The organism is Brevundimonas sp. GW821-FHT12C05 (assembly GCF_058807475.1).
In genome coordinates this window covers 1-85,852 of the sequence record NZ_JBXAQS010000007.1, presented here as the reverse complement: position 1 = coordinate 85,852, position 85,852 = coordinate 1, and the positions used below count along the sequence as shown (strand labels likewise).

The window sequence follows — 85,852 nt, the reverse complement described above, 5'->3', positions numbered from 1 at the left end:
GGCGGCGGCGGCCTCAGCCTGGGCGGCGCTGGCGGCGCGCTCGGCGGCGGCGGCCTGTTCGCGGGCGGCGGCGTCCTTGCGGGCGCGCTCCTCGGCGGCGGCGCGTTCGCGCTCGACGTTCTGCTGGGTGGCCAGCTCGATCGCGCGGCGGCGGGCTTCCTGCTCGGACTGCGACAGGTTGCCGGCGTCGGACGAGGCGGCCGGGCGCGGCGCCTGGGGCGCGGCGGCGGCGGGCGCGGCAGGGCGAGCGACATCGAAGCCTTGCGGACGCTGATGTCCGCCCGGCGTCGCACCCACGCGGCGCTTGGTCTCGACCACCACGGTCTTGGTGCGGCCGTGGCTGAAGCTCTGGCGCACGGTGCCGGTCGAAACCGATCCCGCCGTCCGGGGCTTCAGGCTCAGCGGCGCGCGCGGCCCTGTCGTCGACGCGGGCGCCGAAGGGGTCGTCTTGCCGTCGTTGGTCTTGTCGTTCTCGTCAGTCATCCGGTCGCTTTACTTTGACCCAGGACAGTCCCGGATCGTCGTCCAAACACAAAAAGCCGTGCGGAACTCCGCCCCCCGTCAGGGAGCGGAACCCCGCCCGTCTGAATTTCCATCCGGGGCCCCAGCCGCCTCGTCGCCCCACTGCGGAGGCGTCAACGGTCGAAATCCCGCCAGCCGTTCGACCTCGAAAGTCCAACGATCGGCCCGCCCGCCCTCAAGCAGGACGGCGTGTATCGCATTTTCCAGCCCGAGGGCCAAACTCAAATCGTCAGCGGTGAAGGCCCCGCACACTTTGGGGGGCGGCGTCTGGTGTTTCGCCAGGGCCAGCAGCTTGCCGCGTCCGTCGGCGGACCCGTCCGCCGCCTCGACGATCCATGCGGCCTTTCCGGATCGGATCGCGGCGGCCGACTTTTCGAAGCCAGAGATAAGCGCGCCTTCGCGCCGGGCAAGACCCAGCTGCTCCAGGCAGCGCTTGAAAAGCAGGGTTTCCACCAGATCGGGCAGATCGGCGGCGGGTTTCAGCGGGGCCTTCGCCGCGCGGCTGAACAGGTTCTTCTTGACCGCTGCCTCGATGGAGGCGCGGTCGGCCGCGACCCAGAGGCCGCGGCCGGGCAGCTTGCGCGCCAGGTCGGGGGCGACCGCGCCGTCCGGAGCGGCGACGAAACGGATCAGACGAGATTCATCCATGACCTGGTGGGTGACCAGGTCGCGGCGTTCCCTATCGATCGTTGCGTCGCGCAAGCTCATGAACGGCGGGGGCTCCCATCACGCGTTTTCGGGTTGGTCGAGGTCCTCGGCGTCTTCTGCCGGGGCCTCTTCAGAGGTCTCTTCCGCGGAGGCGGTGTTCGAGAAGACGGCGTCGGCGTCGTATTCGCCTTCCGCGTATTCTTCCTCGTATTCCGGCTCGGGCTCGGGCTGCGGCAGTTCCGAGGCGTCGATCCAGCCGGCGGCCACGCGGGCCTGCAGGATCAGCATCTCGGCGTCTTCCTGCGCCAGGTTGAAGCTCTCCAGCACGCCGGGGACCTTCACGCGTTCGCCGTTGCGGATTTCATATCCGCCACGGATTTCGTCGGTGGCCAGGTCGGCCAGATCCTCGACGGTCTTCACGCCGCCCTCGCCGAGCGCCACGGCCATGGCCAGGGTCACGCCCGGCACCTGAAGCACGCCGTCCTCGACGCCCAGTTCGGTGCGCTTGGCGTCCAGCTCGGCGGCCTTGCGGTCCAGGAAGTCGCGGGCGCGGGCCTGCAGTTCCTCGGCGGTGTCCTCGTCGAAGCCTTCGATGTCGGAGATTTCGTACGGCTCGACGAAGGCCAGATCCTCGACCGTGGCGAAGCCTTCGGTGACCAGCAGCTGGGCGATGACCTCGTCCACGTCCAGGGCTTCCTGGAACAGGCTGGTGCGCTCGCTGAACTCGCGCTGGCGGCGCTCGGAGTCCTGCGACTCGGTGATGATGTCGATCTGCCAGCCGGTCAGCTGCGAGGCGAGGCGGACGTTCTGGCCGCGGCGGCCGATGGCCAGCGACAGCTGCTCGTCCGGCACCACCACTTCAACGCGGTCGGCTTCTTCGTCGAGAACGACCTTCGACACTTCGGCCGGGGCCAGGGCGTTGACGATGAAGGTCGGCTCGTCGTTGTTCCACTGGATGATGTCGATCTTCTCGCCCTGCAGTTCGGCGACGACCGCCTGAACGCGCGAGCCGCGCATGCCGACGCAGGCGCCGACCGGATCGATGGAGGAGTCGTTCGACAGCACGGCCATCTTGGCGCGCGAGCCGGCGTCGCGGGCGGCGGCGCGGATCTCGATCACGCCGTCGTAGACTTCCGGCACTTCCTGCGCGAACAGCTTGGCCATGAAGCCCGGGTGCGAGCGCGACAGCATGACCTGCGGGCCCTTCGCTTCCGGGCGCACGTCGTAGATGTAGGTGCGGATGCGGTCGCCGATGTTGAAGGTTTCGCGCGGGATCGAGTCGTTGCGGCGCATGATGCCTTCGCCACGGCCCAGATCGACGATGGTGTTGCCGTATTCGACGCGCTTGACGGTGCCGTTGACGATCTCGCCGACGCGGTCCTTGAACTCTTCGTACTGATTGGCGCGCTCGGCCTCGCGGACCTTACCGGTCACGACCTGACGGGCCATCTGGGTCTGGACGCGGCCGAACTCGAACGGCGGCAGGTTCTCGACGTATTCCTTGCCGACCTCGGCTTCCGGATCGCGCTTCTGCGCATCCTTCAGGCGCACCATGGCGCTGTCGTTGAACTCTTCCAGCTCGTCTTCCGGCTGCCAGTCGTCCTCGACGATGGTGACGTGACGCGTCAGGGCCAGTTCGCCGGTCTTGTGGTCGATCTTGGCGCGGATGTCGTGGTGCGCGCCATAGCGCGACTTGGCGCCCTTCTGGATCGCTTCCTCGATCGCCTCGATGACGATCTCCTTGTCGATGTTCTTCTCGCGCGCGACCGCATCGGCGATCTGCAGCAGTTCGAGACGGTTCGCGGAAACGCCAACGGCCATGTCTTAGTCCTCAGCCTCAGTCTGGTTGTCTTCATTGCGGGCGGCGCGTTTTTCGGCCCCCGCCTTCATCAGTTCATCGGTCAGCACCAGCTTGGCGTCGACCAGCCATTCGAACGGGATCAGGGCGGTGTCTTCCTCCCCTTCCAGATCGATGGCGATATTGGTGTCTTCGGTTCCGGCCAGCACGCCCTTGAAGCGCTTGCGGCCTTCGACCATCCGGTCCGTCTCCAGACGCGCCTCATAGCCCTCGAACAGGTCGAAGTCGCTCAGGCGGGTCAGCGGGCGATCGATGCCCGGCGACGAGACTTCCAGCAGATATTCGCCGGCGATCGGGTCGGCGGCGTCGAACACCTCCGACACCGCGCGGCTCAGGCGGGCGCATTCTTCGACCGCGATGTCGTGGTCAGAGCCGCGCTCGGCCATGATCTGCAGGCGGCGGCGCAGGGTTCCGCCCATCAGCCGGACGCGCACCACCTCGAGACCCAGGCTCTCAGCGATGGGTTCGATCAGCTCCAGGAGCTGGCGGTCTTCTGCGGTCTTGGCCTTCAAGTTGGATCCCGGGCAAAACAAAAGCGGCTGGCCTTCAGGGCCGCCGCTTCAAACGGCGCCGTTAGGAGCCGGTCTAACGATGTGGGGCGGCATATAGCCCCGCGGGATGCGTTTGTCAGCCCCTGATCACGCGGCCGTCGCCATCCGGGTTCGGCGCGCGACGCCGGACCCGGATGGACGAGGTGCAGATCACGCCGCTTGCAACAGGTCCAACTGGCCCAGGAAGTCGCGCTTGCCCAGGGCCACGCCACGGTTACGCAGGATCGCGTAGGCCGTGGTCACGTGGAAGAAGAAGTTCGGGATGGCGAAGCTGGTCAGATAGCCGGCGCCGTCGAAATCCAGCTCCACGCCCGGGAAGCGCAGCTCGATCCGACGGGTCTCGCCGCCCGCGAACGCCGCCGCGTCGACGCCCTGGATGAAAGCGATCGACAGGGCGATGGTCGCCTTCAGTTCGACCAGCGAGGCCTCGTTGTCGTCCGTCCTGGGCCAGGCCTGGTCGGTCAGGCGCGCGACGCAGCTGCGGCCCGAAAAGCTGGCCATGCGGATCTGGTCGGCGAACGGTTTCATGTCCGGCGCCAGACGCGCCTCCATCAGCTCGGCCTCGTCCAGACCGGCCTCGACGGCCTTGTCGATCAGGTTCGACAGATTGGTCAGGCCGCGCACGAAGATGGGCGCGGACGCATCCTTGAGGGTGAAAGTCATGGCGCAGCCTCCGATGTGATTTTCCGGCTTCCTGCGCCGCCTCCCCGGCGAAAGCCAGAGTCGACTTGCGTGGACCGACTTGCGCGGTCCGGCGTCGCATGGTTCGGGAGCGGATGCGCGTCCTGACGTCCGCCGCCCTGATCGTCGCCTTCGCCGGGCTGACGGCCGTCTGTGCGCGGATCAATGTCCCCATGGTCCCCGTGCCTATGACGATGCAGACCTTCGCGGTCCTGCTGGCCGGCGCCGTTCTGGGGCCCTGGAGAGGTGCGGCGGCGGTTCTTCTGTATTTGGCCCTCGGGGCCGCGGGCCTGCCCGTGTTGTCGGTCGGCGCCTCCGGCCTCGATCATTTCACCGGGCCCACGGCGGGCTACCTGTTCGCCTTCCCGGTCGCGGCGGCTTTGACCGGCGCGCTCTACGACCGGGCGCGCGGCGTGGCGGCCAAGGTCGCTCTGGTGGTGGCCGCCCACCTGCTGATCCTCGTCGTCGGCACGGCGTGGCTGGCGACGGCCATGGGCGCTGCCGCCGTCGCGGCCGGCTTCACGCCCTTCCTGATCGGAGCGCTGGTCAAGTCGGGGCTGGTGGCGGCGTCCGCGGCGGGTCTGTATCGCCTGCCGGCGTTCAGACCCGAATGAACTCCAGGAAGATGGGCGGGGTGTCGCCCAGCTTCTTCTCTTCGTAGCGGGTGACCACGTGGTCCTGCGGCGCCGTGCGCCAGTCGTCGGCGCGGTCGGCGGTCCATTGCAGGCCCGGCGTCCGCTCCAGGCGCTCCAGCGCCCATTCGGCGTAGTCCTTCCAGTCCGTCACGAACCGCAGCCGTCCGCCGGGCTTCAGCAGGCGCGCGATCTCGGCGGCGCTCTCGTCCTGGATCAGGCGGCGCTTGTTATGGCGGGCCTTGTGCCAGGGGTCGGGGAACAGGATCATCACCCGGTCCAGCGAGGCGTCGGGCAGGGCCTTCATCACGTCGCGCGCGTCGTCGGCGTGCAGGCGCACATTCTTCAGGTCGCCGTCCTCGATGTGGCGCAGGGCCGAGCCGACACCGTTCAGGAAGGGCTCGCAGCCGATCATCAGGGCGTCCGGGTGACGCGCGGCCTGGGCGGCCAGATGCTCGCCGCCGCCGAAACCGATCTCCAGCCAGACTTCCTTGGCGCTGGGCATCAGCGCCTGCGGATCGATCGGTCCGGCCTCGGGGTCGGGCACGGCGATGGTCGGCAGCAGGGTGTCGAACAGCGCCGCCTGGCGCGGCTTCAGCGTGCGCGACTTGATGCGCCCGAACGAGCGCAGGGGGCCCCAGGTCGGGGCCTTGGTGTTTTCGGGATCGGAAGACATGGCGGGCCTCGTAGACGCGCCGGACCGATCAGACCAGCGCCTTCAGCTGATCCACCAGATCCGTCTTCTCCCACGAGAAGCCGCCGTCGGCGTCGGGCTGGCGGCCGAAGTGGCCGTAGGCGGCGGTGCGGGCGTAGATCGGCTTGTTCAGGCCCAGATGCTCGCGGATGCCGCGCGGAGTGCCACCGCCGATGAAGCCCAGCAGCTTTTCCTCGAGCACGCTCTCGTCGATCTTGCCGGTGCGGTGCAGGTCGACGTGGATCGACTGGGGTTCCGCCACGCCGATGGCGTAGCTGATCTGGATGGTGCAGCGCTCGGCCAGGCCTGCGGCGACCACGTTCTTGGCCAGGTAGCGGCAGGCGTAGGCGGCCGAGCGGTCGACCTTCGTCGGGTCCTTGCCCGAGAAGGCGCCGCCGCCGTGCGGAGCCGCGCCGCCGTAGGTGTCGACGATGATCTTGCGGCCGGTCAGACCGGTGTCGCCGTCCGGCCCGCCGATCTCGAAGATGCCGGTCGGATTGATGTGCCAGACGGTGTTCTCGTCGGTGAAGCCTTCGGGCAGCACCTCCAGGATCAGTGGCTTGACGAAGGCGGTCACCTCGGCGGCCCGGCCGACCGCATGCTGGGTCGACAGCACGATCGAGGTCGCGCGCACCGGCTTGCCGTTCTCGTACTGGATGGTGACCTGCGACTTCGCATCAGGTTCCAGAAGGGTGCCGCCCGCGTGGCGAACCTCCGCCAGCTTCTTGAGGATGTTGTGGCTGTACTGAAGGGTGGCCGGCATCAGTTCGGGCGTCTCGTTCGAGGCATAGCCGAACATGATGCCCTGGTCGCCCGCGCCCTCGTCCTTGTTGCCGGCGGCGTCCACGCCCACGGCGATATCGGCCGACTGGCCGTGCAGGTGGTTCTGGAACTCGAAGGTGTTCCAGTGGAACTGGTCCTGCTCATAGCCGATGTCGCGCACGGCGGCGCGAACGACGGCCTCGATCTCCTGCTCGATGCCCGGGGCCCATTGACCGTCCACGCCCATGATCCCCCGGCCGCGGATTTCGCCGGCCAGCACCACCAGATTGGTGGTGGTCAGGGTCTCGCACGCCACCCGCGCCTCCGGATCCTTCGACAGGAACAGGTCCACCACGGAATCGGAAATGCGGTCGGCGACCTTGTCCGGGTGGCCCTCGGAAACGCTTTCCGAGGTGAACAGGAAGGATGAACGGGACAAGGCAGGCTCCTGGGGGGCGACCCGCCAAACATATAAAGCTATGTTTATATGTTCAAGTCGCGCTGCGTTCGGGACGGCGCCAACGGGCCTCGGTGCTCACCGGCCGCTCCCCCGCCATCCAGCGCTCGACCACGCCGCCGGCGAGGCACAGGACCAACAGGACGCCGATGCCCCAGCGGGACGCCACGTCCATGCGGATGTGCTGCTCCTGCAGATCCGGCGTCAGGAACATCAGGCCGTGGGCAATCATGGTCAGGCCGGCGAAGGCGGACGCGGCCAGCGTCCACCAGCGGTCCCGGCGCAGCGCCAGCCAGACCAGGGCCGCGAACAGGGCCAGGTCGACGATCGCCTCGCCGAGGCGGAAATCCTTCAGGGTGACGGTCTGCAGCATGAAGCTGGCCAGGAAGGCGAACACGAACACGGCCACGCCTGTCCGCTCGGTGTGCCCCCCGCGCATCCACGCCCAGGCGAAGACGCCCAGACTGAGCAGCAGATAGAAGAGTTGAAAGGGCGCCATGGCTCCTCCAGCGGCGGAGCCCGCGCCGGCCTTACGGGGCCGGGGCGCGGGCGGCGCCTTGCATGACGGTTTCGTCGATGGTCAGGACCTGACGCTGATAGGCGACGACGCTGTCGGCGATCGCTCGCATCATCACCGCGGCCAGGACCAGCATCACGACGATGATCAGGACGCGGACGCCCCAGTTGCGGGGCGGTGGCCGGTACCCGAGCCGGGGTTCTGCGCGCCCACCTGGGCCATCACCCAGCCCGCGCTCAGCACCTGCTGCAGCAGTTCCCTCGGATTCGACCGTTCCGCGTCCGCGGCCAGTCCGCGCATCAGATGCGCGCGCACCGGGTCGTTCTTCCCGAGCGAGCTGAATCCCTCCAGCGCGGCCTCCAGGTCCTCCCAGGTCCACTGGGGTAGGGGTTGTGTTTGAGAAACCATCGTCTGCCTCCCTGACGTGGGGGACAGAAGAGGGGGCGGAATCCGGAACGCCAATGGAGTCTTTCGTAGCCTCTGGTACGTTTCGTTCCAGAAGCGCCAACGCCGCCTTGCGCCGGTTGACCCCCAGTCGGCGGCACGCCTCGTGCACGTGCTTCTTGACCGTGGCTTCCGACAGATTCAACCGAACGGCGATTTCCTTGTCGGTCAGGAAAGCCGTCAGTCTGAGGCATTGTTCCTGACGCGCGCTGAGACCTGCCGACATCGATCGCTCCGATACTGCGATCTTGCTAGGACGATCCGGACAGGGCGTCCAGACCAGCTCTCGCTTGAGGCGCCGGTCTGTCGCCGTTCCGCGCGCCGGCCGCCGGTTCCGGCCTGGAGAAATCCGTTCCTGGCGCGCGCGATAGCCGGTCGTCGGGCAGGGCGGCGAAGCCCCCGGCGGCGGATTGCCGCCGAGGGGACGCTGAGGTCGGATTCAACTGCACATTGGATGCCGCAGGGGGCGAATGTTCACCGGGCGGCGTCGCCGCCGCCCGGATGACCGCAAACCGCCCCGGCCCGCGCCGCGGCGATCACAAGGTGTTCAACTGACGTTGTGAGGAAGTGGCGCCGCTTAGGCGACCACCGCGAACGGAAGCTGGACCTATCCAGCGATCGCCTCTTCGATGAGGGCCTTCAATTCCGGCGCGAGAGTTAACCTCTCAGGGATAGCGAGTGCGGCCGCCAATCCGGCCGCACTCGTGACGAGACGCTACAGTCAGTTTTCGACGGCGAGGCCGGGGATGTATTGCGAAGCAATCTTGTCAGCAAATCTCTGGGGCCCAGCGCCCAAGAGGTTCGTCAGAACGATCACCGTAAGGTCATCCTCAGGGTAGATGAAGATCGCCGCGCGATCGCCGCCCGTGGGCGTGATCGCGGGATGTTCCGCGCGGCGGATGACCGGCCAGCCCAGTCCATAGCCATTGATGATCCGGTTGAAGCCGCGATAGCTTCCGTCGGGCAGTTGCTGCGGGGTCCAGAGCTGTTCGAGGCCACTTTCGCTGACCAGTTTGCGATTCTGCAGCGCGATAACCCATGCGGCCAGATCCCTGGCCGTGGCCTGAACGCCTGCGGCGGTATGCATGTAGGCGGGCCATGTCTCACGGCGCAGGAACGGGGTCTCGCTGCGCTCGACGCCGACGGTCCTCATGTCCGTTATCTGCAGCGTCAAATAGGTATAGAGCGAGGCGAGCTCGGGCACGGTATCGGCGGTGTGTCCAAAACGTGCCTGCTCCATGCCCGCCGCGTTGAACTGTCCCTCGCGAACGAAATCAACGAAGGGCTTGCCCGAGAGCTTCTCGATGATCTTGCCCATCAGGACATAGCCGGTCTGGTTGTAGGCATACTGCGTCCCGGGTGCATATCGCAGGGGAAGTTCCTGCACCCTTGCCCAGGCGGCGTCGGGCTCGGCGCCGTCGATCAGTCGGGTATTGTCGTCAATGATCTCGGGCAGGCCGGATGTGTGCGTGAGGATCTGGCGGACCGTGATCTCATTCCACGATGCCGGAAGCTCTTCGAGATAGTGCGTCACCGACGCATCGAGATCGAGCTTTCCAGCCTCGACCAGCTGCATCGCCGCGACGCCGGTGAAGGCCTTGCTGATCGAATTGATGCCGAAAACAGTGCGGTCCGTCACAGGCGTCGCGGTCTCGAGGTTGGACTGGCCGTAGGCGCCCGTGAATATGATTTCGCCGTTTCTCACGATCGCCAGCTGGAGCCCCGGAATACCGCGAGAAGCCATCTCGCTTTGGACCAGGCGTTCGATCGCGACGGTCTTGTCGTCCGTTTCCGCGACCTGCGTTGTTTGGGCGTTTGCGCTGTCGGTAACACCGCTCATGACCGCAATCAGGCCGATTGCGGCGGAAATTTTGTTCAGCATTCTTTTGGTCATCCAGAGCTTAGAGGGTACCGGTTGCGATTGTGGATCGGGCGATCGACGCGCCTTTGCGATCCCCAAGGCGGGAGTAACAGGAGTTGCGTCGGGCGCAACGGCGCGTTGACTGGGAGATGGGCTGGTCATGGCGTCGGTTGATCCGTTCGCTGCACGCTCGTCCATCCCGGCTCGGTCAATGGTTCGCCTTGATCGGCGAACAGCAGCGCATCCCGGCGAACGGTCGCCTCAAGGGGGCTGCAGGTTTGGGTGCGACTCCGACCCGCCGCCCGGCGAATACCGGCCCAATACGTCAGCTGCGATCGCCGCTGCGCTCCATCGGCTTGGATTCCCGGGTCATGGTTTTGGTCGCTACGCAGTCGTAGCCCGACTCCCATTTAGAAGCCGGAGGCCCGTCACGGCCGCGACACGCTCAGCGCGGCCCGAAAGGCCTCCCACTGGGCGTCCGCACAACTCCCAAGCGGAAGCGCCTGCCGACCCATCCCGGCCCGGCTTTGAAGCTAACAATACTCAGGAAAAATGGTGCCGCTTAGGTGACTCGAACACCTGACCCCCGCATTACGAATGCGATGCTCTACCAGCTGAGCTAAAGCGGCCTGCCGACCGGTTCGGGGCGTTTCCGAACCGCGCGAGAGGCGCTCTTTATACGCGGGCCGCCGGATTGCCAAGCGCCAGCAGCACGGCGGCGTCGGTCGGCTCGCCCGCGGTGCGGATTTCGGCGAAACCCGCCGCCGCCAGAGGGGCCGCCGCCGCCGCCGAAATCGCGATCGCCAGCCGTCCCGCGCCGCCGTCGCGGCCCAACGCCCGGGCCACCGCTTTGGCTGCGCGAGGGGAGTGGGCCAGCACCGCCTCGAAGTCCGCCGGCGCCTTGGCCCGGGTCTCCGTCGCCTCATAGACCGGCAGGATCACGGTCTCGACCGCGCGGTTCAGCAGGGCGTCCAGATCCCCCGCGGGCTCACGTGCGCCCGGCACGAGCACCCGCCCGACCGCTTCGCCCGCGATCAGCCAGGCCAGGTCCGACAGGGCTCCCGAGGCCGAGGTCACGGTCCTGAACCCGGCCTGCCGCGCCCGCTCGGCGGTCACATCGCCCACGGCGAACACGGGCAGGGCGCGCTCGGGCGTCAGGTCGGCGAAGACCGCCACCCCATTCGGGCTGGTGAAGGCCAGGGCCGTGAATCCGGTCAGGTCGGGGGCGGGCTGGATGATGGGGCGGACAGCCAGAACCGGCGCGATCAGGGGTTCGAAGCCGCGGGCGGCCAACCGCGTCGCCGTCCGGGATGCGCCCGGTTCGGTGCGGGTCACCCAGATGCGGCGGACGCCGGTCAGGTCGTGATCCTCTGGTCGCCGGCGGCGGCGTGCACCTCGGCCCCCAGGCGCAGGCCCAGGGCGCGGGCCTGGGACTGCGCGTCGTCGGCGTGGACATCGCCGATCTCGCCCGACCGCCGCCAGCGGACCGAGCCGTCCGGGGCCAGCATTTCGGTGGTCAGGCGCAGATGGCCCTCGCCGATCTCGGCATGGGCGCCGATCGCCGTGCGGCACGACCCTTCCAGCGCGGTCATCGCCCCGCGTTCGGCGGCCACGGCCAGGGCGGTCATCGGATGGTTCAGGGCCGCGACCCAGGCCGCGTTCTCGCCCTCGCGGGTCTGCAGCGCCAGCGCGCCCTGGCCCGGCGCGGGCAGGAAGGCGTCCAGCGACAGCCGCTCGCGGATCACGTCCTCGAAGCCGAGACGGTTCAGGCCGGACACGGCCAGCAGGATGGCTTCGAACTCGCCCTCCGCCAGCTTGCGCAGCCGGGTGTCGACATTGCCGCGCAACATCTCGATCTTCAGGTCCGGCCGCAGCGCCAGCGCCTGCGCCTGCCGCCGCAGCGAGGCGGTGCCCAGTCGGGCGCTCACGGGAAGACTGTCGAATCCGGCGAAGTCGGTGCTGACGAAGGCGTCGCGCGGATCCTCCCGTTCGGGGACGGCGGCGATGCACAGGCCATGCGGCTGTTCCGCGGGCACGTCCTTCATGGAATGGACCGCCACATCGACCCGGCCCTCCAGCAGGGCCTCCTCGATTTCCTTGGTGAATAGGGCCTTGCCGCCGATCTCCAGCAGGCGGCGGTCCTGCACCCGGTCGCCGGTGGTGAGGATCTCGACCAGCGGCACGGCGTCGGCCAGATCCGCGTCCGCCACTCCCATGGCCCGACCGATGGCGCGCTGCATCATGCCCGACTGGGTGAGCGCCAGCTTGGATCGCCGGGTGCCGATGCGGATGGGAAAGGTCATGAGGCGTTGCGCGGGTCCGACGGGGTCGCTACCTCGACCCCATGATGATGGCCGCCGACTATAGCAGTGAAAAGGGCCGGGCAACCGAAGCCCCCGCTGCAGACCTCGTCGTGCTGGGTCTGGAGACCAGCTGCGACGAGACCGCCGCTTCGGTGGTGCGCCTGGCGCCGGACGGCGTGGCGACGGTCCTGTCCTCGGTCGTGCACAGCCAGATCGACGACCATGCGGCCTATGGCGGCGTCGTGCCCGAGATCGCGGCCCGCAGCCATGTCGAGATGATCGACGGGGTCGCGCGCCGCGCGATGGCCGAGGCCGGGCTGGACTACGGCCAGCTGGACGGCGTCGCCGCCACGGCCGGGCCGGGCCTCGTCGGCGGAGTCATGGTGGGCCTGAGCTACGGCAAGGCCGTGGCCCTGGCCCGCGACCTGCCGCTGATCGCGGTCAATCACCTGGAGGGCCATGCGGTCTCCGCCCGGCTGGGCGAGCCGGTGGCCTATCCCTTCCTGCTGCTGCTGGTCTCGGGCGGCCATTGCCAACTGCTGGAGGTGCGCGGCGTCGGCGACATGACCCGTCTGGGCACGACCATCGACGATGCGGCCGGCGAAGCTTTCGACAAGATCGCCAAGGCGCTGGGCCTCGGCTATCCGGGCGGTCCGGCGCTGGAGAACCTGGCCGGGAAGGGCGACGGGGCCCGCTTCGATCTGCCGCGCGCCCTGCTGGGCCGAAAGGACTGCGACTTCTCCTTTTCGGGCCTGAAGACCGCCGCCTCACGCCTCGCCGCGACCTGCGAGACCGAACAGGACAAGGCCGACCTCGCCGATGCCGTCCAGACCGCCATCGCCCGCCAGCTCGCCGAGCGCTCGGATCGGGCGCTGAAGGAGTACGCGGACCTGCATGAGCATCGTCTGTTCGTGGTGGCGGGCGGCGTCGCGGCCAACCGGACGATCCGGTCCACGCTCGAAGCGGTGGCGGCGAAGAACGGCTTCGCCTTCCTCGCCCCGCCCATGGCCTACTGCACCGACAACGCGGCCATGATCGCCCTGGCCGGCGCGGAACGGCTGCAGAAGGGGCTGACGTCGGACATCGACACCGCCGCCCGGCCGCGCTGGCCGCTGGACGAACAGAAGGCGCTCGCCGATCCGGCCCACAAGCCGGGCCGCAAGGGCGCCAAGGCCTAGTTCAGGGTCAGTGCGGGCGCCTCGGTGATCGCATAGGCGATCGGGGGCGCCAGCGGCTTGCCGCAAGGCGCCTGGATGACCGCGTCGTTGTCGCGCCGGACCAGGCGGACCGGCTCGCTCGCGGCGCACCGCGCCTGCACCGCCGCGAACGCCGCCGAAGCGGCGGCCAGCGGGTCGACACCCTCGATCGCCTTCAACGGAATCTCGCCGGTCAGCGGTCCGCACGCCCCTTCATTGGCCAGCTGGACATAACCCTCGCGGATGTAGAAGCCGGTGGAACCGCCCGCCGTGCAGGCCTGGGCATTCAGATGCGAGAGGGTCGCGACGACGAGATTCTGGTCCGACGGCCGGTTCTCCCAACGCACCCCGAAACCGGTCAGGCGCGCCTCGATCTCGGTCCAGCGGCTCTCGGCCGGAGCGTCGAACAGCAGAGCCGCCGCCGACGCGGGGCCAAGGGCGGTCAGAAAGTCGGTCGGACCGTATTCCGGGGTCTGATCCGCCCGATCGATCAGGGTCTTCCAGACGTCGAACACCGACAGGGGCGCGCGGGAGATACGGCGCAGATCCATGTCGGCCAGCCACTGGATCACCACGCCGCAGTCGTAGACCGCCGAGCCCGAGGCCATCCGCTCGGCGGCGGACGGACGCGCTGCGACCCGCCGCCGACAGCCGGTCAGACGCTCTGACAGGCTCTCGCGCGCCTTCGCCTCCGTCATGCGGCCGGTGGTGACGGCGCCGACCAATGCCATGTACTCGGCTCCGCCCTCGTGCAGCCACGGCGTCCCTTCGGCGGGGCGAGCGTGGTGGCTGTTCCAGAGGTGAGCGGTCTCATGGAAGGCGAAGGGGGCCACCGGCTCGAGCGCGTCGGCGTCCGGCGCGGCCCAGGATGCGCCATTGAAGCGGGCCGAGATGAGCCCGGTGTCGGTCACGTCGCCGCGGAAGCTCATCGGACCCGCGCCCTGGATCGTGGCGGAGAGGGCCGGCGGCGTCGGCGGCGGCCCGAAGCGCGCGGAAAAGAAGCCGATGGCGTCGTCGAAAGCGCCGAAGACCGTGTCGCGCAAAGCCGGCGGCAGATCGTCCGCCGCGATCGCCAAGGCGCCGGAGGGCAGGCGTCGGACGGCCGATGATGGGCCGAGGTAGACATAGCCGTCAGCCCTGTTGGCGGGTGTCAGCGTCCAGCCTTCGGGGGCAGTGGCGGCCAGGGTCGGCGACTGGCCCGCGCCCTTCAGCGCCGGGGCGTAGAGCACATAGCCCTCGCCGACGCGCACCAGGGCGATATAGCCGCGCCCATCCTCCGTGCTGTCGGGACGCAGCAGGAGCGAGAATTCGGCGCCGGGCGTCGCGGCGGTCACGCCCGCGGCGTCCAGTTCGATCCCCTCGCTCTGCGGACTCCAGTCGTTCCGCGCGACTCCCGGATCGGCGAACTCGAACCGCCCCGTCGGCGCCGTCAGCCGATAGTGGGCCAAGACCCCGTCCGGGGTCGGCGTCAGGGTCACGTCCTGGGCGAGGGCCGGCGGCGCAAGGATCGCCATGGCGCAGGCGGCCATGGCGCCGAATCCCGCCGCATGACGTTTCCGCATCCTGATCCCTTGCGCCCGCCTGTCCATTCGCCAGCTTTGGCAGGGCGCCGGGGACCGGGCAAATGAAGCTTTGGCCATCCAGCACGCGGTCCCGGCTTGGCAACTGGAGACCTCTCGTCCCATAGAGGGCGTTGAATACATACGGTGGGCTTTATGGAATTTCGCACCGCAGGGGTGATCGGCGCCGGCGCCTGGGGCACGGCCCTGGCCCAGGTCGCGGGCTGGGCCGGGCTGGACGTGCTGCTGCAGGCGCGCGAGCCGGACGTGGTCGAAAGCATCCGCGAGCGCCGGATCAACGAGGCCTTCCTGCCCGGCGTGACCCTGGACGACCACATCTCGGTCACGACCGAACTGGCCGACCTGGCCTCCTGCGACGTCATCCTCGCCGTGCCGCCCGCCCAGCACATGCGCTCGACCCTGGCCGCCTTCGCCGCCCACCATCGGCCCGGCGTGCCGATCGTGCTGTGCTCCAAGGGCATCGAGCGCGGCTCGCTGAAGCTGATGACCGACGTCCTGGCCGAGACGATTCCCGCCGCCCCGGCCGCCGTCCTGTCGGGCCCCAGCTTCGCCGGCGAGGTCGCGCGCGGCCTGCCCAGCGCCGTCACCCTGGCCTGTGCCGATGAAGCCTTGGGTGAGGAACTGATGCTGACCCTGTCGGCCCCCGGCTTCCGCCCCTATCTGGCGACGGACCTGATCGGCGCCGAGGTCGGCGGGGCGATCAAGAACGTGCTGGCCATCGCCTGCGGCATGAGCGAGGGCAAGGGTCTGGGCCGCAGCGCCCATGCCGCCATCATCACCCGCGGCTTCGCCGAGATGACCCGCCTTGGCGTGGCGCTGGGCGGGCAGGCCGAGACCGTCGCGGGCCTGTGCGGTCTCGGGGATCTGGTCCTGACCTGCTCCAGTCCGCAGTCGCGCAACATGAGCCTGGGCCTCGCCCTGGGGCAGGGCCAGACCGTCGAACAGGCGCTGGCCGGCAAACGGTCGGTCGCCGAGGGCTATGAGAGCGCGCCCGCCGTACGCGAACTGGCGACCAGGATGGGCGTCGACATGCCCATTTCACTCGCCGTCGCCGCCCTGCTCAACGGCGAGACCACGGTGGACGAGGTCATCGACAATCTGCTGTCCCGCCCGCTGAAGGTCGAGCGCGACTAGTGACAGACGCCTCTCAAGCCGAACGCAAGCGGGTCTGGAAGACGCCGCCGAATGTGGCCCTTTGCGCCGAAACCGACATCGCCGACCCCGGCTCGCGCGCCTTCGTGCTGCAGATCGGCGAGGCCTTCTTCCACGGCTTCGTGGTGCGCAAGGACGGCCAGGTCGCGGGCTATGTCGACCGCTGCCCGCACCAGGGCTTTCCGCTGGCGATCGAGCTGGACCGCTATCTGACGCCGGACGGGTCCCTGATCCTGTGCGGTTGGCACGGGGCGGTGTTCGAGCCCCTGACCGGTGAATGCACCGGCGGTCCCTGCGCAGGCGGGCGACTGACCCCGTGGCCGGTTCAGGCCGTGAACGGGATCATCCGGACGGCCTAGGCGCGCAGCAGGTACAGGCCGAAGCCGATGAACGGTCGGCCGAACTCCAGCACCATCTTCACCCGGTCCGCGACGGCCTGCACGGTCGCGGTCTCCGGCGCGGCCGGATGGGCCGCCAGCCAGTCGCGCGCGGCCTTGTCGGCCGCCGCCGCATAGGCGTCGAACACGGCTTGCGGCGAGACTTCGGACCAGACGATCTCGAACCCGGCCACCTCGGCGGCGCTCTTCCATCCCGCATCATCCGCATACTGATTGGTCGCTTCGGCGATCTGGCGCAGGGGGGCGGGTGGTTCGGCGACCCAGACCAGATCGCCCCACAGCAGCCAGCCGCCCGGCTTCAGCCGGGTCTTCAGGAAGGCGAAGCCGGCCTCGGGCGTCGGCCGGCCCTCGCCGTTGACGTTGGTGGTTCCCAGGGCGGTGATAAGATCGAGCGGGGGCAGGGTCGCCAGCACATCCGCCGCCGCGCCTACGGCCAGATGAACCCGGTCGTCCAGCCCGGCGACGGCGATCCGCTCCCGCGCCAGACCGGCCATCACCGGGTCGTACTCGATCGCCGTGACCTCCAGACCGAAGGCCTGCGCTATCCGGATCGCCACCCCGGCGTTGCCGGTCCCGACATCGGCGGCCAGCGCGCCGGTCGCCGATCCCGTCCGCGCCACGGCGCCTTCGACAGTGGCCATGGTCACGCCGTTGCAGACCTCCAGCGCCTCATAGGCGATGCGATTGTAGCTGGTGCTCATCAGGCCGTTGTGTCGCGGAGAGAAGGGGTGGGCAAGCGCTCACTTCTCGGCGCAAATGAAGTACTTTACATTTCAAAGCACATCATCTACACCGGCCCCATCGCAACCGGACTTCCTCCCTCATGACCGCCGCCGTCCTCGCACCGTCCCCCGATCAGGTCTCGCCGACGCTCGCCGTCGCAGCAGGGCGCGTGCTGGCCCTCGCCGGGACAGCCTTCGGCCTGTCCAACCTGTTCCAGTACGGCGTTCAGAGCGGCCTGCTGCATCTTCATCCCGCGGTCCTTTCGTTGAGCTGGCCGATCACGGTGGGCGTCTTCCTGTTCGCCCTGGCCCGCCTGCGCCGCATCGGCGGGGACAACGGGCGCCGCGCCGCCGTCTGGTCCCGCTTCGGCATCGCCGCCATGATCGGCGCGGCCCTGACCCTGCTGGCCGTCTCGTTCGTCCGGCAGGACTTCACCACCATGTTCTGGATGACGCCCGTCGGCATTGGCCTCTACGCCGTGGCCTGGACCACCGCCGCCGTTCGCGGCCGTCGCGGCTGGATGATGGCTCCGGCGCTCGGCGCCGTGTGCGCCGTCGGCGGCGCCGTCTCCGTGCTGGGAACGCCGCAACAGTATCTCGTCTACGCCGTCGCTCTGTTCGCCTTCGTCCTCATCCCCGGCGCCTGGCTGGCGTCCGGCCGCAAGGCCTGAAAGAAATGACCCTCATGACCGACTCAGACAACGCCCCCGCCGACATCGCCTGGCTGCGCCAGCTGGCCGAGGAGAACGGGACCGGCCCCATGCGCGGCGCCTCGATCCTGCTGGCCGCCGGCCTGATCTACGGCGTCACCAGCCTGGTGCACTGGGCCCATATGACGGGGCTGATCCTGCCTCAGTACGCCGCCGCCGGGATCGAGTGGCTGATCGCCACCGGCATCTTCCTGGTGGTCTGCTTCACCATAAGCATCCGTCTGCGCCGGGCCGGGGGCGTCCGCACCGGCGCCCAGCGCGCCATCGGCACGATCTGGTCGGCGGTCGGCTGGGGGATCTTCGCCCTCTTCGCCTCCATGACCATGGTCAGCGCCCGTCTGGGGGCGAACCAGGACAGCATGATGTTCTGGCTGGTGCCATCGATCGTCATGGTCTTCTACGGGATGGGCTGGGCCGTCACCGCCGCCATGCTCAGGTCCCGCCCGCTGTTGCTGCTGGCGGTCGGCTCCTTCCTGTCCGCCCCGGTCATGGGCCTGTTCGCCGGTTCGGCCGCGATCTATCTGGCCTACGCCGCCGCCCTGTTCCTGCTGATGGCCCTGCCGGGCTTCCTGCTGATGCGCCAGTCGAAGTCGGCCTGATCCATGGCTGACGAGTTCGACATCAACCGGATCGACGACATCATCCATGGACGGGTCCGGCTGGGCATCATGGCGGTGCTGGCCGGAGTCGACAGCGCCGACTTCAACACCCTGAAGACCCGGCTGCAGACGACGGACGGCAATCTGTCCGTCCACCTGCGCAAGCTCGAGGACGCCGGCTTCGTCGCGGTCAACAAGCGGTTCGAGGGACGTAAGCCCCTGACCGAGGCCTCGATGACGCCCGCCGGCCGCAAGGCCTTCGTGGCCTATCTCGACGCCATGCAGGGCCTTGTCGGGAAGGCGTGACGCGACCCGTGTCAGGGGTTAGACGGAACGGATGACGGACCGCATCCACCGCTTCGACGCTCTCGACAATTTCCGCGACTACGGTGATTACGACACCGCCGCGGGCCGCCGGATCGCGCGCGGTCGCCTGTTCCGTTCGGCCCATCAGGCGCGGGTCTCGGACGCGGACCTGGAGCGGCTCGGCGGTCTGGGCATCGGCACGATCGTCGATCTGCGCCGCTCCGGCGAGCGCCGCGACCAGCCCTCGAAACGGCCGGCCGGTTGGGCCGGTCAGGTGCTGGACAGCGACCTGGGTCCTGACGGCGAGGCCCCGCACATCACCTTCCTGAAGACCTCGGACCTGACCGTCGACGCGGGCAGGACCTTCATGACCGGCGTCTATCGCACCCTGCCGTACGAGCCCGCCCACCTTGACCTGTTCGCCCGCTATTTCCGGGCGCTCGGCGAAGGCGACGGCGCGGTCCTGATTCATTGCGCGGCGGGCAAGGACCGGACCGGCACGCTGGCGGCCTTGACCCACCATCTGCTCGGCGTCCACCACGATGACCTGATCGCCGACTACATGCTGACCAACACCGCCGTGGATCTGGAGGGCATGGCCCCCAAGGTGGCGCGCCAGCTGGAGAAGATGACCGGCCGGGCCCCCGCCCACGACGCCGTCATCGCCTTTCTCGGCGTCGAGCCGGTCTATCTGGAGACCGCCTTCGCCGGGATCGAGGACCGCCACGGATCGCTCGACGCCTATCTGGAACAGGCGTTGGGCGTGGACGCCGCCTTGCGTGACCGTATCGGCGAGCGGCTGTCGGCGTGACCTTCCGGGCCATCGAGCGGCGGCCCCTGCCGTGGCGCGAGCCGCTCGCCGCCGCCGCCGGACTGCGCCATCGCGATGGGGCGCTGGCCCTGCTGTCCGACGGCGGGCCGCTGGGCCGCTGGTCCTTCGTCGCCGCCGATCCGGACCGGGTGATCATCGAACCGGTCGAGGCCGGGCTGGATCGCCTGCGGGATCCGGACTTCGACGAGGGCGTGGTCGGCCTGCTGGCCTATGACGCCGGCGCCCGTCCCGCCACCGGACCGCGCCCTTCGATCTGGCCCGACCTGATGCTGGCCCGCTATCCATCGATGCTTGTCTTCGATCATCGGGACCGCAGCGTCCTCGCCGTTGGGCGCGGTGCGGACGCCGAAACCGCCGGGATCGCCGCCGGGGTCGCCCAGGCTTGGTTCGCCGCCGCGGCGGAGCCGGTCACCCCGCCGCCGCCCGCCGACCGCCTGAACCCCGAGGCGCCGGCCGACGCTTATGAGGCCGCGGTCGCCGACGTGGTCGCTCGCATCGGCGAGGGCGAGCTGTTCCAGGCCAATATCGCCCGGGCCTGGACCGGCGCGCTGCATCCCGATGCTGATCCGTTCGATGTGCTCCTGCGGCTGGCGGGGCGGGCTTCGGCCTATGGCGCCTTCTGGCGGCTGGGCGATCGGGCGATCGTTTCCAACTCGCCCGAGTTGTTCCTGACCCTGGACGGCGACCGCATCGAGACCCGACCGATCAAGGGCACCCGCCCGCGGGACCCGGACCCCGTCCGCGACGCCGTCCTCGCTGACGAACTGCAGGCCAGCGCCAAGGATCGGGCGGAGAACCTGATGATCGTCGATCTGATGCGCAACGACCTGGCTCGCGCCGCCGTGCCCGGTTCGGTCGCGGTCGAGCGGCTGTTCGAGGTCGAGCGGCTGGCCACCGTGCATCACCTGGTCTCGACGGTGACGGCGCGGGCGCAGCCGGATGTCGGCCCGGCGGATCTGCTGGAGGCGACCTTCCCGCCCGGCTCGATCACCGGTGCGCCCAAGCATCAGGCCATGAAGGTCATCGCGGGCCACGAGCCACCACGCGGCCCCTGGTGCGGCAGCCTGTTTCACATCGCGGACGGACGGCTGACGGCCTCGGTGCTGATCCGCACCGCGGCGTTCGAGCGGACGTCAGGAGAGTGGCGGTTCCGGACTCTCGCCGGGGCGGGCATCGTGGCCGACAGCGACCCGACGGCCGAACTGGCCGAGACCGAGGCCAAGATCCGCGCCCTGCGCGAGGCCCTGACGGGCGGCTAGGCTAGCGCTCTAGCAGTTCGAGCAGAGCGTCTTGTCGCTGACGCGCGGCCGCAAATAGTAGGTGTGCGAGAATTTGGTGATGTTCGGCATCAGATAGTCGGCGGGCGAGTCATAGTCGAAGGTCGCCTCGGAGATGATCAGACTCTGGCCATCGGTCAGCAGGTCCGCGGGGATGGTCACCTGGGAGCCCTTGACCAGGGCGGTCAGGCCGGAACCGCGGCTCCAGTCGACCTTCACCAGGTTGCCGGTGCGCGTGACGCTGGTGACCCGCTGCTTCAGCGTCGTGGTCGAGAACGGCTTCATGATCAGGCCGCCGATGCCGAAGATGTCGTCCAGATTGCTCGTGGTGACGGTTTCTTCCTGCGCGACCAGATCGGCGACCGCGGCGGAAACGTGGCCCATCCGCTTCTGGGCCATATAGCCCTGACAGAACTCGGACAGGCCCAGATAGAAGGCGATGAGCACGGGCGCCAACAGGGCGAACTCCACCGCCGAAATGCCTCGTTCGTCGCCGGCCAGTCGTCTGAACAGGGACCGGGTCATGCGGGTTCGTTCCGGAAGGCGGTGGTCGCGGTCATCCGTACGGTGCCGTCCTTCAGCCGCGACAGGCCCTGGGCCATGAAGGTGGTCAACAGGGGCACCTTGTACCAGGAGCGCACCAGCACCAGGTCGCCGGGCTGGCCGTTCGCATAGGTCAGGCCGGATTCACTGAAGGTCCCGCCGGCCATGGGATCGGGCGGCGCGGTGTTGAACTGGGGGATGACCCGCACGTCCACGGTCAGCCGGTCAGGGCAGTCGGCGGCGAAGATGCTCATCCGCGCACAGACGCCCGATTTGAACTGAGCGGCGGTCATGCCCCTGTCCTTGGCCTGGCCGGTGCGGATCAGGCGGCCCTGTTCGATGGTGGCGTTCTCCAGCACGGAGTCGGTGACGAACACCAGGCCCAGCTCGAGGATGGCGAACATCATCAGGCAGAAGGGGAGGGCGACCATGGCGAACTCGACCGCCGCCGAGCCTTCGCGGGCGCGCGAAGGTCCATGCCGTGGACGGCGGGCCGGCTCCGTTCCGGAAGATCTGATCTCCGCCACCGGGCCTTAGGGCGTCGGAGCTTCGGCGGTGGAACCGGAGGTCCCACGCACCGAGGGCGAGCACGAGCTGGCGCAGGCCATCTCCGTCGCCTGACCGCCGCGCCACACGCGCACCCGACCGCCGCCGTCGCCCGAGGTGACGACCACCTGGCTCTGGAAGACGGTGCGGCCGATCGGATCGACGGCGATGACCTCGGTCACGCCGTATCCCTTGCCCGTAATATAGAGGGTGTTGGAATCGACCACGGTCACGTCCGCGATCTGGGGGTTGCCGACGATGACCGAGCCGGCCGCGCCGCGCAGCTGCACCCGCCGCGCCTGATCGATCTCGACGTTCAGGCTGGCGGACTGGGCCGCGACGATCGCCGGCGCGGCCAGGACGGCGGCGGCGGCGACAATGGCGGCAAGGCGGATCGGGTGGATCATGGCGACGTCTTCCAATGAACGGGCGCGCGCGTGAGCGTAAGCCGGACAGTGCGTCGGCAATCCTCAAGAAAGTCTGAAATGGCGGCGGGGGGGACTCCAGAAGGGCGGTCCCCATCTGGCCTCAGTGAGCGTATCCGCAGATTTTTAGAGTAAACTCGACAGTAACCAAGAGCGAAGACCGGGCCTTAACCGATATGGGCGATAACCATCCTGCGTTTTGGGGGTCAAGCGGGCTGCCGGCTCCCCCCTCGTCAGTTAGCTCGCAACACCTCTATCCAAAAGGATCAAAGCCATGACCAAGTTCGTTTCGCAGTTCATGTCCGACGAGTCGGGCGCCACCGCCATTGAGTACGGCCTGATCGCCGCCCTCATCGCCGTCGTGATCATTTCGGCCGTGACCGCCCTGGGCACGACCATCAAGACCAAGTTCAACGCCGTCGTGACCGGCATGGGCGGCACCGCCGGCGCCTAAGGCCCGACGAAACGTCTTGAAACTGGCGAGGGGCCGGGGCGGAAAACGCCCCGGCCCTTCTGCTATCGGAACGGCTCCGGACGGGTCGTTCAGGTAAACGCGTCAGTAAACATGTTCGTACGCGCAGGCTTAATGCGGTTCGCGCATCATCTCCTCAGTACAAAGGGGGCAAGACGGGAAACCGGCTTCCCCGGCAACCAGTCCACCCCGCAGGGGAAGGGAAATCCGATGACCAAGTTCGTTTCGCAGTTCATGTCCGACGAGTCGGGCGCCACCGCCATCGAGTACGGCCTGATCGCCGCCCTCATCGCCGTCGTGATCATTTCGGCTGTGACCGCGCTGGGCACGACCATCAAGACCAAGTTCAACTCGGTCGTGACCGGCATGGGCGGCACCGCCGGCGCCTAAGGCCGACGCGACGTCTTGAAACCGGCGAAGGGCCGGGGCGGAAACGCCCCGGCCCTTTTGCTTGTCCGGCGACCCGTCGGGCGCTGTGTACGGTAAACGACACAGTAAACAGTTTTGTACGCCCAAGCTTAACCTGAGCCGTACAGTCTTTCCCTCGTTCAGGGGGCAAGGCGGGCGACCGGCTTTCCCCGACTGCCTCAACAGTCGATCTCCAAGCGGGAAAAGGGAAATCCGATGACCAAGTTCGTTTCGAAATTCATGTCCGACGAGTCGGGCGCCACCGCCATTGAGTACGGCCTGATCGCCGCCCTCATCGCCGTCGTGATCATTTCGGCCGTGACCGCCCTGGGCACGACCATCAAGACCAAGTTCAACGATGTCGTGACCGGCATGGGCGGCACCGCCGGCGCCTAATCCGCGCCTCGGACTGCAAGACGGTGGGCCGGAGCGGAAACGCTCCGGCCCTTTCGTTTGGGAAACGTGGTCTTAACCGCGTCGATGGCACAAGACCGGACATGGATATCGTCTCCCTGATCCTTCTCGGCGTCATGCCCGCGCTCGTCATCGTCGCGGGCCTGAAGGACCTCACGACCATGAAGATCCCGAACTGGATCTCGCTGCTGTTGATCGTCTTCTTCTTCCCCGCGGCCTTTGTCGTCGGCCTGCCGCTGACAACCCTGGCGATCCACCTCGGCGTGGCCTTCGCCGCCCTGATGGTCGGCGCGGGCATGTTCGCTCTGCGCTGGATCGGCGGCGGCGACGCCAAGCTGATGGCCGCCGCCTGCCTGTGGCTGGGTCTGGAGGGATCCGGCATGTTCCTGCTGTGGACCGGGGTGATGGGCGGCGTGTTCTGCCTGGCCCTGCTGTTCGCCCGCTTCCACTCGCGCCCCTATCTGGTCGGCGCTCCCGGTTGGGTTGTCAGTCTGATGGAGCCCAAGGGGGACATCCCGTATGGCGTCGCCATCGCCGCCGGGGCCCTTCTCGCCTATCCGGCTTCAACCCTGATGGCGCTCTTCGGCGCCGGCTAGGGCGTGCCCCGGGGGCGACTTAGGTCCGCGTTAACCCGCACCCGGCATGGTCGTTAACGGTAGGGGGCCGAAGGACCGATTCACGCGTCCGGGAAGGCCCGCCGGAGACCGTCGATGAAGCCTGCCCGTATCATCGTGATCTGCATCGCCGCCGTGGCCGCTATCGGCCTGGCGCTGGTGGTTCGCGCCATGGGCTCGCCCTCGGGGCAGCCCACGGCCGTCGCCGTCGCCGCGCCCGTCGAAACCCGGCCGATGGCCAAGGTCCTGGTCGCCGCCAAGGACCTCCAGCCCGGCCAGCGCCTGACCGACGGCGACATGGTCTGGAAGGACTGGCCGGTCGACGAGGTCAATCCAGTCTTCATCACCGACGGCACGGTGCCGATCCCCGCGGCCGCCACGCCCGCTCCGGCCCAGGCGGCCGATGACGACAAGCCCGCCGGCGCGGTCGCCTCGGTGACCCGCGCCGCGACCAACCTGGCCACCGGCGGCGCCAAGGCCGACTATATCGGCTCGGTCGTTCGCGAACCCATTCTGGCGGGCGAGCCCATCGTCATGCGCAAGATCGTCCGCGCGGGCGACAGCGGCTACATGGCCGCCTATCTGGAGCCCGGCATGCGCGCCATGGCCATCCGGGTGACGGTCGAGACCGCCGCCGGCGGCTTCATCCTTCCGGGCGACCGCGTCGACGTGGTCCTGACCCGCGAGACCAATCTGTCGAATGTCGGCGCGTCCGAGGGCGACCGCTCGAAATTCACCTCGGCCACCGTGATGCAGAACATCAAGGTCCTGGCCATCGACCAGTCGACCCGCGCCGGGGATGACGAGCAGGCCGTGATCGGCGCCACCGCGACGCTCGAGGTCGGCCCCCGCGACGCCGAGGCCCTGGCCCTGGCCAAGTCCGAAGGCGAGCTGAGCCTGGTCCTGCGTTCCTATGCCGACACCGCCGGCCCGTCCGGCCGCGTCGCCACGCCGACCCGGCAGTCCGCCGCGGTGCGCGTCTATCGCGGCGGCGCTCCTGAAGTTGTGGTGGTCCAATGAAACGCCCCATGAAGCACCTTGCCGCCATCGCGCTCGCGGGCCTTACCGTCGTCGCCACCGCGCCGACCCCATCGGCCTGGGCGCAGAGCCGGGCCGCCGTCGCCATGGGATCGCAGTCGCAGTTGATCAGCCTGCCGCGCGGGTCGTCCATGGCGGTCGATCTGCCCGCCGACGCCCGCGACGTGATCGTGCCCAATCCGCTGGTCGCCGAGGCCATGCTGCACTCGCCGCGCCGCATCACCATCATCGGCCTGCAGCCGGGCGAGACCGACGCGGTCGTGCTGGACAGCGCCGGCCGGACCATCCTGTCGCTTCGCGTTCGCGTCGACGCGGGGACCTCGGCCCTTCAGGACACGCTGAATCGGGTCATGCCGAACGCCAGCGTCCACGCCGAAGCGGTCAATGACAGCGTCATCCTGACCGGCACCGTCTACAGCCCCGGAGAGGCGGACCGGGCCAGCCAGGTAGCGCGCGCCTTCGTTTCCGCGCCTGAGAAGGTCATCAATATGATGACCATCGCCGGCTCCGACCAGGTGATGGTCCGTGCCCGGATCGTCGAGGTGCAGCGCACCGCCATCAAGCAGCTGGGCTTCGACGCCACGGCCGTTCTGGCCAGTGTCGGCAACGGGCTATCCCTGACCCAGGGCGCCACCTTCGCGGTCAACGGCAACCAGTTGGGCGGCGGCATCATCCGCTATGCCGACAGCGCCGGCGACGGCTCGACCACCAGCGCCGCCCTGCGCGCCTTCGAACGCGCCGGCCTGGTCCGCATCCTGGCCGAGCCGAACATCACCACCGCCAACGGCGAGGCCGCCGAATTCCTGGCGGGCGGCGAGTTTCCGGTCCCGGTGGGCCAGGAGACCACCGAGAGCTCGACCAAGATCACCGTCCAGTTCAAGCCGTACGGCGTGCGTCTGGCGGTGCGTCCCATCGTCCTGTCGGCGGGGCGCATCTCGCTTCAGCTGTCGACCGAGGTCTCCGAACTGACCCAGGTCGGCGCCTTCACCCTGGGCGCCGGCGCGGATCGCACCCTGGTCATTCCGGGCCTGAACGTGCGCCGCGCGTCGAACACCGTCGAACTGCCCTCGGGCGGGTCGCTGATGATCGCCGGCCTGCTGCGCGAGGACACTCGCCAGAACATCGACTCCTTGCCGGCGCTGGGCGACCTGCCGGTGCTGGGAGCTCTGTTCCGGTCGCGGGACTACATCTCCGGCGAGACCGAGCTGGTCATCATCATCGAGGCCTACATTGTCTCCCCGACCGCCGCTGGGACCATGCAGACGCCCGCTGACGGCCTACAGATCGCCAATGACGCCCAGACCCTGCTGTTCGGCCAGCTGGACCAGCACTACGCGCCGCGCGGCGGCGCCGTGGTCGCCGCTGGAGCCGGCTGGTCCGGTCCGGTCGGCTATGTGATCGAATGAGGGTCCCCGTGATGCGCTCCCTGCTCCTGTCCCTGTCGGCCGCCGCCCTGCTGGCCGGCTGCGCCTCGACCGGCGGCACCGGCGATATGGCGCCGGTGAATCCGCTGTCGCGCTATTCGCTGCGCGTCGAGCCCGGCCTCGACCGCATCGCCCTGGCGGTGCACGAAGAAGGCCTGTCGCCGACCCAGATCAGCGCCCTGAACGATCTGGCGGGCCGTTACGCCGCGACCGGCATGGGGCGTGTTCGGGTGCAGGCGCCGTCCGGCGACGACCCCGTCGCGTCGCGCCAGACCTGGGCCGTCCGCTCGGCCCTCGAGGCCGCGGGCATCCCGGGCCAGAACATCGAGGTTCTCGGCTACGATGCGCCGGACCCCCGGGCGCCCGTGCTGGCGGGCTTCGAAACCGTGCGCGCGGCGATCCCGAACTGCGCCGCCGAGCCACGCAACATGAGCGGCCGCTTCTCGAATCAGCCGTCGGTCGGGCTGGGCTGCGCCATCAACGCCAACATCGCCGCTCAGATCGCCGATCCGCGCGACATCCTGGGCGCCCGCGCCATGACGCCGACCGATCCGGGCCGCGCCGCCATCGTGTTCGACAAATACCGCAAGGGCGAACTGGCCTCGGCGCCGCAGGAAACCCTGGTCGAGGGCGCGATCGCCCAGGCCGTGGAATAAACTCCAATGAGCAACGCCTTCGCCCCCAACGCTTTCAACGACTTCGAGGACGACGAGTTCGACCTCGACATGGGCTACGTCGCCCAGGGGGCTTCGGGTGCGCCGGCGGTCGAGCCGGAGATCGGCGGCTTCCCCGGCGAGCCGATGATCATGGACGATGAGGCCGGACGTCGTCCGCCGCTGCAGTTCACGCCGCCGGCAGTCCAGGCGCCCCAGTCCCAGGCGCCGCGACCGCCCTTGCCGGAACCGGTCCTGACCGGCGGCGACTTCAACCCCGTCGGCGAGCTGGTCGCCGGAGCCCAGGCCGCCTTCTCGCCTCCCGTCAGCGCCGGCCACACCGCCGAGGTCTCGGTCCCGCGCATCGCCATCCACGTCTTCGCCGAGCGGCAGGACACCCTGGCCGCCGCCGAACGGGCCGGGCAGGACCGCCGCCTGTCACGCGCCACGACCCAGATCCGGGTCGGAGGCGTCGCCGCCGCCGTCGAGGCCTATCAGCACGAGCCGACCCCGCCGCTGATCGTGGTCGAATGCCTGAAGGACCCCCAGACCCTGCTGTGGGAAGTCGATCAGCTGGCCGAGGTCTGCGACGCCGGCACCAAGGTCATCGTCGTCGGCGCCACCAACGACATCCTGCTGTTCCGCGAGCTGATGCGCCGCGGCGTCAGCGAGTACCTGGTCGCCCCGCTGCAGCCGTTGCAACTCATCGCGGCCATCGGCGGCCTGTTCGCTGACCCGGCTCAACCCTTCGTCGGCCGTTCGATCGCCTTCGTCGGCGCGCGGGGCGGCGCGGGCTCCAGCTCGGTGGCGCACAACACCGCCTACGCCATGTCGGAGCGGATCGGCGCCAATACGGTCATCGTCGACTACGATCTGCCCTTCGGCACCGCCGGTCTGGACTTCAATCAGGACCCGCTGAACGGCGTCGCCGACGCCCTGACCCAGCCCGACCGTCTGGACCCTGTCCTGCTGGACCGGATGATGGTCCGCTGCACCGACAAGCTGAGCCTGTTCGCCGCGCCCGCCACCCTGGACGTCGACTGGGAGATCAGCCCGGACGCCTTCGAGGAGGTGACGACCCAGATCCGTTCGACCGCGCCCTTCGTCGTGCTGGACCTGCCGCACGTCTGGTCGTCGTGGATGCGCCGCACCCTGATCAGCGCCGACGAGGTGGTGGTCGTCGCGACCCCGGACCTGGCCTCCCTGCGCAACGCCAAGAACATGATCGACCTGATCAAACAGGGCCGTCCCAACGACGCCCCGCCGCGCCTGGTCCTCAACCAGGTTGGCGTTCCCGGTCGCCCCGAGATCCCGGCCAAGGAATTCGGCAACGCCCTGGGCATCCATCCCAGCCTGATCATTCCCTTCGACGCCAAGACCTTCGGCGCCGCGGCCAACAACGGCCAGATGATCCTGGACGCCGGGGCCAAGTCCAAGGCCGCCGAGGCCTTCCAGACCCTGGCCCAGATCGTCTCGCGCCGGGAAATCCCGTTGCTGGCCGGTCCCAAGTCGGCCAAGAGCGCGGGCGGCAAGTCGATGTTCTCCGGCCTGTTCAAGAAGAAGACCTAGAGCGTGTTCGGCAAGCGTACAGGTCAGCCCGGAACGCCCGCCCCGGCGGCGATGCGTCCGGCCGCCGCGGTCCAGCCCGCGCCTGTGCAAGCCTCGCCCGAGCCTGGCTTCCAGCCCCAGCAGGGCGTCCAGACCCAGGCCTTCGCCTTCGGCGGCGCGGACGCCGGTCTTGATGTCATGGAGGCGCCGCGTCCGGCGGCGGCGGTCCGCCCCCCGTCGGAAGCCGCCGATCGCCTCGACGCCCTGGCCTCGCGGCCCAAGCCGGCGGCGCCCGCCCCCAAGGCGGCCGGCCCGGGACCCAAGGCCACGCCGGGCTTCGAGCAGCTGAAGAAGGCCCAACAGGTCGCCGAGATCGTCCGCGAGCAGTCGGACTATTATCACGCCACGAAGACGACGATCTTCAACGCGCTGATGAACACGATCGACCTGGCCCAGCTGGCCCAGCTCGACCCCAAGGCCGCCGCTGAGGAAATCCGCGACATCGTCGCCGAGCTGGTGGCGATCAAGAACGTCTCCATGTCGGTGGCCGAGCAGGAGCACCTGGTCCAGGACATCGTCAACGACGTCCTCGGCTACGGCCCGCTGGAGCCGCTCCTGGCCCGCGACGACATCGCCGATATTATGGTCAACGGCGCCGGCCGGGTGTTCATCGAAGTCAGCGGCAAGGTCCAGCTGACCAACGTCCGCTTCCGCGACAACGCCCAGCTGATGAACATCTGCCAGCGGATCGTGTCGCAGGTCGGCCGCCGCGTCGACGAAAGCTCCCCGATCTGCGACGCCCGCCTGCCGGACGGTAGCCGCGTCAACGTCATCGCTCCGCCGCTGGCCATCGACGGCCCGACGCTGACGATCCGGAAGTTCAAGAAGGACAAGCTGACGATGAAGAACCTGGTGGAGTTCGCCTCCATCAGCCCCGAGGGCGCGCGCGTGCTCGGCGTCATCGGCGCCTCGCGATGCAATCTGGTCATCTCGGGCGGTACGGGTTCGGGCAAGACGACCCTGCTCAACACCCTGACGGCCTTCATCGACCCGACCGAGCGCGTCATCACCTGCGAGGACGCGGCCGAACTGCAGCTGCAGCAGCCGCACGTGGTGCGTCTGGAAACCCGCCCGCCCAACCTCGAGGGCCAGGGCATGATCACCATGCGCGACCTGGTGAAGAACTGTCTGCGGATGCGTCCCGAGCGGATCATCGTCGGCGAGGTTCGCGGCCCGGAGGCCTTCGACCTGCTGCAGGCCATGAACACCGGCCACGACGGCTCCATGGGCACGCTGCACGCCAACAGCCCGCGTGAAGCCATCAGCCGGATGGAATCGATGATCACCATGGGCGGCTACGGCCTGCCGTCCAAGACGATCCGCGAAATGATCGTCGGCTCGGTCGACGTCATCGTCCAGGCCGCCCGCCTGCGCGACGGCTCGCGCCGCATCACCCACATCACCGAAGTGGTCGGGCTGGAAGGCGACGTGATCGTCACCCAGGATCTGTTCGTCTACGAGATCACCGGCGAGGACGAGAACGGCAAGATCGTCGGCCGTCACCGCTCGACCGGCATCGCCCGTCCCCGCTTCTGGGACCGCGCCCGCTACTACGGCCTGGAGCGCGAGCTGGCCGAAGCCCTCGACGCGGCGGAATAGGTCCGATGCTTCCGATCCTCGCCGCCGTTCTGGCCTTCATCACCATCGGCGGACTGGGCTGGGCCTTCGTCGGCGGCGGCGATTCCAGCGACGCCGCGGTCAAGCGCGCCCAGTCGTTCGGGGCTCCGAAACAGACCGCCGGCGCCGCCAAGAAGGCGGCCGCCAATACGCCGGAAGCGCGCCGCAAGCAGATCCTGATGCAGCTTCAGGAGTCGGAGCGGGCCGAGCGCAAGGCGCGGGTCAGCCTGGCCGCCAAGCTGAAGCAGGCCGGCCTCTCCACCACGGTGCGGGCCTTCTGGATCACCAGCGCGGTGCTGGGCCTGTTCGCCTTCCTGCTGCCGCTGCTGTTTGGCCTGAACATCTTCGTCTGCCTGGGCGCCGCGGTCATCTTCGGCCTGGGCCTGCCGCGCTGGGTGGTCGGCTTCCTGGGCAAGCGGCGGATGAAGAAATTCTCCAGCCATTTCGCCGACGCTGTCGACGTCATCGTGCGCGGCATCAAGTCGGGCCTGCCGGTCCACGACTGCTTCAAGATCATCGCGCGCGAGAGCCCCGCGCCGCTGGGACCGGAATTCCAGAAGCTGGTCGAGGGCATGGGCGTTGGCCTGACCCTGCCCCAGGCGCTGGAGAAGATGTACGAGCGCATGCCGACGCCGGAGCTGAAATTCTTCGCCATCGTCATCGCCATTCAGCAGAAGACGGGCGGCAACCTGGCCGAGGCCCTGTCGAACCTGACGACCGTGCTGCGCGCGCGCAAGATGATGGGCGAGAAGATCAAGGCGCTGTCGTCGGAGGCCACGGCCTCGGCGGGCATCATCGGCTCGCTGCCGCCGGCGGTGATGGTCCTCGTCAGCCTGACCACCCCGGCCTACATGGCCAAACTCTTCACCGACCCCAGAGGGCAGTTCATGCTTCTGGTGGCGGTTCTCATGATGAGCTTCGGCATCTTCGTGATGAAGAAGATGATCTCGTTCAAGTTCTGAGGACCAGACATGCCGGGCCTCGTTCCCTTCTTCACCGAACCCGCCAACATCCTCAGCATTCTGGTGGGGGTGCTGGTCTTCGCCACCATCGTCACCCTGGTGAGCTCATTCGGCGGCGGGGCGAAGCTGGACACGCGCATGAAGGCCGTCGCGGTTCGCCGCGAAGAGCTGAAGCGCCGCTCGCGCCAAGCCATCGCCACCGGGCCGGGCGGCCTGCGCCACAGCGATGAGGGGTTCAAGAAGCGCGTCGTCGAACAGCTGAACCTGACCAAGCTGCTGGAGGATCCCAAGGTCGCCGACAAGATGGCCCAGGCCGGATATCGCGGGCCCAAGCCGCTGACGACCTTCTACTTCTTCCGCTTCTCGACGCCGTTCATCTTCCTGGCGGTGTCAGTCTTCTACCTGTTCGTCTTCAACGATTTCGGCCTGCCGGTGATGATGCGGGTGACGATCTGCATGGTCTCCGCGGTGATCGGATTCTATGGGCCGAACATCTATCTGGCCAACCGCATCGCCAAGCGGAAGACGTCGATCATGCAGGCCTTCCCCGACGCCCTGGACCTGCTGCTGATCTGCGTCGAGGCGGGCATGTCGATCGAGTCGGCGATCCAGAAGGTCAGCCAGGAGATCGGCGGCTCGTCCATCGACCTGGCCGAGGAGTTGACCCTGCTGTCAGCCGAGCTCAGCTATCTGCCCGACCGCCGCATGGCCTACGAAGGCCTGGCCAAGCGGACCAACCATCCGGGCGTGAAGTCGGTCGCCACCGCCATGACCCAGGCCGAGACCTACGGCACGCCCCTGGGCACGGCGCTGCGGACGATGGCCAAGGAAAACCGCGAGATGCGCCTGTCGGCGGCCGAGAAGAAGGCCGCGGCCCTTCCGGCCAAGCTGACCGTGCCGATGATCCTGTTCTTCCTGCCGGTGCTGTTCATCGTCATCCTGACGCCGGCGATCATCAGCATCCAGGACACGATGGCCAAGGGCGGTTGACCAGGGTCAACCGCAAGGGGGCCAAGGGCGGTTGACGCCTAGCCTTCCGCCGCGGTCTTCCAGGCCTCGGCCACGGCGTCGACCGAATGGCGCAGGTGCTTGCGCTGCTTGTCGAAGAACATCTCACCGCGCAGACCCGTGAACAGGAAACCGTTGGCGGCGATACAGCTGCCGGGCTCCAGCTCCTCGATTTCGAAATAGCGCATCGACCGGAACCACAGGCCGCGGTTCTCCATCCAGACCAGCTGGGCGTAGGGCTGCCATTCGCCGACGCGGGCGACGACGCGGCGTTCGGGCAGGCCTTCGATGGCCTCGGTCAGGGTGATCTCGGCGCCGAAGGCGATGGTCCCCTCGACCCCCGTCTCGATCGGATTCCATCCGTCCCAGCCGGACAGGTTCGAGACGACCTCCCAGATCTTGTCCGTGGAGGCGCGAATGCCGATGCGTTTTTCGATCTTGGCGATATCCATGCGCCCCGTCTGGCACGGCTTTCAGGACGGGAAAAGGGCGACGGTGATCAGCGGTTGCCTTCCGGCCCCGGTTGCGAGGCGGGCGGTGTTTCCGGCGACGGCGTCTCGTCCCGATCCGGCAGGTCCGCCGGTCCGGCGCGCAGGCGGGCGCTCATGAAGCAGAGCGCCGTCGCGGCGGCCAGCAGCAGGGCGTTGGCGATGAAGGGAGCGGGCTCGGCCAGGCCGTAAAGCGCCACGCCGATCACCGGCGGCCCAAGGAAGCTCAGACCCGCCAGCGACATCATCAGGCCCGCCACCGCGCCCTGTTCGGACGGGCCGACCGCCAGGGATGATCCCGCGGTGAAACCGGGTCGGGCGAAGCCGACGCCCATCGACACCACCGCATAGCCCACCACGACGCCGTAATAGCCCGGCGAGGCGATGCTCAGCACATTGCCCGCCAGCGCCAGCCCGGCGCCCCAGCGCATCAGGTCGCGGGGCTGCAGCTTCAGCAGGGGGATCAGGCCCCACTGGGCCATCAGGGTGGCGGCGGCCCCCGCCAGCATGGCGATGCCGATGAAGGGCTGGGCGTCCCGCGCCGCCGTGCCCGTCACGGCCAGCTCGTCGATGATGTGGAACCCCAGCACCGAGATGTTCACGGCCTGGGCGCCGGTCACCAGCAGGCCGTACAGAAGATAGTCGCGGACGCGGGGGTCCTTCCACAGCCCCTTGCGGGCCGCGCCGTCGCGATGGCCGCTGGGGGAGGGGACGCGCACCACGTCGCCGCTGGGCAGTTTGCGCCAGACCACGAACAGCACGACCGCCCCGCACAGGGCGAAGGCGTACATCGGCCCCGCCAGCCCCACGAACGGCAGGACGAAAAAGGGGGCCAGCGCCGGGCCGATCACCGTGCCCAGCCCCTGCGCCGAGGCCAGCAGGGACATGGCCTGCGTGCGCTGCTCCGGCGAGGTCCGGTCGGCGACATAGGCCTGCGAGGCGATCGGGGCGGCTGAGCCGAACACGCCGTAGACGGTCCGCGCCACCGCCATCAGGACGAAGGCGAAGATGGGTCCCAGCCAGTGCTCCAGCCCTGAGGTGGCGGCCAGACCGAAGCCGGCCATGGAGATCACGAAGCCCGACAGGCCGATCTGGATGACGCGTTTGCGGCCCATGGAGTCCGACAGCCGGGCCCAGAAGGGCGAGGTCAGGGTCCACATCAGGGCCGAGATGGCGAAGGCCGCCGAGACCATGGTGTCCATCAGGCCGAACTCGCGGCCGATGGCGGGCAGCACCGACTGCAGGGCCATATTGCCCGCCGCTGCGATCAGGCTGACCGCGAACAGGATTCCGAAGGCGGGGGAGCGAAGGTTCACGGTTCGAGCCTAGACCGCGCGACCCGCGCCGTCACCCGCCGTCGACCCTGTCCGTTTCCCGCCAGACCCCGTGTCGGCCGGACCGCAGGGTCAGGGACCAGAGCAGGAGATGTCCATGGCCTCGATCCGCATCGAACGTATCGTTCACGCCCCCGCCGAACAGGTCTGGGATGCGATCCGCGACGTGGGCGCCCTCCACACCCGGCTGGTTCCCGGCTTCGTGGTCGATACGGCCCTGGAGGGCGAAGCCCGTCTGGTCACGTTCGGCAACGGCATGACGGCGCGCGAGGTGCTCGTCGATCTGGACGATGCGCGTCGCCGCTTCGCCTACAGCGTCCGCGCCGAGACCCTCAGTCACCACAGCGCGACCAACGAGGTCTTCGACGAGGGCGAGGGACGCTGCCGCTTCGTCTGGGTCGCCGATCTTTTGCCCGACGCGGCGGCCCCCATGATCGAACAGATGATGGACCGCGGCGCCGATGTTCTGAAGGCGACGCTGGAGGCGGCGAACGCCTGACGCTTGCACAAGGGCGACGCGTCCGCGACGGTGGCGGCTTCGGATCTTCCGGGGGACGCCTGCATGACCATTCGCCGCCTTGTCTTCGGTTCGGCCCTGGCGCTGACCCTTTCCGCCGGAGCGGCCCTGGCCCAGGTCCCGCTCGCCCGGGTCGAGGCCGCCGTCGCCGCCGAGACGCCCAAGGTCGTCGCCTGGCGCCGTGACCTGCACGCCCATCCCGAGTTGGGCTTCTCCGAGACCCGCACCGCCGCCGTGGTCGCAGAGCATCTGCGCGCGCTGGGGCTTGAGGTCCGCACGGGCGTCGGCCGGACCGGCGTGGTCGGCATCCTGCGCGGCGGACGGCCGGGTAAGACAGTGGCCCTGAGGGCCGACATGGACGCCCTGCCGGTGCTGGAAGCCACCGGCCTGCCGTTCGCCTCGACCGCGACCGGGACCTACATGGGCAATACGGTTCCGGTGGCCCACGCCTGCGGCCACGACGCCCACGTCGCCATGCTGATGGGCGCCGCCGAGGTGCTGGCGGGCATGAAGGCCGACATCGCCGGAACTGTCGTCTTCATTTTCCAGCCCGCCGAGGAGGGCGCGCCTCCCGGAGAGCCCAAGGGCGGCGCGGCCCTGATGATCGAGGAGGGCGCCCTGCGCGACCCCCGTCCCGACGCCATCTTCGGCCTGCATGTCGTGCCGGGCCGGGCGGGGACGGTCTTCTATCGCCCGCGCGGCTTCATGGCCGCCTCGGATCGGGTCGACATCGTCCTGCACGGCCGCCAGACCCACGGCGCCTGGCCGTGGAAGGGCGTCGACGTCATCGCCGCCTCCGCCGACATCGTCCAGACGATCAACAGTCTGACCGCCCGCACTATCGATCCGACCACGACGCCGACGGTCTTCACCATCGCGACCCTCGACGCGGGGGTGCGCTACAACATCATCCCGGACACCGCGACGCTGTCGGGCACCCTGCGCACCTTCGACATCGCGCAGCGCGACGACCTGGTTCGCCGCGCCCGCACGGCGATCGGGAACGTCGCCGAAAACTACGGCGCGACCGCCGAGTTTAACGTGCGTCAGAACGCGGCCCTGGTGTTCAACAACGAGGAGCTGTCGGCCTGGCTTGCGCCCGTCCTGACCGAGGCGGCGGGGGAGGGGAACGTCAACCCGGCCACCCCGCCGACGACCGTGGCCGAGGACTTCTCCTACCTGTCGCAGGAAGTCCCGGGGGTCTTCTATCACCTGGGCGGCACGCCCGACGGTGTGGATCCCGCCAACGCCCCGCCGAACCATTCACCCGGCTTCGACGTCAACGAGAAGGTGTTGCCGCTGGGGGTCAAAACCCATGTACTGAGCGCCCTCCGGTTCCTTGAACGGTCCTGAACCCATGATCACGCGACTGCATTCCGACGACCGCATGAGCCAGGCGGTCATTCATGGCGACACCATCTGGCTGGCCGGTCAGGTCGGCGAGCCGGGCGAGGACGTCGTCGCCCAGACCCGCACCGCCCTGAGGGAAATCGACAGCCTTCTGGCCGAGGCGGGCAGCAGCAAGTCGAAGATCGTGTCCGCCACCATCTGGCTGGCCGACATCAACGACTTCGAGGCGATGAACAGCGTCTGGGACAAGTGGATCGATCCCGCCAATCCGCCGGCCCGCGCCACGGGCGAATCTCGCCTCGCCGCTCCGGAATACCGGGTCGAGATCATCGTGGTGGCGGCGCGCTGACGCGCGTCAGCCGCGCGCGAAATAGGTCAGGATCACCCGCTCATAGGCGACGGCGAGGGCTTCCAGCTCCGCCGTCGGCACGCGCTCGTCGATCTGGTGCATGGTCTGGCCGACGAGGCCCAGCTCCAGCACCGGGCACATGGCGCGGATGAAGCGCGCGTCCGAGGTGCCGCCGGTGGTCGAGGCGACCGGGCGGCGGCCCGTGGCCGCCTCCACCGCGTCCTGCACCGCCATCACGAACGGGCCCGGCTCGGTCAGGAAGGCGTTGCCCGAGCACAGGTGCTCCAGGCTGATCTGCAGTCCGCTCTCGGCCTGGACCTCGCCCGCCGTCGCGTTCAGCCAGGCGATCAGGTCGTCACCGGTATGGGTCGGGTTGAAGCGGATGTTCAGCCGCGCCTTCGCCTCGGCCGGGATGATGTTGGTCGCCGGATTGCCGATGTCGATGGTGGTGATCTCCAGGTTCGACGGCGGGAACTCCGGATAGCCTTCGTCGAGCACATGGGCGTCCAGCCGCGCCAGCAGCTTGGCCATCACCGGGGCCGGATTGGCGGCTCGCTCGGGATAGGCCACGTGGCCCTGCTTGCCGTGCACCGTGATCCAGGTGTTCAGCGAGCCGCGCCGGCCGACCTTGATCATATCGCCCAGCGCCTGGGACGACGACGGCTCGCCGACCACGCAGGCGTCGATCAGTTCACCTTCGGCCATCAGGGCCTCGACCACCCTCTTGGTGCCGTGCAGGGCCGGGCCTTCCTCGTCGCCGGTGATCAGGAAGCTGAGCGAGCCGGGCACGTCGCCTTCGGACAACACCTTGGACACCGCCGCGACCCAGGCGGCGATGCCGCCCTTCATGTCGACCGCGCCGCGTCCGTACAGCACCCCGTCCTTCACCTCGGCCGCGAACGGGCCCGAGGACCAGGCTTCGGTCGCCCCGGTCGGCACCACGTCGGTGTGGCCCGCGAAGCAGAGGTTGGGCGAGGCCGTCCCCCGGCGCGCATACAGATTCTCGATGTCCTCGAACTTCATCCGGCGGCAGGCGAAGCCGAGGCCGGTCAGGGCCCGCTCCAGCACATCCATCGCCCCTTCGTCGGCCGGGGTGACCGACGGAATCCGGATCAGGTCGCGGGTCAGTTCGACAGGATCGATAACGGGATGTGATGCGGCGCTCATGGACCTGTGCTTTACGGGGTTCGGACGATTGCGAGAAGGCTCCCCCCATGCCGAAGATCGACATCGACAACGCGCCCACCGGCCACGGCACCGGCTATCCCGACGAATTCGCCGGCCCCTGCCTGCCGCGCCGCCGCTGGAAGCTGGGCGACGCCGTCGGCCTGGACCAGTTCGGGGTCAACCTGTTGCGGCTTCCGGCCGGCGCCTGGTCCAGCCAGCGGCACTGGCATGAGGGCGAGGACGAATTCGTCTGGGTCGTGTCGGGAGAGGTGGTCCTGATCGAGGACGAGGGCGAGACGACCCTGCGTTCCGGCGACTGCGCGGGGTTCAAGGCGGGCGTCCCGAATGGCCACAAGATCGAGAACCGGTCCGGCGAGGAGGCGGTCCTGCTGGAAGTGGGCACGCGCACGCCGGGCGGCGATTGCGGCGACTATCCCGACATCGACATGGTCTTTCGCCAGGCCGGCTATTTCCATCGCGACGGAACCCCCTATCCGAAAGTTGATCGCCGCACGTGACCGTTGAAAGCCTCGACGCCGGCTCGCCCACGCCGCCGGTCCCGCCCCCGCCGCCTGAAGGGCCCGCCAGTCCGTGGGGCATCCGCGACTTCCGTCTGCTGTGGTTCGGCCGCGTCGTCGCCGTCCTGGGCATCCAGATCCAGTCCTCGGCCCTGCTGTGGCAGGTCTATGAGATCGCCCGGCGCGACCATCCGGTGGCCGAGGCCAGCCTGTATCTGGGCCTCGTCGGCCTGTGTCAGTTCCTGCCGCTGTTGGCCTTCACCCTGCCCGCCGGGGCCATGGCCGACCGCCGCGACCGCAAGACGACCGTGTGGATCTCCATCCTGGTCGAGGCGTCGTGCGCCGCCGCCTTCCTGGCCATGGCCATCCACGGATCGCCGCCGCTGTGGGGGTTGTTGGCCGTCGCCGCCGTGTTCGGCGCGGCGCGCGCCTTCCTGGCTCCGGCCAGCCAGGCCTTCCTGCCCATGGTGGTCGGCCGCCGGGCCTTGCCGCCGGCCATCGCGGCCCAGTCCATCGCCTTCCAGACCGGCGCCATCGCCGGCCCGGCGCTGGGCGGAGTGATCGTCGGGGTGAATGTGCCGCTGGCCTACGCGGTGTCGCTAGGCATGTTCCTGCTGGCCGTCGCGGCCTTTATTCTGATCAAGACCGGCGGCAAGCCCGCGCCGGTCGAGGGCAAGCTGTCGCCGCTGGAGTCGGTGAAGGAAGGGCTGGCCTATGTCTGGCAGACCAAGATCGTGTTGGGCGCCATCTCGCTGGACCTCGTCGTCGTTCTGCTGGCCGGCGTGGCCCTGCTGACCCCCATCTTCGCGCGCGATATCCTGCATGTCGGCCCCGAGGGCTTCGGCCTGCTGCGCGCCTCGTTCGGCGTCGGCGCCATGGCCGTGGCCATCTATCTGAGCCGCTACCCCATCGTGAAGCATGGCGGCCGCTGGATGTTCGCGGCGGTGGCGGTGTTCGGCCTGTGCACCCTGACCTTCGGCCTATCCAAGATCGTCTGGCTGTCGGGTCTGGCCCTGTTCATCGGCGGCGGGGCGGACATGATCAGCGTCAACATCCGCCAGACCCTGATCCAGCTGGCCACCCCCGACCACATGCGCGGCCGGGTCAGTTCGGTCTCCATGCTGTTCATCGGCGCCTCGAACGAACTGGGCGAGGCCTACTCCGGCTTGATGGTGCGCATTCTCGGCGCGGTCGGCGCGGCCTGCTTCGGCGGCGTCGGGGCGCTCGTCGCCACCGGCGCCTGGGCGGCGATGTTCCCGGGGCTGAGGAAGGCGGACAAGCTCTCGTAGGGACTAGGGGCTGGGGAAAGCAGGATCACCTGGCCCCCAAAACCTGGACCCTAGTCCCTTCTCACCCCCAGGGTCGGAAGTGTTTCGACAGCTTCAGCCCCTGCCTCTGATAGTGGCTGCCGCCTTCGCCATAGAGGCGCGAGGGGCGTTCGGTCAGGGGCTCATACACCAGTCGGGCGACGATCTGGCCGTGCTCCAGCAGGAACGGCGTGTCGTGGGTGCGCACTTCCAGCACGCCTTTGGACCCCGCCCCATGCGCCTCGTCCGTGCCGAAGCCCGGATCGAAGAAGCCGGCGTAGTGGACGCGGAACTCGCCCACCGACGGATCGATAGGGGTCATCTCGGCGGCCTGGTCGACGGGGATCTCCACGTCGTCCGACGAGGCCAGGATGTAGAACTCGCCCGGATCCAGCAGCAGTTCGCCCCGGCGCAGGGTCAGCGGCTCCCAGAAGTCGCGCGGGTCGTGGCCGTCGATGTTGTCCAGGTCGACCACCCCGGCGTGACGGCGGCCGCGGAAGCCGACGATGCCGTTCTCGCCGCCCGACAGCTCGACCCCGACCGAGCGGGTCTCCAGCTTGGGCGGCTCGCCGGCCTTCAGGCGCAGTTGGTTCAGGCGCGTGCCCGGGCGCACCAGGATGGAGAAGGTCTGGGGCGCGATCTCGAGATACAGCGGACCCTCATAGCCCTCGTCCACGTCGTCGAAGCTGCCGCCACGATCGGTCAGCAGGCGCACGAAGACGTCGACGCGGCCGGTCGAGCTCTTGGGATTGGCGCGCGCGATCAGGCCCTTGGGCAGACTCAGCCGCTCCTGCAGCTTGGCGATATAGACGCAGCCCTTTTCCAGCACATAGCCGGCGGACAGGTCGATGGTGTGCATGGCCACGTCGGCGATGCGGTCCTCGACCTTGCGCTGGCCGGGCAGGAAGGAGGCGCGCACGCGCCAGGCCACGGACGACAGGCGCAGATCCAGGCTGGCCGGCTGCACCTGATCGGCGTCGAAGGGGGTGTCCGAGGCGATCGCGCCGCCGGCGATCAGGGCTTCGATGGACTGGGCCGGCAGGATGCCGGGACGGGGAGCGATGAATGACGTCATGCCTTCCGCTTACACGAATTTGCGGCCTGTCTCTCCCGTCTCGTCAGTCATGTGAGCACGGTTACGCTTGACGCGCGTCAGGGTTCGGGGACCATGCATTCATGCACGACCGCCCCGCCTACGAAGCTGAAACCGAAGGCATCGTGGTGCGGGTCCGACCCAGTTTTCTGGCGGGCCAGTCGGACCCCGTCGCGGGCCGTTGGGTCTGGGCCTATCAGGTCGAGATCGTGAACCTGTCGCCCTCGCCAGTGCAGCTGGTGGCGCGCCGTTGGCTGATCACGGACGCGCGCGGCCACACCGAGGAGGTGCGCGGTCCCGGCGTGGTCGGCGAACAGCCGACGATCCAGCCGGGCGACAGCTATTCCTACGCCTCTGGCTGTCCGCTGGGCACGCCGTCGGGCTCCATGGTCGGCGGCTATTCCATGGTCGATGACCTCGGCCGCATGTTCGAGGCCGCCATCCCCGCCTTCAGCCTGGATGTGCCGGGGGAGCGGCGGGTGCTGAACTAGGCGCCGCCCGAGCGAACAGCTCCTGGGTGAGGTCGCGCACCAGATCCGCGACATGGACGATGGCCGGGTCGTGGGCCCGCCGCCGGTGCCAGGCCAGGTGCAGCGGGAACCCTTCCACCGGGATCGGCGGAGGAAAGAAGGTGAGGCCATGCGCGTGGCCCAGCGTGGCCGCCACGCCGCTGGGCAGCATGGAGATCAGATCCGTCGCCGCCAGCAGCGGCGGGACCAGGGCGAAACCGGGGACGGTGACCGCCACCCGCCGCACCCGGTCCAGCCGAGCGAGGGCGGCGTCCAGCGCGCCCCGCGTCTGGCCGGTCCCGGAGACCAGCACGTGCGGCCAGGCCAGCCAGCGGTCGAGGTCGAAGTCCCGGGCGACGGGATGGTCGCGCCGCATGGCCACGACATAGGTCTGTTCCCCCAGCAGCTCGCGGCGGAAGTCCGGCTCCACGCGGGGGAAGACCGACAGCGCCAGATCCGCGTCGCCCCGCTCCAGCGCTTCCAGAGCATTCTCCGAACTGCGCCAGCTCTCGAAGACGAGGTCTATGCCCGGAGCCGTCTCCCACAGCCGGGCCATGAGCGGCGGCGCCAGGAAGCCGGCGGTGAAATCATCGACGACGAAGCGGACGGTCTGGCGCAATTGGTCCAGCGGGATGTCGACCGGCGCCAGCAGGTCCCGCGTCTCTTCCAGCACTGCCCGCAACGGCGCCCGCAACGCCTCGGCGCGATGAGTCAGCCGCATGCCCGCCCCGCTGCGCTCCAGCAGGGGATCGCCGAACAGGGCGCGGCAACGGTCCAGCGCGCTGGACGTCGCCGGCTGCGACAGGCCCAGCCGCACCGCCGCACGCGTGACGTGGGCCTCGTCCAGCAGGGCGTCGAGGATCACCAGCAGATTGAGGTCGACCGAGCGAAGATGCATCAGACGAATAGTCCATGATATGATCTATCCATTGGATTGATCATTCTCTCACGGACACCTTGCCGTCAACCACGGAGGTGTTCCCGATGACCCAGACCCTGATCCTGCTGTTCCACCCTGATATCGCCAACTCGCGCGCCAACGCCGCGCTGGTCGAGGCCGCGGCCCGTCTGCCCGGCGTCGAGGTCGCCGACCTGCACGCCCTCTATCCGGACGGGGTGATCGATGACGACGTCGAGGTGGCCCGGCTGCTCGCCGCCGACCGGATCGTGCTGCAGTTTCCGTTGCAGTGGTATTCGACCCCGCCGCTGCTCAAGGCCTGGCAGGACCGGATCCTGACCCGGATGTTCTACATCGACTACGAGGCCGAGGGACGTCGCCTGGAGGGCCGGCCGATCATGGTCGCCGTCACCGCCGGCAATACCGCCCAAGCCTATGCGTCCGGCGGTCGCAACCTTTACCCTCTGACCGATCTGCTGCGGCCCCTGGAGGTCACGGCCAATCGTTGCGGCCTGCCGTGGGCCGAGCCCTTCATCGTGTTCGAAGCCAACAAGCTGGAGACCACCGCTCTGGCGGAGGCCGGACGCCGCTTCGTTTCCCGGTTGAAGGACTGGGGCCGGTCGGCCCCGGCGCCGTCCGGCCCGGTCGCCGCGCCGCTCCGTCCGCGCGACAGGCCGGTCCCGGCGTCGCTGGCCATCGCGGCCCTGATGCTGCCGGTCATCGTGATCGCGGAGATGGTTCTGGCGGCCCTGTCGTGGTCGTCGGGCGAGGGGCCGTGGAGCTGGCATCTGATGGCTGGCGCGGCCTTGCTCGCGCCGATCGGTTGGATCTTCTTCAGCGCTCTGGGGCAGGCGTCCGCCAGGCCGCCGCGTCCGTGGGCGGTGCTGCTGGCCGGGACGGGCCTGATGCACGCCTTCGTCTCGGGGCCGGGCGTCGGACGCGCGGCGACGGGCGGGCTGATCGCCCTGATCGGCGTCGTGCTGCTGGCGAAGATCGGAAAGCGCCGTCGGCGGCTGGCCCGGATAGCGGGACCGGTCATCGCCTCGGTCTGAGAGGGAGGGTGAGGGGCTGCGTCAACCCGGATAACCGCAGCCCCGCCCCCTGCTCCATCGCCACGGCGGGCGCGGCGTCGGAGCGGACGGCGGCCCCTCTAGGGGCCATTCGTGACAGCCATGTGGCTGGATAAGAAAAAGGCGGCCCGCCGGGTGGAGCGAGCCGCCTTGGTCAGGTCAATGCGACCTAGATATAGCGGCGCAGGCTGCGGGCCAGTTCGCTGGCGCCGTCCTTGCCGCCCTTGCGGACCTGCGGCTGGTAGGCGACGCGGGCGTGCTCCATGCAGTAGACGCCTTCCGAGGCGCGACGGCCGCAGAAGCTGAACTCGGTCGAGGACGGGTCGCCGATCGGCCATTTGCACATGTGGGCGCCCAGGGTCATGACCGTGGCGGTGCCGGGCAGGTCGGGGATCGGCGCCGGGGTCGGGGCGACCGGAACGGCGACGCGGGGCTGGGCGGCCTCGATGCGGCGCGGGGCCGACGGCGCCTGGGTCGGTTGCGCGGCGGGGCGCGGACGCGACGGGCGGAAGGTGGCGCGGGCCGGTTGCGACGGCGCGGCGCGGCCCGACAGGCCCAGACGGTGCACCTTGCCGATCACGGCGTTGCGGGTCACGCCGCCGCCCAGTTGCTTGGCGATCTGACTGGCCGACTGGCCTTCCAGCCACAGCTTCTTCAGTGCGCCGACGCGGTCTTCGGTCCAGCCTGCGGTCATGATCGCCTCCGGGGATTCAACATATGGGGTCGAACCGCCCCCTCGGGGGTCCTGACCTACTCCTAATCGTAAACCACCTGTTAAAAGGCGCAATATGTGGGAATTGGTCCGTCCACAGGAACCACATCTAGTATGGTTAAGGCGGGTCACATGGCTGGGACCTCTCCCGCCCCTTGCGCAGCCGTCCGCGCGGGCGCATCTGCGCGCCCATGACCGATCTCGCCTCCACGCGCCCGTCCGGGCTCCCGCAGCCGCGCCGCTACAACGGCGTCAACTGGGAAGGGGTGAAGACCCTGTATCTCAAGGAGGTTCGGCGCTTCTGGAAGGTCGGGGCCCAGACCGTGGCCGCGCCCGTGGTCACGACCCTGCTCTACATGCTGGTCTTCGTGGTCGCGCTGAAGGGGTCGCGCCCGCCGATCGACGGCACGCCCTTCGCCGAATTCGTCGCTCCCGGCCTGATCATGATGGCGATCCTGAACAACGCCTTCGCCAACGCCTCGTCCAGCCTGATCCAGGCCAAGATCATGGGCACGGCGACCGACTTCCTGACCCCGCCGCTCAGCCCGCTGGAACTGACCATCGGCTTCTCGCTGGGCGCCGCGACGCGCGGCATCGCCGTGGGCCTCGTGACCGCCATCTGCGTGCTGCCGTTCGCCAAGCTGGGCGTCACCAACATCTTCGCGATCCTGTGGTTCGGCCTGACCGCCTCGCTGCTGATGGGCATGCTGGGCGTCTTCGCCGGCCTGTGGGCCGAGAAGTTCGATCAGCTGGCGGCGGTCCAGAACTTCCTGATCATGCCGATGACCTTCCTGTCCGGCACCTTCTATCTGGTCGACAACCTGCCCGAGCCGTTCGCCACCATCAGCCACTGGAACCCGATCTTCTACATGATCGACGGCTTCCGCTTCGGCTTCATCGGCCACGCCGAGGGCAACCTCTGGATCGGGGTCGCCATGAGCGCGGTGCTGACCCTGATCATGTCGTACGCCTGCTGGCGCGTGTTCAAGTCGGGCTGGCGGCTGAAGAGCTGAGCCCTAGACCATTTTTGCTTCAGGTCGGATCGACCTGAATCCAAAAAATGGTCCAGCATCAATCTGGAGCGAAATCTGAGCCGAGTTGGACTGCGTCCAACCCAACCGATTTCGCTCTAGGGCGCGGCGGCGCTCAGGCCGAAATCGGCGCCGCGCATCCGGTTGGCGCAGACCACGTCCGGCGCCGCGTCCGGATCGCGGAAGAAGGCGACCGCCATCATGCCGCCGCAGCGGTTGAAGCTGGCGCCGTGGCTCAGGCCGGGCATCGACACGAAGGTCGCCTTGGGCATCTGCGCCAGCAGCCGGCGGCCCCAGTCCGGCGGCGTGCTCGGATCGAACTCGCCGGCGAAGATCAGGGTCGGGATGTCGGACGTCACCGGGGTGTTCTCGATCGCTTCGGCCGGCGCGACGTTCCAGGCCCGGCACATGGCGACGGAGGCGGCGCGGGAATCGGCCCCGCCCAGGCCCCGATCGGCGGCGACCTGGGCCTCGATCCGCTCCGGCGCCTCGAACGGGGCCTCCTCCGAGCACCAGACCGACAATCGCAGCCCCCAGGTGAAGCCGGACGGCCCCTGGGCGCGGGCGATCCATCCGGCCAGCTCCTCCGGTTTCCCATCGGCGGCCGACCCGACGGCGCGGGGGATCAACGGGATCAGCCGGGGATCCTGCAACGCGAGACCCACGCCGGTCACCGCATCGATCTCGCCGCGCGCGACCAGGGCGCGAAAATCCTCGCGGGCGTCGGGCCAGGCGGCGCTGCAGGCGGGATCGATCGCGCAGTTGTCGAAGACCGCGTTCAGGCTGCGCCAGGTATTGGCCGTCGCGGCCTCGTCGTAGTTGACCTCGGGCGGCAGAACGGAGTCCAGCACCATGGCCCGCACCGAGCCCGGATGCCGCCGCGCGACCGTCAGCGCCAGACGCGTGCCGTAGGACAGGGCGTAGAGGTTGACCTTGTCATAGCCGAGCGCGACCCGCAGGGCCTCGATGTCGTCCGCTGTCTCTGCGGAGTTGTAGCCGTCCAGATCGGCGCCGCCCGCGACCAGCGTCGCCCGGCAGGTCGCGGCTGCGGCCGTCAGCCTGGCGTCAGCCTCCGCGCCGCGGAGGCGGTCGGCGGTGATCTGGCCTTTCAGCGCATTGATCTGCGGGCACTCCAGCGCGGGCTGGGCCAGCTTGGCGCCGCGCGGCTCCAGGACCACCTGGTCGCGCAGCTCCAGGAAGGGATTGCTCCGCCCCGACCTCTGGCCGGAGAGCGCGCTGTTCCCCGGCCCACCGGTCAGGAAGACCACCGGATCATTGGCGGGCGTCTCGGCGCGGCTGCGAAAGATCAGAACGGGCAGGCGGATCATCCGGCTGTCGACCCGCTCGCGGTTCTCGGGCACGACCAGCACGCCGCAGTCGATGCGCTCGTCGGTCGCGACCTCGACCGCGCAGGGGCCGGGCTCGAAGCGCGAGCGCTCGGCCACCGTCTGCGCCGTCGTCGACGTCGCGATCGCCAAGGCCGCAGCCCCCGTCGCCATGACCAAGCTCGTCTTCATCCGCACCTCCCGCTCTGGATGGCACAGTTCGATGGCGGGGCGGTCAGGGCAACTTAAGGATCGGTAAGCCGTCCGTTGCGCGACTGAACCTTCCCGTCGGGCCTGGCGTGGGATAGCCATATGCTGCTGTTTTCGGGGAGCCGGCGGGATGATCACCATCAAGGGCGTTACGCCCACTGCGCGGGAGCTGCGACCAATCACCCGAGGCTGGGGAGGCTTGCACTGGTGGTGCATGGCGCTGACGCTGCTGCCGTTCCTCGGTCTATGGGCCGCAGTCATAACCGTCGCGGGGATGGCGCCCTGGTATGACGAACTGTGCCGGGCCGTCGGGATCATCTTGGTGGCGACGGCGGTGATCTGGTTCGCCGTTCGCGTGCTGGTCAATCGGTTCACGCTACGGGCGGCGCGCTCCGCCCCCGGCGGCGGGCTGCTCAGTGATTGGCGCTTTGACGAAACGGGCGTGAGTTTCCAAACGCCTGTCGCGACGTCGCAGCTAAACTGGACCGGGATCAAGGCGGTGCGTGAAGAGCGCGACCGCTTCGTTCTCCTTCTGACCCCTCAGAGCAATCCGGTCCTGCCGAAGCGTCATCTGTCCGACGCCCAGATGGAAGCCCTTCGCACCCTTATCGCCGAGGTCACCGCGTCAGGCCGTCTCGGTCGCGGTGTTGACTAACCCCGGCGCGCGTCCGACAAGGCCAGACCCTTTTTACCGGCTCCGTCGCGCCTCGCGACGGGGCCGTATCGCTTTTGGAGGTCCAGTCCCGTGTCCCAAGAACATCTGATGGGTGTCTACAACCGTGCGCCGCTGGAAGTGGAGCGTGGTCTGGGCGCGCGTCTCTGGTCGACGGACGGCACGGAATACCTGGACTGCGTCGCCGGCATCTCGACCAACGGCCTGGGCCATGCCCACCCCAAGCTGGTCGCCGCCGTCACCGAACAGGCCGGCAAGCTGTGGCACGTCTCCAACATCTTCCGCATCCCGGGCCAGGAAGCCCTGGCTGACGACCTGTGCGCCAAGTCGTTCGCCGACGTGGTCTTCTTCACCAACTCGGGCACCGAGGCGGTCGAATGCGCGCTGAAGACGGCGCGCAAGCATCACGTCGCCAACGGGAACCCTGAGCGGATCGACATCTACGGCTTCGACGGCTCGTTCCACGGCCGCACCTACGGCGCGATCAACGCCGCCGCCAACCCGTCCTACACCGAAGGCTTCGGCCCCAAGATGGAGGGCTTCCACCAGCTGGTGTGGGGCGACAAGGATGCGCTGAAGGCGGCGTTCGAGAACCCGACCACGGCCGCGATCATCCTGGAGCCGGTGCAGGGCGAGGGCGGCTGCCGTTCGACCCCGGACGAGGACCTGCGCTGGATGCGCGAGATGGCCGACGCCAACGGCGTGCTGATCATCTTCGACGAGGTCCAGTGCGGCATGGGCCGGACCGGCAAGCTGTGGGCCCACGAATGGGCCGGCATGACCCCGGACATCATGGCCATCGCCAAGGCCCTGGGCGGCGGCTTCCCGATCGGCGCCTGTCTTGCCACGGCCAACGCGGCCAAGGGCATGACCGTCGGCGTGCACGGCTCGACCTTCGGCGGCAACCCGCTGGCCATGGCCGTCGGCCAGGCGGCCTTCGGCGAACTGTCCAAGCCCGAGACCCTGGCCCACGTCAACGAGATCGCCGGCTACCTGAAGCAACAGCTGCACGGCCTGAAGGAACGCTTCCCGGACGTCATCGTCGATGTGCGCGGCAAGGGCCTGCTGATCGGCGTCAAACTGGTCCCGAACAACCGTGAATTCATGGGCTGGGCCCGCGACGAGCAGCGCCTGCTGGTCGCTGGCGGCGGGGACAACTGCGTGCGCATCCTGCCGCCGCTGGTCCTGACGCTCGAAGAGGCCCGCGAGGCCGTCGAACGCTTCGAGAAGACCTGCGAATTCGCGCGGACCAAGCTGGCCTGAGGCCCTGACAGATCTGGAGGGGCCGATGGTCCGTCACTTCCTCGACATCTATCGGCTCGAAGCCGAAGAGCTGCGCGCCATCCTGGATGACGCCCACGCCCGCAAACAGGCGCGCAAGGGCTGGCCGCAGGGCCGCGTCGACGCCGACGCGCCGGCCAGGGACCGCGTCCTGGCCATGGTGTTCGAGAAAAACTCGACCCGCACCCGCTTCAGCTTCGACGCCGCCATCCGCCAGCTGGGCGGTTCGGGCATCATCGCCAACGCCGGCGACATGCAGCTGGGGCGCGGCGAGCCGGTCGAGGACACGGCCAAGGTGCTGTCGCGCATGGTCGACGCCGTGATGATCCGCGCCAACAGCCATGAGGACGTCGAGCGCTTCGCCCGCGTGGCGACCGTGCCGGTGATCAATGGCCTGACCGACCGTTCGCACCCCTGCCAGATCCTGGCCGACCTGCTGACCATCGAGGAGCACCTCGGGCCGGTTGCGGGCAAGACGATCGCCTGGGTCGGCGACGGCAACAACGTCTGCCACAGCTTCATGCATGCGGCGCCCAAGTTCGGCTTCCGCCTGCAGGTCGCCTGTCCGGCCGAGTACCATCCCGACCTGCACGACCTCGCCCGCGGCGGCGACAATGTCCTGCTGACCTCGGACCCGCGCGAAGCCGTCGCCGGCGCCGACGTGGTGGTCACCGACACCTGGGTGTCGATGGGCGATCAGGACTACGAGGCCCGCCTGGAAGCCTTCGACGGCTACGGCGTCGACGACGCCCTGATGAGTCTGGCCCAGCCCGACGCGGTCTTCCTGCACTGCCTCCCCGCCCACCGCGGGGAAGAGGTGACCGACGCCGTCATCGACGGTCCGAAGTCGCTGGTCTGGGACGAGGCCGAGAACCGCATCCACGCCCAGAAGGCGGTGCTGGCCTGGTGTTTCGCGGGCTAGGGCCGCGCGGTCTCCGCCTGCGTCAACAGTTCCCGTCCGCGGGCGGTCGTCAGTCGGCCCAGGTCATGTATCGCCAGTCCGCCGTTTCGGCTCCCGCCGATGACGATCAGTTCGTCGCCGGCGCGAGTGTCCAGAAGTTCGGCGTCATAGTCCGCGCGCGGATGGCACCAACCGGTGATGACGTCCGGGGAGGCGTTGGCCTCCTCGACATCCCGTGACGGCCCTTCAATCCGGCGTCGTACTCGCAGGGTCGCCCGTACGCCGCTGAAAACGCCCTCGTGCCTTTCCAGAGATTCAATCGTCGCGGTGAAGGCCACCGGCGCGTCGGCGCGCCAGGGAATCCGGCACGCCGACGCCGGGGCGGCGACACACAGGGCGGCGGCGGCGGCGGGGATCAGCAGGGCGGGCTTCATCTGAACCTCCTCGGTTGGAGTCAGGCTATCCCGCTCCGCCGAGGCGGCCCGCCGTCGAAACCTGACGGAACCCTATTGCAGGTTCACGTCCGCCACGCCGCCCGCGTCGGGGACGGTCTTGGTGATGTTGGCCTTGGCGACCTCGTAGGCGAATTTGAAGAAGCCGCCCTCGTTGACCCAGACGCGGCCGTCGTCGGCGTCGAAGCGCAGGAGGGTCAGCCGCGGGTCGTCCTTCCCCTGCGGATACCAGGCGGCCAGCACCGGGTTCCAGTAGCGGTCGATGATTTCCCGGTTCGCGCCGGGCGCCGACAGTTCGCCATGGATGCAGGCCCAGACGTTCTGGTCCTTGGACCCATAGTGGAACATCGCGCTCTGCCCCCCGGGCAGGCTCGCGTCCTTCGCCAGGTCGGTGTCGTCGCGCGTGAAGAACCAGATCGTCCCGGTCTCATCCTCGCGGAAGGCGGTCATCGGCTGGGCGTGGTAGCCCGGCTGGTCCAGACCGAGCAGGCCGGTGTTGGACGTCTTCAGGTTGTCCCAGAAACGCTCTTCGGCTTCGGCGGCGGTGAGGGTCTTGTCGCTCATGGCGGTCTCTCCTGATCTCGGGATGGATCAGGAAAGCGCGCGCCCGCACTGGGCGTTCCCCGGTCAGTAAGTCCGCTGCGGCACGCCCAACAGGGCTCCGACATGGATCAGCAGGACGAAGATCGCCGCGCCGCCCAGCACCATGATGAAGCGCCACGGCGCCATCCGCACGCTCTGGGTCGGATCCCAAGGGCGCGCGCCTCTCCAGCCCGCGAAGACGGTGATCGCCAGGGTCGCGGCGATCAGGGCCAGGGTGGAGGTCATGTCCATCCGCGCCACGTGGACCGCCGAACGGCCCCGCGCAAGGGCTCGAGTCCTTGCCGGGAAGTTAATCTTCATCGTCCGTTAACCACGTTAAGGCCATCTATCCGGTCGGTGTGCGGGCTTTCCACAGGAAGATGGCGGCGCCCCTACATCTTGGGGTTAACGGCACGTTTACACCCCTGATCTGGCGCACTAGCGTCCAGCCAAAGGTCGGGAGGCGAATCAGTGAGCGCAGCCGCGCCGTGGAGCGTGAAGGGGATAGACCCCAAGGCTCGCGAGATCGCCAAGGACCTTGCGCGCCGCTCCGGCATGACGCTCGGTGAGTGGCTGAACTCGATGATCATGGAAGACGGCGACGAGGACGAGGGCTACACGCCCCTGCCGCGCCGTCCCCACGCCGCCGAAATCTTCGATCGCCGCGGCCGCAGCCGCCGGCTGGACGACGCCTATGCGGGCGATGACGTCGGTCATCGCCTGAGCGCCTCGGTCGACGCCATCGCCGCCCGCCTCGAAGCCGCCGAGCGCCGCTCGACCGTCGCCATCCAGGGCGTCGATCAGGCCGTCGCTGGTCTGGTGCGCCGTCTCGAGGCCGCCGATCAGGACGGTCGCCAGTACGGCCGACGCATCGACGACATCTCCGAGGAATTGCGCGAAGGCCACCGCCGCCTGCGCAAGTTCGAACAGGAAGTCGGGCCCAAGACCGCCGAGACCTTCGGCAAGGTCGAGACCGGTCTCGGCGCCCTGGCGGGCCGCCTGTACGACATCGAGGAGCGCCAGCGTTCCGGCGTCAACGAACTGCGCCAGCGCATGGACGCGGTTGAGAAGCTGGCCGGTCCCGGCGCCGGTTCGGACCTGCTGGCCCAGGTCGGTGCGCGGCTGGATCAAGCCCAGGCCCGGACCACCGACGCCCTGCGCGGTCTCGAACGCTCCTTCGCTCATCTCGATCAGCGGCTGCGCGCCGCCGAGAGCCGCGTCGAGCCCGAGGGAGTCCGCGAGGCCGCCCGCTTCGAGAAGCTGGCCGAGACCCTGAGCCGTCAGGTCGAGTCCAACCGCACCGAGATGATGCGCCGCCTCGACACCGCTGAGGCCGACAACCGCATGGACCGCATCGAGCGGGCCGTGATGGCGCTGGGCGAACAGCTCAAGACCTCCGAGACCCGCTCCGCCGGCGCCGTCGAGGCCATGGGCCGCGAAGTCCTGCGCATCGCCGAGAACCTGAACGGCCGCGTCGGCAAGATCGAGAACGACGCCCCCGCCCGCTTCGAGAAGCTGGGCGAGGCCCTGGGCCGCAAGGTCGAGGGCGACATGGGCCGTCTGGCCCAGGGTCTGGAGCAACGCCTCACCGCCGCTGACGACCGTCATGCCCTGGCGTTGGAGAAGCTGGGTGGCGAGATCACCCGCATCTCGGACCGCCTGAGCGAACGCATCGCCCAGTCCGAGCGCCGTTCACAGCAGGCGCTGGAAGACATCAGCCGCCGTCTTGCGGACAGCTCGAACAAGATCGAGCAGAGCTACGACCGCGCCTCGGGCGAACTGGCCGAGCGCATGCGCCTGTCGGAAGAGCGCACCGCCGCCCTGATCGCCGAAGCCCGGGACAACATCGAACGCCGCGCGGAGGCGCCGAAGCCCGCGCCGGTCGCCGCTCCGGCCATCGACGCTCAGCCCGACTGGCGCGCCGCCGCCTTCCCGGACGCGGCCTTCCCCGACGCCCCCTTCCAGGGCCAGACCTTCGAGGATCCGGACCCGGTCTATACCGAGCAGCAGGCCTGGTCGGCGGAACTGGCGCCGCCCGAGCCGGAACCGGCGCCGCAGGCCTTCGCCCCGGCGACGCCCGACCTGCATGACGATGCCGATGTCCTGACCGCCGACTCCGTCTTCGACGCGGTCATGCGCGGTCCGCGCACCGCGCCGGAGCCGGTCTCGACGCCGTTCGGCAGCCGGGAGGCGGTCGCCGCCCCGTTCACCGGCTCGCTCGCGCAAGAGCTGGACGCCGCGCCGCACACCCCGGTCTTCGCGCCGCCGCCCGCCGCGGCCTCGGCGCCCTTCGGCCACAGCTTCGGCGGCGCCGACGTGTCCGACGCCCTGGCCGCCACCGCGCCCGAGGGCTTTGACGCCGGACCGGACGACTTTGCCGGCGAGACAGACTTCGTCGATCCGCGCGCCCTGCGCGCCGCGGCGGCGCAAGGCCGCGCCGCCAACTCGACCCGTCAGGCCATCGACGCGGCCCGCGCCGCCATGGCCGAATCCGACACGCCGGCCCCGGCCCGTTCAGGCTTCGGCCTGAAGCGCGGCGGCAAGTCGCGCCTGCAGGAGCGACTGGACAAGCAGGCCTCGAAGGAAGGCGGCACGGTCCGCAAGGCGCTGGGCGCCTCCGCCGTCGCCGTTGTCCTGACCGCCACCGGCGCCGTGGCCTTCAGTGAACTGACCGACGCCGGCATCCACATTCCAGGTCTGCCGATTTCCGGTTCCGTCTCCGCCGGGGCCCCGCCGGTCGCGGCGCTCGCCACGACCGTGGTCGAGGCCACGCCCGCCGACCTGACCCGCGCCGCGGATATCTACCAGCAGGCGATCATCCAGCTGGACAGCGACAATCTCCAGGGCGTGGATCTGCTCAAACAGGCCGCCGGGCTCGGCTACGCCCCTGCCCAACTTCAGCTGGCGGGCCTGTATCAGGACGGCGGCAAGGGCGTGACGGTCGATCCGGTCGAGGCCCGCAACTGGATGAAGCGCGCCGCCCAGGCCGGCGACCCGCGCGGCATGCACGCCTACGGCATGTATCTGTTCCAGGGCGTCGGTGGATCGGTGAACACCACCGAGGCCATGAGGTGGTTGACCAAGGCGGCCGAGCTGGGTCTGGTCGACAGCCAGTTCAACATCGCCAAGTTGTACGAGACCGGCGAGGGCGGCGTCCGCACAGACCCGCTCCAGGCCTTCAAATGGTATCTGATCGCCTCGCGCGCCGGGGACGGCGACGCCCAGGCGGCGGTCGATCGTCTGCGGGCCACGCTGTCGGTCGCGGACCGCGGCAAGGCCCGGGCCGAGGCCGACCGCTTCACGGTCGAACCGGTCGCCTGACGCGATCGGATAACCTTTCGGGCGCATCGGGTTGCACCTTCGGCCCGGGGCGTTCAGGACAGTTCCACCGTCGCCTTTCGGGCGTTTGACCTCAGTTCCAGCCGAAGGCGCGTCCTTTGGATATCTATCTGCCGATCGCCGAGGTTTCGGTGAACTGGCCGCTCCTGGTTCTGCTGGGGGCGACGGTCGGATTCGTGTCCGGGCTGTTTGGCATCGGCGGCGGCTTCCTCATGGCCCCGATCCTGATCTTCCTGGGCATCCCGCCGTCGGTCGCGGTCGCCAGCCAGGCCAGCCACGTCGTCGCCTCCTCGACCTCCGGCGTCATCAACTACACCTCGCGCAAGCTGGTCGATTACAAGATCGGCGCGATCATGGCCCTGGGCGGGGTCGTCGGGGCGCTGCTGGGCGTCGAGCTTTTCCGTTACCTGCGCCTGCTGGGCCAGGCCGATCTGGCGGTCGCCCTGTCATACCTGCTGTTCCTCGGCGCCATCGGCGCCCTGATGCTCTACGAGAGCCTCGGCCAGATCCTGCGCCGGGTGCGGGGCGAGGTCGCGCCGCACAAGGAGCGGCGCCGGCCGCTGTGGCTGTACGGCCTGCCCCTGCGCATGCGCTTCCCTCGCTCGGGCCTCTACATCAGCGTCATTCCGCCGATCGGCCTGGGCGTCTTCGTCGGCATGATGTCGGCCATCATGGGCGTCGGCGGCGGCTTCATCCTGGTCCCCGCCATGCTCTACGTCCTGCGCATGCGGGCCCAGGTCGTGGTCGGCACCAGCCTGTTCCAGATCATCATCACCACGGCCATGACCACCATCCTGCAGTCGGGCCGCAACCAGACGGTGGACATCGTCCTGTCGACCATCCTCCTGCTCGGCGGGGTCGTCGGGGCCCAGTACGGCGCCCGTCTGTCCGGCCGGTTCCGCGCCGAGGAGCTGCGCGCCCTGCTGGCCATCATCGTCCTGCTGGTCGGCATCTACATGGGGCTGGAGCTGTTCGTTCGGCCCAGCGACCTGTTCAGCTTCGCCCCGGGGATCGCGGAATGATGCAGGCCCTGCCGCCTCCGCCGCCCGCCATCGAGGCCCCCGCGCCCGAGCGCTCGGTCGCGACGACGGATCAGGTCCGTGTCGCCGCCGCCATGACCGACGCCCGGGTCATGGTCGACTCCAGCTTCCGCGGCGCCTCCATTGTCCTGTATGGCGCGGTCTTCAATCCGACCGCCAGGCCCGCCGACGTGGTGGTCGTGGTGCGCGGTCCGGACGGACCGGTCCGTCTGGTCAAGAAGACCCGCAACATGGGCGTCTGGCTGAACAGCCGTCCCGTCCTGTTCGAGGGCGCGCCCGGTTTCTACATGACCGCCTCGACCCGCCCGCTCGGCGACATCGCCGACTTCGGCCAGTTGCGCCGGCTGGGCGTCGGCGTCGATCACCTGCGCATCGCCGCCCCGGAGGAGAGCCGAACCGTCACCCGTTACGGCGTGCGCGACGTGGTCGTCAGCCGGCTGGGCGAGGACTATCTCGACTACCGCCGCGCGGTGATCCGCCTGCGCGAGGCGGCGGCGCTGTACAACAGCGACCCCAAGGGGGTCCAGTTCGTCGACAAGGGCCTGTTCCGCGCCGAGGTCGACCTGCCCGCCGTCGCCCCCACCGGCCAGTATTTCGCCGAGGTCTGGCTGTTCCAGGACGGCGAACCGGTCTCGGTCTCGAACCTGACCCTGACGGTCGAGAAGGTCGGCATCGAGCGCGACATCTTCGAGTTCGCCCATCGCCGCCCCTGGACCTACGGCGTCCTCTGCGTCCTGCTGGCCATGTTCACCGGCTGGGCGGCGAGCCGCGTGTTCAGGAGGCAGTGATGGCGGACCTCGGCGACTTCATCCGTCTGTGGACTCATCCCGACTATCCGCCGACGCGGGTCGAGGATGCGGATCTGCGACGCGCCGAGCAACGGTTCGATATCGCTTTCCCCGCCGACTATCTGGAAGCCGTTCTGACCCACGGCGCACCGTCGCCGACCCTGGCCCTGCTCAACAGCATCGTCGAGAACGGCATCGATCTCGCGGACATCTCCGAGTTCTTCACCCCTGATGAAATCATCTCCGCCACTGAGGACTGGCGCACGATGAGACTGCCGGAGACCCTTGTCGCCTTCGCGGGAGATTCCGCGGGCAATCTGTTCGCCTTCGATCAGGGCGGAACGCCGGGGATCTGGTTGTTCGACCATGAAACTGGAGACGTCCGGCAGGTCGGAGCCTCCTTCAGCGACTGGCTGGGGCAATACTGCGCGCTTCCTCCCGCCGGGATCGACTGATCAGCTCGCGACGCTCAGGGGGGAGGGCTCGCAAAACCCCACACGCCGTTGGAGAGCTCGCCGGCCGCGAACCTGACCGGAGCCGCCGTCTCGCCGATCTCGTAGACCTGAAGTCCGTGGCGACCGCCGGGATAGATGGGATCGTCGATCCAGACGGTGTCATGAATGACGGTCCGCCATTCATGCCGCCAGACCGCCAGGCCGCCGACGATCGTGTCATCGCCTTCAAGGCAGCCGAAACGGGCGATCCGCCATCCATCCATGCTTCAGCTTGCCGCGAACTCGCTCAGCGCGTCCAGCACGGCGCGGTTCTGGTCTTCGGTGCCGACCGTGATGCGCAGGCAGTCGGTCAGGCCATAGCCGCCGACCGGGCGGACGATGATGCCCTTGCTGTTCAGATAGTCATTGGCGGCCGCGGCGGAGCGCGCCGGATCCGGGAAGCGGACCAGCACGAAATTACCGACGGAGGGGAAGACGTCGAAGCCGAAGCCCTTGATCGCCTGCGTCAGGCGCGGACGCCAGGTCTCGACCAGCTCGCGCGAGGCCTTCTGGTGGGCCTCGTCGCCCAGGGCCGCGACGGCGGCCTCGATCCCCGGGATCGAGACGTTGAACGGCAGGCGGATGCGATCGACGGCTTCGGCCACCTTCAACGGCGCATAGCCGAAGCCGATGCGCAGGCCGCCCAGGCCGTGGATCTTGGAGAAGGTGCGGGTGACCACGATGTTCTCGGCGTCGCGGGCCAGCGGGAAGCTGGTCTCCCAGTCGGGCGCGCTGACGAACTCGGCGTAGGCCTCGTCGATGACCAGCAGGACGTGCGGCGGCAGCGCGGCGTGGAGACGGCGGGTCTCCTCGGCGGTGTTGTAGCTGCCGGTCGGGTTCGACGGGCTGGAGATGTAGACGATCTTCGTGCGCTCATCGACCTGCTCGAGGATGGCCTCGACCTCGGCCTTGAAGCCCGGCTCGGGGGCCAGCTTGACCGACGCCTGGTTGGCCAGCGCGGAGATGCGGTAGGCGAGGAAGCCGTACTGGCCGGTGACGATGTTGTCGCCGGCGGTCAGATAGGTCTGGTTCAGCAGGGCGAAGACCTCGTCCGAGCCGTTGCCGAAGATCAGGCGATCGCCTTCCAGCCCGTGATGGGCGGCCACCGCGTCGCGCAGCTTGCCGGCCCGGCCATCCGGATAGATGTGAATATTGGCGACCGCCGCGTGATAGGCCTCGCGCGCCTTCTCGCCCGCGCCCAGCGCGTTCTCGTTGGACGACAGCTTCATCGGCTCGGCCACGCCCTCGATCTTCGACTTGCCGCCGACATAGGGGGCGATGTCGAGGATGCCGGGCTTGGGCTGGATGGCGTCGGTCATGCGAGCTCTCAGAACAGGGGGGCGGCGCCGATGACGCCGGACAGGGTTCCGGGCGCGCCGTTCAGCCGCCCGTCCTCCGCCTGCACATAGCCCGCCAGCACGAACAGCTTCAAGCCGCCCGCCTCGATCAACGGCGTGGCGGCCAGTCCGGCGGCGCCGAGGGCCTCGACGATCCGCCCGTTGGGCAGGGCGCTGTCGGTGGCCCAGAAGGTGCGGTCGTCGCCGGTCGGGCCGGGCTGGGTCTGCTGCACCAGCAGGGAACGGGGCAGGCCGGCGCCGTGATCAGGCAGGGCGGCGACGATGCGAAGGGACGGCTCGGCCAGCAGTCGCCCGAACCAGGCGTTCGAAGGCGTCAGGTCCATCAACGCTCGCGCGCCGTCGCGCACCGCCTTCAGCGCCGCCTCGGGCTTGGCCGCCATCCGCGCCGACAGGCCGTAACGGTCGGCCGCCAGCACCTGCGAGGCCGGGCCCCAGACGACCAGGGGGGCGCCGGTGGCGGCGTCCAGCCGGCCCAGGACGGAGCGGGCGGCGGCGATCTCGGGGGCCTTCAGTCCCTTGAGCGCCTCCCGGATGGCGATGGCGTCGGCGTCCACGGTGGGGCGTTGGCCGGCGGCCAGCCGCGCCCGCACGGCCTGGGCGAGCGCCCGATCCAGCGCCAGCCGCGCCGCATCCTCCGGCGGTTCGACCAGCATCAGAACAGCCGCGGCGCCGGGGCCAGGGCGAACGGCCCCAGCCAGGTGCGGCCGTCGCGGAACGACAGGGTCAGGTCCACGGGCCGGTCGCCGCTGACGGCGGTCGCCGCAGCCGCGCCTACGGCGCCGGCGCGATTGACCGCGCCCGACTGAGCTGAGGCCATGCCCGACATCACCGGGCCCGGCCGCTCGGCGGTCAGGGCGATCTGGCCGGTCAGCAGCCCGTTCGGGTCCGCCGACAGCGCGTCGCTGGACAGCCGCGCCCGGCTTTCGCCCGCCGTCAGCTCGCCGCGCACGGCGGTGAACCGCCCGCCCGCCCGGGTCCAGTTGGAGAAGATCCCTGCCGCGTTCGGCCCCTTCAGGCGGCTGGCCTGCTGCACGGTGCCCTCCAGCGCCAGCGTCAGTCGGCCCTCGCGGGTGGCGCCCTCGACCGGCCCGCCGCGGCGGCCGCGCGCGTCGACCAGGTTGAACAGCACGTCCATCTCGTCGGTGACCGCCTTGCCGTCGGTCAGGTGCGGCCGGGTCTCCAGCTGGATGTGCTCGGCCGAGGCGATGGGGAAGGGGTCGGCGCCGGGATGGGCGGTGAAGACCGCGCGCACCAGCTCGACCCGCAGGTCGGGGAAGCGGTCGCGCAGGTGGCTGACGCTCATGCGCAGGGCGTCGCCGCGCACTCCGACCTTGCCCTTGCCGGCGCGGGTCAGGGTCAGGCCGTCAGGCGCGATGATGACCCAGCGGTCCGGGTTCCAGGCGTTGGCTTCGGCCACGATCTCGGGCGCCGCGACGCCGTGACCCGAGGGAGCCAGGATGTCGGCATGGGGGATTTCCACCCGCGCCCGGAACGGCCAGCCGGTGGTCGTCACCTCGGCGTGCTTGATGGTCCAGCCGTTCTGCTGCAGGGCCGCGACCTGGCCCTCCAGCCGGGTCTCAATCTGCTGCACCAGATAGAACCACCAGCCGGTCCACACCGCCAGGATCACCCCGGCGATCAGGAGGGGGCCGATGACGCCGCGGCGGGGGTGGCGGTAGGGTTGGTCGCTGGCGGCGGTCATTCAGGATCCGAAAAACACAGTGCGAAGAGTGCGAATAGTACGGAACGTGCGAAGCCGCTCCCGGCGCCCATACGATGAAAAAGCGGGTGCGAAGAGTCCAATTCGCAGGTCGGGTCGCGCCGGCCTCGTCCGGCATGTGGACGGCGCCGGCGGCGGTTTCAAGACGACGGGTTGAGGAAGCCGCCGACCAGTTCGACCGCCTCGGCCAGACCCATCCGCATGACCTCCGTGCCCGGCGGCAGGCTGGCGAACAGGCGGGTGGGGCAGGCGGCGTCCAGCATGACGAAGACGCCCTTGTCGTCGGCCCGGCGGATCAACCGGCCGAAGGCCTGGGCCATGCGGGCGCGGGCCAGGGCGTCGTCATAGGCGCGGCCCTGCGCGGAACTGCCGCCGAACCGTTCGCGCCGGGCCTTGTGCAGCAGGTCGGGGCGCGGCCAGGGCACGCGGTCGAAGGCGAGGATGCGCAGGGATCGCCCGGGCACGTCCACACCATCGCGCACCGCGTCGGTGCCCAGCAGGCAGCTGTCCTGCTCGGCCCGGAAGACGTCCACCAGCGCGCCGACCTCCAGCGGATCGACGTGCTGGGCGTAGAGGGGGATGCCCGCCTTGGCCAGGTCCGGCCCCAGCCGCTCATAGACCGCCTTCAGCCGCCGGATGGCGGTGAACAGGCCCACGCCCCCGCCGCCCGCCGCCAGGAAGAGCTCGCGCATCGCCGCCGCCGTCTGGCGCGTATCGTCCTTGATCAGATCATTGACCACGATGACCCGACTGTTCTCGGCGTAGTCGAAGGGGCTCTCGACCTTCAGGGTCCGCGCCGGCTCGATCAGCCGCGCCGCGCCGCTGCGCATCCGGGCCAGGTCAAAGGGATCCTCCGACATCGGATCGGACAGGGTGGCGCTGGTGATCAGCACCCCGTGCGAGGGCATGACCACGGCGGCCTCGAGCGGTACGGTCGGGTCGATCCAGTGGCGGCGCAGGGCCACGTCATGGATGCGGCCGAAGGCGGCCTCGGCGCTCAGCCAGTCGACGAAGTCCGGGTCCGCCTCGCCGGTGTCATTGTCCAGCGCCGCCAGCATGGAACGCCAGCCGGGCAGGGTCATCCGCGCCCGCCGGTCCAGCCCGCGCAGCGCCCCCTCGATCCGCGCCCGCGACGCGCCGTCCAGTTCCACCGCCTCGTCGTCGAGGATGTCCTCCAGATGCCGCGACAGGGCCAGCAGGGGCGCCTCGACGGCGGCCAGGGTCCGCGCCGCCTCCCGCGCCGCCTCCAGCACTGGATCGGTCACCGGACGCAGCGAGCATTCCATGCCGAACTCGATCCCGCCCGGCCCGCCGCTCTCGCTCGTCCGTGCACGGAGCTGTTCCAGGGCGGCGACGAGGAAGCGCTCGATCGGCCCGATCGGATTGACCTCGCCCGAGGCCGGGGCGATCCGGCCCGAGGCGCCTTCGCCCGGCAGCTGGGCCGCCGCGTGGATGGCGTCCTGCAGGGCCTTGGTCGCCGCCGCGTTGTCGCCGCACAGGTCGCCCAGCCGCTGTTCCAGCCCGCGTCCGCGCCGCCCGCGCCCTTCCGGCCCCCGGATCCAGCGGCGCAGCTCGGACGCCTCCTGACCAGACAGGCAGGCGGAGAAGGCGCTGTCGGCGGCGTCGAACAGATGGTGGCCCTCGTCGAAGACGATCCGCTTCAGCGCCGCCGTCTCGCCGTCCTGCTTCAAGCCGCGCGCCGATCGTGCCCCGTCGAAGGCGGCCTGGGTCATGACCAGGGCATGGTTGGCCACGACCAGATCGGCCCGGCGGCTGGCCCGAATGGTCTTCTCGACGAAACAGGTGCGGTAGTGGGGACAGGCCGCGTGCACGCACTCGCCGCGCCGGTCCACAAGATTGGCCGCGCTGGCCTGTTGGCTGACCGGAGTGACGAACAGGCCGGGCAGCCAGCCGGGATAGTCGCCGCCGGTCATGTCGCCGTCGCGCGAATGCAGGGCCCAGCGGCCCGCCAGCGCCATGCCGATCAGGTCGCCGTTCCCCAGCTGCGCCGCCTGCACCATGTCCTGCAGGTTCAGCAGGCACAGGTAGTTTTCGCGCCCCTTGCGGACGACGGCCTTCTTCTTGCGCTCCGCCGGGTCGGGCCACAGGGCCGCGCTCTCTCGGTCGATCTGGCGTTGCAGGGCGCGGGTGTAGGTCGAGACCCAGGCCGCCCCCTGATTGCGCTCGGCCCACAGGCTGGCGGGCGCCAGATAGCCCAGGGTCTTGCCCGTCCCGGTCCCCGCCTCGGCCAGCAGCACGCGCGGCCGGCCCTCCTCGTTGCGCGGCGAGAAGGCGTAAGCGGCCTCGGCGGCGTAGTCGGACTGGGTCGGCCGCGTCTCGTCCAGCCCCGAGGCCTGCAGCAGCTTCTCCAGCCGGATGCGCGCGCTCTCGGAATCAACGGGGGCCGAGCCGGCCTCGCCGCGCGGCGCCTCGTCCTCCCACTCCGCCAGCCGGGACCAGACGTCGAGGCCGCTGCCGCGATACTGGCGCGCCCGCAGCGGCTGGTGCTGCAGGGCCCCGGCCACCCGCCACGACCAGCTCCAGCCCGCACGGGCCAGGGTCTCGTTCAGGGTGAAGGCGTCCTCGCGGTGCGGATAGGCCGGATCGGCCAGCTCCTTCAGCAGGCCCAGCGCCGCCTCGCGCAGAGCCACGGCCTGGGCCTCCGCCCCCTTGGGCTCGCTCTGTCCCATGGCCAGGGCCAGTCCGCTCGGCGACGGGGCGCAGAACCGCGCCGGCCGCACGAAGGCGAACAGCTCCAGCACGTCCAGCAGGTCCTCCGACCGCGACGGCGGCGCAAGGCCCAGCCGCCGCGCCGTCAGGCTGGCGTGGGCCACCATCACAGGGCCGGTGGTGAAGACGCCCTCGGCGGCGCCGCGCCCGATCTTGCGCGCGCCCTCGTCGTCGCACACCGCCCCCGCCCCCGGCGGCACGGCCAGGGCGGCGGGCAGGGCCAGCCACGGCTCGTCGCCGGTCAGGGCGCTGGAGGAGGTGAGGGAGTCGGTGGACACGGTCCCTAGATAGTCGACAAGCAGGTGAAACGGAACGGGAACATGCTATATCCCCTCCGTGACGTCCGCCGCCGTTCCCGCAACGCTTCCGCCGCTCTTCGCCGACTGGTTCGCGTCGCGCGGCTGGTCGCCGCGTCGGCATCAGCTGGAGATGATAGCGGCGGCTCAAGGCGGGTCGCACGCCCTGCTGGTCGCCCCGACCGGCGGCGGCAAGACGCTGGCGGGCTTCCTGCCCTCCCTGATCGACCTGGCCGAGCGCGGGCCCAGGCCGGCGACCGGGCCGGGCAGCGGGGTGCACACCCTCTATCTCTCGCCGCTCAAGGCCCTGACCACCGACGTCGAGCGCAACCTGATGACGCCTATCCGCGAGATCGGGCTGAACATCCACGTCGAGAGCCGCACCGGCGACACCAAGCAGAGCAAGCGCCAGCGCCAGCGGGACTTCCCGCCCGACATCCTGCTGACCACCCCGGAACAGCTGGCCCTGTTCTGCGCCTGGGACGGCGCGCGGTCCTACTTCGCCGACCTGAAATGCGTGGTGCTGGACGAGGTGCACGCGATCTGGAGCGGCAAGCGCGGGGACCTGCTGTCGCTGGGGCTGGGGCGGCTGCAGAAGTTCGCGCCGGAGATGCGGCGAGTGGCGCTGTCGGCGACGGTGGACGATCCGGAGATGATCGCGGGCTGGCTGAAGCCGTCCTCCGAAGCCCCGGTGACGATCGTGAAGGGCGACCCCGGCGCGCCGCCGGTCATCGACGTGCTGATCTCCGAGGGCCATGTGCCGTGGGCCGGGCACACCGGGGTCCATGCGATGCCCGAGGTCTATGACGCCCTGCGCCGGGCGGGGATGACCCTGATCTTCGTCAACACCCGCTGGCAGGCCGAGTTCGTCTTCCAGCAGTTGTGGGCCATCAACGAGGACAGCCTGCCCATCGCCCTGCACCACGGCTCGCTGGCCGCCGAGCAGAGGCGCAAGGTCGAGGCGGCCATGGCGCGGGGCGACCTGCGCGCCGTGGTCTGCACCTCGACGCTGGATCTGGGCATCGACTGGGGCGACGTGGACCTGGTCATCCAGCTGGCCGCGCCCAAGGGGGCCAGCCGCCTGGTCCAGCGCATCGGCCGCGCCAATCACCGGCTGGACGAGCCCAGCCGCGCCCTGATGGTGCCCGCCAGCCGGTTCGAAATGCTGGAATGCCAGGCTGCGCGCGAGGCGGTGGCCGAGAACGCCTTCGACTGGGAGCCGGTGCATACCGGCACCCTCGACACCCTGGCCCAGCACATCATGGGCTGCGCCTGCTCCGAACCCTTCGTCATGGATGATCTGTATACGGAAGTTTCCGCCTGCGGCCCGTATCGCGGCCTGACCTGGGAGCAGTTCGAGGAGGTGGTCGATCTGGTCGCCACCGGCGGATACGCCCTGCGCACCTACGATCGGTTCGCCCGCATCGTGCGCACCCAGGATGGGAAGTGGACGGTGCGCAACGCCACGCTGGCCCAGAACCACCGCATGAATGTCGGGGCCATCGTCTCGGCCGCCAATCTGAACATCCGGGTCGCCAACCGGCGCGGCCGGCAGCTGATGGGCGGCCGCAAGATCGGCGAGGCCGAGGAGTGGTATTTCGAGCAGATGTCGCTCGGCGACACCTTCGTCTTCGCCGGTCAGGTCTGGGCGTTCCAGGGCATCGCCGGGACGGACGCCCTGGTCACCTCAGCCGTCGATAAGGACCCGAAGATCCCCTCGTACGGCGGCTCCAAATTCCCGCTGGGCACGTCGCTGGCCGAGCGGGTGCGCGACATGGTGCAGGACCGCGATCACTGGCGCGTCCTGCCGCCGGACGTGCAGGAGTGGCTGGAGCTGCAGGCGGTCCATTCGCGCATCCCCAAGGCGGGCGAGCTGCTGATCGAGACCTTCCCGCGCGGCAATCGCCACTTCATGATCGCCTATCCGTTCGAGGGACGGCTGGCGCACACGACCCTGGCCATGCTGCTGACCAAGCGGCTGGACCGGCTGGATGTGGGGCCGCTGGGCTTCGTGGTCACTGACTATTCGCTGGCCATCTGGTCGATCCGGCCGATGGACACGCTTGATTTCGACGCCCTGTTCGAGCCCGACATGCTGGGCGACGATCTGGAGGCCTGGCTGGAGGAAAGCTTCATGATGAAGCGCAGCTTCCGCAACTGCGCCCTCATCTCGGGCCTGATCGAGCGGCGCCAGCCGGGGGCCGAGAAGACCGGTCGTCAGGTGACCTTCTCGACCGACCTGATCTACGACGTGCTGCGCCGCCACCAGCCGGACCATCTGCTGCTGCGCACCGCCCGGGCCGACGCCGCCTCCGGCCTGCTGGATGTGGCCCGACTGGGTCAGCTCCTGAGCCGCATCCACGGCCGCATCGCGCACCAGCGGCTGGATCGCCCCTCGCCCTTCTGCATCCCCGTGCTGGTCCAGATCGGGCGCGAGCGGGTCGGCGGCGGCGCGGCGGAGATCATCCTGTCCGAACGCGGACTCGATTTCGCCGAGGAGACCCTGATCGCCGAGGTCATGGCCCCCGCGCCGGAGACGGTCGCGTGAACGCCGCCCTGCGCGAAACCCTGTCGCCCTTCCGCCACTCCTGCGGCGGGCTGAAGGTGCGCATCGCCGGCGAGGCCTGCCTGCTGCGCTGCTCGGGCGCGCTGTGGGTGGTCGAGCACCGCACCCTGATCGCCTCGGACCTGCACCTGGAGAAGGGCTCGGCCTTCGCCGTGCGCGGGCAGATGCTGCCGCCCTATGACAGCCCCGCCACCCTGGCCAAGCTGGAGGCCGAGATCGAGGCGCTAGATCCGGCCCGCGTCGTCCTGCTGGGCGACAGCTTCCACGACGCCAAGGCGGTGGATCGTCTGTCTACGGATGATCGTGAACGGCTGGTCCGGCTGGCGGTCGGGCGCGACTGGGTCTGGCTGGAGGGGAACCACGATCTGGTGGCGCTGGCGGGCGCGCTGGACGCCCTGCCGGGCCGGATCGTGACGACGATGGACCTCGGTGCTCTCCGCCTGATCCACGAGCCCCAGCCCGGCGAACAACCGGGCGAGATCGCCGGCCACCTTCATCCCGCTGCCCGCGTCGCCGCCTATGGGCGCGGTGTTCGCCGCCCCTGCTTCGTCACCGACGGACAGCGGCTCGTCATGCCCGCCTTCGGCGCCTTCACCGGCGGGCTGGATGCCAGGGACGTGGCGGTGGCGGGCCTGTTCGCCGATCCGCCGATGGTCGCGGCGCTGGGCCGGGACAGGGTGCATGCGCTGGCGTGGGAGAGCCTGCGCTAGATGAGGTGCTGTCGTTCCTACAGCGACGCATCCATCTCGATGATCAGGTTGAACAGGTCACCCGGCCAGAGGTCCGAGTGAAGTATGGATCTGCCGTTGGAGGCGGGGGTGTAGATCAACTGTTTCCAGGCCACGGGCGCCGCGCTTGTGTTGGTGAAGTTGATCCGCCCTCCGTGCGACATCGCATTTCGGACGACCCGCGCAAAATTCCATACGGGGGGCCAGCCGCTCAAGTTCTTTCCGTACCGAGCCTCGATCTGTGGTCGCTGCCGCTCAAAATAGTTGGTGGCCAGGGCCTGACCAAAATTATGAAGCAGCCCGTCGAGCGCGCCGAGATTCATCGCCGCGGAGGATGGCGGTTGAGGTGTTTCGACCTTTTCCAGGGCGATTGCGGTCGGCGAAATATTCTTCATCAGAACGCTGATGGTGGGCTCAGGGCGCCATACCCACTGCTCGCCCGATTGCTTGCAATCAATCAGCACCGTGTCTTCGGGTGGGTAGGGAAGTGCTTGTCCGCTGTTCGCGGCTTCAGCCGCCTGGGCGAAACCATAGAGGCCGACGAGATACGACTGGAAGTCAGAGAAGTACCGCTCGCTGTCGGCAATCCGATCTGTGGTGGCGGGGGAAGGCAGCGGGGCGCCGTTTCCGTTCTCGCCCAGTCGCAATCTAACGATCGCCATCGATTCGCTGCTCCAGCATCGCCGTCGACGCCGTCTCGATCTGTTCCTCCAACTGCGCCATGAACTCGGCCCGCTTCAGGCCGGCGGGGATGACGGGCAGGAACTCGTAGATCACCACGCCCGGATGGCGGCGGAAGCCGTGGGCGGGCCAGTGGACGCCGGAGTTGGTGGCGATGGGCGTGCAGGGCGCGTCCAGGTCGCGGTACAGGGCTGCGATGCCCGGCTTGTAGTCGGGGGCGGCGCCGACCTCGGCGCGGGTGCCCTCCGGGAAGATCAGGATCTGACGGCCCTCGGCGAAGCGGGCGCGCGCCTGTTTCACCATGTCCTTCAGCGCCTTGGCGTGGGCCGAGCGGTCGACGGCGATCATCTTCGTCTTCCAGGCGAACCAGCCGAAGAAGGGCAGGGGCATCAGCTCCTTCTTCATGATGAAGCAGTTGTCAGGCAGGACCGCGAAGGGCGCGATGACGTCCAGCATGCTCTGGTGCTTGCCGGCCAGCAGGGCGGCGCCGACCGGACGGTGCTCCAGCCCGCGGAACTCCACCTTCACCCCGGCGATCCAGCGCAGGCCGAACAGGACGAATTTCGACCACCCCCGGATCACCCACATGGCCGGGCGATAGGTCAGCAGCAGGATCGGCGACAGGCCGACGGCGAACAGGGCCATCGACAGATAAAGCCAGACGACGAAGACGAGCGAACGCAGGGTGGTCACGGTCAGGCGGCCTTTTCTTGCGGCGCGGCCTGGGTCGGCGTGTCGGTGGCCGGGCGGCCTTCGCCGGTGACCTTGCCCACGGCGACGCGGCCCAGGGCGGCGAGGTACTTCATGTATTCCAGCGTCATGCGCCGGGCGGTCACGGCCGCCCGCCACCAGCGCGAGTTGTCCAGCGACGGCGTCTCGACGGCGTAGGCGGTCAGCTGGACCCCCGGGGCGGCGGCGCGGATCTCGGTCAGGGCGCGGGCCATGTGATAGTCCGAGGTCACCACGATCAGGCTGTCATAGCCCTTGGCGTCGGCCCAGGCGGCGATCTCCTGGGCGTTGCCGACGGTGTCCTCGGCCTCGAAGCCCAGGTCGACGCAGCAGTTGAACAGGCGGTTCGAGCCCGGGGTCAGGGCGCGCAGCTCCTGGCGGCGGACCTCGCGGTTGACGCCCGAGATCAGCACCCGGCGGCCCTTGTCCTGCTCCAGCAGACGGATGGCGGCGTTGACCCGTTCGGCCGACGGGCCGGTCAGGGCCACGATGGCGTCGGCGCGCTGGGGCTCGGGCGCGGGCGTGTAACCGCGCACGCGTTCGGCGAACACGAACAGGCCGATCAGCCAGATCAGCACCAGAATGGCGATGAAAGTCAGAAACTTCATGCCCTTAGCCTACTCGCGGAGCCGCAGTCGCGCCAGCGCGGTGAAGCGCGCCGCGACAAGCGCCACCGTAGCCGCCAACAGGGGGCATGGCGAGAGGATCAGCACGTCGGTCCATGCGATCGGCAGGGCGGGCGACAGGCCTTCGCTGCCGCCCAGCAGCCGCAGGGCGGCCGCCGCTCCCATGGCCGCCAGCGCCCCCGCCGCGCCCGCGCCCGCCGCCAGCAGGCCATAGCGGCGCTGGTACAGGCCCGCGATCCGGCTGTCGGAGGCCCCGTTCAGGCTCAGGGTCTCGATCACCGCCGCCTGGGCCGCCATCCCGGCCCGGGTGGCATAGGCCACCGCCGCGCCCGCCGCGCCCGCCGTCAGCAGGAAGGCCAGGGCCGCCAGCACGGTGATCAGCCCCGCCGACCGCTCGGCCTCGCCGCGCCACAGGCTATGATCGTCGACCGTGGCGTCCACCCCCGCCTGCGCCAGGGCGCGGCTCAGGCTGACGGCGCTGGCCGGGGCGTCGCGGTCCAGCCGCACGGTGACCAGATAGGGCAGGGGCAGGTCCGGCAGGACGGCGTCGCCGATCCAGGGCCGCAGCAGGGCTTCGGCCGTCTTGCGATCCATGGCCTCGGCCTCCTCGACCCCCGTGACCCCGGCCAGGGTCTCGGCGGCGTGGGCGGCGGCGGCGTCGCCGGTCTCGCCCACGCGGGGCCGCACCTGCACCGTCGCCTCGGCGCGCAGCGCCCGGGCCCAGCCGTGGGCCGCCCGATCCGCGGCCAGCGCCCCCACGGCGGACAGGCAGGCCAGGAAGCACAGCACGGCGATCACCGCGGCCAGCCAGGGCTCGCCGCCCGTGTCGCGGGGCAGGATGGGGGCGCGTCGGGGGAACCAGCGGTCGATCATGCGGCGCCCCCCGTCAGCCGACCGCCGTCCAGCGTCAGCACCGTCGCCCCGGACCGCGCGGCCAGCTCGGCGTCATGGCTGGCGATCAGCACGGTGGTCCCCAACCGGTTCATCGACTGAAACAGCTTGAGCAGCCGTCCGGCCATGACGGCGTCGACATTGCCGGTCGGCTCGTCGGCCACGATCAGTTCCGGCCCCGTCACCACGGCGCGGGCGATGGCCAGCCGCTGCTTCTCCCCGCCCGATAGGGCCGGGGGGCGGGCGTCCAGCTTCTCGCCCAGTCCGACCCACTCCAGCATTTCGTGCACGTCGTCGGCGTAGTCGGCGGTCTTCACCCCGGCCAGCCGCAGCGGCAGGGCCACATTCTCCCAGGCGCTGAGATGATCCAACAGGCGGAAATCCTGGAAGATCACCCCCATCCGGCGACGGAAGGCGGGCAGGTCCGCGCGCCGCGCCGTCCCCGCTTCCTCGCCGAACAGCGCCAGCGACCCGGACTGTGGCTGTTCTGCCAGTGTCAGCAGCTTCAACAGCGTCGTCTTTCCCGCGCCCGACGGCCCGGTAAGGAAGTGGAAAGAGCCGGCAGGCAAAGTCAGGTTAACGTCTCGCAGCACGCCGGGCGTCTCCACGTAGCCGAAACCCACCCCGCGCAGGCGGACGGTGGCGGGCGACGAGGCGGCATCGGCGGCGCGACGGGGCTGGACGGACATCAAATTCTGGATCGGGACGCGGCTGGGCCGCGACGGGAGGGGGCGAAGAGCCTCGCAGTCGGCGCACATGATACTGACCTGCCCGTCCTGCGCCACCAGCTATTTCACCCCGGACGATGCGATCGGGGCGAACGGCCGCACCGTGCGCTGCAAGACCTGCAAACATACCTGGCGCGCCACCCTGGACGAGCCGCTGGAACTGTCCGCGACCATGCCGGAAGAGCCGTCCAGCTTCGGCCGTCACGAGGACCCCACCGCCGAATCACTGGCCGAGACCCCGGCCCCCGAACTGCCCAAGGCGTTCCGCGCCCGCGCCGAGCAGCAGCGCCGCCTGCGCCGCGCCGCCACCCATGGGGTGGTCTGGGCGGGGGTGGCCTCCGGCTTCGCCGCCCTGCTGGGCGCCGCCTGGCTGTTCAGGGTCGATGTGGTCGAGATGGCTCCGCGCACCGCGGCCGCCTACGCCGCCGTCGGCCTGACCGTGAACCCGACCGGGCTGGACTTCGAGGCCATCACCGCCCGGCCCCTGCCCAATGACCCCGGCAAGGTCCTGGTCTCCGGCGCCCTGCGCAACGTGCGCGACAACGAGCGGATCGCCCCGCCGGTTCGCGTCGCCCTGCTGGACGCCCACGGCGCCGAGATCGGCTACGCCATCGTCCGCATCGACGCGGCGCCGGTTCTGCCCGGCAAGGTCCAGGGCTTCGCCGCCGTCATCGCCGATCCGGGCGCGCGCGGTCAGGGCATCGACATCGATTTCGTGCTGGAGCCCGCCTCCAGGGCCGCCCCCGCCCATGTGGAGGCGACGCCCGCGCCCGCTCATCCGCCCGTCAATCCGCCGCTGCGCGCGCCCACCCCGGCCGCTCCCGCGTCGGCGCCAGGCCCGGCGGCGCACACCATTCCGGTGTCCGCCGAGGTCGGCCTGCGTCCCGCCCTGTCGCCCGGCGCGACGGTCCCGCTGGACATGCGTCCGGTCGACGCCGTGCCGCTGGCGATGGAAGACCTTGCGGCCCCTCTCGACTCGCACGCCCCGAGAGCGGTATCGGCGGGACATGGCTGACACCGCACCGACGACGCCCACCGTGCTGCTCCCCGAGGCGGAGGTGCAGCGCATCGTCGCCGACCTCGCCGCACAGATCGCCCCCGTCATCGATGACGAGACCGTCGCCGCCGTCCTGCTGACCGGCGGCCTGTGGTTCGCCGCCGATCTGACCCGCGCCCTGTCGCGCATCGGCCGCAACGTCCGCTTCGACGCCCTGTGGCTGGCCTCCTATGGCGACGAGCAGTCCAGCCGGGGCCGGATCGACGTCTACGCCGACTTCCAGCGCTCCATCGCGGGCCGCCGGGTCCTCATCGTCGACGACGTCTTCGACACCGGCCTGTCGCTGGCCGAGGCGGTGCGCATCGCCAAGGAGAAGGGCGCGTCGGAGGTCCTGACGGTCGTCTTCGCCAAGAAGCCCTGGCCCCTGCCGCGCGCGCCCGAGCCCGACTTCGTCGGCTGGGAGGCCCCGAACCGGTTCCTCGTCGGCTACGGCCTGGATCACGCGGGCGCCCTGCGCGGCCTGCCGGACGTCTGCGCGCTGGATTAGAGCCAGTCCGCCTTCGGTTCCCGCGCCCACATCTCGTCGTAGCGCGGACGCGGCCGGACCACCGCCCAGCGCTTTCCGTCGACCAGCACTTCCGCCACCAGCGGCCGCGAATTGTACTCGCTCGACAGCACCGCCCCGTAAGCGCCGGCGCTCAGGAAAGCGACGAGGTCTCCGGCCTGCAGCGGCGCGAGCATCCGGTCCCGGGCGAAGATGTCCGTCGACTCGCAGATCGGTCCCACGAGGTCATAAAGCCCCGCCTCGCCCTCGCGCGGCGTCACCGGGATCAGATCGTGGAAGGCGTCGTACAGAGCCGGGCGCATGAGATCGTTCATGCCCGCGTCCAGCACCAGGAACCGCCGGCCGTCGGCGCGCTGATTGACCTGGATCACCCGGCTGACCAGCACGCCGGCGTTGGCGGCCAGAAGGCGGCCCGGCTCGAAGGCCGCCTCGACCTCAAGCCCGTCCAGTACACGGGCGCACATGGCCGCATAGTCGGCGATGGACGGCAGGTCGGTCTGGCCGTGATAGGGCACGCCCAGCCCGCCGCCGAGGTCCAGCCGCGTGACCTGGCAGCCCTTGGCCCGCAGCGTCTCCACCACCCCGCGGATGGTGCGGAAGGCGGCCTCCATCGGGGCCAGGTCGGTGATCTGGCTGCCGATGTGGCAGGCCAGGCCGACCGGCGTCAGATGCGGGGATGCGGTGGCGCGGACATAGAGGTCGATGGCCTCCTCGACCGGCACGCCGAACTTGTCGGTCGCTCCGCCGGTGGTGATCTTGGCGTGCCCGCCTGCGCCGATGTTCGGGTTCACGCGCACGGCGATTGCGGGGGAGGCGCCCTTCGACGCCGCGACGGCGATCAGCCGGTCCAGCTCCGCGCCGCTCTCGACATTGATCTGGCGCACGCCGGTCTCGATGGCGAAGGCCAGCTCGGCGTCGGTCTTGCCTACGCCCGAAAAGATGATGCGGTCTGCCGGAACGCCCGCCGCCAGCGCGCGGCGGATCTCGCCCTCCGACACCGTGTCCGCGCCGCAGCCCAGCCTGGCCAGGGTCGCCAGCACCGACAGGTTGGAGTTGGCCTTCACCGCGAAGGCGATCAGGGCCTCGCCGAGCGCGCTCCGATGGGCGTCCACCGCCTGCCGCAGCAGGGTGTAGTGCCGGGTCAGGGTGGCGGTCGAATAGACATAGACCGGCGTGCCGACCGCCTCGGCGATCTCGGACAGGGGCACGCCCTCGGCGTGCAGCGCGCCGTCGATCAGGTCAAAATGGTTCAAGTCAGGATCCGGGGAGGATCAACGCGGGCTGTTGCCGGCGCCGTCGAAGGGGGTCGAGCCGGGGCCGCCGTCGATCGGCAGCTCGCGGTTCGGGCGGTTGACCGTGGCGGGCTCCGGCAGGCCGGGCGCGCGACCGTCGCGCATGCTGCGCTCGGTCTTCTTGGCGGGCGGGGCGTCCAGATCCGCCATGCGGCCGCAGGCCGAGGCGGAGACCGCGATCAGGGCGACGACGCCCGCGACAATAAGCTTCTTCATCCTGATCCCCTTACCCGAGACGCATTTTCCACTCGGCGACGCGCGTCCGGACCTGATCCGGCGCGGCGCCCCCGAAGCTTTGGCGACTGGCGCAGGAAGCCTCGGGCGTGAGCACCTTGTACACCCCTTCCGTCACGCCGGGATGCAGCTTCTGCAATTCTTCCAGCGGCAGTTGCGGCAGACCCACGCCCAAGGCCTCGGCGCGCTTGACCGCCGCGCCCGTGACGTGGTGCGCCTGGCGGAACGGCAGGTTCAGCTCGCGCACCAGCCAGTCGGCCAGATCGGTGGCGGTCGAGAAACCGGCGCCCGCGGCGGCGGCCATTCGTTCCGTGTTCGGAATCAGGGCCGCGACCATGGCCGTCATGGCGCCCAGCGCCAGGTCCAGCGCGTCGAACGCCTCGAACACCGGCGGCTTGTCCTCCTGCATGTCCTTGGAATAGGCCAGCGGCAGGCCCTTCATCACCGTCGACAGGGCGACGAAGGAGCCGATGATCCGCCCCGTCTTGGCGCGCACCAGCTCGGCGGCGTCGGGGTTGCGCTTTTGCGGCATGATCGACGAGCCGGTGGTCAGGTCGTCGGGCAGGCTGGCGAAGCCGAACATCGGCGTCATCCAGATCACGATCTCCTCGGCCAGCCGCGACAGGTGGCCGGCGGTGATCGAGGCCGCGGCCAGGCTTTCCAGCGCGAAGTCGCGATCGGAGACGGCGTCCAGGCTGTTCGCCATCGGCCGGTCGAAGCCCAGCTCCGAGGCGGTCATATGCCGGTCGATGGGGAAGGGCGATCCGGCCAGGGCGGCCGCGCCCAGCGGGTTCTCGTTCATGCGGGCGCGGGCGTCGGCGAAGCGCCAGGCGTCGCGCCCGAACATCTCGACATAGGCCATCAGGTGATGGCCCAGCGTCACCGGCTGGGCGGTCTGCAGGTGGGTGAAGCCGGGCATCAGGTCGCCGGCGTGCTGTTCGGCCCGGACCAGCAGGGCCTTCTGCAGGCCCTTCAGCTGCACCACCTGCCGGTCGCAGGCGTCGCGCACCCACAGGCGGAAGTCGGTCGCCACCTGGTCATTGCGGCTGCGCGCCGTGTGCAGACGGCCCGAGGGCTCGCCGATCAGTTCGGCCAGCCGGGCCTCCACATTCATGTGGATGTCCTCGAACTGGTCGCGGAACGGGAAGCTGCCGTTGCGGATCTCGGCCTCGATGGCGTCGAGCCCGCCCAGGATGGCGTCGGCGTCCGCCTGCTGAATGATTCCCTGCGCCGCCAGCATGCGGCAATGTGCGCGCGATCCGGCCAGGTCCTGGGCCCATAAACGCTGGTCCACGCCGATGGAGACGTTGATCGCCTGCATGATTTCGGCGGGTTTCGCCGAGAAGCGCCCACCCCACATGTCTTGACCTTTCGCGCCTTGGGGGGCTTTGGTCGCGGGATCGGAGGGCGTCTGGTCGGGCATGAAGATCTCGAAGGCGGTAATCGGCGTGGCGTCAAGCTTGCTGCTGATCGGAATGATCGGCGGGGCGGCGCTGCTATACGCCAAACCCGGCCTGATCGACAAAGCCGCAACGGCTGAACCGGCGGCGAAAAGCGAACTGGCCCGTTTCGCCACCGGCTCGATCGCCCGGCTGGAGACCCCGGCGGCGCTCGAAGCCGCCCCCGCCTACGTCTTCAAGACCCGCGACGGCGCCGATACGCGCCTGACCGATTTCCGCGGCAAGGTCGTGGTGGTCAATCTGTGGGCCATGTGGTGCGCGCCCTGCCGCACTGAGATGCCGACCCTGGCCCGGCTGGCCGAAAGCTACGTCGGCAAGGATGTGGTCGTCCTGCCGATCAACGTCGACGCCACGCCGGACGCCATCGCTGACGCCAAGAGCTTCATCGACGTGCACGAGCCGCTGCCGATGTACAGCGACCCCAAATTCCAGCTGCCCTTCGAACTGCCGGGCAAGGGCAAGATGCCCCAGACCGTCCTGCTGGACCGTGAGGGCCGGATCCGGGCGTATTTCTCGGGCGAGGCCGACTGGGCCAGCCCCGAAGCCAAGGCGCTGATCGACGCCCTGCTGGCGGAGCCGGCCTGATCGCCGGCTAGTGGGCCGGGGCCGGGGCGGGGACGCGCTGGTCCGTCGCCGGATCGACGGCGCCCGGACGGCCTTCCGCCGCCGCCTTCGCCTGGTTTTCCTCAAGCCTGTTCGCGGCCTGTCCGGCGACATTCTCGGTGGCCTGCGCTGCCTTCATGGCGCCGGATTCGATGACCTCGCCCGCCTGGGCGGCGGCGTCTCCGGCCTTCTCGCCGGCCGCCTCGGCGTCAGCCTGGGCGTCCTTCTGTTCCGCCTGCGTACAGGCCGCGGCGCCTAGAGACAGGGCGGCGACGGCGGTCAGGGCGGCGATACGAATGCGCATGGGATTTCCCCTTCAGCGTTGAACCTGAGCGGTTAACGCCGCGCCGCCCCGACCGGTTGCGCTAGCGGTTCACCCGCGCCTGGTTGGCGGCGTTGTAGCGGGCGCCGACGACCTGGATCGCCGACAGGGCGGTCTCGATCTCGGCAAGGTCGGCGGACGAAAGCTCGACGGCCACGGCGCCGAGGTTCTCGTCGAGGCGATGCAGCTTGGTCGTGCCCGGAATGGGGACGATCCACGGCTTTTGCGCCGACAGCCAGGCCAGGGCGATCTGGGCCGGGGTCGCGCCCTTCGAGGTGGCGATGGCGGTTACGGCTTCGACCAGTTTGGCGTTGGCCTGACGCGCTTCGGCGGCGAACCGGGGCACGGTGTTGCGGAAGTCGGACGTGTCGAACTCGGTGTCCGTTGTGATCGCCCCGGTCAGGAAGCCCTTGCCCAGCGGGCTGAACGGCACGAAGCCGATGCCCAGCTCCTCCAACGTCGGCAGGATCTCCGCCTCGGGCTCGCGCCACCACATCGAGTATTCGCTCTGCAGGGCCGCGACCGGCTGGACGGCGTGGGCCTTGCGGATCGTGGCGGCTCCGGCCTCGGACAGGCCGAAATGCTTGACCTTGCCCTCGGCGATCAGGTCGCGGACCGTGCCGGCCACGTCCTCGATCGGCACATTGGGATCGACGCGGTGCTGGTAGAACAGGTCGATCCGGTCGGTGCGCAACCGCTTCAGCGACGCCTCGGCCACGGCGCGGATATTCTCTGGCCGACTGTCCAGGCCGTCGGCGACCTTGCCGCCCAGGAAGCCGAATTTGGTGGCGATGACGAGCTGGTCGCGGACGGGCTCGAGCGCCTCGCCCAGCAGGTCCTCGTTGGTAAAGGGGCCATAGCATTCGGCCGTGTCGAAGAAGGTCACGCCGCGCTCGACCGCGCCGCGCAGCAGGGCGACGCCGTCCTTGCGCTCCACGGGCACGCCGAGGCCGAAACTGAGCCCCATGCAGCCGAGACCGAGGGCGGAGACCTCCAGACCGGAGGCTCCGAGAATACGGGTTTTCATGATGTCAGTCCTTGGGGAGGAAACGGGTCGCCGCACTCAGGCCGCGGGAGTTACCCGGCGGGCGCGTCCAGCGACGCCATGTCGATGACGAAGCGGTAGCGGACGTCGGACTTCTCCATCCGGTCGAAGGCGTGGTTGATCTCGTCCATGCGGATCATCTCGACGTCGGGAAGGATGCCCTTCTCGGCGCAGAAATCGAGCATCTCCTGGGTCTCGCGGATGCCGCCGATGGGCGAGCCCGAGACGCGGCGACGGGCCAGTAGCAGCGGCAGGGTCGACATCTCCTCCATCGGACCCAGCTGGCCGACGATGACCAGGGTCCCGTCGATGTCGAGCAGCGGCATGTAGGGGTTGAGGTCGTGCTTGACCGGCACGGTGTCGATGATCAGGTCCAGGCTGTTGGCCGCCGCCTTCATCGCCGCCTTGTCCGACGAGACGAGCAGTTCGTGCGCGCCGAGCGCCTTGGCGTCCGCTTCCTTGTCGGCCGTGCGGCTGAGGACGACGACATGGGCGCCGAGGCCCGCCGCCAGCTTGACCGCCATGTGGCCCAGGCCGCCCAGGCCGATGACGCCGACGCGGCTGCCTTCCTTCACGCCCCAGGTCTTCAGCGGCGACCAGGTAGTGATGCCGGCGCACAGCAGAGGCGCGGCCGCGGCCGGGTCCAGACCTTCCGGCATGCGCAGCACGAACTCCTCGCGCACGACCAGGGCCTTGGAGTAGCCGCCGTAGGTCGGCTCGCCCGTGATCCGGTCCTTGCCGTTGTAGGTCTGGGTGTTGCCGTGGCGGCAGAGCTGCTCCTCGCCCTTGTCGCACTGATCGCAGTGCTGGCAGCTGTCGACCATGCAGCCGACGGCGACGCGATCGCCTTCCTTGAACTTCTTCACGTCCGGGCCGACGGCGGTGACGACGCCGACGATCTCGTGGCCCGGCACGACCGGATAGGAGGACCAGCCCCAGTCGTTGCGCGCCTGGTGCAGGTCGGAGTGGCAGACGCCGCAGTACTGGATCTCCATCTGGACATCGTTGCCGCGCAGCTCGCGGCGGTCGAACTCCCACGGGGCCAGCGGCGAGGTCGTGGACTGGGCGGCGTAACCGATGGTCTTCATGGGTGATCTCTCAACAGCGGACACGGAACGGCGGCGCGCCGTCTCCGTCGATGACGGCAAAATAGGCCGCGCGGCCTCCGGCGATTAGACGGTAGGATCAGCATGAACCTATGAATGGAGTTCATCAATGAAGCGGGACGAACTGGGCGACCTGGCCGCCTTCATGGCCGTGGCCGAGGAGCGCAGCTTCACCAAGGCGGCCTCCCGGCTGGGCACGTCCCAATCCGCGCTCAGCCACACCGTCCGTCGGTTGGAGACCCGGCTGGGCCTGCGCCTGCTGCTGCGCACCACCCGCAGCGTCTCCCCCACCGAGGCGGGCGACCGCCTGCTGCAGACCCTGCGCCCCGCCTTCGCCGACATCGAGACCCGCATCGACGCCCTGGGCGAGCTGCGGGACAGGCCGGCGGGCACCATCCGCATCAACACCGGCGAACACGCGGCCCACAGCATCCTGTGGCCGGCCCTGAAGCGCTTCATGCCCCTGTATCCGGACGTGAAGGTCGAGATCACCACCGAGCTGGGCTACGCCGACATCGTCGAACGCCGCTTCGACGCCGGGGTCCGCCTGGGTGAGCAGGTGGCTCGCGACATGATCGCCGTCCCCATCGGCCCGGACGTCAACATGGTGGTCTGCGGCGCGCCGTCATGGTTCGCCACCCATCCGAAGCCGGCGACGCCGCACGACCTGAACGACCACGCCTGCATCAACCTGCGCCTGCCGACCCGCGGCGGCCTCTATGCCTGGGAGTTCGAAAAGGACGGCCGCCAGCTGAACGTCCGCGTCGACGGCCCCCTGATCTTCAACGACATGGCCCTGGTCCAGAAGGCGGCCGAGGCTGGCATGGGCCTAGCCTTCCTGATGGCCGATGTCGCCGCCCCCGTCATCGCCGAGGGCCGCCTGATCCCGGTGCTGGAGGACTGGCGTCCGCCCTTCCCGGGCTATCACCTCTATTATCCCAGCCGCCGCCAGCCGACCCCGGCCTTCACCCTGCTCGTTGAGGCGCTCAGGTATCGAGGATGAGCCGCCGCCGGCGGCTCATCTCTGGTGATGGGTGTCGGGACTCGCCTAGACGACGATCCGGACTTCGCCGGTCGCGGTCGCATACAGCCGCTTCACGCCGAGGCCGCCGCTAATCGCCGCCGCATTGTCGGCGAAGGTCGGTAGATCGGCCCAGATCCCGTCTGAGTCGATCACGGCGTAGTTTGCCGTGGCGTCCCGACTGGCGAAGGTGTGGGAAGCCCTCGTGTGAAGACTCGACGTAGAGCCGAGGCGGAGCGCGATGTCTCCGTTGGCCGCCCAGATGCGGTGCCAGGACGACCCGTCGGCGTCGGCGAACACGCGATTGAGGAACCGGTACTCCTTACCGAGGATGAAGTCGTTGCTGACGATGGAGTCCTTGTTGAACAGCGCGCCGTTCTGGCCATAGAACGAATAGTTCGAGACCGTGCCGTTCTGGGCGTTCGCATAGACCGCGATGTTCTGCCGGAGCACGCCCACGCCGCCAGGGCTGGTGAAGCGGCCGGCGATGGCCAGGTTGACGGTCGCGCCGACCGACTCAACCACGATCTCCCCGTCCACGCCGACCGCATTCTGGACGATCGCGGTGTCGGCCGAGCCATTTCCCTGGAATCCCGCGCGGCCTCGCACGCCGCATTGGGCCGCCAGTGTCCCGGCATGCTGATAGCCCGGGATGGCGACCGATGACGCCCAACCGATGACGCCCACCGCCTCGCCGCCGTCAGTCACCCCGACGGGGATGTTCCGGTAGGCGTTGGAAAGCGAGGCCGCCCAGCTCCTGTTGGCGCTGTTCGAGAGCACATTGGAGTGCACGACGAACAGGGTGCAGTCATTGTTGAGGTAGTCCGCCCCGGTCGCGCCCTCCCAGAAGGAGTTGATCCGCAGGCCGACGTTGTCGAAATTCTCGTTCTGGATATGCATCAGGCCGGGTTGGAACGGCGGCAGGGCATCGGCGCTGGTCATCACGACCCGCCCGCCGTCCAGCAGGAACGGGGTGGGTCCCTCGAACGTCTTGTTGGTCAGCGTGTCGACGGTGCTGCGGGTGATGTAGTCCAGCGTCCCCTGCAGAACATAGGCGGCGGAGACCTTCTTGTAGACCGTTCGGGCGCCGCCCTGGCTTTCGTCGGCCCAGACCTGCACCAGCTGATCCGCCGGCAGGCCGGCCAGAATGGCGTCCGCGGCGGCCTTGGTGGGGGTGTAGACGAACGGCCCGGTCAGGTCGGCATAGGCCAGCGTCTGATCGCGCGCCGTCTCCGCCTCATCGCGGTAGATCAGTCCCGCGGCGGTCTGGGCGATCGCGTCGGTCGCCGCGGCCGTGGCGGTGTCGGCGGCGGTCGTAGCGGTGTTCGCGGCGGTCGTGGCGGTGTCGGCGGCAGTCGTGGCGGCGCCGGCGGCGGTAGTAGCGGTGTCTGCGGCGGCCGTGGCGGTATCGGCGGCGGTCGTAGCGGTGTCGGCGGCAGCCGTGGCGGTGACGGTGGCGGCTGTGGCGGTGACGGCGGCGGCCGTGGCGGTGTCTGCGGCAGTCGTGGCGGTGTCAGCGGCGGTGGTGGCGGCGCCGGCGGCGGCCGTGGCGGTGACGGCGGCGGTCGAAGCGGTGTCTGCGGCAGTCGTGGCGGTGTCTGCGGCGGTCGAAGCCGTGTCGGCGGCGGTCGTGGCCTCGCCGGCAGCGGTCGTAGCGGTGTCAGCGGCGGTGGTGGCGGTGTCTGCGGCAGTCGTGGCGTCGCCGGCGGCGGTCGTGGCCGTGTCTGCGGCGGTCGAGGCGGCGCCGGCGGCGGTCGAAGCGGTGTCGGCGGCGGCCGTGGCGGTGTCTGCGGCGGCCGTAGCAGCGTCAGCGGCGGTCGTGGCCGTGTCTGCGGCGGCCGTGGCGATGTCAGCGGCGGCTGTGGCGGTGTCAGCGGCGGCGGCCGCGGTGGCGGACCAGGCTTCGATCAGTGGCAATGCGGTCAGAACGGTCGCCAGATCCGTCGCGAAGGACGAGGGGAGGGCCAGGGCGGTTATCGTCCAGGAGCCGGAGCCGGAGACGCCGGACTTGGCGTAGATGCCGTTATAGGCCGAGGTCGTGTCGTTATAGACGACCCCCAGCGTGTCGGCGTCGTGCGCCAGATCCGCGTACAGCAGATCACGCGTCGCCTTCTTGACCGTGATGGCGCCGTTGACGCCCAGGCTCGCCAAGGCCGCGTCGATGATGGCGAACACCGCTCCGCCTTCGACCCTGCTGTTCTCCAGCCACGCGTTGCCGGCCGTTGCGATCTCACCCATGCGAGCCTCCATCGATTTCAGATCTGGGGATGATAAGCTTCACCGTACGGCCGGGATAGACGTCATGTCGTCGGCGGTCCGGGCCCCGGCCGGAATTCGCATCGTTCCGCTGGGCGGCGACGGGGCGGATCAGGTGAACGGCGGGACGGACGTGGCGCGCAGCCTCGCCCGCTCCGTCCACGCTCCGGATGCCGAAAACCAATGTTGGGTGTAGGGTGGTGGCTGGAGGCGGGCTCGAACCGCCGACCTGTGGGTTATGAATCCACCGCTCTAACCAGCTGAGCTACCCAGCCCCAATTGACGAACCGTCACTCGAGTCCCGGCGGGAACTGGTTTGTCCGCCGGAGAAGAGGCGTGCCTATAGACACAGGCGGGGGCGGGATCAAGTCGCTCTCGAACGGGGCGATGCGCCACATAGTCGTGACGCCGGAAGCGGGGAACGGTAACGGTCGTGGCGCCGTTTCGCCGCCGATCGATTTTCCGGGAGTCCACCCATGCGCCTGCCCGCCCTCGCCGCCGCCGTTGCCGCCCTCACCCTCGCCGCCGCCTGCGGGGCCAACGGCCAGGACGAGCCCGCCACCGCCCGGGCCGGCGGCCCGCTGGAGACCCGTCCGGCCAACGGAGCGAGCCAGCAACCGGCCTTCCCCGGCCAGACCCGCGCCCCCGGCGTGCGCACCGAGGCGGCCCTGACCCACGCCGTTGTGGCCTCCGGGCTGGATCATCCGTGGGGCCTGGCCCTGCTGCCCGACGGCCGCTGGCTGGTGACCGAAAAGCCGGGCCGCCTGCGCATCATCACCGCCGAGGGTCAGGTGGGCGAACCGATCGCGGGCCTGCCCGCTGTCGATGCGCGCGGGCAGGGCGGTCTGCTCGACGTCGCCGTCGGCCCGACCTTCGGGCAGGACCGGCTGATCTACTGGAGCTACGCCGAGCCCCGTGAGGGCGGCAACGCCACCGCCGTGGCCCGCGGCCGCCTGTCGGATGACGGGACCCGCCTGGAGAATGTGCAGGTCATCTTCCACGCCTCGCCGACCTATGACGGAGACAAGCATTTCGGCTCGTCGCTGGCCTTCGCTCCGGACGGCAAGCTGTTCATCACCCTGGGCGAGCGCTCGGACAAGCCCATGCGGCCCCAGGCCCAGGATCTGGGTTCGCACATGGGCAAGACCATCCGCATCAACGCCGACGGGACCGTGCCGTCCGACAACCCGTTCGTCGGCCGCGAGGGCGCCCTGCCGGAGATCTGGTCGCTGGGCCATCGCAACATGCAGGGCGTCGCCATCGCCCCGAACGGCGACGTCTGGACGGTCGAGCACGGCACGCGAGGCGGCGACGAGATCAATCTGGACCGGGCGGGCGTGAACTACGGCTGGCCGGTCATCGCCTATGGCGTCGAATACGCGGGCGGGGCGATCAACGAGGGCGTCACCGCCCGCGAGGGGCTGGAACAGCCCGTCTACTACTGGGACCCGGTCATCGCGCCGGGGGGCATGACCTTCTACCAGGGCGCCATGTTCCCCGGCTGGCGAGGCAACCTGCTGGTCGCGGGCCTGAAGGAGAAGCGCATCTCGCGCCTGGTGCTCCAGAACAACCGCGTGGTCGGCGAGGAGTATCTGCTGACCGACCTGGGCGAGCGGGTTCGCGACGTGGCCGTGGGGCCGGACGGCGCCGTCTGGGCCATCACCGATGAGGCGAACGGCAAGCTGGTCCGGTTGTCGAAGCGCTAGACGGACGGCATCCGGAAGGTGAAGCGGGTCTCGGCCTCGTCCGAGGCCACGTCGATCCGGCCGCCGTGCGCCAGCGCGATCTGCGAGGCGATGTAGAGGCCCAGGCCCAGACCCTCGCGCACCTCGCCGGGCTTCAGCCGGCTGAACGGCTTGAACAGCTCGGCCCGCGCGCTGTCGGGGATGGGCGCCCCGGTGTTGGCGACGGACAGGACAAAGTCTTGATCGTCGATATCGGCTCGTACGGACACCGGACCCGACGGATCGCCGTGGCTCAGGGCGTTGCCCAGCAGGTTGGACAGCAGCTGGCCGATACGGTCCGGGTCGCAGGCCACGGCCCGGTCCAGCGCCAGCTCGGTCACGATCACGCGGCCCCCATGACCGGAGCGCAGTTCGCCGATCACCTGCTCCAGCACCGGCCGCATCTGCACCCGGCGTCGCGGCGCCACCGGCAGGCCGCCGCCCAGGCGGCCGCGGGCGAAATCCAGCACGTCGTTGATCAGCCGGCTCATGCGCTGACCGCTGTCCTGCATCTGATCGACGATGCCCAGGGCCCTGTCTGTCAGCGGCGTCTTCTTCAGCAGGGCCGCTCCCGCCTGGACGGCGGCCAGCGGGTTGCGCAGGTCGTGGCCCAGCACGGCGATGAATTGGTCGCGCAGTTCGGCGGCGTCGCGTTCGTCCAGCAGGGCGGCCTCGGACCGGGCCAACCGGTCCTCGGCGTCCATTTGCACCGAGATCAGCTGGGCGAACAGGCGGAAGGTCTCCACCGTCTCCGGCTTCGAGGCGTTGTGCGGGTTGGGGTCGATGGCGCACAGGGTGCCGAAGAAGCTGCCGTCCGACCGCATGATCGGCATGGAGATGTAGCTTTGCAGGCCATAGGTCCGGGGCGTGTGGTGGTCGGCGTACAGCGGGTTCTCGGCCGCGTGGTCGAAGACGATCACCTCGCGGCTGTCGCGGACCTCGTCGCACAGGGTGGTCTTCACGGGCAGTTCGCCGCCCACGCCAAGGCCGAAGCCGATCTCGTCGCGCACGGCGCAGGCGATCCAGCGATCCTCGGTGACCCGGGCCACGGCCGCATAGCCCATGCCCGTGATGCGGCAGCAGACCTCAAGGATGGACGGCACCGCGTCTATGCGCGCGATCGCGGCCGCCTCATCCAGCAGCGGGTCGTTCTGTACCCCGCCGGACATCGGTTCCACTGACATTTCCAAGTTATAGCCGCGCTATCGGGCGGCTGGCGAATCCGGTCTTCAGTCCCGAAGCAGCTCGTTCACCCCGGTCTTGGCCCGGGTCTGGGCGTCGACACGCTTGACGATGACGGCGCAGTACAGGCTGGGCCCGCCGTTCGGATCGGGCAGGCTTCCCGGCACGACCACCGAATAGGCCGGAACCTCGCCGCGGAAGACCTCTCCCGTCGCCCGGTCGACGATCTTGGTGGAGGCGGACAGGTAGACGCCCATGGCCAGGACGGCGCCCTCGCGCACGATCACGCCCTCGGCCACCTCGGCGCGGGCGCCGATGAAGCAACCGTCCTCGATGATGGTCGGACTGGCCTGCAGGGGCTCCAGCACCCCGCCGATGCCTGCGCCGCCGGACAGGTGCACATTCTTGCCGATCTGGGCGCAGGATCCGACCGTGGCCCAGGCGTCGACCATCGAGCCTTCATCGACATAGGCGCCGATGTTCACGAACGACGGCATCAGCACCACGTTCTTGCCGATGTAGGCGCCCTGACGGGCCACGGCGCCGGGCACGGCGCGGAAGCCGGCGGCCTCGAAATGGGCCTGGGTCCAGTGGGCCCATTTGACCGGGACCTTGTCCCAGTAGGGGCCCGGGGTCGGATCATTGACGCCCATGCTGGCCCCGACCGGCGCGCCCATGCGGACGTTCGGGTTCAGGCGGAAGGACAACAGAACGGCCTTCTTCAGCCATTGGTGGGTCGTCCAGACGCCGTCCTCGCCGCGCGAGGCGACGCGGGCTTCGCCCGAGTCGAGCAGGGCCAGGGCCTGTTCGACGGCGTGGCGGACCTCGCCGTGGGTGTTGACGGACACCTCGGCCCGGTCGTCCCAGGCGGCCTCGATGACGGCTTCCAGTCGGGCGCGGTCGGTCACAGGCGTGTCTCCTCAGGGAACAGGTCGGTCAGGAAGTCCAGCAGGTCGGGCGCGATACGGTCGATGTGCGGGCCCAGCGGACGGCCGTGACCGTCGCCGATCAGGACCGTGCGCATGCCCAGCGCCTTGCCCGGCTCCAGGTTCTTCGGCGTGTCCTCGAAGAAGGCCGCCATGGCCGGATCGATGTCGAACGCATCCAACAGCCGCCGGAAGGCGGCGGGGGCGGGCTTGGGCACCAGGTCCATGTCCTCGATGGCGAAGACGCCGTCGAAACAGCCGGTGACGCCGATGCGCGCCAGCACCCGGTCCGCATGGAAACGGGCGCCGTTGGTGAACACGAATTTCCGGCCCGGCAACCGGTCCAGCATCGCGGCCAGGGCCGGATTGGGCTCCAGCGAGTCCAGCGGCACGTCATGCACGTCACGCAGGAAGTGTTCGGGATCGACGGCGTAGTTGGCCATCAGCCCGGCCAGGCTGGTGCCGTACTCGTGCAGGAACGACTTCTGCAGGATCAGGGCCTCGTCCCGGGGCAGGCCGACGGCGTCGATGATGAAGGCGTTGATGCGCGCCTGCACCAGGGCCATCACCCCCTGTTCCCCTGGGTACAGGGTGTCGTCCATGTCGAAGATCCAGCTCCGGACGCCCGACCAGTCGTCGGCGGCCGGCGTGCGGGTCAGGGCCTCCGCGGCTTGGGTCACCCGGCTTTCACCAGGGTGCCGGCGCCGTATTCGGTGAACAGCTCGACCAGCATGGCGTGGGGGCGGCGCCCGTCCAGGATGACCACGGCCTCGACCCCCGCGCGCACGGCGGCCATGGCGGTCTGCAGCTTGGGGATCATGCCGCCGGTGGCGACACCCTCCTCGATCAGGCGCGAGGCGTCGCCGACGGTCATCTGGCGGATGATGTCGCCGTCCGCGCCCCTGACGCCGGGCACATCGGTCAGCAGCAGCATGCGCTTGGCCTTCAACTCGCCGGCGATGGCGCCGGCGATGGTGTCGGCGTTCACATTATAGGTCTGGCCGTCCTCGGCGACGCCGATGGGGGCGATGACGGGCACCCAGTCGTCGGTTTCCGAGGCGATCAGGCCCCGGATCAGCTTGGCGTCGACCTTGGTCGGGTCGCCGACGAAGCCGAGGTCGACCTCATGCTCGATCATGCTGTCCGGGTCGCGCTTCTTGCGCGAGGTCTTCTTGACGGTCAGCAGGCCCGCGTCCTTGCCCGACAGGCCGATGCCGCGCACGTCGGCTTCCTTGCCCGCCATGGTGATCCAGTGGGCGATTTCCTTGTTCACGGCGCCGGACAGGACCATCTCGGCCACCGCCATGGTGTCGGCGTCGGTGACGCGCAGGCCGTCGACGAAGTTCGACTTCACCCCGGCCTTGTCCAGCATGGCGCTGATCTGCGGTCCGCCGCCGTGCACCACGACGGGATTGACGCCCATGAGCTTCAGCAGGACCACGTCGGCGGCGAACTGCTTGGCCACGGCGGTTTCGCCCATGGCGTGGCCGCCGTACTTTATGACTACGGTCTCGCGGTCATAGACCTGGATATAGGGCAGGGCCTCCGCCAGCGTCTTCGCTGTGGCCCAGCCGCGTTCCTCGGATTGCCGTTCGGTCTCGTCCATCGTGAGCGGCTCCCTAAAGCCAAGCCCGCGGCCTGTCATCATGAAACCGGACCCGGCCCGGGCCGTTTCGCTCTTTATGAACGCGCATGAGATCGATGATCGTGACCTGACGCCGACCAGTCCGGTCGATCCGGCCTCGCTGCAGCACCCCGATGCGACCCTGTGTCCGGAGTGTCAGGGGGCGGGCGCGACGGCGACGGGCGAGACCTGTCCGGTGTGCGAAGGCACCGGAAAGGCCACCGGCCGCACCGGCGGCGGCTGAGCCGGAGCGCCCCCGGAAACCGCCCCGATGTGGTGAACTTTCAGGCGTGTAACTTGTCGGTCACGCTGAACATTGTTCTGTCACACCCCGTCTCGACCTCGGTCGAAGGGGCTGTTATGAAAGCTTAGCGGCGCTTTTTTCAACGCCGTACTGAATTCATCCTGGCTGCGGAGGGCATCCACCAATGCGCGTTAAGACTTTCATTCTGGCGTCGAGCGCCGCCGGGGCCCTCGCCCTGTCGGCCGGTGTCGCCGCGGCTGAGCCGAACGGTTGGTACGGGGCGATTGACGCCGGGTACCACACCATCGACGACCTTGAACTGACGTCGCAAAACAG

At 69.3% G+C, this 85,852-nt stretch carries 92 protein-coding genes, 2 tRNA genes and 1 pseudogene; 43 read left to right on the top strand and 52 right to left on the bottom strand.

The features are described 5' to 3' along the window. From AC1RRF_RS16915 to AC1RRF_RS16895, 5 genes are all read right to left on the bottom strand, one after another. Positions 1–483 (bottom strand): translation initiation factor IF-2 associated domain-containing protein (locus AC1RRF_RS16915; protein ID WP_492836647.1); only part of this gene is annotated, 483 nt, incomplete at its 3' end. A gap of 78 nt (positions 484–561) precedes the next feature. Continuing rightward, entirely contained in the window at positions 562–1,230 is a 669-nt protein-coding gene (locus tag AC1RRF_RS16910; RefSeq protein ID WP_492836645.1) for an RNA-binding protein, read from the bottom strand. 18 nt (positions 1,231–1,248) lie between these two features. Next, on the bottom strand, positions 1,249–2,991 hold the full coding sequence (nusA, locus tag AC1RRF_RS16905) for a transcription termination factor NusA (RefSeq protein ID WP_492836643.1): 1,743 nt from the start codon (positions 2,989–2,991) through the stop codon (positions 1,249–1,251). A 3-nt stretch (positions 2,992–2,994) separates the two neighbouring features. Further along, complete coding sequence (rimP, locus tag AC1RRF_RS16900) at positions 2,995–3,540, bottom strand: ribosome maturation factor RimP (protein WP_291840779.1); 546 nt, start codon at positions 3,538–3,540, stop codon at positions 2,995–2,997. Between the two features lie 189 nt (positions 3,541–3,729). After that, positions 3,730–4,242, bottom strand: a complete 513-nt coding sequence (locus AC1RRF_RS16895) for a DUF1993 domain-containing protein (RefSeq protein WP_492836641.1) — start codon at positions 4,240–4,242, stop codon at positions 3,730–3,732. Between the two features lie 113 nt (positions 4,243–4,355). Between AC1RRF_RS16895 and AC1RRF_RS16890 the strand changes: the two genes are divergently transcribed. Continuing rightward, positions 4,356–4,874, top strand: coding sequence for a biotin transporter BioY (locus AC1RRF_RS16890; protein WP_492836639.1), 519 nt, complete (start codon positions 4,356–4,358; stop codon positions 4,872–4,874). Here the strand turns inward: AC1RRF_RS16890 and trmB are convergent. From trmB to hemC, 10 genes and pseudogenes are all read right to left on the bottom strand, one after another. Beyond that, positions 4,861–5,568, bottom strand: a complete 708-nt coding sequence (gene trmB, locus AC1RRF_RS16885) for a tRNA (guanosine(46)-N7)-methyltransferase TrmB (protein ID WP_492836637.1) — start codon at positions 5,566–5,568, stop codon at positions 4,861–4,863. The two genes, AC1RRF_RS16890 and trmB, sit on opposite strands and share 14 nt — an antisense overlap. Before the next feature lie 28 nt (positions 5,569–5,596). Continuing rightward, on the bottom strand, positions 5,597–6,787 hold the full coding sequence (metK, locus tag AC1RRF_RS16880) for a methionine adenosyltransferase (protein ID WP_492836635.1): 1,191 nt from the start codon (positions 6,785–6,787) through the stop codon (positions 5,597–5,599). Positions 6,788–6,839: 52 nt separating this feature from the next. Continuing rightward, positions 6,840–7,304: a hypothetical protein gene (locus AC1RRF_RS16875; protein ID WP_492836633.1), complete on the bottom strand. Its 465-nt coding sequence runs from the start codon at positions 7,302–7,304 to the stop codon at positions 6,840–6,842. Between the two features lie 31 nt (positions 7,305–7,335). Next, positions 7,336–7,458 (bottom strand): hypothetical protein, encoded by a 123-nt coding sequence (locus AC1RRF_RS16870; protein WP_492836657.1) that lies wholly within the window; start codon positions 7,456–7,458, stop codon positions 7,336–7,338. 11 nt (positions 7,459–7,469) lie between these two features. Then, positions 7,470–7,730 carry a hypothetical protein gene (locus AC1RRF_RS16865; RefSeq protein WP_492836655.1) on the bottom strand — a complete coding sequence of 87 codons (261 nt, stop codon included), beginning with the start codon at positions 7,728–7,730 and terminating at the stop codon, positions 7,470–7,472. 112 nt (positions 7,731–7,842) lie between these two features. Further along, positions 7,843–7,992, bottom strand: a pseudogene (locus tag AC1RRF_RS16860) (helix-turn-helix domain-containing protein); the annotation flags it as partial. Positions 7,993–8,487: 495 nt separating this feature from the next. After that, positions 8,488–9,648 (bottom strand): serine hydrolase domain-containing protein, encoded by a 1,161-nt coding sequence (locus AC1RRF_RS16855; protein ID WP_492836631.1) that lies wholly within the window; start codon positions 9,646–9,648, stop codon positions 8,488–8,490. Between the two features lie 532 nt (positions 9,649–10,180). Then, a tRNA-Thr gene (locus AC1RRF_RS16850) sits at positions 10,181–10,256 on the bottom strand. Positions 10,257–10,302: 46 nt separating this feature from the next. Beyond that, a complete protein-coding gene (locus tag AC1RRF_RS16845) occupies positions 10,303–10,962 on the bottom strand; it encodes a uroporphyrinogen-III synthase (protein ID WP_492836629.1) in 660 nt (219 codons plus the stop codon). A gap of 20 nt (positions 10,963–10,982) precedes the next feature. Beyond that, positions 10,983–11,930 carry a hydroxymethylbilane synthase gene (gene hemC / locus AC1RRF_RS16840; RefSeq protein WP_492836627.1) on the bottom strand — a complete coding sequence of 316 codons (948 nt, stop codon included), beginning with the start codon at positions 11,928–11,930 and terminating at the stop codon, positions 10,983–10,985. A 47-nt stretch (positions 11,931–11,977) separates the two neighbouring features. Between hemC and tsaD the strand changes: the two genes are divergently transcribed. Further along, positions 11,978–13,108, top strand: coding sequence for a tRNA (adenosine(37)-N6)-threonylcarbamoyltransferase complex transferase subunit TsaD (gene tsaD / locus AC1RRF_RS16835; RefSeq protein WP_492836625.1), 1,131 nt, complete (start codon positions 11,978–11,980; stop codon positions 13,106–13,108). Here the strand turns inward: tsaD and AC1RRF_RS16830 are convergent. Further along, on the bottom strand, positions 13,105–14,688 hold the full coding sequence (locus AC1RRF_RS16830; RefSeq protein ID WP_492836623.1) for a hypothetical protein: 1,584 nt from the start codon (positions 14,686–14,688) through the stop codon (positions 13,105–13,107). The genes tsaD and AC1RRF_RS16830 overlap by 4 nt on opposite strands. Before the next feature lie 153 nt (positions 14,689–14,841). Between AC1RRF_RS16830 and AC1RRF_RS16825 the strand changes: the two genes are divergently transcribed. Further along, positions 14,842–15,840: an NAD(P)H-dependent glycerol-3-phosphate dehydrogenase gene (locus AC1RRF_RS16825; protein WP_492836621.1), complete on the top strand. Its 999-nt coding sequence runs from the start codon at positions 14,842–14,844 to the stop codon at positions 15,838–15,840. Continuing rightward, the gene (locus tag AC1RRF_RS16820; RefSeq protein WP_492836619.1) at positions 15,840–16,217 is read left to right on the top strand and encodes a Rieske (2Fe-2S) protein; all 378 of its coding nucleotides are present in this window, start codon (positions 15,840–15,842) and stop codon (positions 16,215–16,217) included. The genes AC1RRF_RS16825 and AC1RRF_RS16820 overlap by 1 nt, the downstream gene beginning before the upstream one ends. Here the strand turns inward: AC1RRF_RS16820 and AC1RRF_RS16815 are convergent. Then, a complete protein-coding gene (locus AC1RRF_RS16815; protein ID WP_492836617.1) occupies positions 16,214–16,957 on the bottom strand; it encodes an SAM-dependent methyltransferase in 744 nt (247 codons plus the stop codon). The genes AC1RRF_RS16820 and AC1RRF_RS16815 overlap by 4 nt on opposite strands. 122 nt (positions 16,958–17,079) lie before the next feature. Here AC1RRF_RS16815 and AC1RRF_RS16810 point away from each other — a divergent pair, with 122 nt between their 5' ends. From AC1RRF_RS16810 to AC1RRF_RS16790, 5 genes are read left to right on the top strand one after another with little or no spacing between them, the layout of a single operon-like run. Then, positions 17,080–17,649, top strand: a complete 570-nt coding sequence (locus tag AC1RRF_RS16810; protein WP_492836616.1) for a hypothetical protein — start codon at positions 17,080–17,082, stop codon at positions 17,647–17,649. 14 nt (positions 17,650–17,663) lie between these two features. Continuing rightward, positions 17,664–18,287 carry a hypothetical protein gene (locus tag AC1RRF_RS16805; protein ID WP_492836614.1) on the top strand — a complete coding sequence of 208 codons (624 nt, stop codon included), beginning with the start codon at positions 17,664–17,666 and terminating at the stop codon, positions 18,285–18,287. 3 nt (positions 18,288–18,290) lie between these two features. Then, the gene (locus AC1RRF_RS16800) at positions 18,291–18,593 is read left to right on the top strand and encodes a winged helix-turn-helix domain-containing protein (protein WP_492836612.1); all 303 of its coding nucleotides are present in this window, start codon (positions 18,291–18,293) and stop codon (positions 18,591–18,593) included. 31 nt (positions 18,594–18,624) lie between these two features. Next, positions 18,625–19,404 (top strand): tyrosine-protein phosphatase, encoded by a 780-nt coding sequence (locus tag AC1RRF_RS16795; RefSeq protein WP_492836610.1) that lies wholly within the window; start codon positions 18,625–18,627, stop codon positions 19,402–19,404. After that, on the top strand, positions 19,401–20,684 hold the full coding sequence (locus AC1RRF_RS16790) for an anthranilate synthase component I family protein (protein WP_492836608.1): 1,284 nt from the start codon (positions 19,401–19,403) through the stop codon (positions 20,682–20,684). Before AC1RRF_RS16795 ends, AC1RRF_RS16790 begins: the two co-directional genes overlap by 4 nt. 9 nt (positions 20,685–20,693) lie before the next feature. On the opposite strand, the gene AC1RRF_RS16785 is transcribed toward AC1RRF_RS16790, so the two are convergent. The 3 genes from AC1RRF_RS16785 to AC1RRF_RS16775 are packed head-to-tail and all read right to left on the bottom strand — an operon-like array spanning position 20,694 to position 22,198. Further along, positions 20,694–21,227, bottom strand: a complete 534-nt coding sequence (locus AC1RRF_RS16785; protein WP_492836607.1) for a TadE/TadG family type IV pilus assembly protein — start codon at positions 21,225–21,227, stop codon at positions 20,694–20,696. Then, complete coding sequence (locus tag AC1RRF_RS16780; protein ID WP_492836605.1) at positions 21,224–21,772, bottom strand: TadE/TadG family type IV pilus assembly protein; 549 nt, start codon at positions 21,770–21,772, stop codon at positions 21,224–21,226. Before AC1RRF_RS16780 ends, AC1RRF_RS16785 begins: the two co-directional genes overlap by 4 nt. 6 nt (positions 21,773–21,778) lie before the next feature. After that, positions 21,779–22,198 (bottom strand): pilus assembly protein N-terminal domain-containing protein, encoded by a 420-nt coding sequence (locus tag AC1RRF_RS16775; protein WP_492836603.1) that lies wholly within the window; start codon positions 22,196–22,198, stop codon positions 21,779–21,781. A 292-nt stretch (positions 22,199–22,490) separates the two neighbouring features. Here AC1RRF_RS16775 and AC1RRF_RS16770 point away from each other — a divergent pair, with 292 nt between their 5' ends. From AC1RRF_RS16770 to AC1RRF_RS16720, 11 genes are all read left to right on the top strand, one after another. After that, positions 22,491–22,670: a Flp family type IVb pilin gene (locus tag AC1RRF_RS16770; protein ID WP_481622401.1), complete on the top strand. Its 180-nt coding sequence runs from the start codon at positions 22,491–22,493 to the stop codon at positions 22,668–22,670. A 228-nt stretch (positions 22,671–22,898) separates the two neighbouring features. Further along, positions 22,899–23,078, top strand: coding sequence for a Flp family type IVb pilin (locus tag AC1RRF_RS16765; RefSeq protein WP_492836601.1), 180 nt, complete (start codon positions 22,899–22,901; stop codon positions 23,076–23,078). A gap of 234 nt (positions 23,079–23,312) precedes the next feature. Next, positions 23,313–23,492 (top strand): Flp family type IVb pilin, encoded by a 180-nt coding sequence (locus tag AC1RRF_RS16760; protein WP_291833203.1) that lies wholly within the window; start codon positions 23,313–23,315, stop codon positions 23,490–23,492. 101 nt (positions 23,493–23,593) lie between these two features. Continuing rightward, on the top strand, positions 23,594–24,106 hold the full coding sequence (locus AC1RRF_RS16755) for an A24 family peptidase (RefSeq protein ID WP_492836598.1): 513 nt from the start codon (positions 23,594–23,596) through the stop codon (positions 24,104–24,106). 114 nt (positions 24,107–24,220) lie between these two features. Further along, on the top strand, positions 24,221–25,144 hold the full coding sequence (gene cpaB, locus AC1RRF_RS16750) for a Flp pilus assembly protein CpaB (protein ID WP_492836596.1): 924 nt from the start codon (positions 24,221–24,223) through the stop codon (positions 25,142–25,144). Between the two features lie 8 nt (positions 25,145–25,152). After that, complete coding sequence (locus AC1RRF_RS16745) at positions 25,153–26,568, top strand: type II and III secretion system protein family protein (protein WP_492836594.1); 1,416 nt, start codon at positions 25,153–25,155, stop codon at positions 26,566–26,568. Positions 26,569–26,579: 11 nt separating this feature from the next. Continuing rightward, positions 26,580–27,242 (top strand): CpaD family pilus assembly protein, encoded by a 663-nt coding sequence (locus AC1RRF_RS16740; RefSeq protein ID WP_492836592.1) that lies wholly within the window; start codon positions 26,580–26,582, stop codon positions 27,240–27,242. Positions 27,243–27,248: 6 nt separating this feature from the next. Then, a complete protein-coding gene (locus AC1RRF_RS16735) occupies positions 27,249–28,808 on the top strand; it encodes a CpaE/TadZ family protein (RefSeq protein ID WP_492836590.1) in 1,560 nt (519 codons plus the stop codon). 177 nt (positions 28,809–28,985) lie between these two features. Further along, on the top strand, positions 28,986–30,446 hold the full coding sequence (locus AC1RRF_RS16730; RefSeq protein ID WP_492836653.1) for a TadA family conjugal transfer-associated ATPase: 1,461 nt from the start codon (positions 28,986–28,988) through the stop codon (positions 30,444–30,446). Between the two features lie 5 nt (positions 30,447–30,451). Further along, positions 30,452–31,426: a type II secretion system F family protein gene (locus AC1RRF_RS16725; protein WP_492836588.1), complete on the top strand. Its 975-nt coding sequence runs from the start codon at positions 30,452–30,454 to the stop codon at positions 31,424–31,426. A 9-nt stretch (positions 31,427–31,435) separates the two neighbouring features. Further along, complete coding sequence (locus AC1RRF_RS16720; protein ID WP_492836586.1) at positions 31,436–32,416, top strand: type II secretion system F family protein; 981 nt, start codon at positions 31,436–31,438, stop codon at positions 32,414–32,416. A 38-nt stretch (positions 32,417–32,454) separates the two neighbouring features. On the opposite strand, the gene AC1RRF_RS16715 is transcribed toward AC1RRF_RS16720, so the two are convergent. Both AC1RRF_RS16715 and AC1RRF_RS16710 read right to left on the bottom strand, forming a co-directional pair. Next, complete coding sequence (locus AC1RRF_RS16715) at positions 32,455–32,886, bottom strand: SRPBCC domain-containing protein (protein ID WP_492836584.1); 432 nt, start codon at positions 32,884–32,886, stop codon at positions 32,455–32,457. Positions 32,887–32,933: 47 nt separating this feature from the next. Continuing rightward, positions 32,934–34,238, bottom strand: coding sequence for an MFS transporter (locus tag AC1RRF_RS16710; protein WP_492836582.1), 1,305 nt, complete (start codon positions 34,236–34,238; stop codon positions 32,934–32,936). A gap of 115 nt (positions 34,239–34,353) precedes the next feature. Between AC1RRF_RS16710 and AC1RRF_RS16705 the strand changes: the two genes are divergently transcribed. The 3 genes from AC1RRF_RS16705 (at position 34,354) to AC1RRF_RS16695 (ending at position 36,472) form a co-directional block, all read left to right on the top strand. Further along, the gene (locus AC1RRF_RS16705) at positions 34,354–34,755 is read left to right on the top strand and encodes an SRPBCC family protein (RefSeq protein ID WP_492836580.1); all 402 of its coding nucleotides are present in this window, start codon (positions 34,354–34,356) and stop codon (positions 34,753–34,755) included. A gap of 63 nt (positions 34,756–34,818) precedes the next feature. Next, on the top strand, positions 34,819–36,126 hold the full coding sequence (locus AC1RRF_RS16700) for an amidohydrolase (RefSeq protein WP_492836578.1): 1,308 nt from the start codon (positions 34,819–34,821) through the stop codon (positions 36,124–36,126). A 4-nt stretch (positions 36,127–36,130) separates the two neighbouring features. Next, positions 36,131–36,472, top strand: coding sequence for a RidA family protein (locus AC1RRF_RS16695; protein ID WP_492836576.1), 342 nt, complete (start codon positions 36,131–36,133; stop codon positions 36,470–36,472). Positions 36,473–36,478: 6 nt separating this feature from the next. Here the strand turns inward: AC1RRF_RS16695 and dapE are convergent, their stop codons facing one another. Further along, entirely contained in the window at positions 36,479–37,639 is a 1,161-nt protein-coding gene (dapE, locus tag AC1RRF_RS16690) for a succinyl-diaminopimelate desuccinylase (RefSeq protein WP_492836574.1), read from the bottom strand. Positions 37,640–37,686: 47 nt separating this feature from the next. On the opposite strand from dapE, the gene AC1RRF_RS16685 reads away from it, so the two are divergent. After that, on the top strand, positions 37,687–38,157 hold the full coding sequence (locus AC1RRF_RS16685) for a cupin domain-containing protein (protein ID WP_492836572.1): 471 nt from the start codon (positions 37,687–37,689) through the stop codon (positions 38,155–38,157). Next, complete coding sequence (locus tag AC1RRF_RS16680) at positions 38,154–39,446, top strand: MFS transporter (protein WP_492836570.1); 1,293 nt, start codon at positions 38,154–38,156, stop codon at positions 39,444–39,446. The genes AC1RRF_RS16685 and AC1RRF_RS16680 overlap by 4 nt, the downstream gene beginning before the upstream one ends. Before the next feature lie 61 nt (positions 39,447–39,507). On the opposite strand, the gene AC1RRF_RS16675 is transcribed toward AC1RRF_RS16680, so the two are convergent. After that, positions 39,508–40,539, bottom strand: a complete 1,032-nt coding sequence (locus AC1RRF_RS16675) for a 2'-deoxycytidine 5'-triphosphate deaminase (RefSeq protein ID WP_492836568.1) — start codon at positions 40,537–40,539, stop codon at positions 39,508–39,510. A 101-nt stretch (positions 40,540–40,640) separates the two neighbouring features. On the opposite strand from AC1RRF_RS16675, the gene apaG reads away from it, so the two are divergent. After that, positions 40,641–41,048, top strand: a complete 408-nt coding sequence (gene apaG, locus AC1RRF_RS16670; protein WP_492311715.1) for a Co2+/Mg2+ efflux protein ApaG — start codon at positions 40,641–40,643, stop codon at positions 41,046–41,048. Here the strand turns inward: apaG and AC1RRF_RS16665 are convergent. Continuing rightward, the gene (locus AC1RRF_RS16665) at positions 41,008–41,964 is read right to left on the bottom strand and encodes a LysR family transcriptional regulator (protein WP_492836565.1); all 957 of its coding nucleotides are present in this window, start codon (positions 41,962–41,964) and stop codon (positions 41,008–41,010) included. The two genes, apaG and AC1RRF_RS16665, sit on opposite strands and share 41 nt — an antisense overlap. An 86-nt stretch (positions 41,965–42,050) precedes the next feature. Between AC1RRF_RS16665 and AC1RRF_RS16660 the strand changes: the two genes are divergently transcribed. Further along, positions 42,051–43,016 carry an NAD(P)H-dependent oxidoreductase gene (locus tag AC1RRF_RS16660; protein WP_492836563.1) on the top strand — a complete coding sequence of 322 codons (966 nt, stop codon included), beginning with the start codon at positions 42,051–42,053 and terminating at the stop codon, positions 43,014–43,016. Between the two features lie 187 nt (positions 43,017–43,203). Here the strand turns inward: AC1RRF_RS16660 and gcrA are convergent, their stop codons facing one another. Next, entirely contained in the window at positions 43,204–43,728 is a 525-nt protein-coding gene (gene gcrA, locus AC1RRF_RS16655) for a cell cycle sigma 70 cofactor GcrA (protein ID WP_492836561.1), read from the bottom strand. A gap of 209 nt (positions 43,729–43,937) precedes the next feature. Here gcrA and AC1RRF_RS16650 point away from each other — a divergent pair, with 209 nt between their 5' ends. Next, a complete protein-coding gene (locus AC1RRF_RS16650) occupies positions 43,938–44,759 on the top strand; it encodes an ABC transporter permease (RefSeq protein WP_492836559.1) in 822 nt (273 codons plus the stop codon). A gap of 116 nt (positions 44,760–44,875) precedes the next feature. Here AC1RRF_RS16650 and AC1RRF_RS16645 read toward each other — a convergent pair whose 3' ends face one another. Continuing rightward, the gene (locus AC1RRF_RS16645; RefSeq protein ID WP_492836557.1) at positions 44,876–46,294 is read right to left on the bottom strand and encodes an alpha/beta hydrolase; all 1,419 of its coding nucleotides are present in this window, start codon (positions 46,292–46,294) and stop codon (positions 44,876–44,878) included. A 148-nt stretch (positions 46,295–46,442) separates the two neighbouring features. Between AC1RRF_RS16645 and AC1RRF_RS16640 the strand changes: the two genes are divergently transcribed. The 3 genes from AC1RRF_RS16640 (at position 46,443) to argF (ending at position 49,188) form a co-directional block, all read left to right on the top strand. Next, the gene (locus AC1RRF_RS16640) at positions 46,443–46,967 is read left to right on the top strand and encodes a YcxB family protein (protein WP_492836555.1); all 525 of its coding nucleotides are present in this window, start codon (positions 46,443–46,445) and stop codon (positions 46,965–46,967) included. Between the two features lie 108 nt (positions 46,968–47,075). Next, on the top strand, positions 47,076–48,248 hold the full coding sequence (locus tag AC1RRF_RS16635; RefSeq protein WP_492312703.1) for an aspartate aminotransferase family protein: 1,173 nt from the start codon (positions 47,076–47,078) through the stop codon (positions 48,246–48,248). Between the two features lie 25 nt (positions 48,249–48,273). Then, the gene (gene argF, locus AC1RRF_RS16630) at positions 48,274–49,188 is read left to right on the top strand and encodes an ornithine carbamoyltransferase (RefSeq protein ID WP_492836553.1); all 915 of its coding nucleotides are present in this window, start codon (positions 48,274–48,276) and stop codon (positions 49,186–49,188) included. Here argF and AC1RRF_RS16625 read toward each other — a convergent pair. From AC1RRF_RS16625 to AC1RRF_RS16615, 3 genes are all read right to left on the bottom strand, one after another. Next, positions 49,185–49,601: a hypothetical protein gene (locus AC1RRF_RS16625; RefSeq protein ID WP_492836551.1), complete on the bottom strand. Its 417-nt coding sequence runs from the start codon at positions 49,599–49,601 to the stop codon at positions 49,185–49,187. The genes argF and AC1RRF_RS16625 overlap by 4 nt on opposite strands. Before the next feature lie 72 nt (positions 49,602–49,673). Next, on the bottom strand, positions 49,674–50,183 hold the full coding sequence (locus AC1RRF_RS16620; protein WP_492836549.1) for a pyridoxamine 5'-phosphate oxidase family protein: 510 nt from the start codon (positions 50,181–50,183) through the stop codon (positions 49,674–49,676). 63 nt (positions 50,184–50,246) lie between these two features. Then, positions 50,247–50,447, bottom strand: coding sequence for a hypothetical protein (locus tag AC1RRF_RS16615; RefSeq protein WP_492836547.1), 201 nt, complete (start codon positions 50,445–50,447; stop codon positions 50,247–50,249). A 225-nt stretch (positions 50,448–50,672) separates the two neighbouring features. On the opposite strand from AC1RRF_RS16615, the gene AC1RRF_RS16610 reads away from it, so the two are divergent. From AC1RRF_RS16610 to AC1RRF_RS16595, 4 genes are all read left to right on the top strand, one after another. Further along, positions 50,673–53,522 carry a tetratricopeptide repeat protein gene (locus AC1RRF_RS16610; protein ID WP_492836545.1) on the top strand — a complete coding sequence of 950 codons (2,850 nt, stop codon included), beginning with the start codon at positions 50,673–50,675 and terminating at the stop codon, positions 53,520–53,522. 116 nt (positions 53,523–53,638) lie between these two features. Further along, positions 53,639–54,562: a sulfite exporter TauE/SafE family protein gene (locus AC1RRF_RS16605; RefSeq protein ID WP_492836543.1), complete on the top strand. Its 924-nt coding sequence runs from the start codon at positions 53,639–53,641 to the stop codon at positions 54,560–54,562. After that, a complete protein-coding gene (locus tag AC1RRF_RS16600) occupies positions 54,559–55,368 on the top strand; it encodes a TIGR02186 family protein (protein ID WP_492836541.1) in 810 nt (269 codons plus the stop codon). The genes AC1RRF_RS16605 and AC1RRF_RS16600 overlap by 4 nt, the downstream gene beginning before the upstream one ends. After that, positions 55,368–55,823 (top strand): SMI1/KNR4 family protein, encoded by a 456-nt coding sequence (locus AC1RRF_RS16595; RefSeq protein ID WP_492836539.1) that lies wholly within the window; start codon positions 55,368–55,370, stop codon positions 55,821–55,823. The genes AC1RRF_RS16600 and AC1RRF_RS16595 overlap by 1 nt, the downstream gene beginning before the upstream one ends. Before the next feature lie 14 nt (positions 55,824–55,837). Here the strand turns inward: AC1RRF_RS16595 and AC1RRF_RS16590 are convergent, their stop codons facing one another. From AC1RRF_RS16590 to AC1RRF_RS16570, 5 genes are all read right to left on the bottom strand, one after another. Next, entirely contained in the window at positions 55,838–56,086 is a 249-nt protein-coding gene (locus AC1RRF_RS16590; RefSeq protein WP_492836537.1) for a hypothetical protein, read from the bottom strand. Between the two features lie 3 nt (positions 56,087–56,089). Beyond that, complete coding sequence (gene hisC, locus AC1RRF_RS16585) at positions 56,090–57,181, bottom strand: histidinol-phosphate transaminase (protein WP_492836535.1); 1,092 nt, start codon at positions 57,179–57,181, stop codon at positions 56,090–56,092. A gap of 8 nt (positions 57,182–57,189) precedes the next feature. Beyond that, entirely contained in the window at positions 57,190–57,873 is a 684-nt protein-coding gene (locus tag AC1RRF_RS16580) for a hypothetical protein (protein WP_492836533.1), read from the bottom strand. Continuing rightward, a complete protein-coding gene (locus AC1RRF_RS16575; RefSeq protein WP_492836531.1) occupies positions 57,873–58,922 on the bottom strand; it encodes a DUF2125 domain-containing protein in 1,050 nt (349 codons plus the stop codon). The genes AC1RRF_RS16580 and AC1RRF_RS16575 overlap by 1 nt, the downstream gene beginning before the upstream one ends. Before the next feature lie 158 nt (positions 58,923–59,080). Continuing rightward, the gene (locus AC1RRF_RS16570; RefSeq protein WP_492836651.1) at positions 59,081–61,915 is read right to left on the bottom strand and encodes an ATP-dependent DNA helicase; all 2,835 of its coding nucleotides are present in this window, start codon (positions 61,913–61,915) and stop codon (positions 59,081–59,083) included. Positions 61,916–62,006: 91 nt separating this feature from the next. On the opposite strand from AC1RRF_RS16570, the gene AC1RRF_RS16565 reads away from it, so the two are divergent. Both AC1RRF_RS16565 and pdeM read left to right on the top strand, forming a co-directional pair. After that, positions 62,007–64,514, top strand: coding sequence for a ligase-associated DNA damage response DEXH box helicase (locus AC1RRF_RS16565; RefSeq protein WP_492836529.1), 2,508 nt, complete (start codon positions 62,007–62,009; stop codon positions 64,512–64,514). Then, a complete protein-coding gene (gene pdeM, locus AC1RRF_RS16560) occupies positions 64,511–65,242 on the top strand; it encodes a ligase-associated DNA damage response endonuclease PdeM (protein WP_492836527.1) in 732 nt (243 codons plus the stop codon). Before AC1RRF_RS16565 ends, pdeM begins: the two co-directional genes overlap by 4 nt. Before the next feature lie 17 nt (positions 65,243–65,259). Here the strand turns inward: pdeM and AC1RRF_RS16555 are convergent, their stop codons facing one another. The 5 genes from AC1RRF_RS16555 to AC1RRF_RS16535 are packed head-to-tail and all read right to left on the bottom strand — an operon-like array spanning position 65,260 to position 68,876. Further along, positions 65,260–65,922 carry a hypothetical protein gene (locus AC1RRF_RS16555; protein ID WP_492836525.1) on the bottom strand — a complete coding sequence of 221 codons (663 nt, stop codon included), beginning with the start codon at positions 65,920–65,922 and terminating at the stop codon, positions 65,260–65,262. Continuing rightward, entirely contained in the window at positions 65,909–66,634 is a 726-nt protein-coding gene (locus tag AC1RRF_RS16550) for a lysophospholipid acyltransferase family protein (RefSeq protein WP_492836523.1), read from the bottom strand. The genes AC1RRF_RS16555 and AC1RRF_RS16550 overlap by 14 nt, the downstream gene beginning before the upstream one ends. Before the next feature lie 2 nt (positions 66,635–66,636). Beyond that, positions 66,637–67,278, bottom strand: coding sequence for a YdcF family protein (locus tag AC1RRF_RS16545; protein WP_492836521.1), 642 nt, complete (start codon positions 67,276–67,278; stop codon positions 66,637–66,639). A gap of 9 nt (positions 67,279–67,287) precedes the next feature. Then, positions 67,288–68,169, bottom strand: a complete 882-nt coding sequence (locus AC1RRF_RS16540; RefSeq protein WP_492836519.1) for a cell division protein FtsX — start codon at positions 68,167–68,169, stop codon at positions 67,288–67,290. Further along, entirely contained in the window at positions 68,166–68,876 is a 711-nt protein-coding gene (locus AC1RRF_RS16535) for a cell division ATP-binding protein FtsE (protein ID WP_492836517.1), read from the bottom strand. The genes AC1RRF_RS16540 and AC1RRF_RS16535 overlap by 4 nt, the downstream gene beginning before the upstream one ends. A gap of 67 nt (positions 68,877–68,943) precedes the next feature. Here AC1RRF_RS16535 and AC1RRF_RS16530 point away from each other — a divergent pair, with 67 nt between their 5' ends. Together AC1RRF_RS16530 and AC1RRF_RS16525 are read left to right on the top strand one after the other, a co-directional pair. Next, positions 68,944–69,930: an MJ0042-type zinc finger domain-containing protein gene (locus AC1RRF_RS16530; RefSeq protein WP_492836515.1), complete on the top strand. Its 987-nt coding sequence runs from the start codon at positions 68,944–68,946 to the stop codon at positions 69,928–69,930. Then, positions 69,923–70,459, top strand: coding sequence for a phosphoribosyltransferase (locus AC1RRF_RS16525; RefSeq protein ID WP_492836513.1), 537 nt, complete (start codon positions 69,923–69,925; stop codon positions 70,457–70,459). Before AC1RRF_RS16530 ends, AC1RRF_RS16525 begins: the two co-directional genes overlap by 8 nt. Here AC1RRF_RS16525 and lysA read toward each other — a convergent pair. The 3 genes from lysA to argH are packed head-to-tail and all read right to left on the bottom strand — an operon-like array spanning position 70,456 to position 73,426. After that, positions 70,456–71,730 (bottom strand): diaminopimelate decarboxylase, encoded by a 1,275-nt coding sequence (lysA, locus tag AC1RRF_RS16520; protein WP_492836511.1) that lies wholly within the window; start codon positions 71,728–71,730, stop codon positions 70,456–70,458. The two genes, AC1RRF_RS16525 and lysA, sit on opposite strands and share 4 nt — an antisense overlap. Positions 71,731–71,748: 18 nt before the next feature. Next, positions 71,749–71,985, bottom strand: a complete 237-nt coding sequence (locus AC1RRF_RS16515; protein ID WP_492836509.1) for a lipoprotein — start codon at positions 71,983–71,985, stop codon at positions 71,749–71,751. A gap of 10 nt (positions 71,986–71,995) precedes the next feature. Next, entirely contained in the window at positions 71,996–73,426 is a 1,431-nt protein-coding gene (gene argH, locus AC1RRF_RS16510; protein WP_492836507.1) for an argininosuccinate lyase, read from the bottom strand. Between argH and AC1RRF_RS16505 the strand changes: the two genes are divergently transcribed. Then, complete coding sequence (locus AC1RRF_RS16505) at positions 73,425–74,048, top strand: TlpA family protein disulfide reductase (protein WP_492836505.1); 624 nt, start codon at positions 73,425–73,427, stop codon at positions 74,046–74,048. The genes argH and AC1RRF_RS16505 overlap by 2 nt on opposite strands. Positions 74,049–74,055: 7 nt before the next feature. Here the strand turns inward: AC1RRF_RS16505 and AC1RRF_RS16500 are convergent, their stop codons facing one another. The 3 genes from AC1RRF_RS16500 to AC1RRF_RS16490 form a co-directional block, all read right to left on the bottom strand. Beyond that, complete coding sequence (locus AC1RRF_RS16500) at positions 74,056–74,370, bottom strand: hypothetical protein (protein WP_492836503.1); 315 nt, start codon at positions 74,368–74,370, stop codon at positions 74,056–74,058. Between the two features lie 61 nt (positions 74,371–74,431). Beyond that, entirely contained in the window at positions 74,432–75,415 is a 984-nt protein-coding gene (locus tag AC1RRF_RS16495; protein ID WP_492836501.1) for an aldo/keto reductase, read from the bottom strand. A gap of 50 nt (positions 75,416–75,465) precedes the next feature. Further along, positions 75,466–76,521: an NAD(P)-dependent alcohol dehydrogenase gene (locus AC1RRF_RS16490; RefSeq protein ID WP_492836499.1), complete on the bottom strand. Its 1,056-nt coding sequence runs from the start codon at positions 76,519–76,521 to the stop codon at positions 75,466–75,468. 127 nt (positions 76,522–76,648) lie between these two features. Between AC1RRF_RS16490 and AC1RRF_RS16485 the strand changes: the two genes are divergently transcribed. Continuing rightward, positions 76,649–77,542, top strand: a complete 894-nt coding sequence (locus AC1RRF_RS16485) for a LysR family transcriptional regulator (protein WP_492836497.1) — start codon at positions 76,649–76,651, stop codon at positions 77,540–77,542. A 45-nt stretch (positions 77,543–77,587) separates the two neighbouring features. Here the strand turns inward: AC1RRF_RS16485 and AC1RRF_RS16480 are convergent, their stop codons facing one another. Further along, positions 77,588–79,798 carry a hypothetical protein gene (locus AC1RRF_RS16480; RefSeq protein WP_492836495.1) on the bottom strand — a complete coding sequence of 737 codons (2,211 nt, stop codon included), beginning with the start codon at positions 79,796–79,798 and terminating at the stop codon, positions 77,588–77,590. Between the two features lie 216 nt (positions 79,799–80,014). Further along, positions 80,015–80,091, bottom strand: a tRNA-Met gene (locus AC1RRF_RS16475). 201 nt (positions 80,092–80,292) lie between these two features. Between AC1RRF_RS16475 and AC1RRF_RS16470 the strand changes: the two genes are divergently transcribed. Further along, a complete protein-coding gene (locus tag AC1RRF_RS16470) occupies positions 80,293–81,522 on the top strand; it encodes a PQQ-dependent sugar dehydrogenase (RefSeq protein WP_492836493.1) in 1,230 nt (409 codons plus the stop codon). On the opposite strand, the gene AC1RRF_RS16465 is transcribed toward AC1RRF_RS16470, so the two are convergent. Genes AC1RRF_RS16465 through argB form a run of 4 tightly spaced genes read right to left on the bottom strand, consistent with a single transcriptional unit; the run spans position 81,519 to position 85,254 of the window. After that, positions 81,519–82,709: a GAF domain-containing sensor histidine kinase gene (locus AC1RRF_RS16465; RefSeq protein WP_492836649.1), complete on the bottom strand. Its 1,191-nt coding sequence runs from the start codon at positions 82,707–82,709 to the stop codon at positions 81,519–81,521. The genes AC1RRF_RS16470 and AC1RRF_RS16465 overlap by 4 nt on opposite strands. Before the next feature lie 60 nt (positions 82,710–82,769). Next, positions 82,770–83,630: a 2,3,4,5-tetrahydropyridine-2,6-dicarboxylate N-succinyltransferase gene (gene dapD / locus AC1RRF_RS16460; RefSeq protein ID WP_492836491.1), complete on the bottom strand. Its 861-nt coding sequence runs from the start codon at positions 83,628–83,630 to the stop codon at positions 82,770–82,772. Then, positions 83,627–84,328 (bottom strand): pyrimidine 5'-nucleotidase, encoded by a 702-nt coding sequence (locus AC1RRF_RS16455; protein ID WP_492836489.1) that lies wholly within the window; start codon positions 84,326–84,328, stop codon positions 83,627–83,629. The genes dapD and AC1RRF_RS16455 overlap by 4 nt, the downstream gene beginning before the upstream one ends. Then, the gene (gene argB / locus AC1RRF_RS16450; protein WP_492836487.1) at positions 84,325–85,254 is read right to left on the bottom strand and encodes an acetylglutamate kinase; all 930 of its coding nucleotides are present in this window, start codon (positions 85,252–85,254) and stop codon (positions 84,325–84,327) included. Before argB ends, AC1RRF_RS16455 begins: the two co-directional genes overlap by 4 nt. 76 nt (positions 85,255–85,330) lie before the next feature. On the opposite strand from argB, the gene AC1RRF_RS16445 reads away from it, so the two are divergent. Then, on the top strand, positions 85,331–85,516 hold the full coding sequence (locus AC1RRF_RS16445) for a hypothetical protein (RefSeq protein WP_492836485.1): 186 nt from the start codon (positions 85,331–85,333) through the stop codon (positions 85,514–85,516). Positions 85,517–85,852: the final 336 nt, after the last annotated feature.

Bases quoted from the DNA above. Each gene is read 5' to 3' on its own strand.
- AC1RRF_RS16815 (WP_492836617.1), bottom strand. From the start codon at position 16,957: ATGAGCACCAGCTACAATCGCATCGCCTATGAGGCGCTGGAGGTCTGC.
- AC1RRF_RS16810 (WP_492836616.1), top strand. From the start codon at position 17,080: ATGACCGCCGCCGTCCTCGCACCGTCCCCCGATCAGGTCTCGCCGACG.
- AC1RRF_RS16870 (WP_492836657.1), bottom strand. From the start codon at position 7,458: ATGCTGGTCCTGGCCGCGGTGATGATGCGAGCGATCGCCGACAGCGTC.
- AC1RRF_RS16895 (WP_492836641.1), bottom strand. From the start codon at position 4,242: ATGACTTTCACCCTCAAGGATGCGTCCGCGCCCATCTTCGTGCGCGGC.
- AC1RRF_RS16830 (WP_492836623.1), bottom strand. From the start codon at position 14,688: ATGCGGAAACGTCATGCGGCGGGATTCGGCGCCATGGCCGCCTGCGCC.
- AC1RRF_RS16875 (WP_492836633.1), bottom strand. From the start codon at position 7,304: ATGGCGCCCTTTCAACTCTTCTATCTGCTGCTCAGTCTGGGCGTCTTC.
- AC1RRF_RS16695 (WP_492836576.1), top strand. From the start codon at position 36,131: ATGATCACGCGACTGCATTCCGACGACCGCATGAGCCAGGCGGTCATT.
- AC1RRF_RS16865 (WP_492836655.1), bottom strand. From the start codon at position 7,730: ATGGTTTCTCAAACACAACCCCTACCCCAGTGGACCTGGGAGGACCTG.
- AC1RRF_RS16740 (WP_492836592.1), top strand. From the start codon at position 26,580: ATGCGCTCCCTGCTCCTGTCCCTGTCGGCCGCCGCCCTGCTGGCCGGC.
- AC1RRF_RS16445 (WP_492836485.1), top strand. From the start codon at position 85,331: ATGAACGCGCATGAGATCGATGATCGTGACCTGACGCCGACCAGTCCG.
- AC1RRF_RS16755 (WP_492836598.1), top strand. From the start codon at position 23,594: ATGGATATCGTCTCCCTGATCCTTCTCGGCGTCATGCCCGCGCTCGTC.
- AC1RRF_RS16535 (WP_492836517.1), bottom strand. From the start codon at position 68,876: ATGTCCGTCCAGCCCCGTCGCGCCGCCGATGCCGCCTCGTCGCCCGCC.
- AC1RRF_RS16480 (WP_492836495.1), bottom strand. From the start codon at position 79,798: ATGGGTGAGATCGCAACGGCCGGCAACGCGTGGCTGGAGAACAGCAGG.
- argF (WP_492836553.1), top strand. From the start codon at position 48,274: ATGGTCCGTCACTTCCTCGACATCTATCGGCTCGAAGCCGAAGAGCTG.
- AC1RRF_RS16825 (WP_492836621.1), top strand. From the start codon at position 14,842: ATGGAATTTCGCACCGCAGGGGTGATCGGCGCCGGCGCCTGGGGCACG.
- AC1RRF_RS16650 (WP_492836559.1), top strand. From the start codon at position 43,938: ATGACCGATCTCGCCTCCACGCGCCCGTCCGGGCTCCCGCAGCCGCGC.
- hisC (WP_492836535.1), bottom strand. From the start codon at position 57,181: ATGACCGACGCCATCCAGCCCAAGCCCGGCATCCTCGACATCGCCCCC.
- AC1RRF_RS16620 (WP_492836549.1), bottom strand. From the start codon at position 50,183: ATGAGCGACAAGACCCTCACCGCCGCCGAAGCCGAAGAGCGTTTCTGG.
- AC1RRF_RS16640 (WP_492836555.1), top strand. From the start codon at position 46,443: ATGATCACCATCAAGGGCGTTACGCCCACTGCGCGGGAGCTGCGACCA.
- AC1RRF_RS16505 (WP_492836505.1), top strand. From the start codon at position 73,425: ATGAAGATCTCGAAGGCGGTAATCGGCGTGGCGTCAAGCTTGCTGCTG.
- dapE (WP_492836574.1), bottom strand. From the start codon at position 37,639: ATGAGCGCCGCATCACATCCCGTTATCGATCCTGTCGAACTGACCCGC.
- gcrA (WP_492836561.1), bottom strand. From the start codon at position 43,728: ATGACCGCAGGCTGGACCGAAGACCGCGTCGGCGCACTGAAGAAGCTG.
- AC1RRF_RS16660 (WP_492836563.1), top strand. From the start codon at position 42,051: ATGACCCAGACCCTGATCCTGCTGTTCCACCCTGATATCGCCAACTCG.
- AC1RRF_RS16545 (WP_492836521.1), bottom strand. From the start codon at position 67,278: ATGAAGTTTCTGACTTTCATCGCCATTCTGGTGCTGATCTGGCTGATC.
- AC1RRF_RS16770 (WP_481622401.1), top strand. From the start codon at position 22,491: ATGACCAAGTTCGTTTCGCAGTTCATGTCCGACGAGTCGGGCGCCACC.
- AC1RRF_RS16615 (WP_492836547.1), bottom strand. From the start codon at position 50,447: ATGACCTCCACCCTGGCCCTGATCGCCGCGACCCTGGCGATCACCGTC.
- AC1RRF_RS16715 (WP_492836584.1), bottom strand. From the start codon at position 32,886: ATGGATATCGCCAAGATCGAAAAACGCATCGGCATTCGCGCCTCCACG.
- tsaD (WP_492836625.1), top strand. From the start codon at position 11,978: ATGGCCGCCGACTATAGCAGTGAAAAGGGCCGGGCAACCGAAGCCCCC.
- AC1RRF_RS16515 (WP_492836509.1), bottom strand. From the start codon at position 71,985: ATGAAGAAGCTTATTGTCGCGGGCGTCGTCGCCCTGATCGCGGTCTCC.
- AC1RRF_RS16540 (WP_492836519.1), bottom strand. From the start codon at position 68,169: ATGATCGACCGCTGGTTCCCCCGACGCGCCCCCATCCTGCCCCGCGAC.
- AC1RRF_RS16795 (WP_492836610.1), top strand. From the start codon at position 18,625: ATGACGGACCGCATCCACCGCTTCGACGCTCTCGACAATTTCCGCGAC.
- AC1RRF_RS16720 (WP_492836586.1), top strand. From the start codon at position 31,436: ATGCCGGGCCTCGTTCCCTTCTTCACCGAACCCGCCAACATCCTCAGC.
- argB (WP_492836487.1), bottom strand. From the start codon at position 85,254: ATGGACGAGACCGAACGGCAATCCGAGGAACGCGGCTGGGCCACAGCG.
- AC1RRF_RS16465 (WP_492836649.1), bottom strand. From the start codon at position 82,709: ATGTCCGGCGGGGTACAGAACGACCCGCTGCTGGATGAGGCGGCCGCG.
- nusA (WP_492836643.1), bottom strand. From the start codon at position 2,991: ATGGCCGTTGGCGTTTCCGCGAACCGTCTCGAACTGCTGCAGATCGCC.
- AC1RRF_RS16590 (WP_492836537.1), bottom strand. From the start codon at position 56,086: ATGGATGGATGGCGGATCGCCCGTTTCGGCTGCCTTGAAGGCGATGAC.
- AC1RRF_RS16555 (WP_492836525.1), bottom strand. From the start codon at position 65,922: ATGGCGATCGTTAGATTGCGACTGGGCGAGAACGGAAACGGCGCCCCG.
- AC1RRF_RS16735 (WP_492836590.1), top strand. From the start codon at position 27,249: ATGAGCAACGCCTTCGCCCCCAACGCTTTCAACGACTTCGAGGACGAC.
- AC1RRF_RS16495 (WP_492836501.1), bottom strand. From the start codon at position 75,415: ATGAAAACCCGTATTCTCGGAGCCTCCGGTCTGGAGGTCTCCGCCCTC.
- AC1RRF_RS16665 (WP_492836565.1), bottom strand. From the start codon at position 41,964: ATGCATCTTCGCTCGGTCGACCTCAATCTGCTGGTGATCCTCGACGCC.
- AC1RRF_RS16700 (WP_492836578.1), top strand. From the start codon at position 34,819: ATGACCATTCGCCGCCTTGTCTTCGGTTCGGCCCTGGCGCTGACCCTT.
- AC1RRF_RS16800 (WP_492836612.1), top strand. From the start codon at position 18,291: ATGGCTGACGAGTTCGACATCAACCGGATCGACGACATCATCCATGGA.
- AC1RRF_RS16600 (WP_492836541.1), top strand. From the start codon at position 54,559: ATGATGCAGGCCCTGCCGCCTCCGCCGCCCGCCATCGAGGCCCCCGCG.
- cpaB (WP_492836596.1), top strand. From the start codon at position 24,221: ATGAAGCCTGCCCGTATCATCGTGATCTGCATCGCCGCCGTGGCCGCT.
- AC1RRF_RS16675 (WP_492836568.1), bottom strand. From the start codon at position 40,539: ATGACGTCATTCATCGCTCCCCGTCCCGGCATCCTGCCGGCCCAGTCC.
- AC1RRF_RS16705 (WP_492836580.1), top strand. From the start codon at position 34,354: ATGGCCTCGATCCGCATCGAACGTATCGTTCACGCCCCCGCCGAACAG.
- AC1RRF_RS16485 (WP_492836497.1), top strand. From the start codon at position 76,649: ATGAAGCGGGACGAACTGGGCGACCTGGCCGCCTTCATGGCCGTGGCC.
- AC1RRF_RS16500 (WP_492836503.1), bottom strand. From the start codon at position 74,370: ATGCGCATTCGTATCGCCGCCCTGACCGCCGTCGCCGCCCTGTCTCTA.
- AC1RRF_RS16645 (WP_492836557.1), bottom strand. From the start codon at position 46,294: ATGAAGACGAGCTTGGTCATGGCGACGGGGGCTGCGGCCTTGGCGATC.
- AC1RRF_RS16575 (WP_492836531.1), bottom strand. From the start codon at position 58,922: ATGACCGCCGCCAGCGACCAACCCTACCGCCACCCCCGCCGCGGCGTC.
- AC1RRF_RS16490 (WP_492836499.1), bottom strand. From the start codon at position 76,521: ATGAAGACCATCGGTTACGCCGCCCAGTCCACGACCTCGCCGCTGGCC.
- AC1RRF_RS16910 (WP_492836645.1), bottom strand. From the start codon at position 1,230: ATGAGCTTGCGCGACGCAACGATCGATAGGGAACGCCGCGACCTGGTC.
- AC1RRF_RS16730 (WP_492836653.1), top strand. From the start codon at position 28,986: ATGGAGGCGCCGCGTCCGGCGGCGGCGGTCCGCCCCCCGTCGGAAGCC.
- AC1RRF_RS16805 (WP_492836614.1), top strand. From the start codon at position 17,664: ATGACCGACTCAGACAACGCCCCCGCCGACATCGCCTGGCTGCGCCAG.
- AC1RRF_RS16580 (WP_492836533.1), bottom strand. From the start codon at position 57,873: ATGCTGGTCGAACCGCCGGAGGATGCGGCGCGGCTGGCGCTGGATCGG.
- AC1RRF_RS16765 (WP_492836601.1), top strand. From the start codon at position 22,899: ATGACCAAGTTCGTTTCGCAGTTCATGTCCGACGAGTCGGGCGCCACC.
- argH (WP_492836507.1), bottom strand. From the start codon at position 73,426: ATGCCCGACCAGACGCCCTCCGATCCCGCGACCAAAGCCCCCCAAGGC.
- AC1RRF_RS16470 (WP_492836493.1), top strand. From the start codon at position 80,293: ATGCGCCTGCCCGCCCTCGCCGCCGCCGTTGCCGCCCTCACCCTCGCC.
- AC1RRF_RS16855 (WP_492836631.1), bottom strand. From the start codon at position 9,648: ATGCTGAACAAAATTTCCGCCGCAATCGGCCTGATTGCGGTCATGAGC.
- AC1RRF_RS16760 (WP_291833203.1), top strand. From the start codon at position 23,313: ATGACCAAGTTCGTTTCGAAATTCATGTCCGACGAGTCGGGCGCCACC.
- apaG (WP_492311715.1), top strand. From the start codon at position 40,641: ATGCACGACCGCCCCGCCTACGAAGCTGAAACCGAAGGCATCGTGGTG.
- AC1RRF_RS16725 (WP_492836588.1), top strand. From the start codon at position 30,452: ATGCTTCCGATCCTCGCCGCCGTTCTGGCCTTCATCACCATCGGCGGA.
- AC1RRF_RS16775 (WP_492836603.1), bottom strand. From the start codon at position 22,198: ATGATCCACCCGATCCGCCTTGCCGCCATTGTCGCCGCCGCCGCCGTC.
- AC1RRF_RS16745 (WP_492836594.1), top strand. From the start codon at position 25,153: ATGAAGCACCTTGCCGCCATCGCGCTCGCGGGCCTTACCGTCGTCGCC.
- AC1RRF_RS16685 (WP_492836572.1), top strand. From the start codon at position 37,687: ATGCCGAAGATCGACATCGACAACGCGCCCACCGGCCACGGCACCGGC.
- AC1RRF_RS16525 (WP_492836513.1), top strand. From the start codon at position 69,923: ATGGCTGACACCGCACCGACGACGCCCACCGTGCTGCTCCCCGAGGCG.
- AC1RRF_RS16890 (WP_492836639.1), top strand. From the start codon at position 4,356: ATGCGCGTCCTGACGTCCGCCGCCCTGATCGTCGCCTTCGCCGGGCTG.
- AC1RRF_RS16625 (WP_492836551.1), bottom strand. From the start codon at position 49,601: ATGAAGCCCGCCCTGCTGATCCCCGCCGCCGCCGCCGCCCTGTGTGTC.
- hemC (WP_492836627.1), bottom strand. From the start codon at position 11,930: ATGACCTTTCCCATCCGCATCGGCACCCGGCGATCCAAGCTGGCGCTC.
- AC1RRF_RS16635 (WP_492312703.1), top strand. From the start codon at position 47,076: ATGGGTGTCTACAACCGTGCGCCGCTGGAAGTGGAGCGTGGTCTGGGC.
- AC1RRF_RS16595 (WP_492836539.1), top strand. From the start codon at position 55,368: ATGGCGGACCTCGGCGACTTCATCCGTCTGTGGACTCATCCCGACTAT.
- AC1RRF_RS16530 (WP_492836515.1), top strand. From the start codon at position 68,944: ATGATACTGACCTGCCCGTCCTGCGCCACCAGCTATTTCACCCCGGAC.
- AC1RRF_RS16785 (WP_492836607.1), bottom strand. From the start codon at position 21,227: ATGACCCGGTCCCTGTTCAGACGACTGGCCGGCGACGAACGAGGCATT.
- trmB (WP_492836637.1), bottom strand. From the start codon at position 5,568: ATGTCTTCCGATCCCGAAAACACCAAGGCCCCGACCTGGGGCCCCCTG.